The 115,343-nt window shown below is 42.2% G+C and carries 112 protein-coding genes, 1 pseudogene and 3 riboswitches (2 of these 116 cut by a window edge); of the genes and pseudogenes, 27 read left to right on the forward strand and 86 right to left on the reverse strand.

Annotated features, from left to right (window positions below):
- Together thiM and MHB67_RS17565 are read right to left on the reverse strand one after the other, a co-directional pair.
- Positions 1 to 441 carry the 5' portion of a hydroxyethylthiazole kinase gene (gene thiM / locus MHB67_RS17560; protein WP_234107440.1) on the reverse strand. 384 nt of this gene lie to the left of the window's left edge, so 441 of the gene's 825 nt are visible here — the first part of the coding sequence; the start codon lies at positions 439 to 441; the stop codon falls past the left edge of the window.
- Positions 442 to 458: 17 nt separating this feature from the next.
- Positions 459 to 1,346, reverse strand: a complete 888-nt coding sequence (locus MHB67_RS17565) for a LysR family transcriptional regulator (protein ID WP_073207865.1) — start codon at positions 1,344 to 1,346, stop codon at positions 459 to 461.
- Between the two features lie 165 nt (positions 1,347 to 1,511).
- On the opposite strand from MHB67_RS17565, the gene MHB67_RS17570 reads away from it, so the two are divergent.
- Together MHB67_RS17570 and MHB67_RS17575 are read left to right on the forward strand one after the other, a co-directional pair.
- Positions 1,512 to 1,895 carry a CidA/LrgA family holin-like protein gene (locus MHB67_RS17570; protein ID WP_024423851.1) on the forward strand — a complete coding sequence of 128 codons (384 nt, stop codon included), beginning with the start codon at positions 1,512 to 1,514 and terminating at the stop codon, positions 1,893 to 1,895.
- On the forward strand, positions 1,889 to 2,569 hold the full coding sequence (locus tag MHB67_RS17575) for a CidB/LrgB family autolysis modulator (RefSeq protein ID WP_342492677.1): 681 nt from the start codon (positions 1,889 to 1,891) through the stop codon (positions 2,567 to 2,569). Before MHB67_RS17570 ends, MHB67_RS17575 begins: the two co-directional genes overlap by 7 nt.
- A gap of 34 nt (positions 2,570 to 2,603) precedes the next feature.
- Here the strand turns inward: MHB67_RS17575 and MHB67_RS17580 are convergent, their stop codons facing one another.
- Positions 2,604 to 3,785 (reverse strand): class I SAM-dependent rRNA methyltransferase, encoded by a 1,182-nt coding sequence (locus MHB67_RS17580; RefSeq protein ID WP_073207871.1) that lies wholly within the window; start codon positions 3,783 to 3,785, stop codon positions 2,604 to 2,606.
- A gap of 118 nt (positions 3,786 to 3,903) precedes the next feature.
- On the opposite strand from MHB67_RS17580, the gene MHB67_RS17585 reads away from it, so the two are divergent.
- Positions 3,904 to 4,287 (forward strand): VOC family protein, encoded by a 384-nt coding sequence (locus MHB67_RS17585; protein ID WP_024423854.1) that lies wholly within the window; start codon positions 3,904 to 3,906, stop codon positions 4,285 to 4,287.
- 87 nt (positions 4,288 to 4,374) lie between these two features.
- On the opposite strand, the gene MHB67_RS17590 is transcribed toward MHB67_RS17585, so the two are convergent.
- From MHB67_RS17590 to MHB67_RS17600, 3 genes are all read right to left on the reverse strand, one after another.
- Positions 4,375 to 5,103, reverse strand: a complete 729-nt coding sequence (locus tag MHB67_RS17590; RefSeq protein ID WP_103131778.1) for an amino acid ABC transporter ATP-binding protein — start codon at positions 5,101 to 5,103, stop codon at positions 4,375 to 4,377.
- Positions 5,100 to 5,744, reverse strand: a complete 645-nt coding sequence (locus MHB67_RS17595) for an amino acid ABC transporter permease (RefSeq protein WP_024423856.1) — start codon at positions 5,742 to 5,744, stop codon at positions 5,100 to 5,102. The genes MHB67_RS17590 and MHB67_RS17595 overlap by 4 nt, the downstream gene beginning before the upstream one ends.
- Positions 5,745 to 5,814: 70 nt before the next feature.
- On the reverse strand, positions 5,815 to 6,579 hold the full coding sequence (locus MHB67_RS17600) for a transporter substrate-binding domain-containing protein (protein ID WP_024423857.1): 765 nt from the start codon (positions 6,577 to 6,579) through the stop codon (positions 5,815 to 5,817).
- Between the two features lie 519 nt (positions 6,580 to 7,098).
- Here MHB67_RS17600 and MHB67_RS17605 point away from each other — a divergent pair.
- Both MHB67_RS17605 and MHB67_RS17610 read left to right on the forward strand, forming a co-directional pair.
- A complete protein-coding gene (locus MHB67_RS17605) occupies positions 7,099 to 8,184 on the forward strand; it encodes a Rap family tetratricopeptide repeat protein (protein ID WP_025093810.1) in 1,086 nt (361 codons plus the stop codon).
- Positions 8,185 to 8,203: 19 nt separating this feature from the next.
- Positions 8,204 to 8,344, forward strand: coding sequence for a hypothetical protein (locus MHB67_RS17610; protein ID WP_162860197.1), 141 nt, complete (start codon positions 8,204 to 8,206; stop codon positions 8,342 to 8,344).
- 44 nt (positions 8,345 to 8,388) lie between these two features.
- Here MHB67_RS17610 and MHB67_RS17615 read toward each other — a convergent pair whose 3' ends face one another.
- The 5 genes from MHB67_RS17615 to MHB67_RS17635 all read right to left on the reverse strand — a co-directional run bounded on the left by MHB67_RS17615 (position 8,389) and on the right by MHB67_RS17635 (position 14,615).
- Positions 8,389 to 9,021: a GTP pyrophosphokinase family protein gene (locus MHB67_RS17615; protein WP_024423859.1), complete on the reverse strand. Its 633-nt coding sequence runs from the start codon at positions 9,019 to 9,021 to the stop codon at positions 8,389 to 8,391.
- A gap of 94 nt (positions 9,022 to 9,115) precedes the next feature.
- Positions 9,116 to 10,129, reverse strand: coding sequence for an ABC transporter permease (locus MHB67_RS17620; RefSeq protein ID WP_151039687.1), 1,014 nt, complete (start codon positions 10,127 to 10,129; stop codon positions 9,116 to 9,118).
- Positions 10,126 to 11,622: a sugar ABC transporter ATP-binding protein gene (locus tag MHB67_RS17625; protein WP_342492678.1), complete on the reverse strand. Its 1,497-nt coding sequence runs from the start codon at positions 11,620 to 11,622 to the stop codon at positions 10,126 to 10,128. Before MHB67_RS17625 ends, MHB67_RS17620 begins: the two co-directional genes overlap by 4 nt.
- 69 nt (positions 11,623 to 11,691) lie before the next feature.
- Positions 11,692 to 12,810, reverse strand: a complete 1,119-nt coding sequence (locus MHB67_RS17630; protein WP_041108337.1) for a sugar ABC transporter substrate-binding protein — start codon at positions 12,808 to 12,810, stop codon at positions 11,692 to 11,694.
- Between the two features lie 170 nt (positions 12,811 to 12,980).
- Positions 12,981 to 13,090: riboswitch (SAM riboswitch) on the reverse strand.
- Between the two features lie 97 nt (positions 13,091 to 13,187).
- Positions 13,188 to 14,615 carry a right-handed parallel beta-helix repeat-containing protein gene (locus tag MHB67_RS17635; protein WP_342492679.1) on the reverse strand — a complete coding sequence of 476 codons (1,428 nt, stop codon included), beginning with the start codon at positions 14,613 to 14,615 and terminating at the stop codon, positions 13,188 to 13,190.
- Between the two features lie 367 nt (positions 14,616 to 14,982).
- On the opposite strand from MHB67_RS17635, the gene MHB67_RS17640 reads away from it, so the two are divergent.
- Positions 14,983 to 16,074 carry a branched-chain amino acid aminotransferase gene (locus MHB67_RS17640; RefSeq protein WP_024426445.1) on the forward strand — a complete coding sequence of 364 codons (1,092 nt, stop codon included), beginning with the start codon at positions 14,983 to 14,985 and terminating at the stop codon, positions 16,072 to 16,074.
- Between the two features lie 316 nt (positions 16,075 to 16,390).
- Here MHB67_RS17640 and MHB67_RS17645 read toward each other — a convergent pair whose 3' ends face one another.
- The 7 genes from MHB67_RS17645 to MHB67_RS17675 form a co-directional block, all read right to left on the reverse strand.
- Positions 16,391 to 16,789, reverse strand: coding sequence for a hypothetical protein (locus MHB67_RS17645; RefSeq protein ID WP_151039681.1), 399 nt, complete (start codon positions 16,787 to 16,789; stop codon positions 16,391 to 16,393).
- Positions 16,790 to 16,907: 118 nt separating this feature from the next.
- Complete coding sequence (locus MHB67_RS17650) at positions 16,908 to 18,236, reverse strand: 6-phospho-beta-glucosidase (protein WP_151039680.1); 1,329 nt, start codon at positions 18,234 to 18,236, stop codon at positions 16,908 to 16,910.
- Positions 18,233 to 18,559 (reverse strand): PTS lactose/cellobiose transporter subunit IIA, encoded by a 327-nt coding sequence (locus tag MHB67_RS17655; protein WP_024427495.1) that lies wholly within the window; start codon positions 18,557 to 18,559, stop codon positions 18,233 to 18,235. The genes MHB67_RS17650 and MHB67_RS17655 overlap by 4 nt, the downstream gene beginning before the upstream one ends.
- A 26-nt stretch (positions 18,560 to 18,585) precedes the next feature.
- Complete coding sequence (gene celB, locus MHB67_RS17660) at positions 18,586 to 19,935, reverse strand: PTS cellobiose transporter subunit IIC (RefSeq protein ID WP_151039678.1); 1,350 nt, start codon at positions 19,933 to 19,935, stop codon at positions 18,586 to 18,588.
- Between the two features lie 14 nt (positions 19,936 to 19,949).
- Positions 19,950 to 20,255, reverse strand: coding sequence for a PTS sugar transporter subunit IIB (locus MHB67_RS17665; RefSeq protein ID WP_024423869.1), 306 nt, complete (start codon positions 20,253 to 20,255; stop codon positions 19,950 to 19,952).
- A gap of 122 nt (positions 20,256 to 20,377) precedes the next feature.
- Positions 20,378 to 22,321 carry a BglG family transcription antiterminator gene (locus tag MHB67_RS17670; RefSeq protein WP_151039676.1) on the reverse strand — a complete coding sequence of 648 codons (1,944 nt, stop codon included), beginning with the start codon at positions 22,319 to 22,321 and terminating at the stop codon, positions 20,378 to 20,380.
- A 970-nt stretch (positions 22,322 to 23,291) separates the two neighbouring features.
- On the reverse strand, positions 23,292 to 23,870 hold the full coding sequence (locus MHB67_RS17675; RefSeq protein WP_151022548.1) for a hypothetical protein: 579 nt from the start codon (positions 23,868 to 23,870) through the stop codon (positions 23,292 to 23,294).
- A 623-nt stretch (positions 23,871 to 24,493) separates the two neighbouring features.
- Between MHB67_RS17675 and MHB67_RS17680 the strand changes: the two genes are divergently transcribed.
- Positions 24,494 to 24,856, forward strand: coding sequence for a hypothetical protein (locus MHB67_RS17680; RefSeq protein WP_185853937.1), 363 nt, complete (start codon positions 24,494 to 24,496; stop codon positions 24,854 to 24,856).
- 356 nt (positions 24,857 to 25,212) lie between these two features.
- On the opposite strand, the gene MHB67_RS17685 is transcribed toward MHB67_RS17680, so the two are convergent.
- From MHB67_RS17685 to sigY, 5 genes are all read right to left on the reverse strand, one after another.
- The gene (locus MHB67_RS17685) at positions 25,213 to 25,326 is read right to left on the reverse strand and encodes a hypothetical protein (protein WP_223251037.1); all 114 of its coding nucleotides are present in this window, start codon (positions 25,324 to 25,326) and stop codon (positions 25,213 to 25,215) included.
- Between the two features lie 82 nt (positions 25,327 to 25,408).
- Positions 25,409 to 26,779 (reverse strand): NADP-specific glutamate dehydrogenase, encoded by a 1,371-nt coding sequence (gene gdhA / locus MHB67_RS17690; RefSeq protein WP_257802336.1) that lies wholly within the window; start codon positions 26,777 to 26,779, stop codon positions 25,409 to 25,411.
- A gap of 311 nt (positions 26,780 to 27,090) precedes the next feature.
- Positions 27,091 to 27,303 carry a transcriptional regulator gene (locus MHB67_RS17695; RefSeq protein ID WP_257802335.1) on the reverse strand — a complete coding sequence of 71 codons (213 nt, stop codon included), beginning with the start codon at positions 27,301 to 27,303 and terminating at the stop codon, positions 27,091 to 27,093.
- Positions 27,300 to 27,611 carry a YxlC family protein gene (locus MHB67_RS17700; protein WP_257802334.1) on the reverse strand — a complete coding sequence of 104 codons (312 nt, stop codon included), beginning with the start codon at positions 27,609 to 27,611 and terminating at the stop codon, positions 27,300 to 27,302. The genes MHB67_RS17695 and MHB67_RS17700 overlap by 4 nt, the downstream gene beginning before the upstream one ends.
- Positions 27,608 to 28,141 carry an RNA polymerase sigma factor SigY gene (gene sigY, locus MHB67_RS17705; RefSeq protein ID WP_151862773.1) on the reverse strand — a complete coding sequence of 178 codons (534 nt, stop codon included), beginning with the start codon at positions 28,139 to 28,141 and terminating at the stop codon, positions 27,608 to 27,610. Before sigY ends, MHB67_RS17700 begins: the two co-directional genes overlap by 4 nt.
- 461 nt (positions 28,142 to 28,602) lie before the next feature.
- Between sigY and MHB67_RS17710 the strand changes: the two genes are divergently transcribed.
- A complete protein-coding gene (locus MHB67_RS17710; RefSeq protein WP_257802520.1) occupies positions 28,603 to 29,640 on the forward strand; it encodes a pectate lyase in 1,038 nt (345 codons plus the stop codon).
- 57 nt (positions 29,641 to 29,697) lie between these two features.
- Here the strand turns inward: MHB67_RS17710 and cydC are convergent, their stop codons facing one another.
- From cydC to MHB67_RS17785, 15 genes are all read right to left on the reverse strand, one after another.
- Positions 29,698 to 31,431: a thiol reductant ABC exporter subunit CydC gene (gene cydC, locus MHB67_RS17715; RefSeq protein WP_257802333.1), complete on the reverse strand. Its 1,734-nt coding sequence runs from the start codon at positions 31,429 to 31,431 to the stop codon at positions 29,698 to 29,700.
- Positions 31,421 to 33,157 carry a thiol reductant ABC exporter subunit CydD gene (gene cydD, locus MHB67_RS17720; RefSeq protein ID WP_133744397.1) on the reverse strand — a complete coding sequence of 579 codons (1,737 nt, stop codon included), beginning with the start codon at positions 33,155 to 33,157 and terminating at the stop codon, positions 31,421 to 31,423. The genes cydC and cydD overlap by 11 nt, the downstream gene beginning before the upstream one ends.
- Positions 33,157 to 34,173, reverse strand: a complete 1,017-nt coding sequence (cydB, locus tag MHB67_RS17725; protein WP_133744396.1) for a cytochrome d ubiquinol oxidase subunit II — start codon at positions 34,171 to 34,173, stop codon at positions 33,157 to 33,159. Before cydB ends, cydD begins: the two co-directional genes overlap by 1 nt.
- Complete coding sequence (locus MHB67_RS17730; RefSeq protein ID WP_133744395.1) at positions 34,160 to 35,575, reverse strand: cytochrome ubiquinol oxidase subunit I; 1,416 nt, start codon at positions 35,573 to 35,575, stop codon at positions 34,160 to 34,162. Before MHB67_RS17730 ends, cydB begins: the two co-directional genes overlap by 14 nt.
- 322 nt (positions 35,576 to 35,897) lie before the next feature.
- A complete protein-coding gene (isdG, locus tag MHB67_RS17735; protein ID WP_024427505.1) occupies positions 35,898 to 37,019 on the reverse strand; it encodes a heme oxygenase in 1,122 nt (373 codons plus the stop codon).
- Position 37,020: 1 nt separating this feature from the next.
- The gene (locus MHB67_RS17740; RefSeq protein WP_342492680.1) at positions 37,021 to 38,034 is read right to left on the reverse strand and encodes an iron ABC transporter permease; all 1,014 of its coding nucleotides are present in this window, start codon (positions 38,032 to 38,034) and stop codon (positions 37,021 to 37,023) included.
- Positions 38,031 to 38,969: an ABC transporter substrate-binding protein gene (locus MHB67_RS17745; protein WP_257802332.1), complete on the reverse strand. Its 939-nt coding sequence runs from the start codon at positions 38,967 to 38,969 to the stop codon at positions 38,031 to 38,033. The genes MHB67_RS17740 and MHB67_RS17745 overlap by 4 nt, the downstream gene beginning before the upstream one ends.
- Positions 38,970 to 38,987: 18 nt before the next feature.
- Entirely contained in the window at positions 38,988 to 39,737 is a 750-nt protein-coding gene (gene srtB, locus MHB67_RS17750) for a class B sortase (protein WP_133744392.1), read from the reverse strand.
- A gap of 26 nt (positions 39,738 to 39,763) precedes the next feature.
- Positions 39,764 to 40,534: an ABC transporter ATP-binding protein gene (locus tag MHB67_RS17755; RefSeq protein ID WP_133744391.1), complete on the reverse strand. Its 771-nt coding sequence runs from the start codon at positions 40,532 to 40,534 to the stop codon at positions 39,764 to 39,766.
- Positions 40,521 to 41,507: an iron ABC transporter permease gene (locus MHB67_RS17760; RefSeq protein WP_024427509.1), complete on the reverse strand. Its 987-nt coding sequence runs from the start codon at positions 41,505 to 41,507 to the stop codon at positions 40,521 to 40,523. The genes MHB67_RS17755 and MHB67_RS17760 overlap by 14 nt, the downstream gene beginning before the upstream one ends.
- A gap of 33 nt (positions 41,508 to 41,540) precedes the next feature.
- Complete coding sequence (gene isdE, locus MHB67_RS17765) at positions 41,541 to 42,434, reverse strand: heme ABC transporter substrate-binding protein IsdE (protein WP_133744390.1); 894 nt, start codon at positions 42,432 to 42,434, stop codon at positions 41,541 to 41,543.
- A 76-nt stretch (positions 42,435 to 42,510) separates the two neighbouring features.
- On the reverse strand, positions 42,511 to 44,343 hold the full coding sequence (locus MHB67_RS17770; protein ID WP_133744389.1) for an NEAT domain-containing protein: 1,833 nt from the start codon (positions 44,341 to 44,343) through the stop codon (positions 42,511 to 42,513).
- 19 nt (positions 44,344 to 44,362) lie between these two features.
- On the reverse strand, positions 44,363 to 45,016 hold the full coding sequence (isdC, locus tag MHB67_RS17775) for a heme uptake protein IsdC (RefSeq protein ID WP_034624143.1): 654 nt from the start codon (positions 45,014 to 45,016) through the stop codon (positions 44,363 to 44,365).
- Positions 45,017 to 45,036: 20 nt separating this feature from the next.
- Entirely contained in the window at positions 45,037 to 45,495 is a 459-nt protein-coding gene (locus MHB67_RS17780) for an NEAT domain-containing protein (RefSeq protein ID WP_044334343.1), read from the reverse strand.
- A 369-nt stretch (positions 45,496 to 45,864) separates the two neighbouring features.
- Positions 45,865 to 46,197, reverse strand: coding sequence for a helix-turn-helix domain-containing protein (locus MHB67_RS17785; protein WP_025093788.1), 333 nt, complete (start codon positions 46,195 to 46,197; stop codon positions 45,865 to 45,867).
- Positions 46,198 to 46,374: 177 nt separating this feature from the next.
- Between MHB67_RS17785 and MHB67_RS17790 the strand changes: the two genes are divergently transcribed.
- Genes MHB67_RS17790 through ribD form a run of 3 tightly spaced genes read left to right on the forward strand, consistent with a single transcriptional unit; the run spans position 46,375 to position 49,085 of the window.
- A complete protein-coding gene (locus tag MHB67_RS17790; protein ID WP_206534219.1) occupies positions 46,375 to 47,229 on the forward strand; it encodes a VOC family protein in 855 nt (284 codons plus the stop codon).
- A 16-nt stretch (positions 47,230 to 47,245) separates the two neighbouring features.
- Positions 47,246 to 48,007, forward strand: a complete 762-nt coding sequence (locus tag MHB67_RS17795) for a GTP cyclohydrolase II (protein WP_024427515.1) — start codon at positions 47,246 to 47,248, stop codon at positions 48,005 to 48,007.
- Positions 47,994 to 49,085, forward strand: a complete 1,092-nt coding sequence (gene ribD / locus MHB67_RS17800; protein ID WP_133744387.1) for a bifunctional diaminohydroxyphosphoribosylaminopyrimidine deaminase/5-amino-6-(5-phosphoribosylamino)uracil reductase RibD — start codon at positions 47,994 to 47,996, stop codon at positions 49,083 to 49,085. Before MHB67_RS17795 ends, ribD begins: the two co-directional genes overlap by 14 nt.
- 44 nt (positions 49,086 to 49,129) lie before the next feature.
- Here the strand turns inward: ribD and MHB67_RS17805 are convergent, their stop codons facing one another.
- The 7 genes from MHB67_RS17805 to MHB67_RS17835 form a co-directional block, all read right to left on the reverse strand.
- On the reverse strand, positions 49,130 to 49,498 hold the full coding sequence (locus tag MHB67_RS17805) for a VOC family protein (RefSeq protein ID WP_024423896.1): 369 nt from the start codon (positions 49,496 to 49,498) through the stop codon (positions 49,130 to 49,132).
- Between the two features lie 314 nt (positions 49,499 to 49,812).
- Positions 49,813 to 50,661 carry a polysaccharide deacetylase family protein gene (locus tag MHB67_RS17810; RefSeq protein ID WP_133744385.1) on the reverse strand — a complete coding sequence of 283 codons (849 nt, stop codon included), beginning with the start codon at positions 50,659 to 50,661 and terminating at the stop codon, positions 49,813 to 49,815.
- Between the two features lie 65 nt (positions 50,662 to 50,726).
- A complete protein-coding gene (locus MHB67_RS17815; RefSeq protein WP_024423898.1) occupies positions 50,727 to 51,056 on the reverse strand; it encodes a PTS lactose/cellobiose transporter subunit IIA in 330 nt (109 codons plus the stop codon).
- A 19-nt stretch (positions 51,057 to 51,075) separates the two neighbouring features.
- Complete coding sequence (locus MHB67_RS17820; RefSeq protein WP_133744384.1) at positions 51,076 to 51,399, reverse strand: PTS sugar transporter subunit IIB; 324 nt, start codon at positions 51,397 to 51,399, stop codon at positions 51,076 to 51,078.
- Between the two features lie 12 nt (positions 51,400 to 51,411).
- Positions 51,412 to 52,845 carry a glycoside hydrolase family 1 protein gene (locus tag MHB67_RS17825; RefSeq protein WP_133744383.1) on the reverse strand — a complete coding sequence of 478 codons (1,434 nt, stop codon included), beginning with the start codon at positions 52,843 to 52,845 and terminating at the stop codon, positions 51,412 to 51,414.
- A 30-nt stretch (positions 52,846 to 52,875) separates the two neighbouring features.
- Positions 52,876 to 54,186, reverse strand: coding sequence for a PTS transporter subunit EIIC (locus MHB67_RS17830; RefSeq protein WP_024423901.1), 1,311 nt, complete (start codon positions 54,184 to 54,186; stop codon positions 52,876 to 52,878).
- An 89-nt stretch (positions 54,187 to 54,275) separates the two neighbouring features.
- Positions 54,276 to 56,234, reverse strand: coding sequence for a BglG family transcription antiterminator (locus MHB67_RS17835; RefSeq protein WP_342492681.1), 1,959 nt, complete (start codon positions 56,232 to 56,234; stop codon positions 54,276 to 54,278).
- Between the two features lie 136 nt (positions 56,235 to 56,370).
- On the opposite strand from MHB67_RS17835, the gene MHB67_RS17840 reads away from it, so the two are divergent.
- Positions 56,371 to 56,580 carry a hypothetical protein gene (locus tag MHB67_RS17840; protein WP_249366009.1) on the forward strand — a complete coding sequence of 70 codons (210 nt, stop codon included), beginning with the start codon at positions 56,371 to 56,373 and terminating at the stop codon, positions 56,578 to 56,580.
- A 48-nt stretch (positions 56,581 to 56,628) separates the two neighbouring features.
- On the opposite strand, the gene MHB67_RS17845 is transcribed toward MHB67_RS17840, so the two are convergent.
- From MHB67_RS17845 to MHB67_RS17870, 6 genes are all read right to left on the reverse strand, one after another.
- Positions 56,629 to 57,054 (reverse strand): DUF5082 family protein, encoded by a 426-nt coding sequence (locus MHB67_RS17845; protein ID WP_342492682.1) that lies wholly within the window; start codon positions 57,052 to 57,054, stop codon positions 56,629 to 56,631.
- Positions 57,055 to 57,341: 287 nt separating this feature from the next.
- A complete protein-coding gene (locus MHB67_RS17850; protein ID WP_024423905.1) occupies positions 57,342 to 57,605 on the reverse strand; it encodes a YwqI/YxiC family protein in 264 nt (87 codons plus the stop codon).
- 37 nt (positions 57,606 to 57,642) lie between these two features.
- Positions 57,643 to 58,068 carry a DUF5082 family protein gene (locus MHB67_RS17855; protein WP_024423906.1) on the reverse strand — a complete coding sequence of 142 codons (426 nt, stop codon included), beginning with the start codon at positions 58,066 to 58,068 and terminating at the stop codon, positions 57,643 to 57,645.
- Positions 58,069 to 58,363: 295 nt separating this feature from the next.
- The gene (nhaC, locus tag MHB67_RS17860) at positions 58,364 to 59,773 is read right to left on the reverse strand and encodes a Na+/H+ antiporter NhaC (protein ID WP_151039634.1); all 1,410 of its coding nucleotides are present in this window, start codon (positions 59,771 to 59,773) and stop codon (positions 58,364 to 58,366) included.
- Between the two features lie 142 nt (positions 59,774 to 59,915).
- On the reverse strand, positions 59,916 to 61,337 hold the full coding sequence (gene aspA / locus MHB67_RS17865) for an aspartate ammonia-lyase (RefSeq protein ID WP_024423908.1): 1,422 nt from the start codon (positions 61,335 to 61,337) through the stop codon (positions 59,916 to 59,918).
- Positions 61,338 to 61,365: 28 nt separating this feature from the next.
- A complete protein-coding gene (locus MHB67_RS17870; RefSeq protein WP_342492683.1) occupies positions 61,366 to 62,355 on the reverse strand; it encodes an asparaginase in 990 nt (329 codons plus the stop codon).
- A 205-nt stretch (positions 62,356 to 62,560) separates the two neighbouring features.
- On the opposite strand from MHB67_RS17870, the gene MHB67_RS17875 reads away from it, so the two are divergent.
- The gene (locus tag MHB67_RS17875) at positions 62,561 to 62,908 is read left to right on the forward strand and encodes a helix-turn-helix transcriptional regulator (protein WP_044334362.1); all 348 of its coding nucleotides are present in this window, start codon (positions 62,561 to 62,563) and stop codon (positions 62,906 to 62,908) included.
- A gap of 53 nt (positions 62,909 to 62,961) precedes the next feature.
- Here MHB67_RS17875 and MHB67_RS17880 read toward each other — a convergent pair whose 3' ends face one another.
- The 5 genes from MHB67_RS17880 to MHB67_RS17900 all read right to left on the reverse strand — a co-directional run bounded on the left by MHB67_RS17880 (position 62,962) and on the right by MHB67_RS17900 (position 66,370).
- Positions 62,962 to 63,426, reverse strand: coding sequence for a helix-turn-helix transcriptional regulator (locus MHB67_RS17880; protein WP_048237844.1), 465 nt, complete (start codon positions 63,424 to 63,426; stop codon positions 62,962 to 62,964).
- A 99-nt stretch (positions 63,427 to 63,525) separates the two neighbouring features.
- Complete coding sequence (locus MHB67_RS17885; RefSeq protein ID WP_234107455.1) at positions 63,526 to 64,053, reverse strand: YfjD family protein; 528 nt, start codon at positions 64,051 to 64,053, stop codon at positions 63,526 to 63,528.
- A gap of 21 nt (positions 64,054 to 64,074) precedes the next feature.
- Positions 64,075 to 64,833 (reverse strand): hypothetical protein, encoded by a 759-nt coding sequence (locus tag MHB67_RS17890; protein WP_342492684.1) that lies wholly within the window; start codon positions 64,831 to 64,833, stop codon positions 64,075 to 64,077.
- Between the two features lie 12 nt (positions 64,834 to 64,845).
- A complete protein-coding gene (locus tag MHB67_RS17895) occupies positions 64,846 to 66,042 on the reverse strand; it encodes a glycine zipper domain-containing protein (RefSeq protein WP_024427531.1) in 1,197 nt (398 codons plus the stop codon).
- A 4-nt stretch (positions 66,043 to 66,046) separates the two neighbouring features.
- A complete protein-coding gene (locus tag MHB67_RS17900) occupies positions 66,047 to 66,370 on the reverse strand; it encodes a WXG100 family type VII secretion target (RefSeq protein ID WP_024427532.1) in 324 nt (107 codons plus the stop codon).
- 226 nt (positions 66,371 to 66,596) lie between these two features.
- Here MHB67_RS17900 and pepT point away from each other — a divergent pair, with 226 nt between their 5' ends.
- A complete protein-coding gene (gene pepT, locus MHB67_RS17905) occupies positions 66,597 to 67,829 on the forward strand; it encodes a peptidase T (RefSeq protein ID WP_151039622.1) in 1,233 nt (410 codons plus the stop codon).
- A 289-nt stretch (positions 67,830 to 68,118) separates the two neighbouring features.
- Complete coding sequence (locus MHB67_RS17910; protein ID WP_008345664.1) at positions 68,119 to 68,298, forward strand: hypothetical protein; 180 nt, start codon at positions 68,119 to 68,121, stop codon at positions 68,296 to 68,298.
- Positions 68,299 to 68,381: 83 nt separating this feature from the next.
- Here MHB67_RS17910 and MHB67_RS17915 read toward each other — a convergent pair whose 3' ends face one another.
- Entirely contained in the window at positions 68,382 to 69,059 is a 678-nt protein-coding gene (locus MHB67_RS17915; protein WP_025093777.1) for a DUF3298 and DUF4163 domain-containing protein, read from the reverse strand.
- A 161-nt stretch (positions 69,060 to 69,220) separates the two neighbouring features.
- On the opposite strand from MHB67_RS17915, the gene MHB67_RS17920 reads away from it, so the two are divergent.
- The 6 genes from MHB67_RS17920 (at position 69,221) to MHB67_RS17945 (ending at position 77,425) form a co-directional block, all read left to right on the forward strand.
- A complete protein-coding gene (locus MHB67_RS17920) occupies positions 69,221 to 70,078 on the forward strand; it encodes a MurR/RpiR family transcriptional regulator (protein WP_024427535.1) in 858 nt (285 codons plus the stop codon).
- Positions 70,079 to 70,276: 198 nt separating this feature from the next.
- Positions 70,277 to 71,170 carry a 2-hydroxy-3-oxopropionate reductase gene (gene garR / locus MHB67_RS17925; RefSeq protein WP_034624128.1) on the forward strand — a complete coding sequence of 298 codons (894 nt, stop codon included), beginning with the start codon at positions 70,277 to 70,279 and terminating at the stop codon, positions 71,168 to 71,170.
- 7 nt (positions 71,171 to 71,177) lie between these two features.
- A complete protein-coding gene (locus MHB67_RS17930) occupies positions 71,178 to 72,599 on the forward strand; it encodes a four-carbon acid sugar kinase family protein (protein ID WP_342492685.1) in 1,422 nt (473 codons plus the stop codon).
- A 50-nt stretch (positions 72,600 to 72,649) separates the two neighbouring features.
- On the forward strand, positions 72,650 to 73,969 hold the full coding sequence (locus tag MHB67_RS17935) for a gluconate:H+ symporter (RefSeq protein WP_024423918.1): 1,320 nt from the start codon (positions 72,650 to 72,652) through the stop codon (positions 73,967 to 73,969).
- Positions 73,970 to 74,051: 82 nt separating this feature from the next.
- A riboswitch (SAM riboswitch) is annotated at positions 74,052 to 74,164 on the forward strand.
- Between the two features lie 88 nt (positions 74,165 to 74,252).
- Positions 74,253 to 75,374 (forward strand): 5-methyltetrahydropteroyltriglutamate--homocysteine S-methyltransferase, encoded by a 1,122-nt coding sequence (locus MHB67_RS17940; RefSeq protein ID WP_198456664.1) that lies wholly within the window; start codon positions 74,253 to 74,255, stop codon positions 75,372 to 75,374.
- A gap of 1,061 nt (positions 75,375 to 76,435) precedes the next feature.
- Positions 76,436 to 77,425 (forward strand): GNAT family N-acetyltransferase, encoded by a 990-nt coding sequence (locus MHB67_RS17945; protein WP_342492686.1) that lies wholly within the window; start codon positions 76,436 to 76,438, stop codon positions 77,423 to 77,425.
- A gap of 525 nt (positions 77,426 to 77,950) precedes the next feature.
- On the opposite strand, the gene MHB67_RS17950 is transcribed toward MHB67_RS17945, so the two are convergent.
- From MHB67_RS17950 to MHB67_RS18000, 11 genes are all read right to left on the reverse strand, one after another.
- On the reverse strand, positions 77,951 to 79,369 hold the full coding sequence (locus tag MHB67_RS17950) for a glycoside hydrolase family 1 protein (protein WP_306654629.1): 1,419 nt from the start codon (positions 79,367 to 79,369) through the stop codon (positions 77,951 to 77,953).
- Positions 79,341 to 81,248, reverse strand: a complete 1,908-nt coding sequence (locus MHB67_RS17955) for a beta-glucoside-specific PTS transporter subunit IIABC (protein ID WP_044334936.1) — start codon at positions 81,246 to 81,248, stop codon at positions 79,341 to 79,343. Before MHB67_RS17955 ends, MHB67_RS17950 begins: the two co-directional genes overlap by 29 nt.
- A 327-nt stretch (positions 81,249 to 81,575) precedes the next feature.
- Positions 81,576 to 82,409: a PRD domain-containing protein gene (locus tag MHB67_RS17960; RefSeq protein WP_024423922.1), complete on the reverse strand. Its 834-nt coding sequence runs from the start codon at positions 82,407 to 82,409 to the stop codon at positions 81,576 to 81,578.
- Positions 82,410 to 82,644: 235 nt separating this feature from the next.
- Positions 82,645 to 83,460, reverse strand: coding sequence for a YwqG family protein (locus tag MHB67_RS17965; protein WP_342492687.1), 816 nt, complete (start codon positions 83,458 to 83,460; stop codon positions 82,645 to 82,647).
- Between the two features lie 169 nt (positions 83,461 to 83,629).
- On the reverse strand, positions 83,630 to 84,469 hold the full coding sequence (locus tag MHB67_RS17970; protein ID WP_073207994.1) for a methyl-accepting chemotaxis protein: 840 nt from the start codon (positions 84,467 to 84,469) through the stop codon (positions 83,630 to 83,632).
- 150 nt (positions 84,470 to 84,619) lie between these two features.
- Entirely contained in the window at positions 84,620 to 85,354 is a 735-nt protein-coding gene (locus MHB67_RS17975) for an energy-coupling factor transporter transmembrane component T (protein ID WP_342492688.1), read from the reverse strand.
- Positions 85,344 to 86,942, reverse strand: coding sequence for an energy-coupling factor transporter ATPase (locus MHB67_RS17980; protein WP_342492689.1), 1,599 nt, complete (start codon positions 86,940 to 86,942; stop codon positions 85,344 to 85,346). Before MHB67_RS17980 ends, MHB67_RS17975 begins: the two co-directional genes overlap by 11 nt.
- On the reverse strand, positions 86,917 to 87,516 hold the full coding sequence (locus tag MHB67_RS17985; protein ID WP_024423927.1) for an ECF transporter S component: 600 nt from the start codon (positions 87,514 to 87,516) through the stop codon (positions 86,917 to 86,919). The genes MHB67_RS17980 and MHB67_RS17985 overlap by 26 nt, the downstream gene beginning before the upstream one ends.
- Positions 87,513 to 88,199, reverse strand: coding sequence for a thiaminase II (gene tenA / locus MHB67_RS17990; protein WP_025093767.1), 687 nt, complete (start codon positions 88,197 to 88,199; stop codon positions 87,513 to 87,515). Before tenA ends, MHB67_RS17985 begins: the two co-directional genes overlap by 4 nt.
- 87 nt (positions 88,200 to 88,286) lie before the next feature.
- A riboswitch (TPP riboswitch) is annotated at positions 88,287 to 88,390 on the reverse strand.
- Positions 88,391 to 88,446: 56 nt separating this feature from the next.
- Positions 88,447 to 89,574, reverse strand: coding sequence for a hypothetical protein (locus MHB67_RS17995; RefSeq protein WP_025093766.1), 1,128 nt, complete (start codon positions 89,572 to 89,574; stop codon positions 88,447 to 88,449).
- Between the two features lie 140 nt (positions 89,575 to 89,714).
- On the reverse strand, positions 89,715 to 90,371 hold the full coding sequence (locus MHB67_RS18000; protein WP_133744375.1) for a type 1 glutamine amidotransferase domain-containing protein: 657 nt from the start codon (positions 90,369 to 90,371) through the stop codon (positions 89,715 to 89,717).
- A 255-nt stretch (positions 90,372 to 90,626) separates the two neighbouring features.
- Here MHB67_RS18000 and MHB67_RS18005 point away from each other — a divergent pair, with 255 nt between their 5' ends.
- A complete protein-coding gene (locus MHB67_RS18005; protein WP_003214630.1) occupies positions 90,627 to 90,791 on the forward strand; it encodes a hypothetical protein in 165 nt (54 codons plus the stop codon).
- A gap of 34 nt (positions 90,792 to 90,825) precedes the next feature.
- Here MHB67_RS18005 and MHB67_RS18010 read toward each other — a convergent pair whose 3' ends face one another.
- The 11 genes and pseudogenes from MHB67_RS18010 to MHB67_RS18060 all read right to left on the reverse strand — a co-directional run bounded on the left by MHB67_RS18010 (position 90,826) and on the right by MHB67_RS18060 (position 101,153).
- Complete coding sequence (locus tag MHB67_RS18010; RefSeq protein WP_024423930.1) at positions 90,826 to 91,197, reverse strand: DUF1304 domain-containing protein; 372 nt, start codon at positions 91,195 to 91,197, stop codon at positions 90,826 to 90,828.
- A 5-nt stretch (positions 91,198 to 91,202) separates the two neighbouring features.
- Positions 91,203 to 91,457, reverse strand: a complete 255-nt coding sequence (locus tag MHB67_RS18015) for an ORF6C domain-containing protein (RefSeq protein WP_024423931.1) — start codon at positions 91,455 to 91,457, stop codon at positions 91,203 to 91,205.
- A gap of 206 nt (positions 91,458 to 91,663) precedes the next feature.
- The gene (locus tag MHB67_RS18020; protein WP_103131803.1) at positions 91,664 to 94,045 is read right to left on the reverse strand and encodes an immune inhibitor A domain-containing protein; all 2,382 of its coding nucleotides are present in this window, start codon (positions 94,043 to 94,045) and stop codon (positions 91,664 to 91,666) included.
- Between the two features lie 189 nt (positions 94,046 to 94,234).
- Positions 94,235 to 94,528 carry a putative quinol monooxygenase gene (locus tag MHB67_RS18025; protein WP_024423933.1) on the reverse strand — a complete coding sequence of 98 codons (294 nt, stop codon included), beginning with the start codon at positions 94,526 to 94,528 and terminating at the stop codon, positions 94,235 to 94,237.
- A gap of 25 nt (positions 94,529 to 94,553) precedes the next feature.
- A complete protein-coding gene (locus MHB67_RS18030) occupies positions 94,554 to 95,192 on the reverse strand; it encodes a nitroreductase family protein (RefSeq protein ID WP_024427550.1) in 639 nt (212 codons plus the stop codon).
- A gap of 13 nt (positions 95,193 to 95,205) precedes the next feature.
- Positions 95,206 to 95,690, reverse strand: a pseudogene (locus MHB67_RS18035) (MarR family transcriptional regulator).
- Positions 95,691 to 95,841: 151 nt separating this feature from the next.
- On the reverse strand, positions 95,842 to 97,143 hold the full coding sequence (locus MHB67_RS18040; protein ID WP_024423936.1) for a pyrimidine-nucleoside phosphorylase: 1,302 nt from the start codon (positions 97,141 to 97,143) through the stop codon (positions 95,842 to 95,844).
- 25 nt (positions 97,144 to 97,168) lie between these two features.
- Positions 97,169 to 98,350 (reverse strand): NupC/NupG family nucleoside CNT transporter, encoded by a 1,182-nt coding sequence (locus MHB67_RS18045; RefSeq protein ID WP_024423937.1) that lies wholly within the window; start codon positions 98,348 to 98,350, stop codon positions 97,169 to 97,171.
- 166 nt (positions 98,351 to 98,516) lie between these two features.
- On the reverse strand, positions 98,517 to 99,188 hold the full coding sequence (gene deoC / locus MHB67_RS18050; RefSeq protein WP_133744373.1) for a deoxyribose-phosphate aldolase: 672 nt from the start codon (positions 99,186 to 99,188) through the stop codon (positions 98,517 to 98,519).
- Positions 99,189 to 99,272: 84 nt separating this feature from the next.
- Positions 99,273 to 100,217 carry a sugar-binding transcriptional regulator gene (locus tag MHB67_RS18055; RefSeq protein WP_342492690.1) on the reverse strand — a complete coding sequence of 315 codons (945 nt, stop codon included), beginning with the start codon at positions 100,215 to 100,217 and terminating at the stop codon, positions 99,273 to 99,275.
- Between the two features lie 60 nt (positions 100,218 to 100,277).
- Positions 100,278 to 101,153, reverse strand: a complete 876-nt coding sequence (locus tag MHB67_RS18060) for an aldose 1-epimerase family protein (RefSeq protein WP_103131849.1) — start codon at positions 101,151 to 101,153, stop codon at positions 100,278 to 100,280.
- 225 nt (positions 101,154 to 101,378) lie between these two features.
- Here MHB67_RS18060 and MHB67_RS18065 point away from each other — a divergent pair, with 225 nt between their 5' ends.
- A complete protein-coding gene (locus tag MHB67_RS18065; RefSeq protein ID WP_342492691.1) occupies positions 101,379 to 103,202 on the forward strand; it encodes an acyltransferase family protein in 1,824 nt (607 codons plus the stop codon).
- Between the two features lie 120 nt (positions 103,203 to 103,322).
- Here MHB67_RS18065 and MHB67_RS18070 read toward each other — a convergent pair whose 3' ends face one another.
- Together MHB67_RS18070 and MHB67_RS18075 are read right to left on the reverse strand one after the other, a co-directional pair.
- A complete protein-coding gene (locus MHB67_RS18070) occupies positions 103,323 to 104,420 on the reverse strand; it encodes a saccharopine dehydrogenase NADP-binding domain-containing protein (RefSeq protein ID WP_133744371.1) in 1,098 nt (365 codons plus the stop codon).
- The gene (locus tag MHB67_RS18075; protein WP_133744370.1) at positions 104,417 to 105,124 is read right to left on the reverse strand and encodes a class I SAM-dependent methyltransferase; all 708 of its coding nucleotides are present in this window, start codon (positions 105,122 to 105,124) and stop codon (positions 104,417 to 104,419) included. Before MHB67_RS18075 ends, MHB67_RS18070 begins: the two co-directional genes overlap by 4 nt.
- A 129-nt stretch (positions 105,125 to 105,253) precedes the next feature.
- Between MHB67_RS18075 and MHB67_RS18080 the strand changes: the two genes are divergently transcribed.
- Positions 105,254 to 106,261 carry a LuxR C-terminal-related transcriptional regulator gene (locus MHB67_RS18080; protein ID WP_234107472.1) on the forward strand — a complete coding sequence of 336 codons (1,008 nt, stop codon included), beginning with the start codon at positions 105,254 to 105,256 and terminating at the stop codon, positions 106,259 to 106,261.
- A gap of 35 nt (positions 106,262 to 106,296) precedes the next feature.
- Here the strand turns inward: MHB67_RS18080 and yidA are convergent, their stop codons facing one another.
- On the reverse strand, positions 106,297 to 107,109 hold the full coding sequence (gene yidA / locus MHB67_RS18085; protein WP_044334964.1) for a sugar-phosphatase: 813 nt from the start codon (positions 107,107 to 107,109) through the stop codon (positions 106,297 to 106,299).
- A gap of 301 nt (positions 107,110 to 107,410) precedes the next feature.
- Here yidA and MHB67_RS18090 point away from each other — a divergent pair, with 301 nt between their 5' ends.
- Together MHB67_RS18090 and MHB67_RS18095 are read left to right on the forward strand one after the other, a co-directional pair.
- Positions 107,411 to 107,770, forward strand: coding sequence for a MerR family transcriptional regulator (locus tag MHB67_RS18090; RefSeq protein ID WP_024423948.1), 360 nt, complete (start codon positions 107,411 to 107,413; stop codon positions 107,768 to 107,770).
- 128 nt (positions 107,771 to 107,898) lie between these two features.
- Positions 107,899 to 108,882: a Gfo/Idh/MocA family oxidoreductase gene (locus tag MHB67_RS18095; RefSeq protein ID WP_342492692.1), complete on the forward strand. Its 984-nt coding sequence runs from the start codon at positions 107,899 to 107,901 to the stop codon at positions 108,880 to 108,882.
- A 40-nt stretch (positions 108,883 to 108,922) separates the two neighbouring features.
- Here MHB67_RS18095 and MHB67_RS18100 read toward each other — a convergent pair whose 3' ends face one another.
- The gene (locus MHB67_RS18100) at positions 108,923 to 110,437 is read right to left on the reverse strand and encodes a PAS domain-containing protein (RefSeq protein WP_257802321.1); all 1,515 of its coding nucleotides are present in this window, start codon (positions 110,435 to 110,437) and stop codon (positions 108,923 to 108,925) included.
- A gap of 313 nt (positions 110,438 to 110,750) precedes the next feature.
- Between MHB67_RS18100 and MHB67_RS18105 the strand changes: the two genes are divergently transcribed.
- Positions 110,751 to 112,088 carry an amino acid permease gene (locus tag MHB67_RS18105; protein ID WP_172881133.1) on the forward strand — a complete coding sequence of 446 codons (1,338 nt, stop codon included), beginning with the start codon at positions 110,751 to 110,753 and terminating at the stop codon, positions 112,086 to 112,088.
- Positions 112,089 to 112,119: 31 nt separating this feature from the next.
- Here MHB67_RS18105 and MHB67_RS18110 read toward each other — a convergent pair whose 3' ends face one another.
- The 3 genes from MHB67_RS18110 to gntK form a co-directional block, all read right to left on the reverse strand.
- Positions 112,120 to 113,103, reverse strand: a complete 984-nt coding sequence (locus tag MHB67_RS18110) for a hypothetical protein (RefSeq protein WP_257802320.1) — start codon at positions 113,101 to 113,103, stop codon at positions 112,120 to 112,122.
- Positions 113,104 to 113,318: 215 nt separating this feature from the next.
- Positions 113,319 to 114,647, reverse strand: a complete 1,329-nt coding sequence (locus MHB67_RS18115) for a GntP family permease (RefSeq protein ID WP_024427563.1) — start codon at positions 114,645 to 114,647, stop codon at positions 113,319 to 113,321.
- A gap of 24 nt (positions 114,648 to 114,671) precedes the next feature.
- Positions 114,672 to 115,343: the final stretch of a gluconokinase gene (gene gntK / locus MHB67_RS18120; RefSeq protein WP_133744366.1), read on the reverse strand. 873 nt of this gene lie beyond the right edge of the window; only the last 672 of its 1,545 coding nucleotides appear in the window; its start codon lies off the right edge, out of view; it ends in the stop codon at positions 114,672 to 114,674.

The raw sequence follows: 115,343 nt of genomic DNA on the forward strand, positions 1-115,343 counted from the left end.
ATTCGCCGCTTTCGCATCAACGCCTTTTGACTCCCAGCCATTCACTCCAAGTAAATGAGCCACTTCAGCAGCATTTCCTCTGACAACGGTCATTTTCACTTTCTTTAACAGCTGTTTAGCGGCATTCGCTCGAAACGTTGTCGCACCGACGCCGACAGGATCTAACAAAACAGGTACACCTTTTTCATTGGCGGCTTGTCCAGCGAGTATCATAGCTTCCACCGTCTCTCTAGTCAGTGTGCCAATATTAAGCACAAGTGCATCCGCTAATTGCGCCATTTCAGCCACTTCTTCTTTGGCGTTTGCCATGACTGGCGAAGCACCTAAAGCAAGCAGTCCATTCGCTGTAAAATTCGTCACGACTTGATTGGTGATATTATGAACGAGTGGATTTTTTTCTCGAACCTTCTCCAATAAATGAGACGCGCAGCTTGTTTTCATCCGTATCGTCCTCCCTTTTACTCTGCATCCCACACATAGGACTTCGTATGCTTTAACCATTCTCTTGCCGCAAACGACAAATAGCGGTCTTTACGCCAAATGACACCTAAATGCCACGGGATCGACGGGTTTAGGGAAATGACCTTTACCTTTTCAGGATCAAGATCACGGCAGATTCGTTCTGGCAGGAGTCCAATCCCTAAGTTTTCAGCTACCATTTCACTAATGAAATCCCACTGAGACGTTTCATAAATGACATTTGGCCGGAATCCCGCATTCATACATTCATTCAAAATCCGGCTGTGCAGAACAAAATCTTCTCTAAAGAAAATAAAAGACTCTTCCCTTAAATCAGCTAAATGTACCTCCTCACGACCAGCCATCGGATGGGATGGATGCGTCACGAGCTTCATGTTCTCTTTAATAATGGTGTACGTATGAAAAATTTTATCATTTGCAGGCAGAACAATGACACCAATATCAAGCGACCCATCCTCGACCCCTTCCTCTACTTTAATGGAGCCGTGCTCAACCAATTGAAATGTGACATCTGGATATTGCTGGCGGAATTCCCCCATGACATTCGGGAAGAAACTTGACCCAATCATCGGCGGCAGTCCGATTCGAATATGCCCTTTTTTCACATTCATTAAATCATTTAATTCATTCGTTAAATTCTGAAATGACTGCGTGATTTCACTCGCCTGTGTATACATGGTTTGGCCAGCATCTGTCATTTCAACCTGCCGGCCATTACGGTAAAATAACTGCACCCCCAGCTCATCCTCCAGGTTTTTGACCATCTTGGAAATGGTCGGCTGCGATACGTAAAGGGACTGCGATGCTTTCGTGAAGCTCTTGAACCTTGCCACTTCTAAGAAATATGTTAAATGTCTGATGTCCACCTGATTCATCCTCCCTATAGACAAAAGGAATAATTACTATTCGATATATGTATTTTACCTATAACTGAACGTGCTGTACACTTTAAAGTAAGCTCATCACTTGGAACGTTGTCATGTTTTTGTGAAACACTGAACAATTTATATAGAAAAAGGAGTGAACAGAAAGTGAAATTGCTCAAAACGCCGCTGATTGCTGCCCTTCAGATTATGGCCTTGTTTATTTTTGCGAAATTCATGAATGTGCTGGCGGCCTTTTTGCATTTAAGAATTCCGGGCACGATCTTAGGCATTCTTGTCATTTTCTTATTACTTCATTTTAAGATCATTCAATTAAAATGGATAGAACTTGGCGCCGTATGGCTGCTCGGAGAACTGCTGCTTTTCTTTATTCCATCAGCAGTTGGTGTCATTGATTATGGAAAACTGCTTTCTCAATCTGGCACAAGTATTGTTCTTGTCGTCTTAATTAGTACGTTTGTGGTCATGCTCTCAACTGGTATCATGACGCAAATGATTGCGAAACGAAAGGAGCGGAAAAAACTATGTTAGTTGGCGGACTATTTCTGATTTTAACAGTTCTTTTATATCTCGGATCAAAAGCGGTGTACAAACGGCATCCGAAGGTCTATGTCTCCCCATTACTTGTGACTCCGCTTGTCCTTGTCGTCTTGCTGTTAATCGTCAACATTCCTTACGATGCTTATAATCAAGGCGGGAAATGGCTCACGAATATGCTGCAGCCTGCGACTGTTGCTTTTGCCATTCCTTTATATAAGTATTTTCATATCCTGAAGAAGCATGCAGTGGAAATTCTTTTGAATGTGGCTTGCGGCTCTGTCATTGCGATCTTATCAACGGCATTTATCGCCAAGTTGTTTCATCTGGACACAGGCCTTATTGAGAGCCTTGTCCCAAGATCGGTTACAACACCTGTAGCAATGAGTGTGTCAGAAATGATCGGCGGCATGCCGTCCGTTACGGCTGTGTTTGTCATTTTAACCGCACTGTTTGGGTCGATTATCGGTCCAATGGTGATCCGTTATTTCCGCATTAATAATGACATTGCCATGGGCGTCCTGCTTGGAACAGGTGCACACGGTGCAGGAACATCGAAGGCCTTTGAAATGAGCTCCGTCTCAGGGACGATCTCAAGTGTATCGATGATTATTTCAGCCATTATTACATTATGTGCAGCACCTATCCTTATGTCGTTTGCCTTATAGAAAAAAGCCATTCCTTATCGGAAATGGCTTTTTCTTATGCTTGTATGAAGACAACCTTTAAATAGTTTCCTTCGGGATAATTCTTCGTTGTACGGAAATCCTCAGGAAGTGTATATTCTTCAAGTATCCGATAGGTTTGCCCTGATTCTTTAAAAGCCTGTGCAATAAACCCTTTAAATTTCTTCATGCCAAATGCACTGCTATTCGTTGATGCCACAATGACGCCGTTCTCAGCTGTAATTTGGATGGCTTCTTTTAATAGCTTCTTATAATCCTTCGCCGCACTGAATGTGTGCTTTTTCGTTCGTGCAAAGGAAGGCGGGTCTAAGATGACGAGATCATAGGTCCAGCCTTTTTTCGCTGCAAACGGAAAATATTTAAAGACATCCATGACTTTGATATCCTGCCCGTCCACATCAATACCATTGACTTCAAACTGCTCAGATGTTTTTTTCAAGCTGCGGTTTGCAACATCCACACTTGTCGTACGGCTCGCCCCGCCAAGCGCAGCTGCCACTGAGAAAGCACCTGTGTAAGAAAACGTATTGAGCACAGTCTTTCCTTTTGCATAACGCTCTCGGATCGCTTTTCTCACATGACGCTGATCAAGGAAAATACCCGTCATCGCGCCATCATTTAAGTAAACCGCCACGTTCATGCCGTTTTCTTTCACGATGAGAGGAAATTCACCTTTCTCTCCCTTCACAAAATCATCATCTTCTATATACTGTCCAGACGTATCAAATCGTTTCTTTTCATAAATGCCTTTATAGTCTGGATACACGTGCTCAAGTGCAGCCAATACATCTTCCTTTAATGTATAGACTCCTTCGCTATACCATTGGATGAGGTAGAATCCGTCATAATGATCAATTGTGACGCCGCCAATTCCATCACCCTCTCCGTTGAAGACGCGGAAAGCAGTCGTCTGTGCATCACGAAATAAATGCGTTCTGCTTTTCGCCGCCTGCTCAATCCTAGAGACAAAGAAAGCTTGATCTATTTTTTCGTTCGCATCAAAGGTTAGTACCCAGCCGATTCCTTTATTTTGTACACCATAATACCCTTTTCCTAAAAAAGCGCCCCGCTCATCTACCCATTCAATGAGCTCGCCTTCCCGTACACCGTTCACATGCGATACTGCATCTTTGGAAATGAGCGGATATCCTTTTTTCACTTGTTCCGCAAATGTTTGTTTTAATGAGATTTTTTTCATTTGTGTCATCCTTATCCTAAATTGACTCTCTCTATCCTACCATATGAATGTATACGTTACTTCTATTATGATAAGATGAGGAGAAAAATATCAACATGACATAGAGGAGGCACTTCGTTTGACGACATTACGCTTAGATCATACAGGTATTATGGTTTCGAATATCGATCAGTCGATTGATTTTTATGAAAAAGTGGTGGGCATGAAATTAAAGGACCGTATCACTCATACAAATGGAGTGATTGAGCTTGCATTTCTCGGTTTTAAAGATGAAACCGAAACCGAAATTGAGCTCATCCAAGGCTACAGCAGTGACCTGCCATCTGAAGGGAAGGTCCATCATCTTGCCTTCACAACAGACAACATTCATGCTGAATTCAATCGTATTCAAAAGCTGCAAATTGAATTAATTGATGAAGAAATCACGACATTACCAAATGGATATTGCTACTTCTTTTTCAGAGGGCCAGACCAAGAGTGGATCGAATTCTTCCAGCGCTAATATTTCCTAGGAAATGGGGCCGCTAAATCTATCTTCCACTTATTCATAAAGAAAAGAGTAAGAGCATATACATGCCCTTACTCTTTTTTATAACACCTTACTAAGAAATGATTTTGTACGCTCATGCTGCGGGTTTCCAAAGAGAGCTTCTGGTTTGTCTTCCTCGACAATATATCCGCCATCCATAAAGATGACACGGTCTCCCACCTCTCTTGCAAAGCCCATTTCATGTGTGACCACAATCATTGTCATGCCTTCGACAGCTAATTGTTTCATTACAGCTAATACATCCCCTACGACCTCAGGATCAAGAGCTGATGTCGGCTCATCGAATAATAGTACTTTCGGATCCATTGCCAACGCTCTCGCAATGGCGACACGTTGTTTTTGTCCACCAGATAATTGGTTAGGGTAGCTTTTGGCTTTGTCTTTTAAGCCGACTTTTTCAAGCAAGTCTAACGCTTTTTCGACTGCTGCCTTCTTCTCGATGCCTTTTACCTTGATCGGTGCAATCGTGATATTTTCTAAAACGGTTTTATGAGGGAATAAATTAAAATGCTGAAACACCATACCTACTTCTTGTCGTACTTTATTGATATTCACCTTTGGATCTGTAATCGTGTGTCCGTGGACAACGACTTCTCCAGCCGTGATATCTTCTAATTTATTGAGGCATCTTAGAAACGTGCTTTTCCCTGATCCAGAAGGACCAATGACACACACTACTTCCTTTTCCTCGATGACTGCATTAATATCCTTTAACACTTCGTGATCGCCAAAAGATTTCTTTAAGTTTTTCACCGTAATCATACTCATTTGATATCAAATCTCCTTTCTGCGTAGCTAGCCAGTAGAGAAAGTAAATAAATGATCACGAAATAAATGACACCGACAATGAGCCAGACATTCAAAGGATCAAATGTAGCCGATGCTTGAACTTGGCCTCGCTGCATAATATCGGCAATCCCGATAATAGATAAGAGAGATGTATCCTTCAAGCTGATGATGGCCTGGTTTGTAATCGCTGGGAGCATGCGGCGGAATGCCTGCGGAAGGACGATAAAGCGCATGTTTTGCCCCCCTGTAAAGCCTAAAGAGCGCGCAGCTTCTGTTTGTCCTTTATCAATAGACTGAATCCCTGCACGAATAATTTCTGAGAAATAAGCCCCTGCATTAATCGCTACTGTAATAATTCCTGCAGGCACTCGATCAAGTGAAATGAATTCAAGTGTATTCAAACCAAAATAAATGAAGAATAGCTGTACGATAAATGGTGTACCTCGAATGGCATTCACAAAAACGAGTGCGATGAAATTTAAGATTTTAAATGGTGACAGACGGAATAATGCCACAATTAACCCGATGATAAACCCTAAAATGATGGCAACAACAAAGATATATAAAGTGGTTTGCAAACCATCCATTAAATACGGAAATGCATTAATAATAGTATCCATGTTTCTCCCTCCCTAATTCACATACGGCTGACACATAAAGAAAGCGCGCTCGGAGCGCGCCTCGCTTGTGTTATGACTTCAAATATTTATCAATAATTTTGTCATATTCACCGTTTTTCTTTAGGTTCTCAAGGCCTTTATTGATCTTCTTCAATAGGTCTTGGTTTTTCCCCTTCATGACAGAGATACCATACTGGTCTCCATTCAAGCGGTCTCCAACTGTTTTCAATTTTAAATCTTGTTGTGCGATCGCATACGTAATGACAGGATAATCCTCAATTAAGGCATCTGCGTTTCCGTTTGATACTTCCTGGAACATAGATGGGCTGTCATTAAATTGAACGACTTCATACCCATATTTATCAGCGTTATCAGATGCGAATTTTGCACCAGTCGTCCCGTTTTTAACAGCTAGCTTTTTCCCCTTTAAATCATTAATAGATTTGATGCTGCTGTCCTTTTTCACAACAACTGTCAGTCCAGCGTCGAAGTAAGGATCTGAAAAATCTACTTTCTTCTTACGCTCATCTGTAATACTCATTCCGCCCATTCCAACATCAAGCTGTCCTGCCTGCATCGCTGGAATGATGCCTGAGAAGTCCATCGCTTCAAGCTTCACTTTGAAACCTTGGTCTTTCGCGATTGCATTAATTAAATCAACGTCTATCCCTTCATATTTACCGCCCTTTTCAAATTCAAATGGCGGATAAGTTGTATCTATCCCAATTTTATATGTGCCTTTGCCTTCTCCCGAACCACTGTCCGATTTTGATCCACAGGCTGCCATGACAAGCACAACAATTAGTCCCATGATCAATAACATCGATTTCTTCATAAAACACGACCCCCATTGTCAGTTTTGTCTAAATATTCGCAATAACAATAATACTATACCACGCTAAAGCTATAGTGTGTGATATTTTTTATCAATACCAAAGATCCATACAATTCTAGATCAATAGTCTCTTTAAATTTTACTTTTTTGCGAATAACTCATTTTATTCTAAAAGAAGAGTCATTCACAATTATGATGTAAGATAATCTCACAAAAAACGAGGCAGTGCCTTGATAAATGATGTTTCTCCCTTGCATACGAAGGCAAACTCAAATACTCGCTTCCTCTCTTTATTGATATTGTAATATATTTTTTTCAAAACCCTCTTTTTACCTAAAAATATGTAAGCGTATACAAAAAGAGCGCTGGCTCCCTATTTCTTTCACTAATGGTTGAATTTACATCAAAAAACATGTTTTACAAACTGCACGAGAGAGCTTAAAATATAAGAAGATACTGGAATATGGGAAGTGGATTCAGAAGAACGGTGACTGATAGATGAAGAAAGGAGGATATGAATTGGCAGAAGCAGGTGTTTTGTCGTCCGTTGATGTAGCGAATATGCTCAATGATTGGTATGTCATGATGAAAAAAAGAGAGATACAAGGTGCTATCCAGTTAAAAGAAGACATTCTTCAAGCGTTTGATCGAATGGAAGAAAATCAAGACGTCTTACTTTACTATCAACTGCTAGAGTACCGTTTTAAAGATCTAATAGAAGATACAGCTTCGTTAGATCATAGTCTTTTTGTTGATGAAAATGCCATCCGTACGGATGATATGCTCAGCTATTATTTCTATTTCTTTAAAGGGATGTATGAAATGCGCAGAGGCAATCAGGATACGGCATTTCACCATTTAAAATTGGCCGAGGATAAATTAGATCTCGTGCACGATGACATTGAAAAAGCTGAATTTCATTATAAAACAGGGTGTCTTTACTATAATATTAGGTCCACGCTTCTCTCCATCCACCACTTAAAGATGGCTTCATCTATTTACGACGCAGATCCATGTTATGTGAAAAAATCAATCAGCTGTCAAATGATGCTTGCTTTGAATTATGCGGATCAGTCGAAATATGATGAGGCAGAATCGCTGTTCGAAGAAGTCATTCATTCACTAGAACAGATGGATGATCCAGATTTACTTGGACATGCCTATTGCAATGCAGCCTTTATTAAAAGTCTAAGAAATGAATACAGTGAAGCTGTGCCACTCCTAGAAAAGGCTTTAATGATAGAATCATTCGAAACTTCTTCTCCAGGCGGCTATTTACTTGCCATGTACGCCTACACAAAAGCACTATTTAAGCTGAAAAAGCCAGGTTTGTTCCACTATTATGTACAGCTTTCACTTCAAAAAGCAGAAAATTTAAAACAACGAAACATTTCACTTAAATTATCCATTTTAGAAACACTTATGATTCAGCCAGACAACATGATTGAGCAAATCAAGGCTTATTGCGATCAATTAGAATCAATGAATTTCCTTGTTGACCTTGAAGCTATTTGTCAGGATGCAGCAGCTTACTTAACGGATCTTGGGCTTCATGAAGAATCTTCTTATTTTAGAAACAAGGCGTTGTCCTTGAAAACTTGTTAAGAAAATGGAGTGATGTATGATGAAGAAATGGCTCATCACAAGTGCGATTTTAACCCTCTTGATAACAGGTGTTTCTGTTGGTACTTCCATTCAAAAAGACAGTCAATCAGCACAATCTCAAGATATTATTCAAAAGAGAGACCGTGGAACCAACCCTTAATATGAAAAAAGCAGCTGTGATCAAAACAGCTGCTTTTTGATGTGCTAATCAATTTCTCGTTTAATATTCTGCATTTTTTCATCTAAGTAATGGGCAATATCTGCGGCTTCCTTCAGTTCATCAGTCAGCTGATGAGGAACATCGTTTTGCAGTTTATAATAGATTTTATGCTCTAGACTCGCCCAAAAATCCATCGCAATGGTCCGCACCTGAATCTCAACCTTCACATGCTCCACACGATTTGTTAAGTAGACTGGTATCTCAACAATTAAATGAAGGCTTCTGTAGCCATTTGGTTTCGGATATTGAATATAATCCTTCACTTCAAGGATCTTTAAATCCTCTCTTTGCCTCAATACATCCATAATGTTATAGATATCTTGAATAAAAGAACAGATGATGCGGACACCTGCGATATCATGGATATGCTCCTTCGCACATTGTGTCGTGATGTCGCATCCTTTTCTTGCTAGTTTATTCACTATGCTTTCAAAGGATTTAATTCGTGATTTTGTATGCTCTATTGGGTTGTGTCCATGGATTAAATTATACTCCTGGCTGATAATTGAAAACTTTGTATCCATTTCATCTAACGCAAATTTATATACTAATAGTTCATTTTTCCAGTCTTCCATGACATTTTTCAAATCTTCTACATGAGTTGCTGACATATTCATTTTCTTTTTGTCATCTCCTTTTGGAAACGGCAGCTGCACCGCTTTCCGTTTACTAGACGGAGAGAGAACTCGAATGGTTTTAAAAAATACGCAGTTAGCCTCGTTGTTTGTAATATGTCAGCGCCAGTGCAAGGGCCAGCACAGAGCCTTTCACAATATCCATTGCATAATAAGGGACAGACATCATCACAAGCCCATTTTGTAAAATACCGATGAGTACAGCCCCGATAAAAGTGCCAAATGCGTTTGGCTTACCTGCTCCCATGACGGAAAAACCGATAAAAGCAGCCGCTACTCCATCCATTAAATATGGTGCACCCGCATTAATTTCTGCTGTCATGACCCTTGAAGCCAGTACGATACCGCCGATCGCTGCAAATAAAGCAGAAAGCAGATAGGCCGCAATTTTGTATTTGTTCACATGTATGCCAGACAATCGAGCCGCTTCCTTATTCCCACCGATGATGTACATGAATCGGCCGTGCTTTGTGTAGGACATGAAAACATGCGCAAATAGTACAATGGCAGCCATAATCAGAATGATATATGGCACCTGTCCAATTTTACTGAAAAAGGCAGGAATCGTCCCCGTTGAGAACGTGCCATCGGGAAGCACCATATTTTCAGAAATAGTCGCCCCTTTCGTATACGTTTGAGCCAGCCCTTGAATGATAAACATCATGGCTAATGTCATGAGCATATCTGGAATTTTCATTTTGACGATCATCCATGCATTTAGCAAACCAACAATGATAGATGCCGCTAGTGCAGAGAAGATTGCAATTAGTGGGTTTTGCGAGAACCATACGAACATAGAAATGACAATCGCATTTGATAGCGTAGCGACTGATCCAACTGATAAATCAAAGCCGTTTACTGCCAATGAGATAGTTAAGCCCACCGCAATGATGGTCACTATCGAAATAGATCGTAGAATATTGATGATATTTCCTGATTGCAAAAACGCTGGATTCGATGCCGCAAATACCACAATCAACACGACAATGGTTAAGATTGTGCCATATCGATAAAAGAAATCAAACAGATGAAAGGATGGCCGCTGTTTTTTGATTTGCTGCACAGGGGCCGGAATTTGTTGTTCGCTCATGATTGTCCTCCTGTTGAATGATATAAAAGCTCCTCTTCAGTCGTCGGTGCGGTCATTTCCCGGGCAATGCTGCCATCATATAGCACGTATACTCGGTCAGCGATACCTGCAATCTCTGACAGCTCACTCGACGCATAAATGACAGATTTTCCGCGTGCGGCAAGCTCTGCAATCAAAGTGAAAATATCTTTTTTCGCTCCAACGTCTACACCTTTGGTTGGTTCGTCAAAGAGATACACATCTGCCTCAGCCAGCAGCCATTTTCCGATAGCAACCTTCTGCTGATTTCCACCAGATAGATGCTTCACCTTTGCTTCAAGAGACAGCGTTTTGACACCAAGCCGTTTGACGATGTCGCCTGCTTCCCGCTTTTCCTTCGAACGATGTAAGAAGCTGAATATCCGTGAAAATGAGTGAAGACTTGCAGCCGTTAAGTTCCACCCCACGCTCTCTTCGGTCAGAATCCCTTCTTTTCTCCGCTCTTCCGGCACAAGAGCCATTCCAGCTCTCACCGCTTGATGAGGCGATGTGATGCGAATGGTTTGACCATGAAGCTGCACGGTCCCCGTCTTTTTTTCTGAGGCACCGAAAAGGGCTTTGCACAATTCTGTTTTACCAGCACCGACAAGCCCTGCGATCCCGAGAATTTCTCCTTTTTTGACATAAAAGTGAATGTTGTTTAATTTATGTTGATCGTTTAGCTCTTTCACTTCAAGCACAATTGGTGCATCTTTCAGTGGCCTGCGAGACGGGAACTGCTCCTCTAATGGTGCACCTAGCATTTCTTCAATGACCTGCTGCGGATTTATGTCTTTGACAAGGTGAGCTGCGACATCCGTTCCATTTCGCATCACAGTCAGTTCATCACAGATGGTGAAAATTTCAGGCATGCGGTGAGAAATAAACACGATCCCCGTCCCATTCTGTTTCAACCGATCAATCATTGAGAATAATTTGCTTGTTTCTGCATGACTAAGCGGAGCCGTTGGTTCATCTAAGATTAAAATGCTGCATTTAATGGAAACAGCCTTGGCAATGAGCACCATCTGTTTTTCAGCAAGGGTCAGATCGCTGACAAGTCGTTTTGTGGAAATGTCGATGTCCATTTCTTTTAATAGCTGAGCCGCCTTGCGATGCAGCTCTTTCCAGCTGACAAATGTTTTTTTCTCAATCTCATGCATCATCATATTCTCACCAACACTTAAGTAGGAAACAAGCGCCGTATCCACTTCTTGGTGGACCGTCTGCACACCATATGAGGATGCATCCTTTGGGGTTTGAATGAATGCCGCCTGGCCATTGATGTAGATGGTCCCGTCGAAGTGGGAATGAGCGCCAGAAAGAACCTTCATTAACGTTGACTTCCCAGCACCATTTGCTCCAATCAGTGCATGGACCGTCCCTTTTTTTAATGTGAAATTCACTTGATCTAACGCTTTGACCCCTGGGAATTCAATTGAAATATTTTTCATACGAACAAGCGGCGCTGTCATAGGTGTCCTCCTTCTCTTGATATCATCTGAAAAACGAAACACCCTCTATGAAAAGAGAGTGCACGTCGCTTATTTTGTATAATGCTTCTTCAAAGTCTTCATCCAATCTTCCTCAAAAGCAGTCGATGAACCGAATCCCTTCACTTCGTCTGCAAGATTGACCATGTTAATGGCTTTTCCTGCTTGCTGAAGTTGCTTTTGCGAGATGAGAGAGGCCTCAAGGTCATAGGAAGATGGTGTTTTCTCACCAGCTATTTTCTTCGCAAGAATCCTCACGTCGACTGCACCGATGAGCTTCGGATCAACCGCTGCTGTATACTTCCACGGACTGTCCTTCGCCGTCATTTCTTGAAGATCCGCATTTGACACATCAATCCCATAAATCTTTACTTCTGTTCTTCCTGCTTCCTTTAACGCTCTTGCTGCCCCAATGGCAAAGGCATCCCATGTGGCAAAAATAGCGTCCAGCTTGCCCTTTGGATACTTATTCAGCATGGCTGCTACTGCATTTTGCGTTTGAACAGACGTATCAGAGGAGGCAATACCAAAGCGGTCAAGCTCCTTGATCCCTGAATGTTGTTTAAGCGTTTCTTGATAGACCTTATTTCGTCTCACCATTGGCGGGAATCCATCTACCCACAGGTATGCAATATTTGCTTTTCCTTTAAAATCAGACACGAGCGCGTCTAATGATTTTTTCGCTAATTGTTCGTCATCTTGAGACGTCACTGTGACCCCTTTGATGTCCTTCAGCTTAGGATTCGAATCAAATGCTACAACTGGAATGCCTTTCGCTGTGATCTTTTTCACATCAGCGACTGTTGCCTCGTCGTCCCCGTGAGAGATGATAAAGCCATCATAATTTTCTTCAAGCGCCTGAGAGATGGCATCATGGAACTTCGCTGTATCTCCATTTGCTGTGTAGACATCTACCTTAAAGCCAAGTGCCTCACCTTCTGCCTTGGTCCCCGCTAAAAATTGAGCTGTATGATCGTCTCCTCCAATTTTGCGGATGACTTTAATTTTTGCCCCCTGTCCCTTTGCAAATCGCTTCGGTACATTGTCAAAGGAAACCTTTTCGTTCGTATTTGCCTTTGAGCCTGCACTTGATCCGGTGCCGCAGCCTGTTAATAGGACGGTCAATGCCGTTAATAAAACAAGAAATGATGTAAAATGCTTACGCTTCATTGCTGTTCCTCCTCAAGTTGTTTTTATTTTTCACATCGGAAAACTAGGTATAAAAGTGGAAATACGCCTGTAAAACAGGCATTTGATTCGAAAAAGAGACGAAAAAAAGCCTCTCTTGGAAAGAGAGGCTTGATCACCGTTGCATGAAACATGTATCGGGAAGTCTTCCTCTCTTATCTGTCAAAGCTGTAACAGCTTTGCAGGAATTAGCACCAATTTCTAAAATAGAAACGGTTGCCGGGCGTCATAGGGCCAGTCCCTCTGCCTCTCTTGATAAGAGATCCGTTATGAAATTTGTTTTCGTTGAAATGTCTTCTTTACTTTAATGTGATGTCACATCAATGTCAATGACTTTTTTGAAAACTTCTAAAATATCATCAGCTCCCGATGATTTTCTTCGCAGGTGATGATTTCTTCAGACGGAAATCATATTTTTTCTCATTCACAAATTGTGGATTGAGATGTGCTGATCCTTTATCTTGACCGCTTTTAGAGAGATACGTTTTGTAGCCTTCTATCCATTTCCCGCGCCAAATCCACTGTGATGCTTTCGCACCTTTTCGGTCATCATAAACGTTCTTCTGGAAGGTATTCTTTTGGTTCACTTGATAAAGATTCACGACCAAGTAATGCGAGGCACTAGCTGACATGATATTATTCGTGATTCGATTGTTCACTGCTTGATACTGCATTAGCAATTGACCGCCTTCTAAGCCGGCTGTGTCATTTTTGTACAAAATATTATGTGAAATCGTCGTATTGGTTGTACCGCCCCGCTTCTTATCATAGCCGCCAATAGAAATGCCTGTATAACGGTTTAAATATACTTGATTGTGTTCGATGCGGATGTGGTCTGCCATTTTTCCTTTATGTTCGCTTGTGACTTCAATCCCCAGATCATTGTGATGTGAGATGTTATGATCGATCACAATGTCTTTTCCGCCATCAACATAAATTCCGCCAGCGGAGATATCGCTGCCATAGGCTGGGTTTCCTGCACTCGTAATTTCATATACTTTGTTTCTAGAGACGACCCCATTTCTCACTTGATCATACTTTTTGGAGGGTGCTACGTTCTCAAAACCAATTAAATCAATGCCAATATTATCAGTGTGCCGGACCGTGTTATGTGTCACACGGAACTTTTTGACGTTTCCATTTAGCACAAGCGCTTCACTGAAGCCGAGCTTTAATTTTTCAACGGTATTTCCTTTGATTTCAATGTCTTCAATCGCTGCAGGAGCTTTTGTCCCATAGACAGCAATTCCATGTGCATTTCCATTTTTATGTTTCGTCTGAATGTCATACACTCGGTTATTAAGCAGTTTGACGCCTTTACCGCTTCCTTTGATGAAAATACCAACTGGTGTCAAATCTTCTTGATTCGTCTTAAGATGTCCTACAGTCAGGCCTTTGAGGGTGATGTAACTTTTTTGATCGATCGTGACAAGTCCTCCATCGGCTTGATTTCCTTTAAGGGAAGCCCCGCTAATTACAGGTTTTTCTTTTCCGTAAGCTTGAAAGACAACGGGCGCTTTCTTTGTTCCTGAATGGCGGACAATCAATTTTTCTTTGTATGTACCGCCTCTCATGTAAATGGTTGCCCCAGCCTTCGCCATACTTGCCGCTTTTTTCAGCGTGCGGAAAGGTTTTTGCTTTGTGCCCGGGTTTTTGTCGTTTCCGTTTACCGCTACGTAATAGGCTGTGCTTTGCTTAGCGCCAGCCTCATCTGTCATCGCCTGACAGCCAAAGCTGATCACGGTCATGAATAAAATGAGTAAAATACCTGGTATCGCTCGTTTCATCTTGTTATTGCTCCTTTCTCTTCTCTTCTTCCTTTATCGGTTAAAAAAAAGAGGATTAAAATATGACGATGTCCCTTGCAATGTACTAGTCAAAAGGTGTATGGTTGAAAGAATATCTTACAGGAAAACCATTCGTTTTTAAATTGTCAGATTAATCAGTTAATAATGCATTTGGATTTTATTTCTTTTTTAAAAAGGGGTGACAGAAGTCAAACTGACAGCAGAGAGAAAGAAAGCGCTTTAACAGATTTTTCTTGTCTGAATTCCAGAAAACCTATTGCTAATATTTTGTGAAGGTATAGAATAGAATCATAATTATTTCATATTATTAGAATTTTCAAATAATCAAACAGCAAGGAGATTTACAATGCCAAAACAACCCATCCGCGTTGAACTTAGTTCAACAAAAAAACCAAAACCTCAATCTGATCAACTTGAATTCGGAAAAATCTTCACAGATCACATGTTTGTGATGGATTATTCAGTTGATAAAGGCTGGTACGATCCAAGAATTATCCCTTATCAGGCCATTCCAATGGACCCAGCTTCGATGGTCTACCATTATGGTCAATCTGTTTTTGAAGGCTTGAAGGCTTATGTTTCTGAGGATCAAAAAATTCTCTTATTCCGTCCGGAAAAAAACATGGAGCGCTTAAACAGATCCAATGACCGCCTGTGTATTCCGCAAATTGATACAGAAACAGTATTAGAGGGCTTAAATGAACTCATTCGTATTGATAAGGATTGGGTACCTGATGCAGAGGGCACTTCCTTGTATATTCGTCCATTCATTATTTCCACTGAGCCATATTTAGGCGTTGCACCGTCTAGCACGTATAAGCTGCTCATTATCTTATCTCCAGTGGGATCATACTATAAAGAAGGCATTCATCCGGTCAAAATTGCAGTTGAAAATGAGTTTGTCCGTGCCGTTAAGGGTGGAACAGGAAATGCCAAAACAGCTGGAAACTACGCCTCAAGCCTTAAGGCACAGCAGGTTGCTGAAACGAAAGGATTTTCACAGGTTCTTTGGCTTGATGGGGTCGAGAAAAAGTACATTGAAGAAGTCGGCAGCATGAATATCTTCTTTAAAATCAACGGAGAAATCGTGACGCCTGAATTGAACGGCAGTATTTTAGAAGGCATCACACGTAACTCTGTACTTGAGCTGTTAAAGCATTGGGGAATTCCAGTAACAGAGCGCAAAATTTCAATTGATGAGTTAATTGAAGCACATCAATCTGGCGAGCTTGAAGAAATTTTCGGGACTGGAACGGCAGCTGTCATCTCTCCTGTAGGAGAATTAATTTATCATGATCAGCCATATGTGATCCAAAATGGTCAAACAGGCGAAGTATCGAAGAAATTGTACGAAGCCATTACTGGCATCCAAAAAGGGACACAGCCAGACATCTTCGGCTGGACAGTTGAAGTTGACTCAGTCGTCAAGCAAGCATAAGCATATAAAAGAACCTTTCATTCATGAAGGGTTCTTTTTTGTTTATCCACCTCTCCTTCATCCCTTATAATGGTAAATACACATGAATAAGGAGAGTGATGGTATGTTTTTTACTTATCTACTAGCGTTCTTTGGAATCTGCATCGGATCGATGATCGTCGCCACTGGTTTCGACGATTCACCGTTCCTCACTCGGTTTCTATTTAAGGCGCTTGGGATTTCTATCCTTGCTCTTTCCATTACTTTTGTGAAGGTCAGACGAAAGAAGTTTCAGAAAAAAAGGCGGAATAGACTTAGTTGACCCGTCCGCTTCCCATCAAATCGTGCACCAAAACAAGACCGACACCCCAACAATCGCCCCTGTGTATATCCACTGTTTCTTTTTGATGCTTCGCTTTTTTTCGATCAGTAAAAAGATCTCTGGCAAAAAGATGATCATGATTTCCAGGATAAAGACAAGATAATAAACAAGCGGCATTGGCTGGAAATCAAATTTTCTTTCATCTCCTCCAATCGTTGCAAAATACATCAACAGATTGGTCACCGGAATGGTAAAACAAACGAGCAGGCGGAGAACATAGATCCACACGTATTCCTTATGCCGAATGAGGCCAACAAATGAAGCAATAAGACCATACAAAAACAAGATCACTGTACCATAACTCATGACAGGCTGTACGACAAACCCGTAAAACATTAAACCAATTGCAACCATATTCCAACAGTCCTTTCTTTGAAGCCATACATGCTGTTTTTTCTAATCATACACTTCTTTCTCCATTTTCCATATGGGGCAATCATAAAAAATGACCCCATGAAGGGGCCATTATGTGTTAAGCTTTGACTGATTTGAAGAATTGCGGTAAATGCTCACGATGCGCTTCGAGCATTTCGTCTAAAATTTGCTTTGCAATGTCGTCAGATGGGACGAGCGGGTTGATGGTCATCGCCACAAGAGCTGTCTCGTAATCTCCTGTCACAGCCGCTTCTGCTGCCACACGCTCGAATGATTTGATTTGTTGAACGAGTCCTCTTACAGCTACAGGCAGATCACCTATCGCGATTGGTTTTGGTCCGTCCTTCGTAATGATACAGTTTACTTCAACCGCTGATTCAGCCGGAATGCTGGCAATCGCCCCTCTGTTCACTGTATTGACTGGTTGAATGTCGTGCTTATCATTATAGATGGAGCTGATTAAGTTACAGGCCGCATCGCTGTAATAGGCCCCGCCTCTTTTTTCGAGCTGTGGTGGTTTAATCGACAAATCAGGATCTTTATAGAGCTCAAATAATTCCTGCTCGACCTGCTGTACAACCTCTGCTCTTGTTCCTTTCTCTTGAGCCGCCTTTTGCTCTTCTTCCAGCATATCTTTCGTTTTATAGTAATAGCGGTGATACGGACATGGGATGACCCCTAATCCTTTCACAAAAGAAGGCTCCCAGTTTTTCGCTTCAATGTTTTTCATGGACCACTGGCTGTTTGGATTTCCTAATTCATCAAGCACTTGATCCATAATACTGACCCCGTCTAAATATACGTCTAATCCATAGACCATGTGATTGAGACCGGCAAACTGTACCTCGATGCGTTCAACGTCTACATCAAGCGCTTTGGCAATCCCCATTTTGATCCCAATCGGCACATTGCATAGACCGACCACTTTTTTTAGATTCGTGTAGCGTAAAACAGCTTCTGTGACCATGCCGGCTGGATTTGTAAAGTTCACAAGCCATGCGTCTGGGCAAAGCTCTTCCATATCCTTCACAATGTCTAGAATGACTGGGATGGTCCGAAGGCCTTTAAATAAACCGCCTGGTCCGTTCGTTTCCTGACCGATGACGCCGTATTTAAGCGGTATTCTCTCATCCTTTGCCCGTGCTTCCAGCAGTCCTACACGAAATTGTGTCGTCACAAAATCTGCGTCCTTCAAGGCTTCCCGGCGGTCAAGAGTCAGATGTACCTCAATCGGCAGACCCGCTTTTTCAACCATACGTTTCGCCAGAGCGCCCACGATGTTTAACTTTTCCTGACCCGCTTTAATATCCACAAGCCATAATTCCTTTACAGGTAATTCATGATATCGTTTAATAAACCCTTCGACGAGCTCAGGCGTATAGCTCGATCCACCGCCTATTGTGACAATTTTGATTCCTTCTTTCATGAATTGACACCTCCGAGTTGCTTCATTTTTTCATGGAGTTCGATGATTTCTGCTGCGAGCTCCTTGACGGTCATTGCGTTCATGAGATGATCCTGCGCATGAATCATTAAGAGGCTAATATCCGTCTTTTCGCCCCTGATTTCTCCTTGGATCAGCTCTGTCTGTGCGTGATGCGCCTCATTTAACGCGTCTTGTGCGTCCTGCAATTTTTGCTTCGCCTCATCAAAGTTTCCTTGTTTTGCACATGTAATGGCCTCCATCGCGGAGCTTCTGCCATTTCCGCCGTGCAGGATGAGTTGAAACACAATTTGTTCCATTTCCATCGGCCGCATCCCCCTTGTTCCCTCTATTACATGCTGACGACATTTTCATCAGTTGATGCTTTTGTTTCTAGCTCACTTTCTTCTTTCAATTTCTGCTTATCCCACATTCTAAAGAATGGGTAGTATAGAGCAAATGACAGCGCAAGGTTAATCAGCTGCATGACAGCACCAGAGATTTTGCCTCCTGTGGCGAGATAGCCTGAAATGATTGGCGGCATGGTCCATGGGACAGCGATCCCGGCTGGTTTTGCCACAAGCCCTGTGCTCATTCCGATATATGTGGTGATGATCATCATGATTGGCGTAAGGATAAACGGAATGAGGAGCATTGGGTTCATGACAATCGGCATTCCAAAAATGATCGGTTCGTTGATGTTAAAGATGGCTGGCCCAATGGCAAGGCGGCCAAGCTGTTTCATTTGTTTACTTCTGGCGCGTAAGATCATGGTCAGCACCAAAGCAAGCGTTGCTCCGCTTCCGCCGACGTTGATGAAGATTTCAAAGAACTGCGCTGTGAAAATATTCGGCAGTACTTCTCCTGCTTGGAATGCAAGACGGTTCTCATCCATTGCACCGAGCCAAATTGGCCCCATGACGCCGCCGACAATGGTTGCTCCGTGAATACCACATGCCCAAAGGAGCATTTGCACACCCATCGCAACGATACTGCCGCCTAAGCTGCCACCAAGAATCGATAGCGGTGTGCCAATTAAGACCGTGATGATATTATGAATACTCTCAAAAGGTGTCATCTCAATCACAAGTCTAGCGACCCAGATCAGGGTGATGACCACAAAACCTGGAATAAGTGCAATAAACGATTTACTGACTGCTGGCGGTACACCATCAGGCATTTTGATCACAATGTTCCGCTGTACAATGATGCGGTAAATTTCGGTTGAAAGCATGGCAATAATCATGGCAACGAATAAACCTTTACTGCCCATCAGTGTGACAGGAATTCCCCCGCCTACTAGGATAGCTTCTGTTGAGCCTTCAGGTGTGAAAGGTACTTGATATGGTGTAGCCAAAAGGAAAGCCGCAACAGCGATCGCACCAGATGATAGCGCATCAACGGCATACTTTTCAGCAAGCCTGTAAGCAATCCCGAAGGTCGCAACAAGTGCCATAATGTCAAAGGTTGCATTCACAGGATAGGATAGTTTCGTGGCCCATTCTGCTCCGAAGATACTTGCCATAAAATCGCTGTATCCTGGGATCGGAAGGTTGGCTAAAATGAGAAACAGTGAACCGACAATAATGAGAGGCATGGTTAAAACAATTCCGTCACGCAATGCTTGTAAATGTCTTTGAGCGGCAATCTTCCCTGCAAACGGCATGACCTTCTCTTCTAGAAATCGGTTGAATCCATTCATCCCCTCCGCCCCCTTTATCCGTTCACTAACTGTTCAGCAGATTTTAAAACCTCAGCGCCATTACATACGCCATAATGCACAGTATTAATCACGTCTACTGGGATTCCTTTTTCTTCTCCGAGCTTTTTCATTTGCGGTAATAAATATCGAACCTGAGGTCCTAATAAAAGCACATCGGCTTGATCAATATGATTTTTCGCAGAATCTCCTGATACTGCCCAAATACGATATTCTTTTCCTTGTTCTTGTGCGCTTTTCTCCATTTTTGTGACAAGTAAGCTTGTAGACATACCTGCTGCGCAAACCAATAAGATGTTCATGTGTAAACGCCCCCTTTTCAAAGTGTGAAGCTATTCTTTACACATTCATCATATTATGAAACCGCTTTCATAAACACCCATACTTTTTCCTTTAGGAAGCGGAAAAAGTTAGTATCACACAGTTAGTTCTTGTACGATGGAGCCTTTTTATACATGATATCAAGCATGTCTTCAAATGTATCACAGGCGATCAGATGCTGAATGAATTTCACATTATGCACAAGCTCCCCCAGCAGGCGGTACATGCCTTTTAAATCTTTGGCATTCTCTTTTTCGACACAAAGCAGGCAGACAAATTGAACCTTTTTCTCTCCCCAAATGATTGGTTTTTCTAATGTACATATCGCCCAAAACGTCTCATCTGTCAGCGGCGTCATCGGGTGCGGGATCGCTGTATAATGTCCGAAAGAGGTAGGGGCAGCCTCTTCTCTTTCCATGACAGATGGTGTGAGTTCAGCTGGCGCTAAGCCCATATCGATGACTTTTTGCGTTAAAAAGGTGATGACCTCTTCCTTTGTTTGAAAGGCGCGTTTTGTAAAAACCAATTCCTTTTTCATATATTGAGAGGCCAATGTCACCCTTGTTTCACTCGTCAGGGCTTCTTCAATTTTTAAAAAATCACCGCCTCCCAAAATGGTGTTCACTTGAATGACTGGAACCGGTAAATCCATATGAATTGGGATCGTTGTAATAATCAAATCCAAGGCATGCAAAGAGACATGCGGAAGCGAATATAGCTCTGCTGTTCCTAAAATGGTCAGCTTTGATCCAAATTGTGACCGCAAACGATCCTGCAGCAGCCTTGCACTCCCTGCACCAGACGCACAGACAATGAGACACCGCTTCGGCGGGATCTCCATTTTCCTCCGCTCTAAAGCCGCACCAAAATGAAGCGCCATATATCCAATTTCGTTCTCATGAATACTCAGCCCTTCCTCTTCTTCAAGGACCCTGCTGGCGATAATCCCCGCTTCAAAAGCAAGGGGATACCCCGCTTTTATTTCATCAAGCATCGGATTTCTTAAGTTCATTCCATATTTACATCGGTTGATGGCAGGCTTTAAGTGCAGACTCAATCCAATCATTAGTTCCGTATCACCGGCTAAATCAAGCTGCAGTTTTTGATCAATAGCCTTCAGCATGAGCTGTACAAGCCGGCTCGTGTCATCATCTACTATTTGTTTTTGACCGCTCGAGGAAAAGGACTGTACCATTTTGGCTGTTCCTAGTAAATGAATGGTGATATAGACGATTTCCTCTTGTGGAAATGAGACATCCAGCAGCCCTTCAAGACGCTCCACCATTTTTTTAGCGACCTTATATTCCTTTGCCCGGGGAATTTCGCTGATTTCCTCTGGAAGAACAGATACATAGTTTCCGTGTCTAATTCGTTTGCAGGCAATGGCGACATGAACGATTAAATTATTCATGCAAATGTCTGATAGATTCATACCTTCCTCATTGATATAATTGATCATTGTTTTCTGAATCAATTCGAGTTCATGCTTTGGCAAAATGGTAACAGCTGTGTTCAGCATCGTTTGATAAGAACGACGTTCATTGAATAAATATTCTGACATACAATAACGGATTTTCATCTCTGATCCCTTGATTCGGCAGCCTTTGCCTGGCTTCGCTTCCAGCTTCAGATCAAAGGGCTCCAGCTTACGTTTGACTGATTTCACATCGTTGCTCATCGTTGATTTACTAATAAACAGCTGCTCTTGTAAATCCTCCAGCTTTACATAGGATTCTGCCAAAAGAAGCCTTTTTAAAATAAACCGAACACGCTCCTCTGGCAGCACAGCAAGCGGCTCTTCCTGCTCGACCTCCTCCTTCATAAAACGGCGAAAGGCATTCTCATCGTTGATCAACAGCTCATAGCCGGCTCCTCTAACAGCTGTTACAGCTGCTTGATAAGGGGCAAGACGGTCGTTCAGTTCTTTGATGTCTGTACGAATGGTGCGGCTTGTCACTTGTAAACTGACAGAAAGCGCAGCACTTGTGAGCGGGGTCTCAGCTGCCATGAGCTGACTTAAGATGTGCGCCAGTCTTTTACTCAGCATCAGATCGGCCTCCTTATGTAGGGGTGGAGAATCTGCCTTGTCTGGACAGGTTGTATACGCTTGCAGTTCTCTTCATTACTCATATTCTACTGAAAAGAAATAAAAATTGCCAACTCATTTATATGACAAATGCCCCTATTTATACAACAAACCATATCTAATGTCCTATGAATCTTTTTGAAAGATACTTGCGAAAACCACGAAAAAAAGGCGTACACCATCGTGTACCCGCCTTCTTTATGAAGAGATCAGTTGGGTAAAGACAACCAATCTTTTTTCATGCGTACCTGCTGCATGATCAAATGTCCCTGTACAAATGATTAATATGAATCTGATACGAAATATCGAGATAAATGGAGGAAAACAGAGACCGTCTTATTCTTATTGGGAGCCGAATTTTTGATTATTTCCCAAACACGAAATGGCTCCTGAAGGCGGAAATAAAAAAAGACTTCCCCGACGGGTCATTATGTGAACTTACGAAAAGTAAGTGCGGAATTTTTTCATTCTACACTGGTATTGACCGGAGTCCATTTTTTGGACTTCCGTAAAAAACACGAATGATGTTATCCAGGAAGATCTGATTTTTGATAGTAAAAAGCGAACATTTTTCCGCCTTTCAATGGTTGATAGGCATAGCCGGATCGATGCGGAGTATCAGCGCAGCACGTGGCTGGAAAACTTCTGTGATGGGAAAATTGGCAAAATAAAAAGTGTTCAATGTGGCGGCATTAAATACTCTGATGTTGTTACTATTAAGCTACACCGTTATTCACCACCGAGCTTTGTCACTAACTCTTCGGCTTGTTGATCTAATCCACGAGCGATTTCTCCTACAATGATGAATTCCTCGCTTGTCTGCTTACAAGGTCTTGATTTACAAAGATACCTTTCCTATCAAAGTAGAGCATAAAAAAGCAGGCTCCAGTAAGAGCCTGCTTTTTTATTTATTGTTGCTTAATAGTAATTTTTAAGGTATTTTTACAGTATATGCTAAATCAACAAACATAATATTTACGCCTACATCAACTTTCTTATATTTGTTTTTAACTGCCCATGCAACAGCACCAGAAGTTCCAGCAGTAATAGCCGCAGCGGCTCCAGCACCCCATGGTCCAGCAGCAGCAATTCGACTTGTGTACCAACCGATATATCCGGCTGCAAATCCACCTGCTACTATGGCATTCATGCTTCTAACTTTCGGTCCTAATTTGAGGTGTAAACCTACAAAACCTAATGTCTGCATGTCACCTTTTTTCTCATTCTCTTCAAAGCTAAATTCTTCTGATTTCATTGAAGTCATTAGTAGACTGTCGTGTTCTGAAATTCCCATTTCCATAAGGGTTTCTTTATCAGCTGTAAAATGAATATTTCCATCCTTATCTAATTCGAAGTAATTAGATAGTTTCTCTGCTAATTCCAATTGTTTTTTATCTACACTGACTGGAGGGGTCTCATTATTACCTTGACTGGCATGACTAATCATTGGAGAAGAGAAACCAAATGTAATAGTAAGCACACATAACAATACTAGAAATTTTTTAAACATACGTACTACTCCTATTTGTTTTTTGGGGTAACGCATACATGATATTTCCTTCTATTGGGGTGGAATACTTAGAGGTTAAGGAGAGTAATAAAATGTATTTATTCTTATTCACTTTGATTTATTGTGTAATCACACAGATGTTGAGTTTTTCCTTTGAGATGTCTTTTGGTGTGTACTTGATAGGTTTAGCTTTAATCAAAGGACTTTCCAGTGGGGAAATTAAAGACATCTTTAATTTCAAAAAGACAAGGGACGTGTTCAAAGAAAACAGATTTATAGATTCTTTGATGGAACTGTTTTCTTTGGTAATAGTGTTTATTAATGCATACATAATTGATTATGAACCATTCTCTCCCTTTGAGTTTGTTTATACTTTTTTCTTGCTTGTAATTTTGTACAGGTTCCTATTTTGGGGGATCATAAGAGAGTCAAAAAAATGGTTGCATAATGAGTCATAAGAGACATGGACTTATAAAAATCACTCACTTTCTTTGATATATTCCATGCTACCATTTATTTCTTTATAATTGGTAATAATATGGAAAATTTATTTTTCAGTTGCGGTATCTGCAATTAAGGTTCTTTTAATTGGGAGGAGAAATTTCGAATAGAGAAAAATTAGATTGTCAATTATCGCTAATGAACAGGCTAGAGAGCCTGTTTTTTTGTTTCTTAATATTATGTTTTTGTTGAAAAAATTCCATTTTGCTTGCGGTGTCCGCAAGCATTTTTTTATTTTTCAGTGCTTCATTTTGACGGATTTTTTTGTGATAAAATCCGATCACTGTGGAGGTGAATCATGGGCTGAAATTTATTTAAAAGATCATTCCAACATACGAGCAGTTCTTTATCAGCAAGCCCTGATCCATTTTAAATTGGGCAACGATAAATTGGCCAAAGAATATTTGCAGAGTGGCATAGATTATCTAAAATCATTCTTTCTTTGCTTAAGCAAAGAGTTTGATAAAGGACTGTTTAGTTTTTAGATCAGTTAAAGGCGGGATCATCCGAGGGGTCTGCTCGCAGGGTCATAAGCCGGTCAGCGCCCGGCAACTCTGCTGCTCGAAAATCTGTTGCTTTATTTGACACCTCTTGTGACGAAGACGTCTTCTTCGCCCCCCATGCATATGTCCTTCATGTGCACTTGCTATATGAGCCGCTGGGAATAATAACGCTGCGTTCAGTGGAATGGTTAACATTGCTTTCTTCATGTTCATCTTTTATTTCCTCCTCTTTCCGTTTGTTATGTACTTAACGAAGAGAGGGAGAAAATAGATCATTCGATTCTATTATTTTTTTCTTACAACACAGGCTCTGTATGTTTGCATAAAAAAAAGCCGGATTATCCGGCTGATACGTTACGACGTTTAGATGCTTTTCGCTCTTTATATATTTTTCTCACCAATGGATAAATTACAGGTGCCCATTTGACAATTTGTTTCAGCCATTTTTTCATTTCTCCCGCGCCTCCTTATTGTCATCCTTAAAAGACGATTCCCCATCTTGTCATGAAATAAACAGGTGCGGGAGAGCAGGAGTTAAATCACGCCTTGTGCGATCATGGCATCTGCCACTTTACGAAATCCTGCAATATTTGCTCCAACCATGATGTTCCCTGAGTGTCCATATTCGTCTGCTGTCTCTGTACACTGACGATAAATAGACTGCATCATTTGTTTCAGCTGAGCATCTACTTCTTCAAATGTCCAAGATATTCTTGCACTGTTTTGTGCCATTTCCAGTGCTGATACACCTACTCCGCCAGCATTGGCCGCTTTTGCTGGCGCAAATAAAATACGATTCTCTTCAAATACTTTGACCGCCTTAAGAGTGGATGGCATATTGGCTCCCTCTCCTACAGCGATGACACCATTTTCTACAAGCTGCTGTGCATGCGCCTCTGATATTTCATTTTGTGTGGCACATGGCAGCGCAATATCACAAGGAACGGACCAAATTTGTTCGCAATCTTCAATTAATTCAGCATGCGGGTGAATGTCTATGTATGCCCCAATCCGCTGATTCTCGACTTCCTTGAGCTGCTTGATGGTCTCAAGTGAAATTCCTTGAGGATCATAAATCGCTCCGCTTGAATCACTGCAAGCCACAACCTTACCGCCTAATTCGATTACCTTTTCCATTGCATAGATAGACACATTTCCTGAGCCCGACACAACAACTGAACGCCCTTCAAATTGGAGCCCATGTGCTTTCAGCATTTCCTCCATGAAGTACACCAGTCCGTAGCCTGTTGCCTCTTTTCTCGCTAAGCTGCCTCCGAATCCAGGGCTTTTCCCCGTGAGTACACCCGCTTCATAAGCACCACGCATTTTCTTGTACTGTCCGAACATATAGCCAATTTCGCGTGCTCCTACACCAATATCACCTGCTGGTACATCTTGATCAGGTCCAATATATCGGCCGAGTTCACTCATAAAGCTTTGAACGAAACGCATGATTTCTCCATCGGTCTTCCCTTTAGGATCAAAATCCGATCCGCCTTTCCCTCCGCCAATCGGCATACCAGTCAGTGCGTTTTTAAAGATTTGTTCAAACCCTAAAAATTTGATAATGCTTGCATTGACGGTTGGATGAAAACGAATGCCTCCTTTATAAGGACCGATGGCACTATTGAATTGAACCCTAAACCCACGATTGACTTGTACTTTGCCCTCATCGTCTACCCATGGCACTCGAAATACCACAAGCCGCTCAGGCTCAATGAGCCGTTCTAAAATGCCTTGTTTTTCATACTCTGGATGCTTTGCAAAAACTGGGACGAGTGATTCCAGAATTTCTTTTACGGCTTGCTGGAATTCCTCTTCTCCGGGATTTCGTTTTTCCACCTCTTCTAACACACGGTGGATGTAGCTTTGTGCTGTTTGTGCTGCTCGATCTAAGGTCAACATGTCGCATCTGCCTCCTTGTAGATATCTTCACACATTTAATTGTTAGATTTTCTAACGCATATTGAGACTAATTTAACACCAATTGTAAAATCTGATCAATATTGATAACAGATGAAAATGATGCCGAATTGAGATAGATCAAGCAGTCGCAGCGATTGTCATTAAAAATAAGCGCTCAAGGAATGACTAATGTGCTAGAAACGAACAAGCGAATGTTTCTCGTCCCGTTTTCTTTGACAAATACATGAATCATGATGAATTTCTAGCTCGTTTTCCAACGAAAAAAGGGTCAAAAGTTTGATCGGATGCACTCAATCTTTTCGGGGCTTCCCGCCTCTTTTTCGATCAGGTAACACGACACAAAGCCAATATAAAATAGAAGACGATGGAAAGTTAATGAGACCGACAATGCCCCAGAACCACTTGTAACGCCCTCTTTTCTTTGCATCCATAAATAAAAGAAAGCCCTGTGCAAACAATAACGGCAAGACGCACAATAAGATGATCATTTCCATCTGACTCATAAGGAAGACCCTCCTTTGATATGTTGATATTCCTTGTAGCCAACAACAAAGCAGATGGGGACGCTCACTATTTGGAGAACAATGAAGATGATAGGCAGATGGGTAATGGCAGCTGCAAAGAGTGCCAGAATGGTCAAACTGATCAGAATGTATGCCAGCACTTCTTGTTTTAAACGCCTTTTCTCTTGTTCCTTCGCCTGTTTCAGCATCATCATGACAGCCTGCTCACTTGGCTTTTCCACTTCAATTTGTTCGTCTAGCTGCTTAAGCTCTTCTTTTAAACGTTCGGTCATACGATCTTCCTTCATAAATCCCACTCCTTTCGAATTTTCTTTAATCCATGATGAACCCTCGATTTCACAGTACCTTCTCTCATTCCGAGCATTGAAGCCATTTCTGGGTAGGTAAAGCCATAATAATAGTGCAGAATAATTGGTGCTCGCTCCTGAGCATTTAATTCATTTAAAGCATCCCACATGTCATGCCATGTGTTCCCCTTTTGCTGAACGTCCCATTTGAAACGGCGTATGGCCTCCTGATTCGCTTTTCCTTCTCTCAATTGTTCACGTTTTCTTTTCTTCTGGTGATCTAAAAATTGCCTAGATGCAATCGAAATGAGCCAGGTTGAAAATAAGGCATCTCCTCTAAATGAAGAAAGTTTCATATACGCTTTCAGCATCGTTTCTTGCATGATTTCCTCTGCCAGCTCTTGTTGAAGGGTGAGCTTCAACATATATCGGTAAAGAAAGGAATAATGATGCCGATAAAGGGCTGTAAACGCGGCATCATCTCCCTGTTTTGCCCGCTGAATCAATAATGTCTCTTCTGTCTGCTCCAAACACGCCCCTCCTTCCTTTTCTTCTCTTACTCATGAGACGACACGGATGACAATATCGTTTAAAATGGACCTTATTTTTTAGCATATCTTCTATGATTCTCGTTTTATATCCAATTTTTTCTTATGTAATGATTATGGCATTCCTTCTTTTCTAACAAAATGATGCGTTCGTAATCATCTTGATTTTCTACGAAACGGAGAGCCTCCTCTCCATAATCAAGATGTCATCCTCATACCTATCGACAATGGTCCTTATCTCATGAAGATGAAAATGAAATAATCATTGGCTTAGCTTCCTAGAAAATCATGGAATACGCTGCGCCTATCCTTAGCCGATGATACCTTTTTGCATGCTATGCTCATCCTACATTCCGAAAGAAGCGATGCTTGTGAAGGAAGGAGGATTGGTTGAATCACAGCTTATTTTGGAAACGTTTTCATTAAAATAAAATAGAATGGAGATGTTGACTTTGAAGAGAAAAATTCCAATGTTAGCCGGTGTATTAGCTGTCGGTCTCGTCACTTCATTATTTGCACCAAACGGGGAGGCAAAGGCAGCAGCCAAATTCCCAGAAAGCCCTTCTATTATGGCCAACTTTAATCAACAAGGCTTCTCCACATTAAATGGCGGCACAACAGGCGGTGAAGGCGGTAAAACCGTCACAGTCAAAACTGGAAATGAACTATTGGCTGCCCTCAAAAATAAAGGAACAAACGAAAAATTAAAAATTGTTGTAGACGGGACGATTACCCCTTCTAACACATCAGCCAATAAAATCGATGTGAAAGATACGAATAATGTCTCGATCGTCGGTAAAGGGACGAACGGCGAATTGAATGGGATTGGCATTAAAGTATGGCGCGCCAATAACATCATCATCCGCAACTTGAAAATCCACCACAGCAAAATCGGTGACAAAGATGCCATCGGGATTGAAGGCGGTTCTAAGAACATATGGGTCGATCATAATGAACTGTACAACACATTGAATTCCGGGAAGGATGACTACGATGGTTTATTTGATGTAAAAAATGACTCTGACTACATTACCTTCTCGTGGAACTATGTACATGACAGCTGGAAAACAATGCTCATGGGCAGCTCCGATAACGATAATTACAATCGAAAAATTACGTTCCATAACAACCGCTTTGAAAACCTGAACTCTCGTGTACCGTCTATGCGCTTTGGGGAAGGACATGTCTATAACAACTATTACAAAGACATCCTCACAACAGCGATTAACTCGCGTATGGGCGCGAAGATGAGAATTGAACACAACGTATTTGAAAACACCAAAAATGCCATTGGAAGCTGGGACAGCCGTCAAGTTGGTACATGGCATGTCATCAACAACTCGTATATTAACAGCACAGGCAGTCTGCCAACGTCTTCAACAGGTACGTATAACCCTCCTTATAACTACTCTTTGCTTAACGTGAACAATGTGAAATCAGAAGTGATATCAAATGCAGGTGTTGGGAAAGTAAACCCTTAAACCACAAAACGTTCGGGCAGAGATTTCCTGTCCGAACGTTCTTGTCATTTCATTCATTTATATTGTAGAAAATGGACGATCCATTTCATACAACTTTTGATAACGCGTGTTTTCTTTTAGTAAATCCTGATGCTGCCCCTGCATCTCAATGCGCCCATCTTCAATAAACATGATGCGGTCACATGCCTCACAGCCAGTCAGGTGATGGGTAATCCAAATAACTGTTTTCCCTTTTAACACACGGAAGATGGTTTCAAGTAATTCACGCTCTGTCCGCGGATCAAGCCCGACCGTCGGTTCATCTAATACAACTACCGGCGTGTCCTGAAGCAATATCCGAGCTAACGCCATACGCTGTCTTTCTCCACCTGAAAATCGAACCCCTGTCTCCTGAACACCAGTATGATAACCTTCTGGCAAAGACTCAATGTAATCATGAAGCTGCACTTGTCTTGCTGCTTCTTTCACCTGCTCTTCTGTCGCCTCTGGAGATCCTAAACGAATATTGTTTAAAACAGACGTATCGAATAAATAAGGCTGTTGATTGAGCACAGACACATAGGCAGACACCTTCTCTTGAAGGCTTTGAACCGATTTCCCTTGAATGCTGACCGCTCCTTGATTTGGAACGACTGCCCCTTCTAACAATTTTAAAATGGTCGATTTGCCTGCACCGCTTTTTCCTAAAAGCGCGAGTGATTCCCCTTGCTTCAGAGAAAAGGACAGGTCTTGAAGGACATATTGATGCGTGTCATACCGAAAGGACACTTGATTAAAACAGACAGCTTCATCGTGAGAAATGGTTGACTGATCCACTGCCTTGCTCTCAGCTTCTCCTTCATATGACTGCTTTTCATAATGATGTAATCTGCTGACGGCATGCTGATAGACGGGAATATCACCTGCTGCATCTGACAGCGGAAGAAAGGCTTCTGTTAACGGAAACAGCACAAGCACAAAGGCTGCAATCAGTGTGTGTGACATGGATCCTGACTGAACGACCGAGCCGCTCCAATACACAACAAGCACGACAGCTCCTCCAATCAAGAGCTGTGCCAAAAATTGACGCACGCGGATAAATCGGTGTTTCGCTGCTTCAAGTGCTAACAGCTGTGCTTCTTTCTGCTCATATCCATCCACAAAATCTTTCTGCCTGCCGCTGAACAGCCAGTCACTAACGCCCATAACTGCATCTGTTAAATGGCTGTACAGTTCATTTCTGCCTTTTTTCATTTGAATTTGTCTTGCCCGGTTCACAAGCACTGTGACGTATGGGAAAACGAATACGAGAAGTGCCATATAAAGCAGCATCAGTCCAGCAAAAGGCCATGAAAAAAGGCCAAGTGCTCCAATGGATGCGGCATATAAAAGCAGTGCACCGATGGAAGGAAAGATGGTTTTTAAATAGGCGTCCTGCAGTCTCTCCACATCATCTGACAAGAGACCAAGCATTTCACCTGTCCCCAGCTTTGTCTGTTTGGCACTTCGTTCAGCCATGTCATAGAGGCGTACACGCATTTTTTCAATCATTGTCAAAATGAGCTGATGGCTTGCCAGCCTTTCTGCGTAGCGGGCAGCAGAGCGCGAAATACCAAAGGTACGTACAGCCACGATTGGGACGTAGACCATGAGTATATTCTCAGGTCTTGTCGCAGCTTTTGAAATGAGAAATCCAGACGTGTACATCAGCATAGAAGCAGAGAATACCGCAATGGCTCCTAAAAATAAAACCAAGGCAAACAGCTTTTGATTCTCCTTGATATAAGGTATAAACCAGCCTTTACTGACCATGTGCGACCGCCCCCATTTGCTCCTGTACCAATTGATAATAAACGCCTTTTCTTTGCATTAATGATTCATGTGTCCCCATTTCTGCGACGGTTCCTTGATCCATGACAATGATTTCATCCATGTCCGGCATCCAATGGAGTCTGTGTGTCGCTAAGAACAAAAGTTTATGTTCAAACAGTGGAAGCATTGTTTTCTTCAGTTCATACTCTGTTTCAATATCGAGATGCGCCGTTGGTTCATCTAACAGCATAATGGACCGCTGGCCCAGCACAGTTCGAGCAAGCGCAATTCTTTGCGCCTGTCCGCCGCTTAGCTCTCTTCCCTGTTCTCCAATGACCTCATCCAGTCCATTTGGCAGCTGCGTAACCAGCTGAGATAAGCCAGCCTCATGCACAGCTCTTTCCACTTCTTCGTCTGTAGCATTCGGTTCATAAAAACGAATGTTTTCTCTTAATGTCATGTGAAATAAATAGGGATGCTGCGGCATATAGACAACTTCCTTTTGCCATTCGTTCATCTGTAAATGAACAAGCGGCTGGCCGTTTAGCGTAATTTGACCTGAAGACGGTTCAACAAAGCCGCCGAGAACATCGGTTAACGTCGATTTCCCTGAACCACTGGCACCAATGATGCCGATTTTTTTCTTCCCTTTGACAGTGAGATCTACATCCTGAATGGAATAAGGGGCATGTTCGTCATGCTGGACACAAACATCCTGCAGGGTGAGCACGGATTGTTCATCCCACTTATTCAGCTGCACAGATTGTGTCTCCTGGGCGCGGAAGCCTTTTTCTTCTAAAATGACCTGCATGGCTTCATTCGCTTCTTTTCCATTTAACGTTGCATGATAATCATTTCCCACTTCACGTACCGGCAGGAAATACTCCGGCGCCAGCATAAGCGCCGTCAAAGCCGGCAATAACAGAAGCTCTCCTTCAATTAAACGTAAGCCAAGAAAAACAGCGACGGTTGCAATTGATAGCATGGAAAAGAAATCGAGGGCAAACGATGACAGAAAGGCGACCTTCAGTGTACTCATGGTCGCTTTTCGATATCGCTTTGACACCTCCGCAATATTACGGGAGTGTTTTTTGCTGATACCTAAGTAACGAAGCGTCTCAAGGCCCCGGAGAGAGTCAGTAAAATGATTGGATAATTTCTCATACGATCTCCATTGTTTGGCCGCTTTACGCTGAGCAACAAGGCCTAGCAAAATCATAAAAATAATTAAAATTGGCAGCGTCACAATTAAAATGACGGCTGATGTTTCATCTAATGTCCACACGTAGATAAGGACCATCGCCGGAATCACTGCCATGTTCACCATTTTCGGCAAAAACAGCTGTAAATACTGACGGTATTGAGCAATTCCTTCCATTGCTAATGTGACAAGCTTTCCTGTCCCTTTTTTCTTTGCAAAGGCAGGCCCTAATCGAAAGAGTTGGTCTAGCAGCTGCTTTCTGACGTCTGCTCCAATTCGGGAAGAGTAGGTAAACATGACCTTCTCCCGAATCAAGGTGAGACCGTGCCGCACAACAAAGGCAGCAAGAAACAGCAGGACATAAGGCGTTGCCTGCGAGAGGCTTTTCCCGTCAAACAGCGTTGTAATGGCATGTGCCAGCCACTGTGCTTGGAAAATAATACTTGCTCCTTGGATGAGTGACACAATACCTAAGAGGGCAAGAAGCCCTCTCATTCCTTTTAATTGAAGCAAACGTTTATCCATTAGTAGGTCATTGGCTCCTTACCGCTTACACGTTTACGGAAGACATAATAGCTCCAAATTTGATACCCAAGCACAAAGGGCAGCAAAGAAACGGCAACAATCGTCATGACCGTCAGTGAATAAGATCCAGATGCAGCGTTTTGAATTGTGAGATCAAACGAATGGCTGATTGAACTAATCATGACGCGCGGGAACAATGCAGTGAACAGCATGGACACCGTCACCATGATGCCTGCTCCTGTAAATAAGAATGTCCAGCCATCACGTTCTTTTCTCATCAAAACAAGGGCAGCTATATAACAAACCACAATCAGCACAGTTAACGGAATGGTGATGATCGGGCGTACGGTATAAATGTCTGTTTCAATGATGGACACACCGACAAAAATAACAAGAACAGGGAGGGCAATGAGCAGGACACGCTGGCCCAGTGTTCTTGCACGATCTCTTAAGTCACCCTCTGTACGAAGTGTGACAAAAATCAAGCCATGCAGCAGGCAAAGAACCGTCACAGCTAACCCGCCGATCACAGAATAAAGATTCACAAAGTCCGTAAATCCAGCGTACATGTTCATGTCTTGATCAATTGGCATCCCGCGTAAAATACTCGTGAATAACACACCGAGCAAAAACGGCGGAAGCAGACTGCCAAAGAAGATCACCCAGTCCCACGCCTTAATCCAAGAGGCTTTCTCAACCTTCCCTCGGAATTCAAAGGCGACTCCGCGCCCAATGAGCGCTAAGAGAAGAACCGCAAACGGAATATAGTATCCGCTGAACATCGTGGCATACCAGTGAGGAAATGCAGCGAAAATAGCACCGCCAGCTGTAATCAGCCAGACCTCATTCGCATCCCAGAAAGGACCAATCGTATTGATTAAAATGCGGCGCTCGTGCGCGTCCTTTCCAAGCAGCTGCATGGACATCCCGACACCAAAATCAAATCCTTCTAAGAAGAAAAATCCAACAAACAATACTGCGACAAGAATAAACCAAATCTCGTTAAGATATGCCATGATATGCGCCTCCATCAAATGGATCTGTAGACAGGTCCGTTTCATCCTTTTGATCTGTATCCTCTTCAGAATGTGCACCTTTTTTAATTTCTCGAATGAATAAGTAGGCGAGCACAATAGCAAGAATCAGATACATCGCCGTAAAGCTAATGACTGAGAATAACAGCATGCCATACGATACGTTCGGTGAAATCGATTGAGCCGTCGTCATCATACCAAAGACGGTCCACGGCTGACGCCCGATCTCAGTCATGATCCAGCCGGCTGAGTTCGCAATAAACGGGAACGCAATCATCCATACCATGAAGCGTAAATACCATTTGTTTGTTTCAAGTTTCTTTCTAAAGCTTAAGTACAAGCCAATCATACTAGCAAAAATCATCAGCATGCCGGCACCGACCATGATCCTAAAGCTCCAGAATGTTGTTTTCACTGGTGGAATGTAGTCTCCAGGGCCAAACTTGGCTTCATATTCTTTTTGAAGTGTCAGCATGCCCGGAACATCTCCACTGAACTTCTGATAAGCCAAATAACTTAAGGCAAACGGAATATTGATCTCCGCAGAGTTTTCTTTTTTATTTGTGTCAATGTTGGCAAATAATGTCCAAGCCGCTGGATCTCCACTATCCTTCCAAAGGGCTTCACTTGCTGCCATCTTCATTGGCTGTGATTTCATTAAGTGCTTCGCTTGATCATGTCCAGAAAACGCTACACCTAAGCCAGAAATTAAAGCGAGGACCATCGCAATCTGGAATGATTTTTTGAAAAAGGCGATTTCTTGTTTTTTGATCATTTTATAGGCACTAACTCCTGCAATAAAGAAAGCTCCTGTTGCCAGCGCACCAAACAGAACGTGCGGGAACTCAACCCAAAGCTGCGGGTTCGTCACAAGAGCGCCAAAATCATTCATTTCTGCACGGCCATTTTTAATGGCAAATCCAACTGGCTCCTGCATAAATGAGTTAGCGAGTAAAATCCAAAACGCCGAAAAGATCGTACCAAGGGAAACAAGCCAAATGCACAATAAATGAATCTTCTTCGGCAGACGATCCCAGCCGAATATCCAAAGTCCAATAAATGTAGATTCAAGGAAAAAGGCCAAAAGTGCTTCAATGGCAAGCGGTGCACCAAAGACATCACCGACAAACCTTGAATAATCTGACCAGTTCATCCCAAACTGGAATTCCTGCAGAATCCCTGTTACCACACCTACTGCAAAGTTAAGTAAGAACAGGTGACCCCAAAACTTCGCCATCTTTTTATAGATGTCTTTTTTCTTGACGACATAAAGGGTCTGCATCAATGCGACGATAAACACCAAACCTATTGACATAGGAACAAAAATAAAATGAAATAATGTCGTTGAAGCAAATTGAAATCTTGCTAAAAACAGCTCACTCACAGCCTTACATCCTCCCTTACTTTTACATGCCGAACGATTCATGCTCACCATTTCACAAAATGTTCACTATTTGTTCAATGTTTCACAAATAAAAGTCCATTTGAAATGGTTCACTCGGTGAAATTTTACTCTTGATTTTCATTCGGTTAGTTATTTATACCTGTACTTTACACCCATACGCTTCAAAAATAAAGTAAATTTTACCTAAAAATTGGTTGGTATTGTGTCAGTTATTTGAATACTTTGTCAACAATATGTGACGGAAAATAAAAAAATGCAAAAAAAGAGCGCTGCATGTGGGCCGCAGCGCTGTGTTTCTATTTTAAGCTTTTTTCTGTAAAGCAGGTCTTGTCACTTGGACTTCATAGTACGTAATTTTGTTTTTTAATAGGCCTTCAGGTTTCGCTTTTCCGTGAGCGTGTGCATCTCCAAATGCCTGAGATTTTGTCCAGTTCACAAAGTCTTCTTTTCGATTCCAGCGTGTATGAATAGTCACTTCATCGTAATCGGTTGTCTGCTGTGTGACCCAGACTTCCATGCCTAAAAATCCTTCCATGAATTCTACTTGTCCCTGCTTGTTAAAACGCTTGACGAGGTGGTCTGCACTGCCTTTTTCTACTCTAACCTGGTTGTTTACAATGATCATGTTTGATTCATCTCCCTTTTGTTGTTGGATCGAAGCGATTGGGATAATGAGCGGATGCTCTCCATCTAGGTGAACCTCTGCCTGAATCCCAAAGACCTCTTTGAAAAAGTTTTCTGTTAATACTTCCTTTGGTGTCCCTATTTGGTAAACCTGACCACGCTTCATTGCAATCAGGCGGTCACAATATTTTGCTGCCTGCTGCAGGTCATGAAGAACCATTAAAATGGTGATCCCATGCGTTTCATTCAGCTGTTTGAGCAGCTCCAGTAAATCAAGCTGATGCGCAATATCTAAGTAAGTGGTAGGCTCATCCAGAATAATCGTCTCTGTCTTCTGAGCCAGTGCCATGGCAATATACGCTTTCTGCCTCTCTCCGCCTGACAATGTATGCAGCATCCTGTTTTCATTCACGCGGCTATTTGTCACATCAAGCGCCCACTCTATCGCTTCCTGATCTGTCTTCGAGCTCTTTTTCCAGATCGAACGATGCGGACTTCGTCCAAGTGCGACCAGCTCACGTACTGTCATCGATGGGATGGCCGTTCTCGTCTGCATCAGAACGGCGATTTCTTGTGCAATCTCCTGTGCTGTCATTTCTTTTTGGGGGATATCATGAATATAAATCATGCCGCTTTCAATCGACGTAAGGCGTGCGGCCGCTTTAATAAACGTCGACTTCCCTGACCCATTCGGTCCAATAATTCCTGTTACACTTCCTTTAGGCACAGCTGCTGAAATAGACGACAATCGAAAGCCTCCTTGACTGAGGCTCACGTCATCCATCGCAATCACATCCAACTTAACCCCTCCCTTTCTTTTTTAATAAATAGAGGAAGAAAGGTGCACCAATACAAGCAAGCAGAATACCAACAGGCAGTTCAACCGGTGTAAACCATACCCGTGCTGCTGTATCAGCAAAGACCACAAGTACGCCGCCGCCAAGCATTGAGATCGGCAGCAGGTAACGGTAGTCATCTCCAATTAAAAGGCGGATAAAATGAGGGACGACAAGACCGACAAATCCAATTAAACCGCTCACGCTTACAGCTGCACCCGCCAAAAGCGCCGCAAGTGCAATTAAGAAAAATCGGGTTCGCTCGACTCTAAGGCCGAGCAGCTGTGCTGACTCATCACCAAGCAAAAGAAGATTTGCTGGCTTGATCGCAAAAAAACAAAGACACAATCCAGCAATCGCATAAGGTGACACAAAGCTCAGGTGATGCCAGCTCCGTCCATTTAATCCTCCTGATAAAAAAGGCAGAACAGCCTGCACACGCTCACTATAAAGCACCATAAATCCATTCATGACTGCACCAAGCAGGGCATTAACTGCCACACCCGCCAGAATCAATTTCAGTGGTGAAACCCCTTGATCGAACGACAATATATACACAACAAGTGCAGCTAATAAAGCGCCAAGGAAGGCAGCCGCTGGAAGCAGATATGTGAATTGAGGAAACACAATTATGCTGAGTACAGCAGCTAACCCACCGCCAGCAGTCACACCGATGATCCCGGGGTCAGCGAGTGGATTTCGGACGACTCCTTGTAAAATGGCCCCTGATGCTGCAAGACAGGCTCCGACGATGAAACCTATGAGAACGCGAGGCAGACGTAAATCCATGACGATTTTTTCATGGACTGGCTGGCCTGATCCCGTCAAAGCAGCGATCAAATCTGGCAGCGATAATTGAACAGAACCTAATGCAAGCCCTAGACATATGCCCACACCTAGCGAGAAAAGCAGTCCCGGTATCAGCCATCTTCGTCTCGACTGTCTTTTTTGAAAATCTAACTCTGCATTCACCTTCATGATGACAATCGCTTCAATCTCTTCTCTAGTTCATCAATCGCCTTTATAACGTCTGCGCCTGGGTTCGTCCCGAATAAATCACTAGGCAGAATCTCCACGCGGCCATTCTTGACAGCTGATACGTCGTGCCATGCTGCATTCTGTTTCATTTCACTCATAAAGCCCGCTTTCACATCGTCAGGATTGCTGTGTGTCATGAGCAGAATGAGATCGGGATCGGCTTCGATCACCTTTTCTGCATTAATTTGGGCGTATTGAGGAAATTTTTCGAGTGCCGGTTCATTCTCAGCAATGTTTGCGCCCCCGGCGATGTGCAACAAATCTCCGCTTAAGGATTGAGGAAGTGCCGCCATATATGTGCCAGGTGCACCGTACACAACGAGTGTTTTCACTTTTTTCTTAGGCTGCTTGACCTGCTTTTTTCGCTCATCAATTTGATCATTGAGTGCTTTAGCCTTTTGCTGCTTTCCGAGCAACTCCCCAAATAATGAGATTTGGCGCTGGATGTCCTTCACTGAATTGGCACTTGTCAAAAGAAGCTGTGAATCAATTCCTTCTATTGTAGAGATGTCCTTGCTGTTTAATTGTTCATTTCCAAGCACTACATCAGGCTTTAAGCTTGTAATCAGCTCTACATCAAATTGATGCGTTGTGCCAATCGTTTGTACGGACTTTGCCTTTTGTAAGCTGTCTGGTAACTCAGCAGTTGGCCGGCCGACCGCCTTACCGCCTAAAGCATACAGAATACTCATGTCCCCGGTCGACAAGGCGACAATACGCTGAGGGGATTCATCAAACGACAGCGTTCTTCCGGTAAAATCCTTTATTTTCAGCGCTCCTTGCCCGCTTCCTTTCTCTACCGGTGCTGCCTGACTGCATCCGCCGAGGAGAAGCATCAAGACGAGTCCCGCCAAGATCACATGTGAAAATTTCAACCGTCTGTCTCTCCTTTTCTAGTAAACTTTCTTTAGCTTTGCCTGTACCACGAGACGCCCGCTTTTAGGTGCAAGCACATGATCACAGGTCGATAAGGTGAGGATGAGGTCATCTGTGGACACGTCTGTCTTCGTTTGATAGATTGATTTCTTCCGCACAGCTTGCAAGTAGTGCGCATATTCGCCAAGATCTTGAAAATCGGTTTGAATATAGTCGAAGTCAACCGTCGTTTCATACACAGCAAAAATCTCCGCTTCATAGCTTTGATACAGCGTATCGTACTGAAATGTCCGGTGCTCTTGGAAGAAATCTTTTTTTAGATAGTTTGTTAGTCCAGCAAACATGGATCCATCCCTCATCCGATGGCCGTACACCACTGTATTGGGGCTTTCATGCAGGACGTCATTACGATAATCCATAAAGATACTGCCTGCCCGGGTGTCGTTTTTTAAATAATTACGAGTTAAGTAGAACGCATTATCGTGAGATTGAACGATCGGATACTGAATCATCGTATCCTCCATATTGATCCAGCCGACAATGTCCTCATTCACCTTCCGCAGCTCATCAAATGACGAACGGATCTTTCCCGTCTCCCGTTTTTCATTCATTTCTTCATGTCCATACATCGTCTGGGCCTTTGCAAGCACCTGGCGATTTTGATAATAACCGAAAAGTTCGAAGCCGATAGCTGTCCCGCTATAAATCAATACGCCTAAACAAACGATCGTCAGCATCCGCTGCCAAAGCCGTTTTCCTCGTTTCACACTGTCTCACCTGCTTTTTGCCCAGCTTATATACCAACAGGCACGATGTACATCCCTGTTTCTGCATCCTGTCTAATCGTGACGGACACATCATAAATGTGACGCACGTTTTCCTCTGTTAACACATCGTTTGGCTGTCCCTCACTGATAACCTGTCCATCCTTCATCGCTATGATGATATCGCTGTAGCGGACAGCCTGATTCATGTCGTGCAGCACCATGACAATCGTTAATCCATGCTCGGCATTCAGTTCACGGATCAGCTCAAGAATGTCAAATTGATAGTAAATATCCAAATAAGTTGTCGGTTCATCTAAGAAAAGGATCGGTGTTTTTTGCGCAAGTGCCATCGCAATCCATACACGCTGCCGCTCTCCACCTGACAGTGAGGCGAGCGGCACCTTTCGTTTGTCCGTTAGCTTTGTACTGGACAGCGCCCACTCTATCGCTCTCTCATCCTCTTCCTTGTCTCCTCCGCGCATCGTCTGGTACGGCGTTCTGCCGAATGCCACGACCCGTTCGATCGTTAAATCAAGCGGCGCTTCATTTTGCTGATGGACGACAGCGAGCTTTTTTGCCAGCTCCTTTGGCTTGAATGTATTCAGCGTTTGCCCGTCTAAGTGAATTTGCCCTTTATTTGGACAATGATTATTCGCCATTAAGGAAAGCAGCGTCGATTTTCCCGAGCCATTTGGACCGATAATGGTTGTGATTTTCCCCTTTTCAATCTTTGTTGTGACTGATTGAACGATGTCCTTCTGCTGGTCATATGAGAATGACACCTCACGAATGTCCATGGAGACGGTCCCCCCTTCTTAATAAAAAGATTAGAAACGGCCCGCCAATCACGGCCATGATCGTAGAAGCAGGAATCTCATTTGGCGCCACAAGCGTCCTGCCAAGCGTATCAGCCGTCAAAATAAGCAAAGCCCCGCTTAACGCAGAAAATGGAATCAGTACCCGATGATCCGAGCCGACAAGCCTTCTTGAAATGTGCGGAATGAGCAAGCCGACAAAGGCGATCACGCCCGCTACTGCAGCTGTCACCGCCGCAAGTAAAACGGCTGTGATGGAAATCAAAAGGCGCATTCTGGTCACACGCAATCCTAAATTTTTCGCTGTCTTGTCCTGAAGAGCCAGGAGGTTGCACCACCTGCTGAAGAAGAGTGCAACGACAAGGCCGGCGACACCATAGACACCGATTAAACGGACATCTCCCCACGTTTTCATCGTGAGATTCGACTGTCCCGACTGATTAATCGTGATATTGAAATAGCTGCAAATGGTCACAAATGCTTCAGCCATTCCAGTAAACATGGCATTGATGGCGATCCCAACCAAGATCATGCGGATCGGGCTTAAACCACCCTTCCAAGACAGAACATACACGAGGAAACATGCAATAGCTCCGCCTAATACCGAAAATAAAGGAGAGTAGAAATAAAATTGAGGAAGCGCTGTAATCGCCATTAATGAAAAGAAGCTGGCTCCTGATGAAATGCCAATGACGCCGGCATCAGCTAACGGATTCCTCATGACCGACTGCAGCAGTACACCGGAGACAGATAAGGCGGCCCCTGTAAACATCGCGATAAGCATGCGGGGAATTCTCAAATCTTTAATGATTTCTACCTGTGCATGTTGACCGGTGATGAGCCCTTCTAATAATTCAATTGGGGTGACATGAATGCTCCCAGTAATGGCTGAATAAATAAACACGCAGACCAGTAAGAGACTGACTATCAGAAATAAAATCCCTGTTTTTTTCATCTTGAACGTCCTTTTATCATTAAGATTCGCCGCTTATGACGGATACAACATACGAGTCAATTCATCTAATGCTTCTGCTGCCTTTAAATTGCCTGTTGTCCCGAATAAGCTTTCTTCGAGGTCATACACCCGGTCTTGTTTGACCGCATTGAAATGTTTCCAGATGTCATTTGTTTTGAATTCTTCATCAAACATTTGGACGACTTCGTCTGGCATCCCATGTGCGGCCCGGAGAATGATATCTGGATTGGCTTTTTGTAAATATTCCGTATTGGATGCCAAATACTCCATTTTCTCGCCTTCCACAATGTTCTTTCCTCCTGCGATACGCACAAGATCACCAATATATGAATTCTCTGTCGCCACCAAATAACTGCCTGGCACACCAAGCAAAATCAGAACGGACGGCTTGCGTTTTCCTTTCGTCCTCTCTTGAATGTCTTTCTTTTTTTGCTCAAACTCAGACACAATGCGTTCAGCCTGCTTCTTTCTGTCATACTGATCTCCAAGCTTCGTGATGGCCTTCTCCATGTTGGACATGCTCTCAAGATTTAAGTATGTAGCAGGGACACCTGCTTGCTGAAAGGGTGTCTCTAAATCATATTGAAGGGTTGTGACAGACAGGACATCTGTCGGTTGAAGTGATTGGATGATTTCCATGTCCGGGCTCATTGGGTTGCCGACTTCCGGCAGTCCTTTGTAACGAGCTGGCAAGGATTTTTGACTTGTTGGCACCCCGACAAGATCCACCTCTAAAGCATCCATGATCTCCGCAGCAGCTACAGTCGTTGCCACAATGCGCTCACTTGATTCAGCACTTTTTTTGCCTTTTGCTGAGCTTTCAGCTGACTGTGAGCAGCCCGATAAGATCATGCACACACTGAAGGTGAAGGCAGCGATCAAGGTACATAATATTCGATACTTCAAAAACAGAAGCCCCCTTTCGAAAAAAGAGAGTGGATGCGCCGAGGTAAAAGGCGCATCTCACTTAAAATAAAACGAACTATCTTGTCCGTGTTTGATATTTTCTAACGAGTACGAATAACGAAGCGCCGAATAAAAGAATATACACCCAAAGAAGAGAGGTATCTCCCGTTTTCGGATTCAGCTGTCCAGACTCAGATTTGGTTTGATCATCTGATGGCGTAAATGTCATCTGCTCCGCACCCGTTTCCTCAGGTGCTGCATTCTCAAGTTGATTTGTTTGAGAATCGTGATCATTTGGATTTTTGACAAAGCCGATGCTCTCATCGTCTCCAATGACTGTTGAAATTCCGCTTCCCTCACCAGGAGCGATTCCTTTTGTATTATAGACAAGTTTGACATCGTACTGCTCATGGTAGTTTGCAGCTGGAATATCAATCTTTACGCGTGCAGCCTGAGCTCCACTTAAACTTTTTGCTTCATATTGAATGACACGTGTATCTGCTTTTTGATCTGTTTTCGCGACAAGTGTCTCTTCAAACTTTCCGCCTGTTCCTACTTGGAATGACGTGATGGCTGAGCTGTTCTTCACTGTATATGAAACGAAATGGCGGCCATTTTTTACAACCAGTGTCGCAGGACTCACAACGTAATCGTTCATGCGAGAAAGCTCATCCTTATCTGCTTTCTTCATTGAGAAAGGAAGCTTGTATACACCATCTTTTAGCTGAGCCGTCTCTTGATTTGCTCCGCCGTTATTTGTTTCTGTTGTTGGTGTGTTTGGTTTTGGTGTTTCTGGTGCAGCTGGTTTTTCTTCCTCTACCACCTGCCCGTCCTTCACTGGAGCGATACTCTTTGAATCAAATTGAAAACGAATATCGTAGGTTTGGTCATAGTTAGCGGCTGCTACTACAATGTGTACTTTTCCTTTGACCTCGTTTTTCAAATCATCTACATCAAATGAAACCACTCTTGTATTCTTTGCTTCATCCTTGCTGACTGTTTTGGCTTCTTGATAAGAACCGTTTTTCTCTGTTTTTAAAGAAGCGACAGACTTATGGTCCTTCACCGTAAAGGAAATGGTTTGCTTTCCATTTTTGACAGTTAAGGATGCAGGGTGTGAGAAGTAATCACTCATTCGAGATGCCTCATCCGTATCCCCTTTTAGCACACTGTAATTAATACGATATACGCCATCTTTTAATTGATTTTGCGCAGAATCATCTGGTTTTGTGCCATTGTTATTGCCTGGTGTTGTCGATTGATCGTCTGGTTTTGTACCGTTTTGGTCATCTGGTTTTGTTTCGTTACCATCTGGCTTTGTACTGTTTTGGTCATCTGGCTTTGTTTCGTTATCGTCTGGCTTTGTACCGTTTTGGTCATCTGGTTTTGTTTCGTTATCATCTGGCTTTGTTTCATTATCGTCTGGTTTTGCAGGCGTAACGAGTGTTAGGCTGCTTTGATCAAATGCAAGCTGTACGTCATATGCTTCGTCATAAATAAAGCCGCCTAAATCCCAGTAAATTTTCACCCAGCCGTTTAATTTCGCTGATAAGTCGTCGACATTAAATTTGATCACACGTGTATTGGCTGTTTCGTCCTCACTGACCGTTTCAGTGGTAACGAGAGCACCATTTTGTTCGACCTTGAAATCTGTTATTTCTTTGCTTTGCTTCAGTGTGACATAGGCTGTTTTCTTGCCATTTTCCACAATCAGCTTAGCTGGCTTTTCTGTATAGGTATCCATCATGGACGCTTCTGTGCTGCCATTTTTTAAAATGGTGAATCCGACTGTGTATTCACCATCAACGAATGATGCCGCTTGAGCTGTTCCTTGAGGAATCTGAAACGCAGTCAACAAACTGAATAAAACGAGCAGAATGGCTGCCTTTAGATGAAAAAGACGTTTCAAATGGTGACACTTCCTTCCGTTAATGCTTGATGATCCACTTTCTTGCTAAAAACCCGCCTGAACATAAGACAAGCACAAGGAGCCACCCTGTTTGGCTTGTATCACCAGTTTGAGGATTTTCTTCTTGTTTCGTTGTGGATGAATCAGCTTTGTTCGTTGATTCTTTTGATGGATGCTGACTTTCTGCTGCACCCGCTGATTGATTTGCACTGTTAGACGAAAGTGACTTGATGCTGCTTTCATCAAATTTCAGCTGAATGGTGTAATCATGATCATAATCAGCAGATTTCACAGTGACATGAATTTTTGACGTGATTGGTTTAGACAAGCTTTGAGCCTGGAACTGAACGAGCCTTGTATTGGCTTTTTTATTTGTTGAGAGAACGGTTGTATCGACATAGCCGCCATTTCCTGGTACTTTAAATTCCGTTACCCAGCTGCTATTTTTAATCGTCATTTGCACTGTCAGGTTCCCATTTTTCACTATCACTTTTGCTGGTTTCAGCCAGTAATCATTTGCCATTGAGACCGCATTTCCTTCAGCTTTCAGCACTGTATAATTGACGGAGTATGTACCATCCTTTAATGCGGCAGCCTGTGCGTTTGAAAAAGGCAGCATAAGTGCCAGTAAAAAAACCGCCATGAAGACTGACAGCCTCATTCTTATTTTCATCAAGCGAATTTCCTCCCTTTCTATTGAACAGATGCCGCATCAAACTTGAGACGAATGTCGTAATTGCCTGTATATCCGATAGCCGGTACAGTCACACTCACTTTTGCTGGTACGACCTCAGTCAGGCTGTTCACATTGAATTCTACTGTCCTCTTATTCGCAGCTGTATTTGTACTAATCACCTTCGCATCTTTGTAAACACCTTGATCGAGCGTCTTAAAGCTTGTGATCCAAGAGCTATTCGTTAACGTGACTTGTGCTTTGATTTTTCCATCCTTGACGACAAGCTTGGCTGGTTTTTCGAAATACGTATTCGCTGTTGAAGTCGAATCGCTATCAGCCTTCCAAACCACATATTGCGCTGAATATTGACCATCTGCTAAGCCAGCTGCTGAGGCTGAGCTAACAGGAGCTAGAGCAAATAATAAAACAAAACTAAGGAATAATAATACGGGTGATGTTGAACGAATGACTTTCATGTGAGCCCTCCTAAATGATATTGATAATTATTCTCAATAGACAATAAAAAAAATAACCTTCATAAGTGCTGGAACACACTTATAGATGATTATGATAATCATTATCAATTGAGTTGAAAAAATAAATCTTTGCTTCCTAAAGTCAAAGATGTCTGCTTCTAAATGATGGATTGATAAGAGTTTTAGGCAATCTGTCCCATTCATAATACCATGGCATAACCTCCATTCCATTACAGGGAAAAGAACCCTCTTCTCCTTGATATTATATAATGGGTGAAATAATTGTCAATATCATTTTTCATACTATTGTCTTAGTTTTCTGGAAAATCACACAAAAAAATTTCGATCAGACACACTGATCGAAATGGATTAAGAAGGAACATGTTCCTCCATTTTGCTGTTTTTACGCTCTAAAGACCAAGCATACATTTCACGAATAATCGGTTCAATTTTCTTCCCTTGCACCGTTAATTCGTATTCAATCCGCACTGGAATGTCGGGATATACTTTTTTCTCAACAAGTCCCTCAGCTTCTAAATCCTTCAGCCTTTCTGATAGTAATCTTCCGCTGATGTTCATTTCATTTTCAAGCTGACAAAAACGCTTAGGCCCTGTCAGAAGCTGATTGATGATGAGAATGACCCACTTCTTGCCTAGAATCTCCATGGCATCTGTAATTGGGCAGCCATCTACTTGAGCCATATCTTACTCCCTCCTGATTTTTTCTCTTTTTTTCATTATAACATAATTAATTACTTGAAATAAGTCACTAACTATTATATAGTTTAGTTACTAAAAGTAACAAGGTATTCATTTTTTATAGATTTTCAAAAACATTTGAACATGCCGATGCATATATCATGAAGGAGATGACCGAGCTTGAAGACAATTGAGCAGCTAAGGTTGGGTGTGACAGAATTACATGTGTCCAGCTTTGATCGTTCTTTACCTTTTTATACAGACATTTTAGGATTTACTATATTAGAAAAGACCGATTCCACGGTGACACTTGGCAGCAATGCAAAGGAACCGATTCTTTTGTTAAAAGAAGATGCACAGCTCAAAGAAAAGCCTGATCATGAGCCAGGACTTTATCATTTTGCTGTTTTATTACCTACCAGAAAAAACCTGGGCACATGGCTGGCACATGTGATCAAAAAAGGCTATCCTTTAATTGGAGCAAGCGATCACTTTTTCAGTGAAGCCATTTATTTAAGTGATCCTGACGGCATTGGCGTAGAAATTTATGCTGACCGTCCTCAGGACATTTGGGTAGGTGAGCATGGAGAACTGAAAGGTGGCGGAAATGCACCGCTTGATGGAGATGGACTCCTGCAGGAAGCCGCTGATACCACATGGGAAGGACTCCCTGCGGGCACAGTGATGGGACACTTGCATTTCCATCTCAACCCAGAAGAAGCAGATTCCTTTTATGTCCATACGCTCGGTTTTCATATCCGAATGGCTCCACCAGCAAGCCTATTTATCGCCGCTGGTGTGTACCACCACCACCTTGCCTTTAATGCATGGGGACGAGGACGAAAAGGCGCCATTGATCCACGTTTCTCAGGAATTAGAAGCTATACACTGGTTTTCCCAGAAGAAGCAGACAGACAATCCGTCATCGAACGCCTGACAAAAGCAGGCACTCAAGTCAACACGACAGGAAAAAGCAGCGAATTTGTTGATCCATTTGGCGTTCTCGTTCGTTTACAGATTGAAGAAACAGACTAAAAAGAAGGTGCAGAATATGGACAAACACACAGAGCTTAAAACAGCCATATTAAAAGATAAAATCAAACGAGTACAGCAAGAAGACGGGTATATATATATCACTGGACCCATTAAACTGCCAGTGAATTTAGACGGCAGAACCGTCATGTTTAACTGGTATTCATGGTTAAAAGATGATGGAAAAGAGCCATTGTCGGATGAAGCTTTAATTGAAAGCCTCTCGTCCCGCCAGCTTGCTGATCATCAGCAGTCAAGCGTTCTTGTATATGGGGATTTTGAGCACGCTGACGAAGCTCTTATCCGCATGCATTCCATTTGCCACACTGGCGATATTTTCGGAAGCAAGCGCTGCGACTGCGGATTCCAATTGAAGCAGTCTATGCGAATGATTGAGGACAATGGAGCGGGAGCCCTGTTTTACTTAGCCAATCATGAAGGCCGCGGCATTGGTCTTTTCAGTAAAGCCATGGCTTATATTCTTCAAGAAAACGGCTACGATACAGTAGAAGCGAACGAAGCACTTGGTTTTGAAGATGACACACGTCAATACGAAGAAGCCATTGCCGTTCTTCAAACACTTCGTACAAAGCCGGTCAGACTCATTACCAATAACCCGAAAAAGACAGATGCGATCAGCCATGCAGGTTTATCACTTTCTGGACGCATTCCGCTTTGGGGAGATGTCTCTGAATTTAACGAAAAATACTTGCAGACTAAAATCAACCGCTCAGGTCACATGAAGGCGGAGCAAGAGGTGCGTACGATTGCCACATCATGAGCGATATATGAAGCTAGCCCTTGATAATGCACGGGCAATGAAAGGTCAGACATCTCCGAATCCGCTCGTCGGGGCTGTGATTGTGCGAGAGAATGAAATTGTAGGAGTCGGCGCTCATATGAAAGCCGGTGAACCGCATGCTGAAATTCATGCACTTAACATGGCCGGGGACAAGGCAAAAGGAGCCACGATTTATGTGACCCTTGAGCCTTGCTCCCATCATGGACGTACAGGCCCTTGTGCGAAAGCACTTGTAAAAGCCGGCGTCGAAACCGTTGTCGTGGCGGCACTTGATCCAAACCCGCTTGTCGCTGGCCGCGGGATTGCCATATTACAAGACGCAGGCATACAAGTCATCACGGGCGTACTTGAACAGGAATCCATTCTGATGAATGAAGTATTTAATCACTTTATTACGAAAAAAACACCTTTTGTGACGCTCAAAGCAGGCATTACCTTAGATGGAAAAATCGCCTCTGCCACGTCTGACAGCAAGTGGATTACATCTGAGACATCCCGTTATGATGCTCACCATATCCGCAGTATCAATGATGCCATTTTGGTCGGTGCTCAAACCGTCATTCACGATGACCCTTCATTAACTGCGCGGATTCCAAATGGAAACAATCCGATTCGAATTGTCTTAGACTCAAAGCTGTCAACACCACTGACAGCAAAGATCGTCACCGATCAGATGGCACCTACATGGATTTTTACAACAAAGCAAGCCGATGAGGAAAAACGAGCGGCCTTAGAAGCAGCTGGCGTCCGTGTCTTCATGACTGACAGCGACACGCGGGTGCCCCTGCAGGAAGTGCTTCAAGTGCTGGGAGAAAAAAATATCTCCTCTCTCATGATTGAAGGCGGCGGCCAGATTAACGCCTCGTTCTTAGAACAGCAGCTTGTAGATAAATTGGTCATCTATATGGCGCCTAAGCTCATTGGCGGACGACTTTCCCCTTCCTTTTTCGGAGGCGAAGGCATACGCCTCATGAGTGATGCCATTGAACTGGATCAACTCACCGTGGAACCACTTGGAAAAGATATCAAAATGACGGGCTATCCCGTTTATCAATAACAAGAAGGCTGTCGAGAAAATCTCGACAGCCTTCTTGTTGTCTTCTAGTCTCTTCTCTCTAAAAACTCAATTCGATTCCCAAAAGGATCTTCTACATAAAACCGATTGGCTCCCTCCAATGGCTCATCTTCTTTTATACTAATCTGATGCTTCAATAATACCTCTTTTAATTCCGATAGGCTCTTTACAAGAAAAGCTGGATGAGCTTTCTTTGCAGCTTGAAAATGTTCCTGAATGCCAATGTGAAGCTGATGATGACCGCATTGGAACCAGACACCTCCGCGTTTAGCTAGATTACTAGGCTTAGGTATTTCTTTCATCCCTAAAATTTCGCCAAAAAACAAACGAGCTTTCTCTTCACTGCCTTTTGGAGCAGCTAGTTGAACATGGTCGATTCCAAAAAAGTTTGACATATTCCCCTCTCCCTTTCTTTTCTCAATTGGTTTTTCTATGTAGGGTTTCTTAAGTTTTTGCGATGCTGAGCAATATTTGATTGTTACTTCATTGGCGGGCTTGATACTTTGAGTCTTTCATTGAGGTGTTTCTTACGATGTAGGGTTTGAATGACAATTTTAAAAAACAGAACTCCCCTGGTCATGAAAGTTCTGTCCATCTAAGTCTCTCTTATAATAACAGTTGAAACCAAGACATATCATGTCAAGGTGTATGGGCGGTGATTCATTTTGGCGAAACTTGTCGTAAAATGTTTCATGTGAAACATTGATCGTTACTTCCCTTCGACCAGCCTGCCAAAGCTTTCTGGTGAAAGTCCCGGTGAAATGCGGACGCGGTGCAAGGACATCATGCCTTGTTCCTTCTTCGCATGTCCTGGTTCAGTGGTGACAGCCATTTGATATCCAGCTTCCTTCGCCAGCTTCAACGTCTCTTCATTATAGCGCCCGACAGGATAGCTGACCATTCTCGTACGCTGAGAAAATCGCTGATCGAAGAATGCCTTTGATCCTTTTAATTCCTCTTCCTGCTGCTGCTTTGATAATCGGTTGAGCTCTAAATGATGAATCGTATGACTCTCAATCGATATCCCATGTGCCATCATCTCATCCATTTGCTCATCCGTTAAGTGATTTGGACGGCCAATGGATTGCTCAATCATGAAAATCGTTGCTTTCATTCCATACTGCTTTAAAATTGGAAATGCCTTTGTATAGTTATCCGTATATCCATCATCAAATGTAATGAGGACACTCTTCTTACTTGGCATCGAATTTGTTGTGAAAACGCGGTACGCCTCTTCTGGCGACAGCGTGACATAGTCATTGTCCTTCAGCCATTTCATATGAGATGCAAATTCGCTCTTAGGCACACGTAACGAGTTGCCGCTTGAGATACTATGATACATCAAAATCGGAAGCTCGACCGGCTCCTTTTGCTTCATCCAGGTTTTTGTCTCTATCACTGCCGTTTCTTTTTTCTGCTGTATCTCTTTTGTTTGTAATAAACCCTTTTCCTCTTTGACGACTTGCTGGCTTCCTTCCGCCTGCTCCTTTATTCCCATACAGCCCGAAATGAGCAGCAGTATAAGACCAATCGTCATCAGCATACATGTTTTTTTCATTCACCAATCCTGCTTTCTCTTTATTTACCGAATGATTATAACAGAAATTGGTTATTCATTGACAACTATTTTGACAGGGTATTCATTTTTTTACACATTTCGATCATTTCGATGGCGAGCAGATGGATGGTCTCTGTTGTGAGCATTTGATCTTCTGCATGTATCAGCAGTAAAGAAAACGGAAGCTGTTCACCTGCCGCCTCTTTTTGAATCAGCGACAGATGCAGGTTGTGGATGCTTCGAAACGCTTCCTCCCCTTTTTCGATCAACTGCTGCGCTTTTTCAAAATCATCAGCTCTTGCTAGACGAATCGCTTCTACATAATGACTTCTTGCCTCGCCTGCATGGGCAATGATTTGAAAGGCTGCTCCCTGCATTTCCTCTAATACCGTCATCTGCTTCTCCTCCAATTACTTAAGATTCATTTGCTAGTTTCAGTGCATGCTCTAGAATTTTTTCTCCGTTTGCTGTTCCGTATAATCTCACATTGACGACATCGACAGGGATTCGATAAGGTGCCGCTGTTTTTTCTGCTGCTTTTTTCATAAAACTAACTTGCGGTCCAAGTAAAATCGCCAGTACATCCTCTCCATGCTCTTCTAGTTCATCCGCAATGGCTCCTTCAGGTATAGCATAAATATAGTAATCCAGCCCTTTAGCTTCTGCGGCAGCCTTCATTTTGGACACCACAATGGACGTTGACATTCCTGCTGCACAAGCGAGAATGATTCGTTTCATATCCCATCACTCCTATTGATAAATGACTTCTGTTTCAACCTGCAGTTCCCTTGTTTTGATTAATGTCTGGTACCAATACGCAGATGCTTTCAGCTGACGATTTCGTTCATTCTCCAGCTGGATTTCGACTAATCCGTAGCGGTTTTTAAAGGCATTCATCGGTGAGACATTGTCTGTAAATGCCCAAAGCATATAGCCTGTGCAATTTGATCCTTCTGCTTTCGCTTGAAGTGCCCGCTTCAAATGCTGGCTGATAAATGAAATGCGATACTGATCATCAATGATACCGTCTTCTGTTTTAAACCGTTCTTCCTTTTCGACACCCATGCCATTTTCTGCCACAAACCACTCAATATTTCCGTATTCTTCTTTTATTCTCATCCCCATATCATAGACAATCTTCGGGTAGATTTCCCAGCCTCTGAAAGGATTCATTTTTCTCCCTGGAAGCTCAAACATATCGTAATAATAGGATGGATGAAAAGGTGTTCCTTCGTTCCAAGCCTTACTCGGTGCCTTGACACGATGCGGATAGTACAAGTTAAGCCCAACGACATCCACCGTATGATTCTTGATGATCTGAAGCTCTTCCTCTGTGGAATCGAAAAGAATATCATGCTTTTTCAACACATCGATCAGTTCCTCTGGATACTCCCCTTTGATGGAAGGATCTAAGAACACTCGATTAAAAAACAAGTCATACATACGTGCCGCTTCTTGGTCATGCGGGGCAGACGATCTTGCATACGTCACTTCTGGATTGAGAATCACGCCGATTTTGGCTCCTGCCGATTCCTTCAACCCCATCTCCTGAAACAGCTTCACCACTTTTGCTGTTGCCAGAGCTTTATGATAGTTCCACTGCATCCATTTCTTCGTATTTTGCTCAAACGGATATCGGATCGCATCTAGATAAACACGTGTCTGAACAACAATCGGTTCATTAAAACTAAACCAATGCTTGACCCGGTCTCCGTAGCGCTCAAACACCTTTTCTGCATAAAGTACAAACAGCTCGACAACATGCTTTGATGACCATCCGCCGTACTTCTCAAACAAAACGGCAGGAAGTTCATAGTGCTCTAAGCAAAACATTGGTTCTACACCTGCTGCGATTAATTCATTGATCAGATCATCAATGTAACGAGCATATGCCTCATCCACTATCCCATTCTCGTAATCTATGAGAAACCTCGACCAGTTGATCGATGTCCTGTAATGTGTCAGCCCAATCTCTTTCATTAAGGCTACATCTTCAGGGTAGCGCTCGTAAAAGTTTGTCGCACCAGCAGGACCATAGCCTTCGTGCCACACGTGATATCCTTCCTTATACCATAAGTCGATATACGAGTCCTGGTGCGCCCGCTTTCCCTTCCATCCCTCGGTCTGCCAAGCAGAAGCCGCAGCACCTAGGATAAAATCACTTGGAATCTCAATTCTGTTCATGTCGCCGCCTCCCTTTTTTCGTCTGAATGTTTATTCTGAATCTGGTGCTGCTTCTGGCTTGCGGTTAGACAAGAGAACAAACGGTAAATAGATGAAAACAGCAACCACAATACAGATAAGCTGTGTAATGACAGCGCCCATACTGCCAGCGGTGGACAGCCATGCATTTACAAGCGGCGGTGTCGTCCATGGTACCATCACGACCGCTTTTCCAGCGAATCCTGTAGCCGTCGCAATATAACCAATCGTACCTGTCACAAGCGGTGTGACGATAAATGGAATCGCCATCACAGGGTTTAGCATCACAGGTAATCCAAAAATAACGGGTTCATTGATGTTGAACAGTCCGGGTCCTGATGAGAGCTTGGCAATACTTCGCATCTCTTCCCTTCTCCCAGCAATAAAAATCGCAACCAAAAGACCAATGGTCACACCTGAACCACCGATGCTCATATACACATCCCAAAACGGCATCGTGATGATATTCGGTATCTCTTTTCCCTCTTGAAATGCTGTCATATTCACTGCAATCGATCCTAATAAGAGCGGCTCCCGGATCGGCTTAATCATCTGGTTGCCATGGATGCCGATCACCCAGAAAAATTGCGCCACAAACATCAACGTTAAAATCCCAGGCAGCCCCTGTACAACACTTTCTAACGGACGCTGCACCACGTTATACACTGCTTCATGCAAATAAATGCCTGTCACACGATGAAATGCAAAGCCGAATGAACTAATGATTGTAATTGTAATGATCGATGGGAAAAGTGACGAAAATGATGTTGCCACATTCGACGGAACCGAATCCGGCATCTTGATTTGCAGCCATTTCACCTCGGTCAGCTTACAAAAAATCTCCACAGATACGATCGCAATGATCATCCCTAAAAATAAGCTTTTTGGATCAGAAAATTGTCTTGCCAACACGTCAACAACCTCACGCATCGATCCATCGACTTCAAGAAGAAGTGTCGTTGGAATAACAGATATAAATGAAATCAATGCCATCAATCCTGGGAACAGAGACTTGTGACCGTTGATTTTCCCAAGCTCAATCCCAATGAGGAAAACAGCCCCAATGGTTAAAAAGTTCAGCGTGGCATAATTGATTGCCTTCATAATAGGCTGAAGCTCTGCTAAAAACCTGAATATCTCAAAATGAGCAAGCCCTGTCTCCGGGCTCATGATCATATTCGCCACCAGTACAGCAAAAGCTCCTGTAATGATGATCGGCATCAGTGTGACAAATGCCTGTTTAATCGCCATAATATATTTCTGGTTGGTGATGCGATAAGCCACATGCCCCATGACATCTGCCGCTTTCTCCTTGAAGCTCATGATCCGTCTCCCCCTTTGCAAAAACTCGTGATCATCCTCCTTTTTGATGATATTTTAAAAGCGCTTTCATTAACATCTAATCTTTTTCCTCACAGATGCGGAAATGGGTGCCGCGTTTTTTCATTTGGATGCTCCAATACTTGAAGCGCAGCTGTCAGTTCTTCAAATGAAGCAGCTTTGATGAGTTGTTCCACCACTTCCTTCCGTTCTGTCAGCCGCACAAGAAATTGATAAAGCGACTGTAATTCTTTTTGATACGTCTTCTGGATGCTTAACAAGCATACAACTTGTACTCGATCTTCTCCCCACAGCACCGGTTTTTTCAACGTACAGATCGCACAAAACGTGTCATCTGTTGCCGGTTTAATTGGATGAGGAATCGCAACCAAATGACCGAAAGATGTGGGTGATACTTGCTCTCTTTCAAGCAATAATTGTTCAAACTCGTCTGGGATTCGATGTTGCTCCTTTAGCACGTTCACGAAAAATTGAAGAACCTCTTCTCTTGATTGAAGATCTTGCTGAAAAAATGTCAGCGCCGGACTCACATACCGCAAAACTCCTGTATCCTGTGAATTCTGCACAAAGCGTTTCAGCCGCACAATATCATCGTCACTTAGAATCGTATGTACATCAATGACTGGCACCGGCAATGTATTTTGAAGCGGAATGGTACTAATAATAAAATCAATGCTTCTTAAATCATACAAAGGAAGTTCCCCGACACTTGCAGTTCCAGCGATCTCCAGCCTTCCGTTAAAAGCTGCCGTGAGTTTATAAAGAAGAAGCTGGCTGCTGGCGACACCCGTCGCACACACAATAAGACATGTCTTTCTTACATGCTGTGATTTTGTCCGCTCGATTGCAGCCCCAATATGAAGCGCCAAATATCCGATTTCATCCTCAGGAATTTCAACACCCTCTTTTTCCTTCAGCCATCTGCCCATATAAACACCCGCCTCAAACGCAATGGGATAATGCCTTTTAATGTCTGGTAAATAAGGATTTCGGATGTTCATATCGTATCTAAAGCGATGAATAGCAGAACGCAAATGAAGACTTAAACCAACGATCAGCTCCTTATCAAACTGAATATCAAGTGACATGTGCTCTTCTACATAAGCAAGCAATTGGTGAGTGAAACGAAAATGGTCTTCGTCCAGCAGATGAAATAGCGTATGGCCAGCCTCTCCATATGCCATCATCTTTGCTCCCATTAAGTGAATCGCAATGTACGCCATTTCAGATAACGGAAAATCAATCGCTAATACGCGGCGAATATCTTCTGCCATTTGTTGAGCTACCTGAAAAACTGGCTGCACTTGAATTTCTCTCAATTCCGCTTCTGGCATCTTGACCAGCTTTTTTTCTTCAATTCGTTTGCATGCGATGGCAATGTGGGTCACTAAATTACTTAAACCGATTTCTGATAGATGAAGTCCGGTAGCTTTTGTACGTGAACGCACGATGTCCTGAATCAATTGATACGTTTCTTCAGGTAACAATGCAGCATTCGCATGCTCCTGCTGAAACACATGCTCTGCCATACAATATCTTAATTTCATTTCATCGCCTGTCAGACGAAGGCCATATTTAGGCCGATGCGATATAGAAAGTCCATGCAATGAAAACAAGTGCCTGACAGCTTTCAAATCATTTTTCACTGTAGATTCACTCACAAATAATTCCTCTGCCAATCCCTCTAATTTGATATAGTCTTCTGACAGAAGCAGCCTTTTTAATAGATAAGCCAAACGGTCCTCAGGCTGATTGGGAATAGAAGGTTCCTTTTTCTCATTCCTTTCTCTCAGTGAGGTTTTCAAAAATGTACGAAATGCTCCATAATCTTCAACGCTCAATGTATACCCTGCCCCGCGTTTAATATGCAGTGCGGCACCATGTTCTTCTAAGATCACTTTAAGCGCTTTCATATCCGTGCGGATGGTTCGTGATGTGACTCCGATCACACGGGCAATTTCTTCACTTGTCAGTTCCTGCTCCGCTTGCATCAATCGTTTCAGAAGCTCCTCCTGACGTAGAGATAGCATGGGCTCTCCTCCCTTGGCATTTACTTTTGCCTATCATCATAAACGAAAATAGAACTCTTTGCCCAGTATTTCTTTCAAATCGGGAACCTAGATATGGCTCATTCGTATGAATATGAAACTAGAGGAGGGATGCATTATGGGTACTTTTATGTTTGTTGTCATATTCGTTTTTTTAGGAGCCATCATTGCCAACCAGTTCACATCAAAGGATAAACGTGCATCTGCTAAGCGTTCTGCACATCATAGCTCAACGACAAGCACTTATACTGATTCGTATACCCATCACGCTTCTGATGCCTCCTGTGGGAGTGATTCAGGCGACAGCGGTGGTGGTGGATGTGACTAAACAAAAAAACAGCCGCCCTTTTATAAGACGGCTGTTTCGTTTATGGTTTTAAAGAGCTTTCCAGCCCCGTTCAATCAAATGTTTAACATCCTTTGCAAAATCCTCGCCCTTTTCCATCACGTCCTGAGCTCTTCCTGCAAAATTACTGGCAACAGCCAGCTCCATTTTTTTCAATTCAAAGTGTAAGATTTTTTGATCAATCTCTGTTATATATTTTTCATATTCATTGTTGACGACGTCGTGCATCACGCTGTAAGCTTCTTTCCGGTGGCGATGAAAGTCGGTTCCTCTCTCGCCTTTCCATGACGAATCTAGTGCAGGCTTCTTAATTTCTTTGATATCTGACTGGGCAAGATCTTGTTCTGTTCGAATATTACTTTTGGCTGTCTTTAACCGAGAGATCATTTCGTCAAATTCTGCACGTTTGTTCTCAATTCCCATATGCAGATGGTGCAGCATCTCGGATAAACTCATGTCCTCCACCTCTATCTGACCTCATACGAAAGCACGGCGTGAGCGCCTTTGGAAACCATCGACTCACTTGATTTTTCCAATCCTGACATTTCTATCGTTCTGCTTTCATTAAGTATAGTATAAGGCGAAAAGCCTCAGGCTTAAATAGGGAAAAGGTGTCCTTTTAGCGACGCGTTTGGAAGAAAAACGGAATAATACAAGGTCTTACACCCTGAATTTTATATGAGACTTTAATACCACAATCACATTATGTCAATGGTACCCATAAATAAAAGCGATTGTGCTGATTATTTTGCAGCAATCGCTTCGTCTTGTTCTTTTAATGTTTTCACGTTAGAACGTGTATCCTGAACATTTTTAATTAAGGCTTCTTTAAAGCTTGAGACCATTTCGCTCACTTCTGCTTCACGTGCCGTCCACTTGGTTACAAATTCAAGGCTGTTTTCACCCGCTTTATCTGCTGCTTTTTTCATCGCTAAAGCTTCGACGGCTTGGGAGACTTCATCTAGTTTATCCATAACTGTTTGGTAGTTTAACTTAATTTGTCCCATTGTGATATCCTCCAGATTTGTTCAGCATGAAACTCGTTTACAAGCTGCTCCATGCTTTTGAGATCAAGCGTTTTGCGTCCTCTACTGCGTCTTCTCCTTTTTCAGCAAGACGTGCGGCGTCTCCAGCTAAGGAACTGGCAAAGGATAACGCAGCTTGTTCTGCTTCTAATGTACTGATTTTGAATTCGATACGGCTCACGTAGCGTGGGTATTGATCGTTCACGATCGTTTGCAGCGCATCATGTGCTTCATTTCGGTCTGTTTTGAAATCCTGGCTTCGCTCACCTTTCCAAGAGGTCCCAAGCTTTGGCTGCTTGATTTGCTTTAAATCTGTTTCTGCCGCATCTTGTTCACGTTCAACCTTGCTTTTCGCCTTTTTGAGTCGAGCGATTTTCTCTTCAATTTCTGCTTTTTTATTTGAAATGCCACCGTTAAGGGCAGACAGCATATCCGATAAGCTCATATGGGTTCCTCCTCCTGTCAAAAAATAAAAACGCTGCTTAGAGTCTCTCTAAACGAGCGTAAGGTGATTAGCACTTTTTCCAATATTGTTATTATAAGGTTCAAAGACTCATGTTTGAATAGGGATTTGTGCCCTTTTTATGGGATAAATATGCTTTCATTCTGCTTCACACTACCCCTTTCGACCTCATTTGCAGGAGGTCTAAACTCCTGTTCGTTTGCTATATGTCACATATAGTCTCACGGTCCTAGGACAAACAAAGCCGCCCCGTTCAGGAGCGGCTTTTGTAACCGGCTTATGAAGCCGATTCTTCTGATTCTTGTGGTGGATTCTTAACGTACCAAATGAATTTACCCGTATATCCGTAAATGATTGCAAGACCAATGGCAACAAAACTCAACCACATAAATGGTAAATAAGAGAAAGTCGATACACCAAGAATTCCTGCCATGTAAATACCGTTATCTGACCAAGGGACCATACCAGAAGTCATTGTTCCACCAACTTCAGCGTTTCTAGATAGAACCCGTCTGTCTATTTTTAATTTATCATAGCTTTTTTCCATAATTTTCGGTGTAAGGATTAATGAAACATACATCGCACAGCCAAAAATGTTTGCGAAGAACGCAACAACCAGTGTAGATAGGGTGACATTTCCTGCATTATATAATTTCTTCTCGAAAGTAGCGACAATCACTTTTAAGACGCCGAGATATTCAAGTACTCCACCAAAACCAAGTCCGAGAATAATGACTACTAGAGATCCAAGCATATTTACAATACCGCCACGATTTAACAGCGTATTTAAGAAATCTACATCTGAATTAATAGAGAAGCCATTGTATGCTGAACCAATCGCATCTGCTGGATTCATTCCTTGGAAAGCCATCGCCCATATCGACCCTAAAAGAGCACCAGTAGCAATAACAGGCAATGAAGGTTTCTTAAATACGAGCAGTAATACAACCACTACTGCTGGGATGATCATCCAAATGTTGATTGTGAATGTATCATGAAGGGCATCTTTCAAAAATTCTACTTTACCTTGATCAATGTTGCGTCCGCCATACATAAAGCCTGTAACCGTAAACATAATCGCTGTAATCACAAAGGCTGGTATGGATAAAACCATCATTGCTCGAACATGCGCCAGCACGTCCACTTTTGAAAGAGAAGAAGCGAGCACTGTACTATCTGATAATGGGGATAATTTATCTCCGAAATAAGCACCAGATAGGACGGCCCCAGCAACGATCGGAAGTGGAATACCTAGACCTTCACCAATTGCGATCATCGCAATCCCAGCCGTTCCAACCGTACCCCAAGAAGTTCCTGTTGCAACGGACATGATTGCACAGATGACAAGTGTAGCTAGTAAGAAAATATTAGGATGAATAAATTCCAGTCCATAATAAATTAATGTGGGTACCACTCCGCCGGCAATCCATGTTCCAACAAGTGCACCTACAGCAATTAAAATCAAAACAGCTTCTAAACCATTCGATATCCCTTTTGTAATGGCGTTTTGAAGATCTTTGTATGAATGCCCCAATCGAATACCTAAAGCAATAACCATAAACCATGAGATAAACAATGCTAACTGAATATCTAATTTGAAGTAAAGAGTAAATGATAAAACAATTGCTAAAAACAAGCCAAGTACAGCTACGACTTCTAAAATAGATGGTAGACGTGGTGATTTCATTGTGTTTCCTCCCTTTGTGCGTGCGTTAAGCGTTTTCAAAATATTGTGAAAAAAGTGTGTCAATTCGAAAGAAGTGAATTGCCTGTTTTTCTCTTTTTCACAGGCAATTCCACATATTAATAAAATAAAATTTTTGATATTATTATCGCTCTAGGAGCTCTGCACCCGCAATGCCAGGCTTTGTCATCTCAAATGGATTTAAGATAATATCAAGTTCTTCTTCCGTTAAAACATCGTACTGCAAGCAAAGATCTCTGATCGATTGTCCTGTTAAAATGGCTTCTCTTGCAATTCTAGCGGCTGCTTCATAGCCTAAGTGAGGGTTCACGGCAGTGATCACGCCTGCACTTTTTTCTACATATTCTTTCAAACGTATTTCATTTGCTTCAATGTCCGCTAAGCAATGATCTGTGAATGAGCGGAATCCGTTATTCATTATACTAATAGATTGAAGCAAGTTAAAGACCAGAACAGGCTCCATCACATTTAACTCAAGCTGACCTGCTTCAGAAGCAAGACAGATCGTGTGGTCGTTCCCAATGACTTGGAATGCGATTTGATTAATGAGCTCTGCCATGACTGGATTGACTTTCCCAGGCATGATGGATGATCCAGGCTGGCGGGCTGGCAATGCGATTTCAGCAAGACCTGCGCGCGGACCAGATGCCATTAAGCGAAGGTCATTGGCAATCTTAGACATGTTCATCATGCATACTTTTAAAGCGGCGGATACTTCTGTGTAAGCATCTGTATTTTGCGTTGCATCCACAAGATGCTCTGCACCTACAAGAGGAAGACCAGATATATCAGCGAGCTTCTTCACCACGATTTCAATATAACGAGGATCTGCGTTTAAGCCTGTCCCAACAGCTGTTGCACCCATATTGACTTCATATAAATGCTGTTTTGATTGGTTGATCCGCTTAATATCACGGCTCAGCACACGGCTGTAAGCTTCAAATTCCTGTCCCAAACGGATTGGAACAGCATCCTGAAGGTGCGTACGTCCCATTTTGATCACATGATCGAATTCTTTCGCTTTCTTTTGAAAGACGTCCTGCATGACTTGCATCGTTTCAAGCAGAATGTCTAACTGCTTGAGCACAGCAATGTGGATCGCCGTTGGGAATGAGTCATTCGTTGATTGCGACATGTTCACATGTGTGTTTGGGCTTAAATGGATGTATTCTCCCTTTTGATGTCCCATAATTTCTAGTGCTCTGTTTCCAATCACTTCATTGGCATTCATATTCATGGACGTTCCTGCGCCGCCTTGAATTGGATCGACAATAAAGTACTCGTGAAGCTTGCCTTCAATGACTTCGTCAGACGCTTGAACGATGGCATTTCCAATTCCCTCATATAAACGTCCAACTTCCATATTAGCTTGAGCTGCTGCTTTTTTCACGATGGCAAAGGCTCTGATTAGTTCCTCGTGCATCCGATATCCTGTAATCGGGAAATTCTCTTTTGCACGGAGGGTTTGAACCCCATAATACACGTCTGCTGGAATTTCTTTTTCACCAAGAAAATCCTTCTCATAGCGATAAGTTGCTTGAACCATCTCTTATGACCTGCTTTCTATAGAATAGTTAAATCACTAAATCTTCTGCGATTGGCGTTTCCATAATCTTTTTGACTTCTCTTGGATCTGTTGTTTTGCCTAGTGCCCACATCAGTTTCGGCACGATAGCTTCTGTATTCATATTTCTTGAACGTGCCACCAAATCTTGATTGATCTTGCGTCCTACCTCATACACACTCATGTCTTCTCCTTCTTCCAGACACTGAGTGGTGATGACAACAGAAATGCCTTCTTCCAGCAATTCGTTGATCTTTTCTAAAAGGTTTCTTCCTTCGAAAGGAATTCCGCCGCTGCCGTAGCTTTCAATGACAACGCCTTTGTACAAGCTTTTGACTGCATCTAAAAACTCAGGCTTCAGGCCTGGGTGCAATTTTAACAGACACACATCTGTGTTCAAGGATGCATCTAATTTAAGCGGTTTCATTGGTGTTCTTTTTACTTTGCTATTGTATTCAATTTGATGGTTTTCAATTGATGCAATATATGGGTAGTTAATGCTTTCAAATGCATCGTAGCTTTTCGTTCTTAGTTTGATCGCACGTGTTCCTTGGATGACCCTGCCATCAAACACGACATACACGCCGCCAACACCGTCACATGCAAAGCGAATTGCATCTGTGATGTTTTTCTTCGCATCTGTTTTCTTAAAAGTAATCGGAATTTGTGAACCTGTAATCACGATCGGCTTATCAGGATTTTGCAGCATATAAGACAGCGCTGCTGATGTATAGGCCATTGTATCGGTTCCGTGAGTAACGACAAACCCGTCATACTGATCATAATTCTCATAAATGGCTGTTGCGATATCAACCCAGTATTCAGGCTGCATATTTGTACTATCTATACTCATTAGGGACTTTGTGTCCATTGTATATTCTGCATTAATTTCGTTTAAATAGCTCAAAAGATCCTCAGCTTTAACACCTGGAGCTAAACCATTTTCACTCTCTACAGATGCAATCGTCCCACCAGTCGTTAAAAGCAATAATTTCTTCAACAGGTCCACCTCTTTCGTAAAATTACTTCGTTTGTCACACATATTATAAGCTAGCTTGTGCTATTCTATAATATACGCTTTACGCGTACCTTCATTGCCATTATAGTCACATAACGCGAATTAATCAAGAAATTGTTACGCATAACGCGTACATTCTATGTCAAAATATGATATACTGTTGTTGTAAATAAAGGAGCGTTCATGTATGATACTCGATCGTTTAACCACCCTTAGAAAAAAGAAAAAATGGTCTCTCCAGCATACGGCAGATCGCCTAGGTATCGCCAAAAGCACCTATGCCGGTTACGAATCTGGGTACCGACGACCTTCGCTTGAAGCAGTGAAGCTGATGGCTGATTTGTATGATACGTCCATTGATTTTTTACTTGGTAGAACGGACGAGCCAGAGATACAACGCAAAATCTCTGATATCAAAATTGAACTGACGGAAGCAAAAGAAGGAACCATTTATGTAGACGGCGTTCCCCTAAATGATGAAGAAATCAAACAGCTTGTTGCCTTTATTCGGGCGAAAAACACTCTAAAAGTATAAACACAGAAAAGAGAGGCACCTTATATACAGGTGCCTCTCTTTCCTTTTCAATCTCAATATGGAGAAGACAGCTGGCTTAATTCCTCTAGCCGCCGCTTCGCTTCTTCTTTATTAAACGAACTATAATAGCGATAATTCTCCTCATCTAAGATGCGGTAATGCTGACTAAGCACATTTTGTTGAAGTCGAAACGTGCCTTTTTTGACAGCCGTCCTCCACCAAACCTTTCCGCCAATCGTACGCTCAATTGATAAATGTAATTCATCATGTGCCACAACTTCCAAAATCTCAAGCGGGTCATCCCCTAGTGTCCCTTTCAGAATATCACTATCTCTGAATAATGCACATACGGCCGCGGATTGCGTCCAATTGAGACGCAGCCTGTTTTTTTCAACCTGCTGTAAATGCCGTTTTGATAGACCAAGTACCTCTGCCATGCGATCCTGTGTATAATCCTTTTCTTTTCGAATCCGTGCCATTTGTTCTGTGACGAGGTCGATTACCATCTCTTTATCCATCTCTCATCACCTCTTTCGAGTGTTCAGTCTTTACTGACATCATACACGATTTCATCGAAAAAGTGGCGCCTCATCCTATAGAATTCTGACAAAAACAGCTTAGTCGGTCTTTTCTTCTCCTTGGCCATGCTGCTGTCTCCAATTTTCTTGGGCTGTCTGATGTAAATATGGATAGATCTCCTGTTTGACGGTCTGCTCAAATACTTCTTCATCTAAAATGCTGTACGCCGGAATTTTGATCAATTTTCCATCTACTTTCCGAATGAGCACATCCATGAAAAGAAATCCTCTTATACTGTAACGATGCCTGCGCATGCCAATTGATTGAATATCTTGAAAAGAGATCGTTCGCTCCCGGTGCAGCACAGCGCCATTCTCTCCGCGCTGAATGCGAAAAATCACATTTCCCCTCTTCGTAAAAGCAGGCAAAATCATCAAAAAGGAGATCCAGCCATAGACAATACCTAATAGTCCGCCTAAAAATAAAAACAATGTATAGTTCGATTCAAATGTAAGAGCTTCTGAAAATAACCAAATACCGATGATACCGAAGCCGCCCGTTGCTAAGAATGCCCATACTCTTAAAAAAGGTCTGCTCCTTACTTCTATTACTTCACTTGGATTCAAGCGTCATTCTCCTTTTCTCCATTAGAATATAGAACGTAACCCGTCTTGATGAGCCGTCTCAATGCGAAATTGATTTTCTTTTATTCCTGATACAAGCCACGATTGGTTCTCACCTGGAATTACAAATATCATCGACTCCACATCAGGCGTATTATTTTTGTCATAGACGACCTTCATGAGAGAGTCCATCTTTCCTTTTCTCGTCTGTACATCAGAAACAAATGCCTTCACGAGCTCTTGATTCTCCGCTTTATTCAGGAAAGATGGCCACTTATTTTTCGCTTCGCTTGCCTGTTCTAACAGCATTTCAAATTCCTCTGCCTGGAGGCTGATGACAGGTTCAGGGTGATCATTCATCTGTATGTTGAAAAAGGCTGTCACTTGCTCTTCTGCCTGCTGATCGCCGCTCAGTTTACGAATCTGATGCACTTGTTGATCATAAAGCGTATGATGCGCATATACACCCGCCTGTGTTGTGTGAAAAGAGGTGCTGACTTCTTCATCTGTGTCTCCAAATTTAGATGCCTTGATCGTGTGAGAGGCATCATTCATCGCCTGGATGAAATGACGGTATTCCGCTTTATAACGGTATTGTCTGTTTCGAAATTCCAGTACACCTTTTGCAAGCAAAGAGCGGCACGCAATTTCAAATAAAAACCCAAGGCGTTCGTCCTCTACTTCAGGATAATAGGCCTCCTTTAAGGACATGCCTTGTTCAAAATAGCCTTCACTGTAAAAACTAAAGATGAGTTCCTCAATACTTAGACTTAGCTGATCCAACTTGATCTCTCCTTATCCAAAAGAAAATGCACCCTTAAAGAAATCGCCTGCACCCTTTATGAGCGAATCTGCGGTTTCTTTTGTTTTTTCTATCCCTTTATGTATCACCTGATTTGCCTGATCAATGGTATCATTCACTGCTTTCACACCTTGACCCGCCAGTTCAAATGCTTTTTTCCCTTTATCCACGACTGCATGAATCGGGTCCTTTAATTTCACTGCCATCTGTTCAGCAAAACCGGATGTCAGCTTGGCGACTTTTTCTCCAATAAATCCACCTACTGCTGAACCAATGGCTCCCCCAACAACGGTTCCAATCGGACCTGCAAAGCTGCCAAGAGCACCTCCGACAACGGCACCTGCGACAGAACCGCCAGCGATAAAGACCGTATTGTTCACTGCATTTCCAACAGCCTTTGCATTTTCACGCTTAAGAACTTCTGGCTGATCACCGAATTCTGCATAGTTCTCGGCAATTTTCAATCCACAGCCAACCGTTTCTGTTGCACCAGTGACAACTGTTGCAATGATGGCATTTCCTTTCGCAAATCTTGCACCATTTTTCAGAACAGACTTAATCGCAGCCGTGTCCTTCCAATTAATACTTCCTTTTGTAAAATCACGGACACTGTTTGTGAACGCAACTGTATCGTCAGGATAAAATTTTGTGAATTTCTTATGGACCAAGTCAGCCATCGGCCAGTTCGATCGTTTTAATAATTCTTTTTTACTCAGCCAAATCCTTGCTAACCGGTCAAATCTCGTTCCTTCTACCCGGCTGGTCAGATCAAGCAGCAGCTTTGAATGCTGCGCTGCATATCGGCCATTCTCTTTAATGAAAGTCGTCATCCCAAGCCCGTAATATTTCGCCTGCATCATCACGATACCAGCTAAGCTCGTGAGTGTACCATATTGATCATAGATACTGTACAATTTCCGCAATATATCATCTGCTTCGACCATTTTATCGGTTGCATGACGAATGGCAATATCATCACTGCTCAATTTGCTGATTAATGCCTGTCCTGCTCCCCATGCATCCCCGACACCAGAAAAACAGCTTCTATACCGAGGATCGCAACCTAAAATCAGCCCGTCCAGTTCACTATGTAAATCGCGGTGCTTCGTTTCAATGGCTGACAGCTCACCTACAAAATCATTCGCCAGCCCAGTCAGCTGATCTGGATCAACCACAATGTCACGTGCCATCACATCATCTCCCTTCTCGGTTTCTTTCTCTCCGTTCTTCTCGTCTCTTTCGCTCAAGCTCTTCCATTCTGGCAATTTCAGCTTTACGCTCCTCAATTTTGACTGCTGCATCCCGCAGTTCCTGACTTGTTTCAAGCAAATCTTTTTCAAATTGATCGTAGCGTGCCGTTGTTTCTTCAAAGCTTTGATCAAATTTATCCCTTGCTTCTCCCTGCCAGCCTGATCCTACTGCCTTCAGCCGATTTTCCAGCAGCTGCTTGGACTGCCGAATCTCATCAGCCGCTTCCTGAAACTTTTGAGCGAGTGCCAGCGTTTGACTAGAATCCAACTTTCGCACCCCTTTCTCCCAATTTAACGTACAAATGGATGATTTTATATGTCCTCATTATAAATAAAAAGACACCCGAAAAAATCACCCTAAAGAACCATTCAGCACATTACCTAATGAAAGTAGGCCTTTTTCCTCTCTAATTGCCAGAGAAAGCCTTTCTTGTTATGAAGCGCATTCAAGACGTGATAAAATGGACGTATTCTACAAAAGGAGTGACGTATAGATGAAAGAGGAAATGATTCAGCGTTTCACAAGTTATGTGAAGGTAGATACGCAGTCAGATGCAGAAAAGGAAAGCTGCCCATCTACTGAAGGACAATTGAACCTGGCGAGACAGCTTGTTGAAGAGATGAAATCCATCGGGATTCAAGAAGTGACTATGGATGAAAACGGCTATGTCATGGGAACAATCCCGTCTAACACAGACAAAGACGTGCCGACCATTGGCTTCCTGGCTCATATCGACACAGCCACTGACTTCACCGGAAAAAATGTAAAACCGCAGCTTCATGAGAACTATCAAGGCGGCGACATTACCTTAAATGAAGATCTACATATTGTTTTATCTCCACAACAGTTTCCAAATTTACAAAAGTACCAAGGACATACGCTGATTACAACAGATGGCACAACCCTGCTTGGTGCAGATAACAAAGCTGGTATCGCAGAAATTATGACAGCTATGCATTACCTCATCGAACACCCAGAAATCAAGCATGGGAAAATCCGCGTCGCTTTTACGCCGGATGAAGAGATTGGCAGAGGGCCGCACAAGTTTGATGTTGATGCCTTTGGCGCTTCCTATGCGTACACAATTGACGGCGGACCGCTTGGCGAGCTGCAATATGAAAGCTTCAACGCAGCAGGCGCGAAAGTATCCATTAAAGGAAACAACGTCCACCCAGGAACAGCAAAGGACAAAATGGTCAGCGCTGCGAAAATTGGGATGCTCTTTCACAATAAACTTCCTTCTGAAGAATCTCCGGAATATACAGAAGGCTACGAAGGCTTTTTCCACCTGACGAAATTTGTAGGGGAAGTAGAAGAGGCGGAGCTGCAATATATTATCCGTGATTTTGATAAAGAGAAATTCAACAAGCGCAAGGCACTGTTTGAAAAAATAGCAAATGACTTAAAAGCCACCTACGGAGAAAACAGCATCACCCTCAGCATTCAGGATCAATATTATAATATGAGAGAAAAAATTGAACCGGTGAAACATATTGTGGACATTGCTCATGAAGCCATGGAAAATCGCTCAGTAACACCGGTCATTGAACCAATCCGCGGCGGCACAGATGGCTCCCAGCTTTCATATAAAGGTCTACCAACGCCAAACATCTTTACTGGCGGGGAAAATTTCCACGGTAAATATGAATTTATTTCCGTTGAAAACATGGTGAAAGCAACCGAAGTTATCGTTGAAATTGCCCGTTTATTTGAAGAAAAAGCATAGACATGTTTACAACCGTTCCTGTTCGGGAACGGTTTTTTAATAAAAGTTTACAATTTTCTGAAACTTTTATGACACTTATTCGTACTAATAGAGACAACCCCAGAAAAAATTCTTCTTGACGAGTGAAATAACTGGAAATATAATAGTTAAAAACAACCAGTATTTTAGACCTAAAATAGCAGATTGAATGAACCTTAAGAACTAAACCAAGTCTGCTGCTTATTTTCAGTTATAAACATCACTCACCCTGTCTACACTTAAAGAATAGGATGAATTGGAGGAATGTCATATGATGATTTTATTGATTATCGCTTCACTTTGCTGCTACTTACTATTCTCTTTCAAAAAAGATAACCGCACCCAAAAAAGAAAAAGCGCAGAGCTTTCGGAGTTTGAAATCTTTCGTATGCGCCGCCACTACAACGGAAAACGCCGTCACCCACTAAACGATGCACCTAAACAAGTATAGATCCAAATAAAAGAGCCTCATGAGGAGGCTCTTTTGTTGAATAAACAGCAAAAAACGACCACTGAATCTGGTCGTTTTTCTTTTTATTTATATACCTTCGCAGGCACTTGAATCATAGGAATTCCAACATAATAAGGTGAAATTTCATATGGCTGGAAGACAACAGCAATTCCCTTTTTCGTGAAGTAATACTGCGTATTGTAGTTGATTTCAATGTCGCTTTTTTTCAGGTTCGCGTAGAATTTGCTTTTATGTTTCTTTGTGTAGTTATAAATATAATCTCTTACTTTCGTACGCTTTTTCTTTGTTTTCACAACGTCTGTCAAGAACAGCTGCTTTGTTTTTTTCTTTGTTAACACATAGTTCATGCTGGAAACCATCGTGTCTCCGTGCGCTCCACCGTTATACATGTAATCATAGTTTAAGATACTCAGTTTCTTACCATTGTTAAATTTCGTTTTATACGTTCTCTCATACGTGACCTTCCCGTAGCCTTCTTTTTTCGCTTCGTCCTTTAAGTACAAGTAAGTAGAATAAGAAAAGGCGATATCTTCTTTTAAATCACGATTGATGGTTTTCATATGCGTCTTGCTTAGATTTTTCACCTGTGCATATTTGAACGTTTTTTTCTTCTTATAATAGTGTGTACTTACTTTTGCTTTTTTTGCTTGTTTGGCATCCGCAGATCCAACTGGCGCAAACAAGGAAACAATCAGTGAGAAAATGAGCAGGCTGATCGTTAGGCCTTTTTTCATCGTCATAGTAAAAACCCCCATTTTTGTCTATTACCAGATGAGTATACCATGACAAAAGAACCAAAAGAAGTATTTTTTCCATATTATTCTTCATTTTTCCACATCGGGTTTGTTTACCGTTTTCATAAGTTCCTGTATGCTTAATGTAGAATGCTAGATGAAGTGTGGTGTTTATCATAGAAGAGAATATTTTTAGTCACATTCGGACAACGTTTCATAGTTTGTCCCCAACCCAGAAAAAGATTGCCAATTACATTTTACAAAACCCTCAGAAAGTTGTGCTTCATTCTATAAGTGCACTCGCTGCTGAATGCAGCACAAGTGAAACGACGATCTTTCGGTTTCTAAGAAAAATTGGCTATGAATCGTATCAAGTGTTTCGTGTCCATGTCGCACAGGATATCGCGACCAATACACCTCAATCCATATACGGTGAGATCGAGGCAACCGATAGTGTAGCTGACATTAAACATAAGGTCATAGAGTTAACAACAAACTCTATACAAGATATGAAGCATATTTTAGAAGATCATGCCGTCACACAATTCATTGAACACATGAAACAGGCACATAAAACCGTCTTTTTTGGAGCAGGCGCGTCCAGCTTTATTGCTGGGGATGCTTATCATAAGTTCCTGCAGCTTGGTTTTGAAGTGAGCCTATGCAGTGATCCGCATATGATGAATATGATTGCAACACACGCCACGGAACACGATTTTATCGTCGCAATCTCCCATTCAGGAGAGAGCAGAGAAATTCTTGACGCCGTACAGTTTGCAAAAGAAAAAGGGGCAAAGGTTGCTTCTATCACCAGCTATCCGAAATCTGAGCTCGCAAAGCGGTCTGACTTTCATCTGCTTAGTTCTTCAAGAGAGACAACCTATCGTTCGGACTCCATGATCTCCCGTATCAACCAGCTTGTGATCATTGATGTACTATACGTCACCGCTGTTTTAGAGCTAGGATCAAATGCCATTGAAAACGTGAAACGATCTCGATTAGCCGTAGCTAAAAATAAAACATAAACACAAAAGACCGGAGCTGATTCCGGTCTTTTTTTGTGACTTTTTTCATATTTTCCGTTGACACGTTCCTATCACGTCATGTACATTAAATAAACAATAGTTTATTTCCTACTATTAAATTTAAAAGATAGTATATATACTAACATAATGAAAAGAAAGCGCTTTTTGTAAGGGTTTTCTATATAGGAGGCGGACAACGTGACAAAGAAGATTGGATTCATTGGACTAGGTATTATGGGAAAACCTATGGCACTCAATCTATTAAAAGCTGGTCATGCTTTGACAGTTTTTGACCTAAATGAGGAAGCGATTCGATCGTTACAAGAAGCCGGAGCAAAAGGTGCTGTTTCAGCAGCTGAGGCAGCTTCTGAAAGCGATATCATCATCACAATGCTTCCTAAAGGAGAGCATGTAGAGGCAGTCGTTTCAGGTGATCAAGGGATTTTAACGACAGCTGCACCTGGCACTGTCATCGTAGATATGAGCTCAATTTCTCCTGTCACCTCCAGGGCTTTAGCTGCTCTTGCCAAACAGCATCAGGTGGAATTTATCGATGCACCTGTCAGCGGCGGAGAACCGAAGGCAATTGACGGAACACTCGCCATCATGGCTGGCGGCGAAGAATCCATCTTTGAGCAAGTGAAGGATGTCCTGCTTTCAATGGGCACTGAAGTCGTATTAGTTGGGGCAAATGGCAGCGGGACAACAGCGAAGCTTGCCAATCAAATCATCGTCAACTTAAATATTGCGGCCATGTCCGAGGCGCTCGTTCTAGCTGCTAAATCAGGCATTGCCATTGATAAGATGTATGAAGCGATCCGCGGCGGACTGGCAGGAAGTGCCGTGCTCGATGCAAAAGTTCCTCTCATCTTAGAACGAAATTTTGAACCTGGCGGACGCATCGACATCAACTTGAAGGATTTAACCAATGTCATGGAAACTGCTCACGATATCGGTGTTCCTCTTCCGCTTTCTAGTCAGCTGCTCGAAATCTTCCACGCCCTCAAAGCGGACGGAAAATCCGGGCTTGATCATGGCGGCATCGTTCAATATTACGAAAAAATGGCTCATGTCGAAGTAAAGAAAGGATGAGATGGTCATGAAACAAAGCACTGACATACTGAATGCCATTCCGAAAGCAGATTCAAAGGCCATTCAATCAGCATACGAACAAGCACTGAGCAGCTTTCAGCATAAAGTTATTGTATTAGACGATGATCCAACAGGGATTCAAACCGTACATGGCGTCTCTGTTTTCACCGATTGGTCAGAAGAAAGCATTGAGGCTGGTTTTCTTGAAGATAGCCGCATGTTCTTTATTTTGACCAATTCTCGCAGTATGACAGAGAAAGAAACTGCCGCTGTGCACGAAACAATCGCTGCAACCATTGTAAAGGTGGCTGAACGTCTTAATCAGGACTTCGTCATTGTCAGCCGAGGGGATTCTACTCTTCGCGGACACTTTCCGCTTGAAACCGAAGTACTCAAAATAACCATTGAACAGCAAAGCTCCCGCCATTTCGATGGTGAAATCCTTCTTCCTTTTTTCCAAGAAGGTGGACGCTTTACGATCGACAATATTCATTACGTACAGGAAGGACATGAATTAATTCCTGCTGGTGACACAGAATTTGCAAGAGACCGTACATTCGGCTTTCAATCATCTCATCTTGGAGAATGGATTGAAGAAAAGTCAGAAGGAATGTTCACAAAAGAGAACACGACCTACATTTCATTAGCTGATCTGCGTGCTTTACGCATTGATCAAATCAAACATCAGCTCAGGGGTGTGAAGGATTTCAAAAAGGTGGTTGTAAACGCGGTGGATTATGACGATGTCAAAGTCTTTGTCACCGCTCTCATTGAAGCCATTCAAGCAGGACAGCAGCTGATGTTTAGAAGTGCGGCGGCGCTCACAAAAGTACTTGGCGGTATAGGAGATCAAGCCTTATTAACAAAAGATGCCTTGATACAAGAAGAAAGCCCGCATGGTGGTCTCATTATGATCGGTTCTCATGTGAAAAAAACAACAGAACAATTAAAAGCGCTGCAACAAAATAAAAAGATGGCTTTTATTGAATTTAATACCCACCTCGTGTTAGAGCCTGATGCCTTTCGCGAAGAAATTAACCGCGTTATTCAGCAAACTGAAACACTGTTGGCAGGTGGTCAATCTGTGGCTGTTTATACAAGAAGAGAACGGCTTGATCTTGGGGATGATCGCCAAGAGGAAGAACTAAAACTCTCTGTACAGATTAGTGATGCTGTGACAAGTATTGTCCAGCGTCTCACCATTCGTCCTAAGTATCTTATTGCCAAAGGTGGAATTACCTCCAGCGATATTGGGACAAGAGGACTTAGCGTGAAATGCGCAACCGTGGCAGGTCAAATCAAACCAGGTATCCCTGTTTGGCAAACAGGAGAAGAAAGTAAATTCCCTTTCATGTCTTATGTGATTTTCCCGGGAAATGTTGGGTCAAAGGATACGTTAAAAGAAGCTGTAGACATACTTGAAGGATAAGGCATAGGGGGTGTTTGCGCCCCCTTATGCACCACAAAGGAGGAAAGATCATGTCGTTAGTGTTTATTGGACTTGGCGTTTTGTTATTGCTTTTACTCATGGTTGTCTTTAAGTTAAACGCTTTCATTTCTTTGATTATTGTTTCTTTAATTGTTGCTGTGTTAGAAGGGATGACACCACTAGAAGCGATTGCTTCTGTCGAAAAAGGACTTGGCAGTACGCTCGGACACCTGGCACTCGTTCTCGGTTTTGGAGCGATGCTTGGGAAATTGATGGCTGATTCTGGCGGTGCTCAGCGTATCGCGATGACACTCATTGACCGATTTGGCATCGGAAAAATCCAATGGGCGACGATGCTGACTGGGTTTGTGATTGGAATTGCTCTATTTTATGAAACCGGATTCATTATCTTAATTCCATTAGTCTTTACAATCGCTCAAGCTGCAAGACTTCCTGTGCTGTATGTGGGTATGCCGCTCGTCGCTGCACTCATCACCACACATGGCTTCCTCCCTCCTCACCCAGGACCGACTGCCATTGCGAATGTCTTTCAGGCAAACATGGGACAAACCTTATTGGTTGGGATTATTTTAGCGATTCCTGCTGTTTTAGTAGGCGGACTTCTGTTTACGAAACTATTTAAAAAAGATCAGTTGCACGCACATATCCCAAAGAACTTATTTAATCCAAAGGAATTCACAGAAGAAGAAATGCCTAGCTTCGGCATTAGCATTTTCACTGCTGTTTTGCCTGTATTACTTATGACATTCAGAGCATTTCTAGAAATTTTCTTCCCATCCTCCCCATTGCTGCCAACTGCTGAGTTTTTAGGCGAACCGGCGATTGCACTATTAATCTCAGTGCTGCTAGCCATCTACACGTTTGGGCTTGGAAGAGGAAAGAGCATGCAGGACGTGATGAAGTCCATCACGGATTCTATCGGCTCTATTGCTATGATTCTATTAATTATTGCAGGTGGAGGCGCCTTTAAACAAGTGCTCATTGATAGCGGTGTCGATCAATACATTGCAGGGATCATGCAAGGAAGCACACTTTCTCCCCTGCTTCTGACTTGGCTCATTGCTGCTGTCCTTCGTGTTTCTTTAGGATCAGCCACTGTCGCCGGTCTCACGGCGGCTGGCATTTCTGCACCACTAATTGGCCTGACGGGTGTCAGCCCTGAATTAATGGTCATCGCAACAGGTGCGGGAAGTATTACATTCTCTCATGTGAATGATGCGGGTTTCTGGATTTATAAAGAATACTTTAACCTATCAATGGCTCAAACCTTTAAAACGTGGACATTGATGGTCACCGTGCTTTCACTTGTCGGACTTGCTGGTGTTCTTGTTGCTGATTTGTTCATGTAGGAAATTAAATTGTAAAAACCATTGACTTTTCCCTGAAAACGTTGAATAATTGTGTTTATTAAGAAAATTGAATCAAAAGGTAACCTTATTAAGAGTGGTGGAGGGACTGGCCCTGTGAAACCCGGCAACCGCTGTTCCTAGGAACAGAATGGTGCTAATTCCTTAAGCAAGCAGATGCTTGTTTGAAGATAAGGCAGAGTTCTCACAGTATATGATGCTCTTCCTTATCTAAGGAAGAGCTTTTTTATTTGATTTTTTAACCTGAAGAAAGAAGGGATTCAGCATGACACAAGTACAAACCATTGGAAAGAAAACAACGAAACCGCCATTCCGCGCAGATCAAGTAGGAAGTTTACTTCGTTCAGAGCGCATCAAGGAAGCACGTAAGCAAAAAGCAGACGGTACGCTGACAGCAGAGCAGCTCCGACAAATTGAAAACGAAGAAATTACACGTATAGTAGAGAAGCAAAAAGAAATTGGGTTAGAGGTTGTCACAGATGGTGAATTCAGACGTGCATGGTGGCATTTTGACTTTCTTGAAGGACTCGATGGAGTTGAAGGATTTGAAGCAGATCAAGGCATTCAATTCCATAACACAACGACAAAAGCTAGAGGGATCAAGGTAACAGGCAAGATCGATTTTACAGATCATCCAATGCTGGAGGATTATCGTTTCCTTCACAGCATCGCTGGTGATCATACGGCTAAAATGACGATTCCAAGTCCGAATATGCTCTTTTTCCGTGGAAAGCTTGAAGAAGGAGTGTATGACAGCTTAGAGGAATTCCACCATGATGTGGCACAAGCGTATAAGAAAGCCATCCGTGCTTTTTATGATGCAGGCTGCCGCTACTTGCAGCTGGATGATACGGCATGGGCAGTGTTCTTTTCCGAAAAAGGCCACGAACAAATCAAAGCCTTTGGCCGAGAAGAAGATGAACTTCGTGAATCGTTTGCAAAGACAATCAATGAAGCTGTTGCCGACCGCCCAGAGGATTTGGTGATCACGATGCACATTTGCCGAGGTAACTTTAAATCGACATGGGCAGCTGAAGGTGGTTACGAAGCAGCGGCAGAAACAATTTTTGCCGGCTTAGATCTTGATGGTCTCTTTTTAGAGTTTGACGACGATCGTTCTGGCGGATTTGAGCCCCTTCGATATGTGAAGAACCCAAACCTTCAAATCGTACTAGGCCTTGTCACTTCAAAATACGGAGAGCTTGAGCCAGTTGAACAGATTAAAAAACGCATTGAGGAAGCGGCTCAATATGTAGACATTAACCAAATCTGTATGAGCCCACAATGCGGATTCGCCTCAACAGAGGAAGGCAACCTGTTAACAGAAGAGCAACAATGGGAAAAGCTGCGTCATGTGATTGAGATTGCTGATCAAGTGTGGAAATAGGCGGAAACTTACAGAAAAACCTGACCTTCATAATAAAGAACCGCTTTTTTAAGCGGTTCTTTATTTTTTGTCATCTCAATCAACTTGATATTAAGTTTAATCGTATTACTTCTATAGTTGAGTTTAAGAAGATATTGAACATACGTTATCTTCTTAAAAACCATTTTTATACTCATAAGTTGTCTAACAAGTTAAGTGGATTGATACATTCAAGTCATCTTCCTAGCCAGAATATCTCCTACTGAAAATCCACCCTAATTATTAGAAATTACAATACTGCTTTTTCCATCGTTCCCTCAAGCAAACCTAAAAGTATGACTATAGTTTATGGGGTCTCGAAGCTTTGGTTTAAATATATCGGTGAAATCAAATGCTAAGGCAACTCTTTTTCATACCAACTCATTGCCCCCTACAGGTGGTACTAAAAATTCGTTAAGATCCCTGCCTCCTCAATGATATTCACTTTATTAGATAGAGAGTATCGATATAAAAACTTGTCAAAAATTTATTGATCTAAATTAAAAAAATAAGAAAAATGTGATATTATGACTTCCGTTAGGGTATTAACTTGAAATTTAATACATAAATAGAAAAATGATTACAAGAATAAAGTTTATAAAACTACTCTTCTTGTTGAGTTTAGTAATGTAGTTATTGCTAATGGACATGTATTATAAACTTGTTTTTTCATACCTTAACACTTTATGAAAGGAGTGTACATTCATGGCTAACTTATGATGAATGTTATTTATATAATGATTTCGCCAAAGAAAATAAACTATCCGTCGATAGGTAATAAAATTATAAACCATACCCCCATTACACCAGCACAGGTATTCAAATTATTCATTCCATCCTTTAGAATTCTCCGTTGAAGAGTTTATGGAAGTTATGATGAAATCGGAGATATTCCAACAAGTATGGATACAAACGAGCCAAAGCCACAATCTTGGTAACTTGTTAGAAATTACTGAAGAATATGATACAGATGTTCAAACTTGTATCGAAGACCTGGAAGCATTGAGTAAACAATTAATTGAAAAGGAAGTTGTATATGTAAAATGAATAAACTTAACAACGATATTTTAGAAAACATCTATAAAAACATTTCAACTAAGAGAAGCAAAACAATCGTTAATTACATTGCAATGCTAATGGCACTAGCGAGAGATAATGAACTAAACGAGGATGATTTAATTAATTGGATTCACAGCAAATTAAGTGAAATAGGATATTTTCAAGAAAAAAACCGTTTATTTACTCAAAACAAATTAGATGAATTTGTCTTAGAGTTTATTGAAGGAAGAGCACTATTATATGATGATATCAGCATAACTGAAACAAAACAAAACGAATATGTCATCAGTAGCAAACTGTGGTACAAAAAGAATCCACCTGAGAGTTTTTTTTATTTTGGTATTGACCCTGAAGATTTTTCGAACTATGCACAAAAACTTGCTCAAATAAACGCCGAAAAACTAGGCATCTCAATCCATTTTTTTGAGGATCAAGCTCATGAAAAAGAAATAGCCCATATCCAGCTGTCAAAAAAATGTTCTCTTTCAGAAGAATTGATAATAACTCAGCCAAGTTCAAAAGACTTTTCGTGGTTAACATGGTTTTTTAATGAACATTGGGGTGGAACGACTATGGTGTCTAAAGGGACAACTTATAATGTTTTAAATGAAAACATTTTGTTGGCTAAACGTGGAGATTATATAGTAGGAATATTAGTTTACAAAATATTCAAAGAAGAGGCAGAAATCCTGACTTTGGAGGCTCTAGAAAAGTACCATGGTGTTGGAAGTAGATTACTTTATGAGTTAGAACAAAATCTAAAAACACAAAATATACACTCTATTAATTTAATCACTAGTAATGATAACTTAAATGCAATTAGGTTTTATCAAAGAAAGGGATATTCTTTCAAAAACATCTATATTGGTGCAATTGATAAAGCAAGAATGGTTAAACCTACAATTCCCTCTATAGGAAATTACGGAATACATGTCAAAGATGAATTAGAATTTGAAAAAAGGTTGATACAATGACTATAAAAAGCTGACTGACTAGTTCCATGAGTACTACCAAGTTATTAATAGTCTATCCTGGGCTAGTTAAATTTTATAATATTGATCATGAATTCATACAGTGGAGAAAGATTCAGATGTATAATTACTGAATTGAAGACAGAATTGCTGCTGATAACCATTTGAGAATAGGATTCTTTTCTTAGACCACAATTGGGAAAGGGTTAAGTCTACTAGAATTTAATTTTAAATACCCTAATCATTGAAGATATAAAAGAAATACTTGAAGAATAGGTATTACCGAATTAAAACCAATGTTTGAAGCTCAAAACTCCGATCATATGATTTATTTGAACCACGCAACAATTTAAAGTGTGGTTTATTTTTTGTTCAATTTTGTCTTATTCATAAAAAAGGCATTATCACCATCATGCCCCTAGAGGAGACCCAAAGAATGATAATGCCTGATTCAAATTGTTTTTGTATTATTTTCACCGTTTCAAGACACCATATGTCCTTAAAGAAACGAAACAATAGTTTCTCTGTTTAGTAATCCAAATGTTCCCCATTTGTCGCAATCACTTGTTTATACCAATCGAAGCTTTTCTTTTTCTTTCGATCTAATGTACCGTTTCCTTCATTATCACGGTCAACATAAATGAAGCCGTAGCGTTTTTTCATTTCAGCCGTTGATGCGCTGACAAGGTCAATTGGGCCCCAGCTTGTATAACCGATCAGGTCAACTCCGTCTGCGATCGCTTCTCTCGCCTCTAGCAAATGGCTTCTGAGGTAATCAATTCGGTAATCGTCTTGAATGGATCCGTCTTCTTCTACTTGATCGACAGCACCCAATCCATTTTCTACGATAAACAATGGCTTTTGGTAGCGGTCATACAGCTGATTCAGTGTTGTACGAAGTCCTTTCGGATCAATTTGCCAGCCCCAATCACTTGCTTCTAGATAAGGGTTTTTCACACCTTCAAATAAGTTACCGCCAGTCACTTGTTCAAGGATCTTTGGATCTGTACTTGTCACAAAGCTCATATAATAGCTGAAGCCAATATAGTCCACTGTATGGTTTCTTAAGATGTCTTCATCGCCATCTTGGAACTCGATGTTGATGTCATTTTCAAGGAAATAACGTTTCATGTAACCTGGGTAATAACCTCTTGCCTGTACATCTGAGAAGAACAATGTTTTACGGTCTTGCTCAATTGCAGCAAACATATCTTCTGGTCTTGAGCTGTACGGATAAGTTGTCATCGCTGCAATCATACAGCCGATTTTCGCATCAGGAATGATTTCGTGTCCTGCTTTGACAGCCAAAGCACTTGCAACAAATTGGTGATGCGCTGCTTGATATTGAATGCTTTTCTCGTCATCACCCTCTTCAAATACAAGTCCGCCGCCAGTGAAAGGCGCATGTAATACAACGTTGATTTCATTGAATGTCATCCAATATTTCACTTTGTCTTTAAAGCGAGTGAACAATGTTTTCGCGTATGTTTCATAAAGATCGACAAGCTTACGGTTTCTCCATCCGCCGTAGTTTTTCACAAGTGCGAGCGGCATTTCATAGTGAGAGATGGTGACAACTGGCTCAATTCCGTGCTTATGCAGTTCATCAAATACTTTTTCATAAAAAGCAAGGCCTGCTTCATTCGGTTCCGCATCGTCGCCATTTGGGAAGATACGCGGCCAAGAAATGGATAGTCTGAAGCACTTGAATCCCATTTCTGCAAAGAGTGCAATATCTTCTTTATAGCGATGGTAGAAATCGATTGCATCATGATATAAGTTAAGGTCTTTCATTGATTCATCGAATGGGTGCATAATACCATTTGGTGATACATCAGCTGTCGATAAGCCTTTTCCATCTTGATTATATGCGCCTTCAACTTGGTTGGCTGCAACAGCGCCGCCCCATAAGAAACCTTTAGGAAATGTTTTTTCTAACTTGTTCATGTTGAATACCCTCCTCTTTTTCTTCTACACTGACTGTAAGCAGTGTCTCTTTCACTGTAATCGTTCCATCTGTTTTCGCATCAACTTGTGCAAAATCGTTTGTGTTGGTGACAATAACAGGTGTGGTGACATCATAGCCTTCTTGCTGAATGCCCTCGATATCAAAATCAATGAGTACATCTCCTGCTTGAATCAGATCACCTGACTGCACATGACTTGTGAAATACTTTCCGCCAAGTTTTACCGTGTCAATCCCGACATGAATGAGAAGTTCTGTACCTTGTTCACTCTTCAAGCCAATGGCGTGTTTTGTGTGGAAAATGGTTTCAACCTTGCCGTTGAACGGTGCTACAACACGCCCAGCTGTTGGTACAATGGCTGCACCTTTACCCATAATTTCATTAGAAAATGTTGCATCATTTACTTGATTGAGTGGCTTTAGTTGACCTTCAAGCGGGCTTTGTACCACTTCATTTTGAAGTGCTGCTGTGTCTTTCTTTTCTTCTGGTTTGTCTGCTTTTGTATCATCTTTCACTGGTACATCTTTGAATCCTAGAACAAGTGTCATGATCGTTGCTACAACAAATCCGATGACTAAACCGATGATTGAGTAGACAAATGTTGGTCCAATGAATGTTGGGAGACCTGGAAGGCCTGCTGATCCAGATATCACATATGATTTTACTTTAAAGATTGACATGAACACGCCGCCTGCTGCTGCACCAATAAGGGCTGCAAGGAACGGTTTTTTCAATCGCATGTTCACACCATACATAGCAGGTTCAGTAATACCCATTAAGGCTGTGATACTTGTAGACATCGCCAATGATTTGAATGTTTTGTTTTTTGATCTTAAGAAGACACCGAATGCTGCGCCTGCTTGTGCCATATTCGCTACAAACATCATTGGTAGAATGTAGTCAAAACCGTTTAACGTAATGTTGTTGATCATGATTGGAAGCAGTGCATAGTGCATGCCCGTAATGATCAATGGTGACATGAATCCGCCGATCAAGAGTCCGGCCAAAAGACCTGCATGTTTAAACAATAAATCAATTCCACCTGAAAGGCCACTTCCGATAATTCCGCCAAGCGGTCCAACCGCGATGAGCATAACTGGTACAACGACTAGAAGTGTGACTGTTGGAACAAGGATGATCTTTAATGATTTCGGACTATATTTTTCTGCGAATCTTTCAACATATGAACCAAGCCAGATGGTGAGTAGAATTGGAATCACCGATGAAGAGTACACAACTGCAACCACTGGCAAGCCTAGAAATTCTGTATTTCCCGCGCCCAGTAAAGCGGTTAACTGCGGGTGCAGTGCTGCTGCTGCAATGGCAGCCGCGATATACTGATTTGTGCCAATTTTTTTGGCTACGCTTACAGCAAGCAAAATCGGTAAGAAGTAAAAGGCTCCATCTCCAATGGCTGTTAAAATCGCATACGTACTGCTTTTATCTGATATCCACTGGAATGTGAGCATCAGTGCCAAAATCCCTTTGATCATACCGGCCCCAGCGATGGCTGGAAGAATCGGTGTGAAGACACCAGAGATAAAATCGAAAAGCTTTGATATCACATTTTGTTTTGACGCTTCTTCTGTACCGCCTGACTTTACATCAGATGATAGACCTGAATCAGCGACCATCGCTTGATAGACATTTGAGACATCATTGCCGATAATGACATGATATTGGCCTCCGCTTTGATTCACGCCCATGACGCCGTCTGTTGATTGCAGCTTCTCTTTATCTGCCTTGCTTTCATCGTATAAGTTGAAGCGAAGTCTTGTCATACAATGCGTGACGTGTTTAACATTCTTTTCACCGCCGACAAGTTCTAGCACTTCTTTTGCTGTTTGTTTGTGGTTCATTGTGTTACCCTCCAATCGTTGATTTCATCTTGATATAGAAAAAACCTAAACATCCATTAATGTCCGAGAAATAGCGATTCAGACATTAATCGATATTTAGGTTTTGCCTGCTTAACCAGTAACAATCCTTCATAGCGATTGATCGTTATTTAATTTTTATAAGTCTTTAGATATAAAAAAACCTAAATCACGCCTTATCAAAGATAGGGACAATGATTTAGGTTTTGCCTGCTTGACCAGTAACAATCCTAAAAGATTGTGGGTTATTTAGTTTATAGTTATAAATTATCATGTTAATTTTGTGATGTCAACGCTTTCTTTTTGAATTTATTTTCTTTTTATTACTCTGTCTATATGCAAAGTTAAATATAGCATTTCATCTTCTATGAGACTTCGGTTGTATTCTTTTTGAACATACTCGTTAATTTTTTCTGCGCATTGAAAAGCAGCAGTGTTTTTCTCTTTTACCACTTCATACAGAAACTCATTTTGATTTTCCATTTGTGTTTCGTTAAACAGACGCTGTCCGAAAAACTTTAAATGCGTCACAAAACGGAAATAATTTAATGATTCCTCGTCCAAATCAATTTGAAAGTGATACTTAACGATGTTTAAAATGTCTTGAATGAGTTTGGTGATTTGAATCACGTTTGGCATTTCTTCATTGAGCTCTGCATTGACAATATGCATGGCAATAAAGCCTGCTTCATCCTCAGGAAGATGGATGCTCAGCTTGTCCTCAATGATCCGAATAGCTTCTAAACCGCATCTGAACTCATCTTTATACAGCCGTTTGATTTCCCAGAGCAAGGCATTTTTGATGTCCATTCCTTTTTGATGACGTTCAATGGCAAAGGTGATATGATCCGTCAGCGTCACATAGATGCTGTCATTTAAATTTTTGTTAAGGGTTGTTCTCGCATGCTCAATAATCGCCTCACACACTTGCATATACTCGATTGGAATATCATAAAGCAGGGTTTTGAATTTTTCTGATATATCTTTATTTTGAATAGAAAATACTTTTTCGATTCGTTCTTCGTCAATCGGGTCTCCGCTTTTCTTTTGAAACGCGATCCCTCTGCCCATAATGACCAGCTCATGCTGCTCGTCATCATACGCACTGACAACATTATTATTGATTACTTTAGAAATGATCAATTGATACCCCCCAGTACATTCCGCTTTTTCGAGCATTTTATCGTTGATTCATATGTCATGTTATTATTATTTTCAAAAAAGAGGACTTTAAGATGATTTTACATTTTTTTTTGATACGGTCAACTAGAAAGAATGACATATTACCTCTCAAAAATGACGAAATAGGGGCAAAAAAGTCTAAAAACATACACAAAAACACTCTAAAAAGAGTGTTTAAAGTGTGTTTTTTACAAAATCAGGAGCAATCCCAATTATAGACGACATTCTCGAAATTTTTTCGTTTAAGGTCTTCTGGTTTGATAAAAAAGTTGGCAATACCGCAATCTCCCCACATCAAATCTACTTCATCATCTGAGTCAATTTGTAATAACAGAACGGTATGTTCTTGATCTACATAGGTACGCGGATCTTCTTGTGTAAACCCCGGATACCCGCCCAATTTGTGACCAAAGCCACTCGCTGTTTCATAAAATTCATCCAGCAGGGCATCTGCTTCATCGCCATTAACACCATCTGTATCTTCGAATAGATCCCAGCTGTTCTTTCCTGTGACTTTTTCAAAGCGGAAATCTCCTACACTGATCGTTTCGCTTGCTAATTCACCTGTAATTGCGCCTTCCTTCGTTACAGGAAAATAAAAATCGTCTGGAATTTTCACAAAAGAAAAATCAGTCATTAACTCTTCTTCTGCCAAGAAAGGTTCCTCAATAAATTTGATGCGAAAATCTTTTTGCTCTGTTTTATGGTCAATATTCATCCCATAAAGATCATCGTGCACAGAAATAAAAACTTGCAAAAGTCCTGTTTCTGGATAATCCTTCAGCTTCGGTAGCTGGCCGAAATTAATTTGTGCCAAAAGTTTCATAGGATGTCCTTCGCCGTCAACTGGATATTCGTCGTTTTTTGGGAAGTAAGGATCACCAGCTATTTTGCTGTCGTATGGTCCTGTTTTTCCTTGTTTCATCTGCAATTGAATCATTGGTTTTTCCGTTTCATCTAACAACGGACGGTAGGGTGCAAGTATTTCTTTCAGCTTCGCTGATTGTGTCACGATGATCTTCCTCCTTATGAATAGGTCTAATGACAAAACTAGTCTCTCTTTTTCTATAATACAGAAGTGTATCCTGCCTGTCAGCGATAAAACGGTCATAATCCTAACAAGTTTCTCACCTTGAAATGATAAAAAAACCTCCGATTCAGCTGGAGGTTTTGTCGTTCTTTTATTTCACTTGATAGTTTACTAAGTCGTTTGCTAATGCTTTCATCGTTTCGTTTGTTTCGTGAAGACCTTCAATAATTTTCGTAAAAGTGCCTACTAGCTCTGCTTGATGCTCAGAGGAAGCGACAATTTGCGCAATTTCTTCTTCCATTCCTTTGATCGATCCCTGCACATCTTTTAGGGCTGTTTCAATATCAGTCGTCGCCTGTTTCGCATGAGTTGACAGCTTTCTCACTTCTGTTGCGACCACTCCAAAGCCTGCTCCTGCTTCCCCTACTCTTGCAGCTTCTATTGATGCATTGAGTCCAAGTAAGTTCGTTTGATCAGAGATACCTTTGATGAGATTGGACACTTGATTGATTTTAGAGGAATTTTCGACAGTGGTTTTCGTATTTTGTAGAATTTGTTCACTTGTCGCTTGTAGTTCCTCTGAATGTGCGGCAACCTGTTGTACCATTGCGACTAGTTTTTCGGAAGCTTCGTTGCTCTCCGTCATGATGTGATCTAATCGTTGTTGATTTGTTTGGTCATATGCCACACAGAAGGCAGCAACCACTTGACCTGATTCATCTTTAATTGGAACGGCTACGATATCCATTGGAATCCCGTATACTTCTTTCGGAATTTGGATAAACGATGGTTCTCTTCCATTTTTCAGCATGGCAAAGTTTTGGAATCCAGCATCTACTGTATCACCAGCTTTAAATCCTAAATCAATATTCCCATGCTGCTGATAATAAAGAACCTTCTCTTTCCCTAAGACAGAAAAGGTTAGCTGCTCTCTCATAGCAAGTCCAATGATTGGTAAAGCGTCTATTATGTTATCAATTCTCTGTGACATTCGCTTACGTTCATCCTCTCTTTTTCTCAGTACACCTTCTTTATCGGTTCGTTATATGATCTATTACAGCCTGTAATGTGTACTAATATCAATCAAATGACCTAAGACATATAAAAAGCCCACATTCTATCAAGAGAATGTGGGTGTTTTTTAAACAAAGTAAATGCACATGAAGACACTGATAACAATGAGAAAAAGATACATATAGTCAATCCATAAGGTGCTGATGATATGATAATACGTTCGCTCTCTCGTCCCTGTGAAGCCCCTGGCTTCCATTGCAATCGCTAAGCGTTCTGATTTTCGTACGCCCTGCGTAAAAAGGGGCAATGCATAACGCATAAAGGCTTTCCAGCTGTTTTTTTGCTTGTAGCCTCTGATTTTGTGTGCAGCTTTCATTTGTTTTAATTCACTTTGAAATAACGGAATAAACCGGAAACCGGCAAGCATGCCATACGCCCATTTTGGGGACATTCGGCACTGATGAATCAGACTCATCATAAATGCCGTCAAATCTGTTGTGGACGTAAAAAGGAGACCAAATGTCACAAATCCCAGCATTCTAAAAGCGATGGTAAGCCCATTTCTTAAACTCTCCTCTGTGATATGAAACCACGCCCACTTCCAAACGGTATGATCCCCCTTGCCGAAGGCCGCCATCATCCAAAAGACGAGAATAAAAAAGAGCAGATAAGGGACAAGCCTTGTAACGAGATACTTCATATTCCATCCACCTAAAACAACTCCAATGCCGAGAGCAAACAGCCAAATGATAAAGGTAGTTTTAGGGTCAGAAATCGCCATGAGACAGCCCATCGCAAGCAGATGAGCGAGTAATTTCATGACTGGATTCACAGTAGAAAGAAAGGATTGATTACTTTGCAATCGTCAGCACGTCCTTTCTTTCTGCCACATAGCGATAATGTAAAGGAGCTCTCAGCTGATAAGCATCGACAAGTTCTTGATTTGAAAATAAATCATAAGGGGTGCCATCATACACATGCTTCCCTTGATGAAACAGAAGCACTTGATCGGCACACTCATCGACAAGCTCCATATCATGTGTGACCATCACAATGGTCGTGCCTTGGCGCTGACGCTGTTTTAAACGCCTCATCAATTCCTTCGCCGTTTTTTCATCCTGCCCGAAAGTCGGCTCATCTAACAGTAATACATCTTGATCAAAAAGGAGCATTGTGGCAACACTTAACCTTCTTTTTTGCCCTAAACTTAAGGTGAAGGGATGTGCTTTTGCATGCTTCTCTAAACCGAACTCTTTCAGCAACTGAACCGTTTTTTCTTGTACGACTGATTCTGGCCAGTTTCGCTGTCTGCCGCCAAAGGCAATTTCATCGAATACTGTGTCTTGTATAAATTGAAGCTCCGGATTTTGAAACACAAAGCCTGCTTTTTCATATAGTTCTCGGTCTGACCACTTTTTTAGGAGTGTATCTTTTAAGAAAATGTGGCCTTTTTTCGTTGGCTCTAAACCAACCAAATGTTTGAGAAGTGTGCTTTTTCCACTTCCATTTTCCCCAATGATCGACACCCAATCCCCTGATTTGATATCAAGCTGGAGATCACTCATAATCCTTTTTTTCCCGTAGCTTAATTGAAGATTTTCTGTACGAATCATTGTCTTTCGTTCGATTGATGGCACCTTTTCATGCTGCTCTTTTCGTGCTTTAAAGGTTTGCATAAAGGTTTGACTCAGTGGATGAAATGGATCTTGAATGATCGTGGACCATTTCTCGGGAAATAATTTGGGCCGCCAAATTCCAGCCTCTTTCATTTCTTCCTCATATGCCGTGAGCACATCTTTTGGAGCTCCATCTGCTAAAATGCTGCCTTGATCATCTAATAAAATCACCCGGTCCATCCATTCGATAACACCGTCAAGCACATGCTCTACAAAAATCATGGTCTGCTGCTGATCGGCTGCAAGCTGCTGCAGCAGTTGAAATATGTCCATTCTACCTGCCGGATCAAGCTGTGCGGTTGGTTCATCAAAGAATAGAACATCCGGCTGTAATGCGAGTAAACAAGCAAGTGCCAATCGCTGCTTCATGCCGCCAGATAAAGTGTGAATCTCTGTATGCGAATCGACATCCAGTTGGACTTTTTGCATGAGCTGCTGAATGATGTCATCCATCTCTTCACGAGGGACGGAACGGTTCTCTAAGCTAAAGGCAATTTCTTCATTGACACGGTGCATACAAAACTGAGAGTCTGGATCTTGAAACATGACGCCTGTATGTCTTTGCAGCACCACTTCACCCTGCATGTCTGCTTCCACATGCTCTGGAATGATTCCAGCCAGAACCGAAATGAGCGTAGATTTCCCGCTTCCGCTCGGTCCTAAAATAAGCACCTTTTCCCCTTTTTGAATCGTAAGGGAGATTTGATGCAAAACGGGCTTAGGCTGTTCATAAAAACGGACAGAGAGTTCATTGCACGCGAGAAATGAATTCATGCTGTTCACCTTTGTTTCGTTTTTCTTTCATGATGGCATATTGATTCAATACACCTGTTTTGGATAGTGCGTCTACCACCACTTTCGCAAGGCAGCCGCCAAGTATCATTCCACTGATCATTTGAGTCACAAGGGTCATAAGTAAAACTTGAGGCGTGTAATAACCAAAGCCATTTGCCACGAGACTGTACGCCATCGCTCCGATAGCGGCAAAAGCACCAGAGAGCATCAGTGTCCACATGCGATATCGTTTATAACCAAAAAGAGCGAAGGCGATTTCTGCTCCAAGTCCTTGGCATACACCAATTAACAGAGCTGAAAGTCCGAAGTGGCTGCCTGTCAATAATTCCACAGCAGCGGCGGCTGTTTCTGCAATCAGAGCAGCCCCCGGCTTTTGAATGATATATGCAACGATTGGACTTGCAATGACCCATATTCCAAACATGATGTTGCCTCCTGCTGGGCCAACAAGTGCTGTAATCGGTAAGTATAGCGTGGACCATCCTAAATAGATCACACCGCACGCAACGGATAAAATCACCGCAAGGACGACTTCTTTCATCTTCCATGTCATGATGAATGCACCTCCAGTTGAACTGGCCACTCTTCAACAGTGAAGGCCATTTCCCAAAACTTGTACTCGAGCTGGCAGCTTAAGATAAAGTGCTGTTTCATTTTTTCCTTTTCCTTCTCACTTGCTGCTTCCGCCAACTGATCGAGCCGCTTGCAAAGCTCACCTGTAACAGAATCAGTTAATCCCCCATAAAACGTGATCCACTCATAAAACGGATGTGACGGGTCTGGCTGCACATCTGTGAGCATTCGTTTCCCTATCTCCCAATATGTCCAAGGACATGGAAGCAGGACAGCGATGATTTCACCAAGCGTGCCTTCTTGCGCAACTTGCAGCATGTGATGAATATAGTGGTGAGCACTCGGAGCCAAAGAAGCACCTTGGAGCTCATCATATGCTACCCCTGCCACTCGGCAAAGGTTTTGATGAGGGTGCGTCTCACTATCTAGTACAAACGCAATCTGCTGATGGAAAAACGCAATATCCTCCCTGTCTGTACATCTGCTGAGCGCTGCTGCATAAATTTTAATGAATGCTTGTAAGTATTCTGCATCTTGTTTGACGTAATGAATGATTTGTTCCTTTTCCAGCTTTCCTGCTGCCAGGCCTCTGACGAACGGATGCTGATAAATGGCTTCAAATAACGGTTCTGCTTCTTTCCTTAATTGCGTAGAAAATGTCATAAAAAAAGCCTCCTCTTCTTCAGTTGAATAAATGAAAAAGCCACCCCAAATGGAGCGGCCTTCTTATCGATTCAATCATGAATAAGACAAGGTCCAGCTCCACTTCCCTCCGCTAGTACGAACTAGATCAGGTTCAAAGGGTCCAAGATTTTCTCTTGTCTCAGTCATACATGACTCCCCTAGTGGACTTTTGTCATTTAATTATCTTTACTCTACACATGTGGCGATTTGATGTCAACCGCCTTTCTTAATTCAACGTTCTGATTGTTGGCAGCTTCTCGATCCCTGCAGCATAGTAGAAATTCAGCACACTGAAGAAATCAATCGGCTTTCCTGTTTTTAAATCTACAGCTAAAATATGATCACCGTAATTTGTCATATCATCAATATCTAAGCGTCTTGGTGTTGTCTTCCCGAGTGTATCAACAAAGCTACTATGGTAGTACTGCCCGCTAGCAAACGATGATTCATGATACATAAATAAAGTCTCCACATCTAAGTAGACGAGAATGGCCTCAGAGGAACTTGCATATGGAGCGGAGTACGACACTGGTGCTGAAATACTTTTCACTTTTACACTGTCAACAGAATGAGTTCTCTGTTCATATTTTCCATCATATGAGAAGTAAAACACACGCTCCCATTTATAATCGGCGGTCTTTGTTTGCTTATTGTACACTTTTGTACCATTTGCGAAAACATCACCGTTTGCATACTCAGCTACAAAATATTGCAAGGTGGACGAAAGGGATACAGCCCCAGTGAAATTGGGCGGGTTTTTTGCATTCACTTGTATCGTGTAGGAGTCTCCAAATTCTCCGCCGCTTGTAATACCGAATGCATAATCACCTGCTGGTAAATTGGTCAATCCAAGCAGGCTGCCTGCCGGTTGAATTAAATCTGTCGGGTAGGCTTGTCCTGTTTCATAATCAACAACAAATAATTGAACAAAATAATCAGGGTTTGAAGAGGTAATCCGGCTGATGAGTGCCTGAGGTGAAGATGTGCTTAAAAACCATAAATCAACTGGGTCGTCCTCTGTTAAGACAGCCGATTGATTAATAGCTAGTCCATCAATGGAGCGAACGGCAGACGTGCGCATTTTGCCTTCTTTAGCAGCTTTTCGTTTGATACTGATTCCTTTCTTCTTATTCACTTTAAATGATTTTTTCACTTGCTTCTGTTGAATAGCGGTTCCTTCATCCTGCTTCAAAAACGACTCTTGCACTTGCTGAATCGCTTTTTCCGTCAGTGGTGATATTTTCCCTTCTGATTTCGGTGCTTCTTCTGCTTTTAATGCTGGTGAAAACAAACCTGTTGCGACGAGTAAAACAGACAGTAAAGCTGCGGTGATTTTGACATAAAATGCTCTCACAGGAACATCCCCTTTTTCCTCATTTGGGCTTTTTACCCTGTTATTATTTTACCATTATTCTAATAATTGTTTTGGTCTTTTTTGGGACACTTTTATAACAAAAAAACCAGCCGCATGAGTTACGACTGGTTTTGATCGTTTTATGCAATGGTTTTGACAAACAAGCGTGCTGTTTCTGCACTTGATCCCGGGTTTTGTCCAGTGATGATTTGTCCGTCAACAACAGCAAATGGCGCAAAGGCATCTCCTTTTTCAAACGCTGCCCCCTGCTCACGAAGTTTTGTTTCCAATAAAAATGGAACTTTTGATGTCAGCTGAACGGCTTCCTCTTCTTCGTTTGTGAAACCTGTGATTTTTTTGCCTTCGATAAATGATTTGCCATTTTGGTCCTTCACATCAACGAATGCTGAAACACCATGACAAACGGCTCCGATCGCACCATTTTTATCTGAAACTGCTAAGATCGCATCCGCTACCAGTTGATTAGACGCAAAGTCGATCATAGGGCCGTGTCCTCCAGCAAAGAAAATGCCGTCATAATCAGATGGATTCACATCTGTAAGCGCCTTTGTGTCTTGAAGTAATTCATATACATCTTGATATTGCGCTGGGACACCTTCAGGAATTGAATTTTTGTCAATTGGTACAGTGCCACCTTGAATAGAGACAATTTGTACTTCTAGTTCATTTTCTTTAAAAATATGAAATGGCTCTGCTAACTCTTCTAGCCATAAGCCTGTTGGATGTCCATTCATTTCCGGGCTGCTTGTTGATACTAATAACACTTTCTTACTCATCTTGATCATCCTTTCGATTTATCCTGTGGCTATTTTATATTTTGCACAATTAAATATCAAGCAATATGAATTTAGACCAGCTCATTATGTTATACCCGATTTTCTAAAAATTATGGTATGACTCCAAATCTAATCAATATGTCACATTCTATTGGTAGGGAATTTCATGTAAAATTGTCATTGAGTGATATAATATGAGGAAAGATTGACAGTTCTCTCGTCACATGAGGGGATTTTTAAAGGAGTGGAAAAGAGATGAAAACCTATTCGATTGTGATGATCATCATCACGCTCTGTATTATATTGGCCGTCTTTTTGATGAACCTAACGGGGGTCATGTACGGAAAAATCATTTTGGCCGTTGCCGTAGCCCTTTGTCTAACATCCATTATTCGTTTGATGGGTCTTCGAAAAAGATAAAAGCCGCCCTCACTAGGGGCGGCTTTATTTAAGATTAGATCGCCAGCATCAGTGCAATGAGTGCAAGCAGTGCTGGTACTCCTTGTTTGATGATAATTGATTTATTGGATGTTACACCGCCAAATACTGCTGCGATGAGCACACAAAGAATGAAAAACAGCTGAATCATATATCCAACGGTATTCGATCCAAGAATGAGCCCCCAAATGAGTCCTGCAGCTAAAAACCCGTTATAAAGCCCCTGATTGGCAAACATCACTTTGACATTTGGATCTTTTTGCAAGTGTTCTGGCAGCTTAAAAGACCGCTTCGCCATCTTTGATTCCATAAAAAACATTTCTAATAACATGATGACAATGTGTTCTAAAGCGACAATTCCTACTAAAATCATTGCTAAAATATTCAATTTAGTTAATTCCTTTCTGGTAGACGTTCACGAATCTCTATTTTGTCCGTGTATAAATCAAAGTCTTGTATCAATTCTAGCGCTTCTGTAAAGCGACTTTGTGGAATGTCTTTCATTTTTCTCACGCCGAATTCCTTTTTAATAAAAGCCATGATGGTATTGATATGAAGCTTACCGTGGCCAGCATACTCCAAATGGCTGCAAAAAGTCTGCATCGTCCCTCGAATCACCTTTAATTGCTTGGCAGTGACACAACTCATTGGTAACGCTCATCCTTTCCTTTGTTTTAACAGCTAAAAAGAATCATGGTTGAAAGAAAAACCTTCCAGTGTCTATTATATAATGGTTTCATTCGGATATCAAAATAAAAAAGAACAGACATTCGATTTAAAAAACAATCGTGCCCTCACAATCCTTTTCTCACATATCAAAAAGCCGGATTCAATGGTAGAATCCGGCTTTCTATTTAGTTACTTTTCGAAATTAACACCTTTCCAACAGAACGATCCTTACTTTGTCCAACGACTTTAAAGGATAACCCATATGTCGGTACATCGCGTCCTGCATCTGGGTTGTTTGGATTCACATAGTTCTTTTTATCACTAAATGTACGAGCCGGGCGAATGTAGCGATCTTGCAAAGTTAAGCCCGTTGTTGCTGTATAATCTATATTCAGCTTCGTACTTGGATTCAAAGAGAATGCTGCATCATGTACTTGGAACCCTGTTGCGGCAATGGAACCGTCACTCCATTTTAATACTTGCTGATCTGCATCTACTACGCCAAGGAAGCCGTTCCCCGGATGTTTTCCTACCCAGTTATCACTGTATGATTGATCGACATACCAAACGACCAACCCGTTATTATAGCTCATCAGACTTGCCCCGCGTTTAATATGCTTTAAGCCTTTATCGACATCAGCATAAGAGCGCCACTCTAGTAAATAGTATTGTGCTGCATATTGTTTTCCATTAGATTTTGAGAATCCATTAAAGGTAAAAGTAGACGTGTCCTCGGCATCATCTGACCATACTTTCGTTCCATCTGCCGTGATGTTCAGGTCATCTACGAATAAGCCTGGAAGTGAATAGCCTGCATCAGTTGTGTAACGGAATTGCAGGTCGATTTTCTTCCCTGCATAAGCAGACAGGTCAAAGGCTGCATCTACCCAGCCGTCTGATTTTCCGTCGATGCCATTGCCTTCGTTTGCACCTGCTTCATTTCGATCATTCGTGATGTTACCCGCGATGGTCTTCCATTGATCAGTCCCTGTTTCACGCACTTCGACATACGCATAATCATAATCTTCTTCAATATCGTACCATGCTTTAAACGTCAGCTCTGCTTTGCTTCCTTTTGACAAATCAATACCTGTTGTCGTCATGGTTGCATTCAAATTGTCACCCGTTCCGCTGAAATACGAATATTTCCCTTGAGCAGGTGTCGTAACGACAATCTCTTTATCTGGTAAATCGACTCGAACGGCATCATGGTTCGTTCCTTTTGTTGCTGCTTCATCAATTAATACTGTTTTGCTTTTCTTTAATGTTTTACCATCGATGGTTTGTCCAGAAAGCCAGTTGCCTCCATGCAGATTTTGAAGCATTTCTTTCGCATATGGGCTAAAGCCTGTTGGTTCCGTACCAGGAACTTTACCTGCCCAGCTTCCGCTTGACATGATCGACCAGTAAGAAACGGGCTCTCCTCTGCCTGTGTACTGTGTATCGTACTCGTCAGGAAGACCAAGATCATGTCCGAATTCATGTGTGAACACACCTGCTGCGCCATCCTCAGGCTCGATGGTGTAATCCAATGCGCCTAATTTCCCGCCTTGACCAACTTCCGATTCAGTATCCGGAATTTCAAATACATCACCAAGTGACCAGCGGTGTGACCAAATCGCATCAGCGCCAAGTTGTCCGCCGCCTGCTTCTTCACCTACGCCGGCGTGAACGACCATCAGATGGTCAATGATGCCGTCTGGCTCGTTATAAACACCGTCGCCATCAATATCATAGCGGTCCCATTGATCATACTCGCTGAGATCAATATTCGGATCTTTTGCTGCTGCTTCGAGTGCTTCTTTCACCAATTCGCGCGGTCTGCCGTCACTGCCTGAATCGTCAGGTACGTTCCCGCCGTAATAAGCTGCTTCATGCTTCGCTGTATACCATCCTGCAACTGTTCCACTAACTGTGTAACTGCCGCCGGACTGCTTTTCATAATATTGCTTCATGGATACTTTCCGTTTCCCATCCGGACCGATGTAGCCATTTTTTCCGAAAAGCATATCTTGATAGTGCTGTTGATCGTACTTGTCATAGTACATATCAGTCTCTTCTTTTTTAATACTATTATGCTTATAATCTTTAAAATCTACTAATAAAACCAATACTTTATCATTGCGGACGTCACCTTTATACTTTTCCTTTTTGACCGGTTTTACTTGATTGCTTTCTTTTCCTTTATGCTTCTTTAATTTTTTCTTTTTGGCAAGTTTGTTATGTACCTCTTGTTTGTATTCTTTCAGGAATTCAGGCTCTTCTGTTAAGGTGCTGGCACTTTGTTTCATTGCTGATTCTTCTTTTTTCTTTAGATAGTTCTTTAATGCTTTTTGGGTTTCTGCCTCATTGGCATTCTTTTTGATCTTTCCTTGTTTTTTCAAGGCTTTGACAAGACGGTCTTCATTCACGACACTTGAGTCAAATGGAATACCTGAATAATGACCGCCATCAGAGGATGTTGATTTTTCTGTGGTGTGGGCAGATAGAGGGGTGCTGAAAGCTGTCAATGTGCCTAAACTTAGGACAGCGGTTAGTGCAATTTTCGTCCATTTCCCTTTTTTCATATTGGTTCCTCCCTATTTTGGTAATAAATAATATCTAATTCTAGCATATTCCAATATAGTTAAGTCGAAAAACATTTTATTTTCAGAAATTTTGTGGAAAATGCACAATACGTGAATGAAATGGGTGGAACCATATGTCGAAAATAAAAGAACCCTAGGCGTTAACCGCCTAGGGTGTTTGTTGTTTTTCTATGAAAGCTGCTGGCCTTGAAAGGCAACCACGTCAAGTGGAGCGGCTAAGAATTCTTTTGCTTTCGCTACGAAAGCCTGGAAATGAGCACTTGCATTATGGCTCTGAACCGCAGCGTCATCTTTCCACACTTCTACCATTAAAAAGGTATTTTCCTTTTCTGTATCCTTGAACAGCTTGTAGGAAACATTGCCTTCTTCAGCCTGTGAAGCTTTCATTAACTCGTTGATTTCTTCTAAAAATACGTTTTCTTTTTCTGGATGAATGGTCATCCCTGCATGAATAATAATCATGTGATCGTCTCCTTTTGAAAAGATATTATTTCCACTCAGCAATACGATCTACCGGTAAGCGGTAAGATGCATAGCCTTCGTCAGCTGCTTTCCCAATTGATAGCAGCATGACTGGTACATAACGTTCTTTATCCCATCCAAATGTTTCAGCGATGACTTCTTTATCATATCCGCCAATTGGATTTGTATCATAACCGTGTGCACGTGCAGCAAGCATAAGCTGCATAGACACAATCCCACCGTCAATTAAGATGGTTTCGCGGTTCACTTGCTCTGGAAGAACCTCAAAGTGTGCAGTTAATGCAGCAATTTGTCTTTCTTTCACTTCTTGCGGCATGTAGCCATGCTCTACTGCTTTTGAATAAATTTCTTCTAAGTATTCATTGCTTTTCATATCTGCAAATACCGCAATGACAGCTGCTGATGTTGACACTTGAGTTTGGTTGAATTTTGCAAGTGGTGCAAGCTTTTCTTTTCCTTCTGGGCTGTCAATCACCATGAAGCGCCAAGGCTGTGCATTTACTGATGATGGTGCAGTTGTTGCTTCTTCTAAAATCTCTGTCATTTCTTCTTTGCTGATTTTCACAGATGGATCATAGTTACGAATAGAGCGGCGCCCTTTCATAATTTCCATAAAATCGTTTGTTTTTAATGTGGTAGCCATGTGTAACACTCCTTTAGGTTGTTTGAATCTTTTCAATGTTTTGTTGTATACGGATGAGCACATCAGTGAGAAGCCTTCGTTCTTCTTCACTTACGTTTTCAAGCATTTCTGAGATAAATCGTTCTTTTTCTATTTTAGAAGCTTCGATTCTCGTTCTGCCTTCTTCTGTTAAGCGGACAAGTGTGACTCGATTATCTTCTGGTTTTCTTCTGCGTGTGACCATTCCTTTTGTTTCTAGCTGTTTTAAATGACGCGTCACAGCTGCACTATCAATATTTACTTTTTTCTGCAAATCTGATTGGCTGATTTCATCGGCTTGAAATAACAGCGATAGCAACTCAAGTCTTGATTGGCTGATGCCCGTGCATGCTTCGAACTTCACGCCCATCATACGGTTCACGCACTGCAAACGATATAATACCTCTGCCTCTTCAGAGCAAAATGCAGTCAATGCCATCCCCTCTTTTCTATTCAGAAATCAATTACTTGATATATCAATCATTGACTCGTCAATTAATATACACCCATTGTTTGATGATTGCAAGAGGTTTGTTTCATAAAGTGAATTTTTTTATTTCAATAGAAAAAGACGAACCTAAAATGATCATAAAAAAAGACAAAAGCGACGAATCACTTTTGTCCTTTTTCTTTATTCAGTAATGACTGTGTGAATCAATGTTGGTGCATCGGCATGATCAGCAATGCGGATGTTGTCATAAATTTTCTCCATGACATTTGCAACATCTTCACGATTCGCATGCAGAGTCACAAGTGAATCTCCTTTTTCAACACGATCGCCCACTTTTTTGTTCAGCATGATGCCGACAGATAGGTCGATATCGTCCTCTTTTGTAGCGCGTCCTGCTCCTAGGATCATCGCTGCAACACCGATTTCGTCCGCAACGATTTCAGCTACGACACCTGATTCTTTTGCAGGTACTTCGATTTTGTAAGGTGCTTGCGGGAGTTTTTCAGGCTGATCCACAATTGAGCTGTCTCCACCTTGGTTTTCTAAGAATTCCTTGAATTTCTCAAGTGCTTTGCCGTTTTTCATCACTTCAATCAGCTTTTCTCTTGCTTCATCAAGTGTGTCTGCTTTTTTCGCAAGAACGACCATTTGACTTCCTAATGTGAGCACAAGCTCGTTTAAGTCTTCAGGACCTTCGCCTCGGAGTGTGTCAATCGCTTCTTTCACTTCAAGGGAATTTCCAATCGCTAATCCTAGCGGCTGAGACATATCAGAGATAACCGCCATCGTTTGTCTGCCTACGTTGTTTCCGATGCGTACCATGGCTTTTGCAAGCTTTTCTGAGTCTTCTGGTGTTTTCATGAAAGCACCTGCGCCTGTTTTCACATCAAGTACAATCGCATCTGCACCCGCAGCAATTTTCTTACTCATAATGGAGCTTGCAATAAGCGGAATTGAGTTAACAGTTCCTGTTACATCACGAAGAGCATACAGCTTTTTATCAGCTGGTGTCAGGTTGCCTGATTGCCCAATGACCGCTACTTTATGACGATTCACGAGCTCGATGAATTCGTCTTTTGTAATTTCTACGTGGAAGCCTTTGACCGCTTCAAGCTTGTCCACTGTACCGCCTGTATGCCCAAGGCCGCGCCCAGACATTTTCGCAACAGGTACATCTAGTGCTGCAACAAGAGGAGCGAGTACAAGCGTAGTTGTATCACCTACACCGCCTGTTGAGTGCTTATCTACTTTAATACCCTCAATGGCAGACAGGTCAATTGTATCTCCTGAGTTCGCCATAGCAAGTGTTAAGTCTGCACGTTCTTGATCCGTCATATCTTGGAAGAAAATTGCCATAGCCAAGGCACTTGCTTGGTAGTCAGGAATTGTTCCGTCTGTATAACCTTTGACAAAGAAAGAAATTTCCTCTGAAGTTAATTCTTTTCCGTCACGTTTTTTCGCAATGATATCTACCATTCTCATTGTTTTCACCATTCCTTTTTTAAAATTAGTAAATCAAACCGACAACGCCTGCTGTTAAGAAGCTGACAAGAGTTGCACCGAATAACAGCTTTAATCCAAAGCGTGCGACAACGTTCCCTTGCTTTTCGTTTAAGCCTTTGACTGCTCCAGCAATGATACCGATAGAAGAGAAGTTCGCAAATGATACAAGGAATACAGAAATAATCGCTTCTGTACGAGCACTGAATTGGAAAGCATCACCGGATAGAATTTGCATTGCCACAAATTCGTTAGATACCATTTTGGTCGCCATAATGCTTCCTGCTTGTACCGCTTCGCTCCAAGGAACACCAACAATGAACGCAAATGGAGCAAAGACGTATCCAAGTACATCTTGGAAAGAAACACCGATGGCAGCTGTAAAGATACCGTTAATCATCGCAATTAATGCAACGAATCCAATCAACATTGCAGCAACAACAATCGCTACTTTGAAACCATCCATAATGTATTCGCCAAGCATTTCGAAGAAGGATTGTCTTTCTTCCTCGACGACTTCAAGCATGTCTTCATCCTTAGACACTTCATATGGATTGATGATTGATGCGATAATAAATCCACCAAATAGGTTCAGCACAAGTGCTGTAACCACGTACTCTGGTTTAATCATTTGCATGTACGCACCAACAATCGACATCGATACCGTCGACATTGCAGATGCACATAATGTATAAAGACGCTGCTGAGGTAATAATCCAAGCTGTTTCTTAATAGAAATAAAGACTTCTGATTGACCTAAAATCGCAGACGCTACTGCATTATAAGATTCTAGTTTCCCCATACCGTTCACTTTACTAAGCAAATATCCGATTCCGCGTACGATAAGCGGAAGAATACGCCAATGCTGCAGAATACCGATTAACGCCGAGATAAAGACGATCGGCAGTAAAACATTGATGAAGAAAGTGGACGCATTATCATTCATTAACCCGCCAAATACAAAGTTGATTCCTTCGCCGGCATAGCCTAGAAGCATTTGGAATCCTTTTGCAAAGCCTCCGACTAGGAAGTTTCCAACACCTGTATTGAGCAGAATATAACCTAAAATAAATTGCAGTACAATCATGACAATTACTGGACGGAATTTCACTCGTTTTTTTCCATTACTAGCCAGCCATGCAATGGCGAGAATCACTAGCAAACCGATGATACCAATCACGTATTTCATGTTTTTCCTCCTTGAATGAATTCGTTTACATTAATGCGCTTGTATGGAACAAACCCTATTTCGCAAACAAAACGCGGAAGAAATTCCCAGAAGCGAGTTCCTTCCGCATATGACTTTTTCATCATTTATGAGTCATGAATGTTATCCTACCATAGGATCGTATGAATTAATAGTCTTTCGAAGGAGCTGATTGGTCCCCTTTGATAATGGAAACGCCTGCACTTGCGCCAATACGAGTAGCACCTGCAGCTGTCATTGCCTCAACGTCTTCTTTTGTTCTCACGCCGCCTGATGCTTTCACACCGATGTCAGGCCCTACTGTTTTACGCATTAATGCGATGTCCTCAGCCGTTGCACCGCCTGTACTAAATCCAGTCGATGTTTTTACAAAATCAGCGCCCGCTTTTACTGAAAGCTCACAAGCTTTGACTTTTTCTTCATCAGTAAGTAAACATGTTTCAATAATGACTTTTACTAATGCTTTGCCTTTTGCTGCGTCTACAACTGCACGAATATCTTGTTCAACCACATCATATTCGCCGTCTTTTAATGCCGCAACATTGATGACCATGTCCACTTCTGTTGCACCGTTTTCAATCGCATCCTTTGTTTCGAATGCTTTCACCGCTGTTGTATTGGCGCCTAATGGGAAACCGATGACTGTACATACATCAACACCTGTTCCTGCTAGTTCTTTCGACGCAAGAGATACCCAAGTTGGGTTCACGCAAACAGATGCAAATTGATGGGTCTTTGCTTCTTCAAGTAACTGCATAATTGCAGCTCTAGATGTATCTGGTTTTAGTGCTGTATGATCAATGAGCTTTGCTATCGTCATGCTTCACACTTCCTTTTAATTATGATACTTTCATCATATATGACAGATGAACAATTGTAAACACGGTTATGAAATTTTGTTCATCTATTTTGTGACATTCAAAAGAGCCCTCGCTGTGTGCTGATCGATGATCAATACATTCGCATATTTTCCTCTTAGTGCACCGTGTATAGAAGCCACCTTTCGATGACCGCCAGCGACAAGAATGGATCGTTCTTTTGTCCTTAAATCATCTAGTTCCACACCAATGGTGCGATTGTTAATGGCTTCACTGCAAATGCGTCCATGTTGATCATAAAAACGCGAGCAAATGTCTCCGACACTGGATTCCTTAAGAAGCGCTTTTTCCTCTTCACGGAAATAACCTAGTCTAAACAAAAGCGCCTCATCTCTTACCGTTCCAACAGTAAACACAGCGATATTTGCCTGCTTGCCCATTTCAATAATTCGCTGAATATGTCTGTCCTGCTCAACCATCTCCTTGACGGCAGCACTATCAAATACAACAGGAAGCGGCAAATAGCGCGGTGCTGTTTGAAAGGCCTCAGCAAACAACTGGATGGTTTCCGCAGAATATGTATTCACATGAGAATGGCTGATTCCGCCCTTGAGCTGAACAACCTCTACACCTTTTACCTGTTTAGGTTGCATCTTTTGTGCAATTTGATACATAGTCGTTCCCCAGCTCACGCCAACGATATCACCGTCTTTCACCGTCTCTTGCAAGTAATCTGCACCAAATCGGCTCAAATAATCGGTGATGGTTGGATAGTCGTCCTTTGGCGAAAATACCACATGTGCTTCGAGAAGGTCATATTTTTCCTTGAGCAATGAAGAAAGCTCGTTTAAATCCTCAAACGGATCCATCACCGTAATCTGGACGTATCCCTTCTCTTTCGCATATTGAAGCAGCCGAGATACGGTCGGTCTCGACAGGTCGAGCTGCTTGGCAATTTCCTGCTGGCTGTAATCAGACAAATAGTAAAGCCTTGCCGCTTCAATACTCAGCTGTTGTTTCTCTCGATCCATTCATACGCCCCCTTTTTTCTTCTATCATAACAAATTGTTCACCTCATCATGCACAAATGTTCATTTAAAGAAAATTGTATAAGCGGCATGAAAGGTCTCATTCTTTTCTAATGTTTGAATGCCAAACTTCTCTTTATACTGTCCATTCGTCCCTTCCCTATCGGCGATGCCATACCACGGCTCAATACAAACAAAAGGAGCCATCGTTCCTTTTTCTTGATCATAAGGCGACCAAATGCCAACGAAAGGAAAGCCAGTGAGATCGACCTCAACTCCGTGACCTGCCCCTGAAGTCAATGACACTCGATTGATATGGCTAAAGATCATCGCATCATGCTGAAAAAGCTCTGGGCGAAGCTGGATCGGCTCAAGCTGAATGCCTTTTTCTTTCTCCCTGATAAGTGAATTCCGCAGTTCATATTGCACAGGGAGATGTTCAGTGGAAGGTGTCAATGTGAGTGAATAATCTGATGTTTGCTCGCCTTCAACAAGCGGAATACGAAATGCTGGGTGTCCTCCAATGGAGAAATACATCGTATCCTCTCCGTCATGATCAATTTCCCAGGAAATCTTCAGTCCATTTTCCAATAGTTCATAACGAATTCGCGCTGTAAATTCATACGGGTATTGCTTCACGTGCCGGCCTCTTGATTCATATTGAAAGGTCACCGTATGCTTCGTTTCTTCATATAAATCAAAATTGACATCACGTAAAAACCCATGCTGTGTGAGCTCAAAGGTTTGATCGTCAATCTTGTATTGATCATTCATTAATCGCCCAACAATCGGAAACAAGACAGGCGACACCCTGCCCCAATAAGCTGGATCACCAGACCACATATAGTGACGCCCGCTTTCCTTGTCAAGCACCTCCCTGACTTCCGCTCCTTTTTCATGAATCTGAACCAATAACTGATCATTTTCAATCGTTTTCATTCAATACATCCCCTTTCCTTCTTCTTTTATTATGACAGGGATTTTGGTTTTGAGTATCAAATTCGACATCTCTTACTCACCAATTAAAAAAATTTTAAAAAAGACAGAAATTCGCCAACAAAATGTAATGCTGATTCGTCTAATCTTATATAAAATAAAAGAATCGTTGCTCTTTTGAATGAACAACAAAAAGAAGCGTTTGACATTGATGGGGGATTCATTTTCATGAACAGCAAGGAAAATCGTTTTCGTTATATTTTAGGATTAGATGGACTAAGAGCCGTTGCTGTATTGGCAGTCATTGCTTATCACTTACATATCGGACCCGCAAGCGGCGGGTTTCTTGGCGTTGATTTATTTTTTGTCATTTCTGGTTACTTGATTACAACGATCTTGTTACATAAGCAGGATTTAGGCTATCAAGAGCTTTTGCCATTTTGGATGGGACGGATCAGGAGGCTTCTTCCAGCCGCTTACATCATGATTTTTATAACCGTCAGCTGGTGCGCGATTGCTGGATCAAACGCATTATTGTCCATTCGTGGCGATGCCATATCGTCCTTTTTTTATGTCAGTAATTGGTGGTACATTTTTCACCAGCTTTCATATTTTGATAGCTTCAATGCCCTATCTCCACTGAAAAATTTGTGGTCTCTGGCGATAGAAGAGCAATTTTATATCATTTGGCCGGTACTGTTGATTGCAGGGCTGAAATGGGTAAAAAACAGATCCCATCTGCCTATGATCACCTTTGGACTTGCACTTGTCTCTGCCTTATGGATGGCGATACTTTATTCACCAGATACCGATCCAAGCAGGGTTTATTATGGAACAGATACTCGTGCATTTGCGCTCCTGATTGGATGCAGCCTGGCATTTGTGTGGCCTATGCAAAGACTGTCCAGCAAAAAATTACTTCCTGTTGGCAGACGTATTTTACATATTGCCGGGTTCGGTTCGTTTGCGATTTTCCTTCTTTGTGTTTATGCAGTGGACGATTTCGATGCCTTTCTCTATCAGGGCGGCATGCTTTTATTCTGTCTGAATGCGGCCATCTTAATTGCGTGCGTCTGCCACCCTGCAAGTCTTATAGGGAAATGGCTGTCCTTTCAGCCGCTCGTCTGGCTAGGTAAGCGGTCTTATGGTATTTACCTGTGGCATTATCCCATTATCGTACTGACCACACCGGTCATTGAAATTGGACAGCCTTCCATAGCGCGTGTCACAATGCAGCTCATCGCCATTTTACTAGTTGCTGAAGCTTCCTATCGCTTCATCGAACAACCGATCCGCCAGCATGGCTTTAGACAATATTTTTCCTCTTGGTCTATTTGGAAAAAAGGAATCAAACAATGGTCTACATCTAATAAGGTGTTTCTTGGAATCACCGCAGCTCTTTTGATCTTATTTATCATTGGCATGTCTAACTCGTCCACTTCCTCCCCATATGTGAAGGAAGTGACGCAAATTAAGACAGCACCGAAAAAAACAGCCGAACCATCGGAATCAAAAGCGAAGAAAAAGAAAGAAAAGCACGAGAAAAAAGCAGCTGATCAAAAACAATTTCACCAAGTTCTTGCCATTGGTGATTCTGTCATGCTAGACATTGCGCCGAATCTTGAAAAAGCATATAAACAAATCACCATCGATGGGAAAGTTGGCAGACAGATGAACGAAGCCATCAGCATCGCCCCTCAATACAAATCATTTAATCAATCTGATGCCGCTGTTATCATTGAACTTGGCACAAATGGTTATTTTACTGAGGACACGCTGAAAGCATTCATTCAAAACTTTTCAAAGGCACATATTTTCCTAGTGAATACGAGGGTTCCAAGGTCATGGGAAAATGATGTGAATGCGGTCATTCAGCGAGTGGCTGATCAAGATCAAAATGTCACCTTAGTCGATTGGCATTCAGCCGCTACTGGACAGCCATCCTATTTTCAGTCTGATGGTGTCCACCTTTCAAAAAAAGGTTCCGACACATTGACACAGCTCATCACTGCAAGCATCAAGAAAAAAGGGGATGTGTCGACGTCATCATAAAAAGACTAGCAGAATGCTAGTCTTTTTTTCAGCGTGATAGAAAACCTTTGCAGTCTAGAAAGGGCGAGTATCGGCACGCAGACCTGACACCGAATGCGAGGGTTTGTCTGCACGCTGCTTTTATGCCGTCAAAAGGCTGGCCCTTATCGCTAATGTCTGCTCTTCCTTTGTTTTTTGATCCACCAAAGCAAAAAGCCCGTTCTCATATGCTAGTGAAAATAATTGTTCAATATGAAAAACTCCTGACTGAAACCGCCTGTTCAATAAATGCAGGGCCGCAGCACAGGCGACTTGAGCTGTTGCTTGAGACTCGTCGTGTCCTTTTATACCAAGCGCTGTATGATGAACCTTTTTCCCATCCGTCCCTGCCGCTTCCACTTTGACTGCATATTGATCTGTTCCCGCTTGAGAAGATTGAATCATTGAAATGGCTCTGTCCTTCATCTTCGGCAGTGTAAGGAACGACGTCAGTCCAAGGCTCCTTGTGAAGGCCAATGCACCCGTCGCAAGACGTGAATCAAAACAAAGCCTTGTCGTCACAGATGGCACATGAAGTGTGGAAGGCAATGTCTGTTGATCAGAGAAGGGGAATCGATAGGCATACCGCTTTCCAAGCTGTTCACCAAAGTTGACCTGTCTGCCTCCAGTAAAGCTTTTCATTCTTTTCCGCTGATCATGCTCAGTGAGTTCATATTCAGTATGGACATGATCAATCGTCCATTCAATCGCGGCTTTTCCATGCTGATCCCCCAACCCAAGCATAATCCCAATATCTATTTGATCCACTGATGAAAGCATAGATGCCGTTTTTGCAGCTAATAAATTTGTAAGACCGGGCGCGAGGCCTACACTGAGCAAAGCCGTAGCACTGATTTGCTGCTGATCCAGCTGTGCCATTTGCTCCATATACGCCCCCTTTGCAGAAATATCGATATAATCAATGCCTGCCCGCAGAACGGTTTCAGCAAATGACGTGTCATCTTGGTCGAGACACATGATCACCAGCTTTGTTTCATCCATCCAGTCCGAATGTAATGGCTGACTAACATCTAGTTTGTAAGGACGGACTCTTCTTTTTGTCTGCTGTGAAAATTGTTCGGCCTTCTCATAGCTCCTGCCCGCCGCAACAATTTGCCCTGGATACACTTCACTTAACTGAAGACATATTTGCTGTCCGACATGTCCATAGCCGCCAATTACCATCACCTGTGATCTCATCTCTCATCCGCCTCTCTACGACCTCGCTTGCAAACAAGCCCTTTGATCATTCCTGCCTGAAAATAAGGTCTGATGTCTCGAAACCCCGCCTCAATTAAATGTCCTCTCATCTCCTCCTCAGGCACAGGATATGTTGCACGTCCCAGCCTGTCATTAAAGGACGAAAACACTTCTTTTCCTAGACCTTGCCGCTTCATGAAAAGAGACAGCATCTGAAGCTCCTGCTGAAATGCGCTGGAATTCATCTCTCCTTGTATAAATGCGAGTACAAACGGGGCCCCTGGTTGAAGCCTTCGGGCAATCTCCTGTAAAAATGGCAGCCGATTTTCTACAAAATGAATCACGAGCAGGCTCACTGCGGCATCGTAAACAGCTTCAGCAGACACCTTGTTTAATGCGGTCTCATACCAGGTGACACGCGCCTCCATATGGAGCTGTGAAACCCGCTGTTTCGCCATATTCAGCATAGATGCAGACGGATCGACTCCTGTGATGAGCCAGTCTTCTTTTCTCTGAAGCATGTTGATGATCTCTTCGCCCCCACCCGCTCCGACAGTTAGAATACGAGAGGCCGCTCCCTTTATTTCAGCTTCTAATACATCTACTGATAACTCATGCAAAAGGTGATAGCCGGGTACTTTATGTGAAATCGTTGCTGCGTATGATTCAGCAACAGGGTCGTGCCAATGCTGGTTTCCTTTCATATGATTCTCCTCCAGTTCCTTTCCGCTTTCCATCGTTTCCTGTACACTAACGATATGACATCTTTATTGTAAAAAGAGGCACCAGAAAAAACGATCCCTAAAAGTGGGGGTTTTTGAGGAGGAGATCATGTGGTCAATCCAGCCACTCATTTTCAGCAGATAAGGCAGCACATTCGGGACGAGCTTGCTGCTGTCATTGATTTTGATGCCGTCTGTATCACAACCATCGATCCAGCCACTCTCCTCTCGACAGGTTCCTACACTGATGAATCGATTGAAGAAATTCATGACCAGCTCTTTCAAAATGAATTTTTAAAAAGGGACGTGCATCAGCATGAGTTTCTAGCCAAAGGCCCTATTCATGCTGCGAGTCTCATCCAAAGCGGGGCATATTTGAACAGCGAGCGCTATCAGCATATTTTGTTACCTAACGGTTGGTCTGATGAATTGCGGGCAGCCCTTGTGATTCAAGGAGAATGCTGGGGTATCGCCAGCCTTTATCGTCAAAAGGGCAAGGAACCTTTTCAGAAGCGAGATATACAAGCAGTCATCGATCTAACACCGGCACTTGCAGCCAAGCTGAGAGATGAGCTTTTCAAAAAAAGAGACACTGAAGATGATGATACGGCGGAGCAGCAAGGATTTCTCATGCTTTCAACTCATTACAAGCTTCTTTATGGAAATGAGACAGGGCTCCATTGGCTTCGTACATTTCAAGCCTTTGAACAAATCCATGACCAATCCGTCATGCCCCGCCCGTTCAGAGCATTAGGCGCTAAACTTTTATACGGCGGGACCGATCAAACAGCAGCAAGCATCACAAGAATGCCTACGGGGGTCTTTCTTTCCCTTCAAGCCTTTCGATTGGCGCAGGCTGACAGGCAGGAGGAGGCTGTCATGATTCACATCAAACGAGCCCAAACAAATGATATTCTTCCTTATGCAGCGAAAACGTACAGGCTGACAGAAAGAGAGATGAACGTCCTCGACTGCTTATTAAAGGGCCAGTCGACAAAGGAAATTGCGAGTACGTTATATATTTCACCCCATACCGTTCATGATCATGTGAAAGCGATGCTGCAAAAGACGAATTTAAGCAGCAGACGTATGCTTGTTTACTTTTTCTCCAATATATAAAAAAGCGGCTACCGCACTGGCAGACCGCTCTTTTCTTATTTTCCTAAAACCAGCTCATGCAGGACATGTGCTACTCCGGCTTCATTATTAGATTTTGTTACAACATCAGCTACGGCTTTGACATCATCAATGGCATTTCCCATAGCGACGCCGCAGCCTGCAAACTCTAGCATTGAGACGTCGTTCCCGTTATCCCCAATAGCCATGACTTCTTCACGAGGAATTCCCAGCTCCTTCGCTAGAAGCTTCACGGCATTTCCCTTACTCACATCAGGATGCAGGATTTCAAGGAAGAAATCTGTACTTTTTACCATCATATATTTTTCCTTCACTTCAGATGGAATGGCTTCTATCGTTTTTTCCAAACGTTCTGGCTGATCAATATACATCATTTTTGGAAGTCTCATCGATGAATCTGCCTCTTCAACAGGCATATATTTCAGCGGCAGTTTTGTTAAGTAGGATTCAAGCACTGTGTATTCACTAATATCGCGATTCGGTGTGTATAAATTGGCTGAATCGAAATAATGCATCGGCGTGTCCAGCTGACGGCTCAATTCATATAACGAAGTTAAGTCATCATAGGATAATGTCAGCTCTGACACCACTTCATTTGTATGGCTGTTTTGAACAAGCGCTCCATTATAGGCGATCACATAATCTCCCTCTTGATCAAGCTGAAGATCAGCTAAATAGCGATTTACCCCGCCAATTGGCCGGCCTGTACATAAAACAATTTTAATCCCTTCTGCCTTAGCCTGTTGAATGGCTTCAAACACTTCATCCGGCACCATATGTTGATCATTTAATAACGTACCATCCATATCAATTGCGACTAATTTATACATTCACTGGTCCCCTTTTCTCAGCAAAAACGTGCTGTCACTATTTTGAGCCATCATTACGATGATGACAGGTTATTTCATTACTATTTACCTATTTTAGCCTATCGTTTTTTCTTCACGCTGTCTACTTGTTCTTATCTGTAACAAATATCACAAGAGTCTACTCTATTATAACGCATTCTATTCATCGTGCTGATCACCCATTTGAAACAAGTAAAACAGAACAATTGTCCACCACTATAGAATGTTTTGAAACGAGCAAATCTAATTGTATGATGAATAGCAAAGAAAGGAGGTGCAGGGAATGATTACGTTTACGAGAGGTAAATTGTCAAAAATGTCTGGAGTACATATTGAAACCATTCGTTTTTACGAAAATGAAGGGGTGCTCCCAGAGCCCAAAAGAGCGCATAACGGCTATCGTCTATATGATAAAAAATATGTACTCATGCTGTCATTTATCACCGAAGCGAGAAAGCTAGATTTCTCCCTTAAAGAAATTCGTGAAATTATCAAATCACTTTTCGAAAAAAAGTCAAAAACAGAAGCTGAACAGCTGCTCGAGCAAAAAGTCGAAGATATCCAGCACTCTATTCAAGAGTTAAAAAAAAGGAAGGCAGCTATTCAATTGTTAACAAAGCAAACATTAGCAAATATCAGCTGATTGTAAGGGCTGCCAAAGGTGTGCCGGTGTTGATCACTGGCACACCTTCGCTCAGGTATCTCAGTACACGTTCAATGAAAACATCGGTTATACTAGAGTCAGCTTAACGAGTGGAAGGGGTTTTGAGAATGAACATCGCAACCATCGGAACAGGTATCATTGTGGAAGGCTTCCTGCAAGCGATTGAACAGCTCGACGGTGCTTCTTGTCACGCTGTCTATTCAAGAAAGGAAGCAACGGCAAAGAAGCTCGCAGACAAATTTGGGGTGCAGACAACTTATACGGATCTAACTGCTATGCTAGAAGATCCTCACGTAGAAGCCGTTTACATCGCATCACCGAATCGTTTACATAGCGAGCATGCAACGAAAGCATTGAAACACGGAAAACATGTGATATGCGAAAAGCCTTTCACCTCTAATGTGAAAGAGCTGGAAGCCTTAATCGCTCTCGCAAAGGAAAAGCAGCTTCTCCTATTTGAAGCCATTACGACCATTCATATGCCAAACTATCATTTGATCAAAAAGCACCTTCATCAATTAGGTAAAATCAAATTGGTTCAATGCAACTATAGTCAATATTCAAGCAAATATAATCAGCTGCTAGCCGGCGAAACGCCAAATGTCTTTAACCCTGAGTTCTCTGGAGGAGCCCTGATGGATATTAACATCTATAATGTCCATTTCATCATGAACCTCTTTGGATCACCAGAGCAAGTCCAATATCAGGCAAACCGCCATCCAAACGGTATTGACACATCTGGTGTTTTGACGTTCACTTACAGTGATTTTATTGCGACAAGTGTCGGCAGTAAGGATACAAGCAGCATGAACTTTGCATTGATTCAAGGAGAAAAAGGCTTCATTCATGTGAAAAATGGGGCGAATGGGTGCGAGGAAGTGCTGCTGCATGTTGATGACAGGGTCATCTCACTCAATGCACAAACGAATCCAAATCGTCTGTTTTATGAAGCAGAAGCCTTCCAGCAGATCATTGAAACAAAAAATCATGAACAGTGCTATGCATGGCTTGATGAAAGTCTCTCCGTGATGAAAGTTCTTGATGCCGCAAGAAAAGATGCAGGTATTGTTTTCCCAGCAGATCAAATTTAATGAAAAAAACCGCCTTCTATGAGAGGGCGGTTTTTGACGATTAAATACTCTTTGAATACGCCACAAGACGCTGAGACATGTGATTCACTTCATCGACTGCAGCATTCACTTGCTCTGTTAAAGCAGCCTGAGTTTGCGTAAGAGCTGTCATATTCGAGATATTTTCAAGAATCTCATCAATTTGTGTTTTCATATCCGTTAAACTAGATTCAATATTTTCCGTTGCATTGGCACTATGCAGCGCCAGCTTTCGTACTTCATCTGCAACGACAGAGAATCCGCGGCCTTGTTCACCAGCTCTAGCTGCTTCAATCGCAGCATTTAGACCAAGCAGGTTCGTTTGGTTTGCCACTTCTTTGATTAAGTCAGAAATATTTTTTGTCTCATCTGCACTATTTTTTGCTAAGTGTGCGGCAGACGTTGACTGCTCTTGAGCGACAGCAAGCTCCTGTGCTTGATTGGTCACAGAGCTAATGCCCGAAACCATCTCACTAATAGAACTTGAAAGCTGTTCTACTTGTGAAGCCATTTCATCTGCTGTTTTCTCTTTGTTTTTTTCTAACGTGATGTCACGAATGGTTCCTGCCACACGAAGAGGCACACCTTTTTCATCACGGATGGTTTCACCACCTGCATGATACCAGCGGTACTCACCATTTTTGCGTTGCAATCTGTAATCAATATCAAACGGTGTGCGTCCAGAGTGGTCATTTAAATGATCTGCAAAGGCTTGTAAAGCCATTTCTTGATCCTCAGGATGCAGACGGTCGCTCCAGCTGCTCAGAACATTCGGGAAATCTTTTTCGTCTGTAAAGCCAAGAGTTGTTCTGAACTGCGGAGACCACCAGAATTCGTTATTTGGATTGACTGGATCGCCGGCCTCTACCACCATGTCCCAAGGAGCTTCGACAAGCGCACGGTTGATTAAGTCATATCTTGTGACAAATGCTTGCAGCTCTTCTTCTTTCAATTTCTGATCATGAATATCAAAAAGTGCTCCCGCCACACGAAGAGGGACACCATTCCGATCGCGAACAGTCGTTCCAGTTGCTTTGAACCAGCGATAATCTCCGTTTTTTAACTTTAAGCGATATTCAATATCATACGGCGTACGCCCTGAATGATCCAATAAATGCGAAGCAAATGCATCTAATGTATATTCTTGTTCATCCGGATGAATTCGAGATGCCCAACTGTCTAATAGGTTTGGAAAATCGTGCTCATTTTGAAAGCCGAGCATTTTTCGGAATTCATCCGTCCATGTGAATTCATTTTTTGGATTGACCGGGTCTCCAGCGATGACGATCATATCCCATAAGCCAACTTGAATGGCTTTTGTCACTAATTCCACCCGCATTTGAATATTTTCATGTGCTTCCTGCATCTTTTGCAAAGCTTCATTCATTTGCGCCACTGCTTCTATCGTTTGGCTAGAAGAAAATGCAGCAGTATCTAATCTTGCTGAAAGGTCTCCCTTTTCAATTCGTTCTATTAATTGGCTGCTTTCACTCAGAAGGACTTCAGCCGATGAATCATTTGCTTTTCTCTTAAACATCTTTCATAACTCCTTTCAACTTTAACATTCTTGAAATATTTTACAGTTATAAACAATTCTTTATTAGGACTTTAGTAATACAAATGATATATCGACAAAAACTGAAAATTGTTTATGTCATAAATAAGGCAAATGTTCATTTATTTGAAGTTTCGTTTTTAGATATGGATAAAATAAGTTAATTATGGATATAAATATATGTTTTGATAGAATCAACCTCTATTTTTGTCTGAAAAATCTCTTTTTTTATATTGACACTGACGTCTTGAAAAAAGAAAATGGAACATAAGCATTTTTAAAAAAGGAGAACGTCATGAGCGCGAATCAGGAGCAACAAGAATTAAAAAAGCTTTTATCACCGCGTCACATTCGCATGATTGCGATGGGCGGGGTCATTGGTACAGGAATCTTTAAAGGAAGTGCCGATACAATTGGTTTAGCAGGCCCTGGGGTCATTTTTTCCTATGTATTTGCCGGATTGCTGCTCCTCATTGTAATGGCAGCATTAGCCGAAATGGCCATTGTGTATCCGGGAAATAATCTTCGCGACCTTATACAAATTGCGCTTGGTCAACGTTTTTCATTTGTTGTCGGCTGGGTTTACTGTTTTATGTGGCTCACTGTATGTGTCATTGAGATTATTGCAGCTGGCAGTCTGCTTCAATACTGGCTGCCGAACGTGCCGTTATGGTCACTCTGTTTACTTTGCTCACTCTTAGTCATCGGAATTAACTTAAATAATGTAAAATACTTTGGTGAAATTGAGTTTTGGTTCGCTGGAATGAAGATTTTCGTTATTATTGTCTTTATTATTCTCGGTGCAGCATTATTATTTGGGATCATTCCAAACGAACAAAGCACACCAGCGCTTACCAACTATCAAAACTTCGTCCCGAATGGATGGGGTGCGATCTTTGCATCACTTTTAGTGGTTATTTTCTCTTACGGAGGCTCTGAATTGATTGGGCTGACCATTACTGAAACAAAGGATGCGGAGAAGGTTCTGCCTGGAGTAGTCAAAAGTATGATGTGGCGGATTATCTTATTTTACACATTGCCGATTTTGATCATCTGCGGCCTTATTCCTTGGAATCAAATTGACCCAAATAACAGTCCTTTTGTCCAAGTCTTTTCTGCTGCTGGTATGCAAGGCGCCTCTCACTTCATTAATTTCGTCTTGATTACAGCCGTTCTATCTGCGGCGAATTCCGGAATTTATGGAACGACGAGAATGATTCATTCTCTTTCTAAATCAGAGGGCGGTCCGAAAAAACTGGCACGGGTCAACAAAAGAGGCGTACCCATTTTAAGTTTATGGGTTACCGTTCTATTTCTTCTTATCGGAACATTTTTTGCTTACTTATATCCGGACCAAATTTTCAGCTACATGCTGGCTATTCCTGGTTTTGCTGTTTCACTTATTTGGATCAGCATTTGTATGGCACATCTGAAACTGCGTCCAAAATATCCACAGGAGCCGTATTTCAAGGTGTGGCTGTTTCCGTATCTAACTTTATTTGCAGGTCTTGTACTCAGTTTGAGCTTTGTTTTGTTCCTATTCAGACAAGAAAACCTGCCTAGCTCCATTATCAGCATTGGTTTCTTAGTCGCTGCCATCATCGCTTCATTCTTAATGAAAAAGAAGGCTTAAACGCCAAAACCCGCCGGAATGGCGGGTTTTTTTATGAGCTGCTATCTTCAGTTACCTCAAAATCAACCGATGCTTTTGGGATGCCATTGATGATAATCGTTAAAGTATGGGTTCCCTCATAGTGCTTTCTCGTCGTCATATTTTGAAAGGACTGTGACCTGACGAATTCTCTATGTAACGCTGAACTTGTTTCAAACTCTGTGATTTTAAATACCTTTTGATTGCGGGTACCCCGAGCTTTGACATAGTCTATGGCATACTCTACACGCAGCTTTAGTGGCTTAGCAGCCTGAAGTGTAAATTGAAAGGTCATTTTCTCTCCAATACGAATAGGGTTTTGCACTACCTTCAAATCTGTTACTTGAACAGATGGATCATCCCCATAGCCAAACAAAGCCATGATATCTGGATCGCCTTTTTTTAGTAAGGTACGAGATGCATGTTTGATGATCCAGTTCGTATGTTCATTCGTTCCATACCAGCTTTTAGCCGTCTTCTTCATCAGATCAGGCCGAATCGCTGAAATGTCATTTAAGTGGTTCGCTACACTTTTTTGCACATAGCGCGCTGGGTCTGACTTCAAGTTTTCTAAAATAGGCAGCGTAACCGAAGGATCCTTTTTAAGTGCAGGAACAGTTAATCCCCATGGCAAACGTGGTCTGCATCCTTCACTAGCCAGCCGCCGAATATGCTCATTTTGATTCTGTGACCATACAAGCATTTGCGCCAGCATTTTGTCTTGATCCTGAATCAGAAAAGGCCGAACGGCAAATTCAGAAGTGGAAAAAGGCGTAAAGAATTCGAGCGCCTTGATCGAGATATCCCAATGTGCTAGGCCATATGTTTCGACGTAGTCTGGAAATACAAGCGCACTAAGTCCTGAAAAATGAGGGGCTGTCTGACGCAGCACCTCAATTGCCTGCTCATAATCCTTAGGCAGACAGGCATGCATCGATTCAGTGACTCTTCTCATTCTGCCTTTTAACTCAAGCTGCTGCCAATCCTTTTGAAACACAAGCCGCTGGAATTCTACAGCATCAAACCCAGTCGACGCTTGTGCAAGTTTCTCCGCTAATTCTTCAATAAATAATTCATGATAAACGTGTTTTAATGGTTCGATCGTGTCCGCCTCCCGCTTCTCAATATCTTTATTTTACCCCAATCTGACAAAGGTGGTATTGCCAAAAGCAAAAACAGCCCAATTCCGAAGAATCAGGCTGTTGCGTTTCACTAAATAAACATATTAATGATCATAATAAATGCAATCGCACAAACGGAAATGATCGTCTCCATAGCCGTCCATGTCAAAAACGTTTCTTTAATGGTCATCCCAAAATACTCTTTGATCAGCCAAAAACCAGAGTCATTGACGTGAGACAAAATCAATGAACCCGCCCCTGTAGCTAACACTAGAAGCTCTCTGCTCACATCCGGCATAGATGCAGCAATCGGTGCGACAATACCAGCTGCAGTCATCATGGAGACCGTAGCAGATCCTGTTGCCACACGAATAACCGCAGCAATCAGCCAGCTAAGCAAAATCGGCGAGATCGGCGAGTGTTTTGCTAAATCTGCAATATAATCACCAACACCCGAATCGATGAGCACATTATTGAAAGCCCCGCCTGCTCCAATGACAAGCAGAATAGAAGCAATCGGTCCTAAGCACTCATTACTAAAGGAAAGCACCCGGTCACGGCTCATCCCTTGCACAAAGCCAAGGCTGAAGAAAGAATACACCGTTGCAATCAGCAGTGCTGTAATTGGATCTCCAATGTACTTAAATACCTGATACCAAATATTGTCCTCTGGTAAAATAATATCCGCCAGTGTGGCAAGAAGCATTAGAATCACTGGCACCAAAATCGTAAACATCGTATTTGCAAAGCCGGGAAGTTTTCGATCTTCATTGCGTTCAGTAAATTGCTTTCTCAGCAGCTCTGGAACTGGTTTATGAATCCGCTTTCCAATCCACTTTCCATACAGCGGCCCAGCAATAATAGCTGTTGGCAAACCGACAATAATGGAAAAGAAAATGGTTTTCCCCACGTTGGCATGATAGATGCCGACAGCTGCCATAGCAGCTGGATGAGGCGGCACAAGACCGTGAACGACAGACAAGCCAGCAATGAGCGAAATCCCAATTGTCACGAGCGAGATGCCCGTTTCAATCGCAATCGTAAACAATAAAGGAATAAGAAGGACAAATCCGACCTGGAAAAAGACAGGTATTCCCACAATAAAAGCAACAAACATCATCGCCCAATGCACATTTTTCGTCCCAAACCGGCCGATTAATGTGTGAGCAATCCGCTCAGCTCCACCTGATTCAGCCATCATTTTCCCAAGCATGGTTCCAAGCGCTAGAACGATGGCCAGCAATGATAACGTATTGCCTAACCCCGTTTTGATGGATTGAATGATTTCCTGCAGGTCCATCCCTGTGGCAAAGCCGACTAACATAGAGGTAATGATTAAACTCACAAACGGATTCAACTTAGCAACTGTTATGAGGATGAGTAAAAGGACAATTGCGGCAATCACGATGAATAAAAGCATGCTCTCCCACCTTTTCCCTGATGTTTAATGATTTTGTTTTAATTGAAGCGCACTAATGACATCAAATTCATCCTTGAGTTTGTCATAGAGACGCTCATATAAGTAAAACAGTTCTATGTATGTTTCATTGTTCTCCATATTTGGTTCATGACTGGCAGAGATTCGAATCCAATCTTGAACCTCTTCTATCTCTTCCATATAACCTAAACTATGAAGTGCGAGCACGGCCGCCCCTAGTGCTGATGCTTCGTAGCTTTCCGGGACAAGTACTTCCCTGCCCATCGTATCCGCTAAAATTTGCCGCCACAGCGGAGATCGCGCAAATCCGCCCGACGCCCTGACATCCTTTGCTGAACCGGTTAAATCCCTTAAGGCAACACCGATTGAGAACACACTCATAATGACGCCTTCTAACACAGCTCTTATAAAATGCTCCCGCTTATGCTGAAGACCGATCCCAAAGAAAGTGCCTCTCGCATTTGGATTCCAATAAGGTGCACGCTCACCTGTTAAAAATGGCAGAAACAGCAGTCCCTCTGAGCCGGCTGGAACTTTTTTCGCAATATCAATCATCAGGTCGTAAGGGTCCACTCCAAGACGCTTTGCTACCTCTACCTCCGAGGATCCAAATTCATCCTTCAGCCATCTCAGCATGATCCCGCCATTATTCGTCGGTCCTCCAACCACCCAATGCTT

It is taken from the genome of Bacillus sp. FSL H8-0516 (genome assembly GCF_038635285.1).
Classification (GTDB): domain Bacteria; phylum Bacillota; class Bacilli; order Bacillales; family Bacillaceae; genus Bacillus; species Bacillus safensis.

Coding starts and splice junctions, on each gene's coding strand:
- nhaC (WP_151039634.1), bottom strand. CDS start 59,773: ATGAAATCACCACGTCTACCATCTATTTTAGAAGTCGTAGCTGTACTT.
- MHB67_RS17595 (WP_024423856.1), bottom strand. CDS start 5,744: ATGGATACTATTATTAATGCATTTCCGTATTTAATGGATGGTTTGCAA.
- MHB67_RS17955 (WP_044334936.1), bottom strand. CDS start 81,248: ATGAACCACAAACAAACAGCAAAAGAAGTGCTAGAACTTGTCGGCGGT.
- MHB67_RS17930 (WP_342492685.1), top strand. CDS start 71,178: ATGAAACAAAGCACTGACATACTGAATGCCATTCCGAAAGCAGATTCA.
- cydB (WP_133744396.1), bottom strand. CDS start 34,173: ATGGCATATCTTAACGAGATTTGGTTTATTCTTGTCGCAGTATTGTTT.
- MHB67_RS17810 (WP_133744385.1), bottom strand. CDS start 50,661: ATGAAAAAAACATGTATGCTGATGACGATTGGTCTTATACTGCTGCTC.
- MHB67_RS18095 (WP_342492692.1), top strand. CDS start 107,899: ATGAACATCGCAACCATCGGAACAGGTATCATTGTGGAAGGCTTCCTG.
- MHB67_RS17845 (WP_342492682.1), bottom strand. CDS start 57,054: ATGAGTTTATCCGAGATGCTGCACCATCTGCATATGGGAATTGAGAAC.
- yidA (WP_044334964.1), bottom strand. CDS start 107,109: ATGTATAAATTAGTCGCAATTGATATGGATGGTACGTTATTAAATGAT.
- MHB67_RS17910 (WP_008345664.1), top strand. CDS start 68,119: ATGATGATTTTATTGATTATCGCTTCACTTTGCTGCTACTTACTATTC.
- MHB67_RS17820 (WP_133744384.1), bottom strand. CDS start 51,399: ATGAAACGAATCATTCTCGCTTGTGCAGCAGGAATGTCAACGTCCATT.
- MHB67_RS17685 (WP_223251037.1), bottom strand. CDS start 25,326: ATGAAAAAATGGCTGAAACAAATTGTCAAATGGGCACCTGTAATTTAT.
- MHB67_RS17665 (WP_024423869.1), bottom strand. CDS start 20,255: ATGAACATCTTATTGGTTTGCGCAGCAGGTATGTCTACAAGCTTACTT.
- MHB67_RS17700 (WP_257802334.1), bottom strand. CDS start 27,611: ATGAAGGAAGATCGTATGACCGAACGTTTAAAAGAAGAGCTTAAGCAG.
- MHB67_RS17600 (WP_024423857.1), bottom strand. CDS start 6,579: ATGAAGAAATCGATGTTATTGATCATGGGACTAATTGTTGTGCTTGTC.
- MHB67_RS18100 (WP_257802321.1), bottom strand. CDS start 110,437: ATGTTTAAGAGAAAAGCAAATGATTCATCGGCTGAAGTCCTTCTGAGT.
- MHB67_RS17875 (WP_044334362.1), top strand. CDS start 62,561: ATGATACTCGATCGTTTAACCACCCTTAGAAAAAAGAAAAAATGGTCT.
- MHB67_RS17825 (WP_133744383.1), bottom strand. CDS start 52,845: ATGAACAGAATTGAGATTCCAAGTGATTTTATCCTAGGTGCTGCGGCT.
- MHB67_RS17710 (WP_257802520.1), top strand. CDS start 28,603: ATGTTGACTTTGAAGAGAAAAATTCCAATGTTAGCCGGTGTATTAGCT.
- pepT (WP_151039622.1), top strand. CDS start 66,597: ATGAAAGAGGAAATGATTCAGCGTTTCACAAGTTATGTGAAGGTAGAT.
- deoC (WP_133744373.1), bottom strand. CDS start 99,188: ATGACGATAGCAAAGCTCATTGATCATACAGCACTAAAACCAGATACA.
- MHB67_RS17620 (WP_151039687.1), bottom strand. CDS start 10,129: ATGAGCGAACAACAAATTCCGGCCCCTGTGCAGCAAATCAAAAAACAG.
- isdC (WP_034624143.1), bottom strand. CDS start 45,016: ATGAAAATAAGAATGAGGCTGTCAGTCTTCATGGCGGTTTTTTTACTG.
- MHB67_RS17755 (WP_133744391.1), bottom strand. CDS start 40,534: ATGGACATTCGTGAGGTGTCATTCTCATATGACCAGCAGAAGGACATC.
- MHB67_RS17615 (WP_024423859.1), bottom strand. CDS start 9,021: ATGAATATGTCAGCAACTCATGTAGAAGATTTGAAAAATGTCATGGAA.
- MHB67_RS17935 (WP_024423918.1), top strand. CDS start 72,650: ATGTCGTTAGTGTTTATTGGACTTGGCGTTTTGTTATTGCTTTTACTC.
- MHB67_RS17780 (WP_044334343.1), bottom strand. CDS start 45,495: ATGAAAGTCATTCGTTCAACATCACCCGTATTATTATTCCTTAGTTTT.
- MHB67_RS18105 (WP_172881133.1), top strand. CDS start 110,751: ATGAGCGCGAATCAGGAGCAACAAGAATTAAAAAAGCTTTTATCACCG.
- MHB67_RS17980 (WP_342492689.1), bottom strand. CDS start 86,942: ATGAATTCATTTCTCGCGTGCAATGAACTCTCTGTCCGTTTTTATGAA.
- cydD (WP_133744397.1), bottom strand. CDS start 33,157: ATGGATAAACGTTTGCTTCAATTAAAAGGAATGAGAGGGCTTCTTGCC.
- MHB67_RS17835 (WP_342492681.1), bottom strand. CDS start 56,234: ATGCTATCTCTACGTCAGGAGGAGCTTCTGAAACGATTGATGCAAGCG.
- MHB67_RS17985 (WP_024423927.1), bottom strand. CDS start 87,516: ATGACATGGAAGATGAAAGAAGTCGTCCTTGCGGTGATTTTATCCGTT.
- MHB67_RS18075 (WP_133744370.1), bottom strand. CDS start 105,124: ATGAAAGGAAACCAGCATTGGCACGACCCTGTTGCTGAATCATACGCA.
- MHB67_RS18070 (WP_133744371.1), bottom strand. CDS start 104,420: ATGAGATCACAGGTGATGGTAATTGGCGGCTATGGACATGTCGGACAG.
- MHB67_RS17945 (WP_342492686.1), top strand. CDS start 76,436: ATGAATAAACTTAACAACGATATTTTAGAAAACATCTATAAAAACATT.
- tenA (WP_025093767.1), bottom strand. CDS start 88,199: ATGACATTTTCTACGCAATTAAGGAAAGAAGCAGAACCGTTATTTGAA.
- MHB67_RS17625 (WP_342492678.1), bottom strand. CDS start 11,622: ATGACAGCGCCGCTTGTTCGTATGAAAAATATTTCAATTGAATTCCCA.
- MHB67_RS18015 (WP_024423931.1), bottom strand. CDS start 91,457: ATGAGTTGTGTCACTGCCAAGCAATTAAAGGTGATTCGAGGGACGATG.
- MHB67_RS18115 (WP_024427563.1), bottom strand. CDS start 114,647: ATGCTTTTATTCATCGTGATTGCCGCAATTGTCCTTTTACTCATCCTC.
- MHB67_RS17655 (WP_024427495.1), bottom strand. CDS start 18,559: ATGGAAATGGAACAAATTGTGTTTCAACTCATCCTGCACGGCGGAAAT.
- MHB67_RS17855 (WP_024423906.1), bottom strand. CDS start 58,068: ATGAGCTTATCGGATATGCTGTCTGCCCTTAACGGTGGCATTTCAAAT.
- MHB67_RS17915 (WP_025093777.1), bottom strand. CDS start 69,059: ATGACGATGAAAAAAGGCCTAACGATCAGCCTGCTCATTTTCTCACTG.
- MHB67_RS18060 (WP_103131849.1), bottom strand. CDS start 101,153: ATGAAAACGATTGAAAATGATCAGTTATTGGTTCAGATTCATGAAAAA.
- MHB67_RS18030 (WP_024427550.1), bottom strand. CDS start 95,192: ATGGCTACCACATTAAAAACAAACGATTTTATGGAAATTATGAAAGGG.
- MHB67_RS17850 (WP_024423905.1), bottom strand. CDS start 57,605: ATGGGACAAATTAAGTTAAACTACCAAACAGTTATGGATAAACTAGAT.
- gdhA (WP_257802336.1), bottom strand. CDS start 26,779: ATGTTGACCTTAGATCGAGCAGCACAAACAGCACAAAGCTACATCCAC.
- MHB67_RS17785 (WP_025093788.1), bottom strand. CDS start 46,197: ATGGCTCAAGTAGATGGCTGCCCAATTACAGATGCCATGGAGATTCTA.
- MHB67_RS17795 (WP_024427515.1), top strand. CDS start 47,246: ATGGACAAACACACAGAGCTTAAAACAGCCATATTAAAAGATAAAATC.
- MHB67_RS18055 (WP_342492690.1), bottom strand. CDS start 100,217: ATGGATCGAGAGAAACAACAGCTGAGTATTGAAGCGGCAAGGCTTTAC.
- MHB67_RS17840 (WP_249366009.1), top strand. CDS start 56,371: ATGGGTACTTTTATGTTTGTTGTCATATTCGTTTTTTTAGGAGCCATC.
- MHB67_RS18005 (WP_003214630.1), top strand. CDS start 90,627: ATGAAAACCTATTCGATTGTGATGATCATCATCACGCTCTGTATTATA.
- MHB67_RS17880 (WP_048237844.1), bottom strand. CDS start 63,426: ATGGATAAAGAGATGGTAATCGACCTCGTCACAGAACAAATGGCACGG.
- MHB67_RS17650 (WP_151039680.1), bottom strand. CDS start 18,236: ATGAAAGAAGGAATCAAAATTGTCACAATAGGCGGTGGATCGAGCTAT.
- MHB67_RS18020 (WP_103131803.1), bottom strand. CDS start 94,045: ATGAAAAAAGGGAAATGGACGAAAATTGCACTAACCGCTGTCCTAAGT.
- MHB67_RS18025 (WP_024423933.1), bottom strand. CDS start 94,528: ATGATTATTATTCATGCAGGGATGACCATTCATCCAGAAAAAGAAAAC.
- MHB67_RS17610 (WP_162860197.1), top strand. CDS start 8,204: ATGAAGAAATGGCTCATCACAAGTGCGATTTTAACCCTCTTGATAACA.
- MHB67_RS18065 (WP_342492691.1), top strand. CDS start 101,379: ATGAACAGCAAGGAAAATCGTTTTCGTTATATTTTAGGATTAGATGGA.
- MHB67_RS17760 (WP_024427509.1), bottom strand. CDS start 41,507: ATGAAAAAAACAGGGATTTTATTTCTGATAGTCAGTCTCTTACTGGTC.
- MHB67_RS17830 (WP_024423901.1), bottom strand. CDS start 54,186: ATGAGCTTCAAGGAGAAAGCGGCAGATGTCATGGGGCATGTGGCTTAT.
- MHB67_RS17590 (WP_103131778.1), bottom strand. CDS start 5,103: ATGAGTATGATTACGGTGAAAAACTTAAAGAAATCTTTTGGCGATCAC.
- MHB67_RS17895 (WP_024427531.1), bottom strand. CDS start 66,042: ATGGCACGTGACATTGTGGTTGATCCAGATCAGCTGACTGGGCTGGCG.
- MHB67_RS17575 (WP_342492677.1), top strand. CDS start 1,889: ATGTTAGTTGGCGGACTATTTCTGATTTTAACAGTTCTTTTATATCTC.
- MHB67_RS17805 (WP_024423896.1), bottom strand. CDS start 49,498: ATGTCAAACTTTTTTGGAATCGACCATGTTCAACTAGCTGCTCCAAAA.
- celB (WP_151039678.1), bottom strand. CDS start 19,935: ATGAATGGATTCAACCGATTTCTAGAAGAGAAGGTCATGCCGTTTGCA.
- MHB67_RS17675 (WP_151022548.1), bottom strand. CDS start 23,870: ATGTTTAAAAAATTTCTAGTATTGTTATGTGTGCTTACTATTACATTT.
- MHB67_RS17740 (WP_342492680.1), bottom strand. CDS start 38,034: ATGAAGGTGAATGCAGAGTTAGATTTTCAAAAAAGACAGTCGAGACGA.
- MHB67_RS18090 (WP_024423948.1), top strand. CDS start 107,411: ATGATTACGTTTACGAGAGGTAAATTGTCAAAAATGTCTGGAGTACAT.
- MHB67_RS17815 (WP_024423898.1), bottom strand. CDS start 51,056: ATGACGGTATTAGAGGAAATGCAGGGAGCAGCCTTTCAAATCATTGCC.
- MHB67_RS17940 (WP_198456664.1), top strand. CDS start 74,253: ATGACACAAGTACAAACCATTGGAAAGAAAACAACGAAACCGCCATTC.
- MHB67_RS17630 (WP_041108337.1), bottom strand. CDS start 12,810: ATGAAGCGTAAGCATTTTACATCATTTCTTGTTTTATTAACGGCATTG.
- cydC (WP_257802333.1), bottom strand. CDS start 31,431: ATGGTCAGTAAAGGCTGGTTTATACCTTATATCAAGGAGAATCAAAAG.
- MHB67_RS18040 (WP_024423936.1), bottom strand. CDS start 97,143: ATGAGAATGGTAGATATCATTGCGAAAAAACGTGACGGAAAAGAATTA.
- MHB67_RS17695 (WP_257802335.1), bottom strand. CDS start 27,303: ATGAGTCAGATGGAAATGATCATCTTATTGTGCGTCTTGCCGTTATTG.
- MHB67_RS17970 (WP_073207994.1), bottom strand. CDS start 84,469: ATGTCACAGAGAATTGATAACATAATAGACGCTTTACCAATCATTGGA.
- MHB67_RS17635 (WP_342492679.1), bottom strand. CDS start 14,615: ATGAAACGAGCGATACCAGGTATTTTACTCATTTTATTCATGACCGTG.
- MHB67_RS17640 (WP_024426445.1), top strand. CDS start 14,983: ATGCCAAAACAACCCATCCGCGTTGAACTTAGTTCAACAAAAAAACCA.
- MHB67_RS18000 (WP_133744375.1), bottom strand. CDS start 90,371: ATGAGTAAGAAAGTGTTATTAGTATCAACAAGCAGCCCGGAAATGAAT.
- MHB67_RS17580 (WP_073207871.1), bottom strand. CDS start 3,785: ATGAAAAAAATCTCATTAAAACAAACATTTGCGGAACAAGTGAAAAAA.
- MHB67_RS17670 (WP_151039676.1), bottom strand. CDS start 22,321: ATGCTGAGTAAAAGACTGGCGCACATCTTAAGTCAGCTCATGGCAGCT.
- aspA (WP_024423908.1), bottom strand. CDS start 61,337: ATGGTTCAAGCAACTTATCGCTATGAGAAGGATTTTCTTGGTGAAAAA.
- MHB67_RS18045 (WP_024423937.1), bottom strand. CDS start 98,350: ATGAAATACGTGATTGGTATCATCGGTTTGCTAGTGATTCTCGCCATT.
- MHB67_RS17950 (WP_306654629.1), bottom strand. CDS start 79,369: ATGAACAAGTTAGAAAAAACATTTCCTAAAGGTTTCTTATGGGGCGGC.
- MHB67_RS17645 (WP_151039681.1), bottom strand. CDS start 16,789: ATGGTTGCAATTGGTTTAATGTTTTACGGGTTTGTCGTACAGCCTGTC.